This is a genomic window from Fictibacillus sp. S7, assembly GCF_004127935.1.
GTDB lineage: Bacteria > Bacillota > Bacilli > Bacillales > Fictibacillaceae > Fictibacillus_C > Fictibacillus_C enclensis.
The window spans coordinates 4601297-4712761 of record NZ_QJKL01000001.1 but is presented as its reverse complement, the minus strand read 5'-3'; the positions used below and the strand labels follow the sequence as shown (position 1 = coordinate 4712761).

The 111465-nt window shown below is 43.8% G+C and carries 114 protein-coding genes, 3 pseudogenes, 1 riboswitch and 2 other annotated features; of the genes and pseudogenes, 44 read left to right on the top strand and 73 right to left on the bottom strand.

All coding sequences use genetic code 11. The annotated features are described in order from the left end of the window. Positions 1 to 39: 39 nt before the first annotated feature. On the bottom strand, positions 40 to 876 hold the full coding sequence (locus tag DMO16_RS23910) for an EcsC family protein (RefSeq protein WP_129480260.1): 837 nt from the start codon (positions 874 to 876) through the stop codon (positions 40 to 42). A gap of 101 nt (positions 877 to 977) precedes the next feature. Here DMO16_RS23910 and DMO16_RS23905 point away from each other — a divergent pair. Continuing rightward, a pseudogene (locus DMO16_RS23905) lies at positions 978 to 1202 on the top strand (AraC family transcriptional regulator); the annotation flags it as partial. Between the two features lie 47 nt (positions 1203 to 1249). On the opposite strand, the gene DMO16_RS23900 reads toward DMO16_RS23905, so the two are convergent. The 5 genes from DMO16_RS23900 to DMO16_RS23880 all read right to left on the bottom strand — a co-directional run bounded on the left by DMO16_RS23900 (position 1250) and on the right by DMO16_RS23880 (position 5690). Beyond that, positions 1250 to 2437 carry an acetate kinase gene (locus tag DMO16_RS23900; protein WP_061972489.1) on the bottom strand — a complete coding sequence of 396 codons (1188 nt, stop codon included), beginning with the start codon at positions 2435 to 2437 and terminating at the stop codon, positions 1250 to 1252. A gap of 188 nt (positions 2438 to 2625) precedes the next feature. Further along, entirely contained in the window at positions 2626 to 3621 is a 996-nt protein-coding gene (locus DMO16_RS23895) for a class I SAM-dependent methyltransferase (protein ID WP_061972488.1), read from the bottom strand. A 122-nt stretch (positions 3622 to 3743) separates the two neighbouring features. Further along, positions 3744 to 4241 carry a thiol peroxidase gene (gene tpx / locus DMO16_RS23890; protein WP_129480259.1) on the bottom strand — a complete coding sequence of 166 codons (498 nt, stop codon included), beginning with the start codon at positions 4239 to 4241 and terminating at the stop codon, positions 3744 to 3746. A gap of 311 nt (positions 4242 to 4552) precedes the next feature. Then, positions 4553 to 5017 carry a GerW family sporulation protein gene (gene ytfJ, locus DMO16_RS23885; RefSeq protein ID WP_061972486.1) on the bottom strand — a complete coding sequence of 155 codons (465 nt, stop codon included), beginning with the start codon at positions 5015 to 5017 and terminating at the stop codon, positions 4553 to 4555. Further along, the gene (locus DMO16_RS23880) at positions 5010 to 5690 is read right to left on the bottom strand and encodes a DUF2953 domain-containing protein (protein WP_129480258.1); all 681 of its coding nucleotides are present in this window, start codon (positions 5688 to 5690) and stop codon (positions 5010 to 5012) included. The genes ytfJ and DMO16_RS23880 overlap by 8 nt, the downstream gene beginning before the upstream one ends. A gap of 132 nt (positions 5691 to 5822) precedes the next feature. Between DMO16_RS23880 and DMO16_RS23875 the strand changes: the two genes are divergently transcribed. Beyond that, positions 5823 to 6626, top strand: coding sequence for an NAD kinase (locus tag DMO16_RS23875; RefSeq protein WP_061972484.1), 804 nt, complete (start codon positions 5823 to 5825; stop codon positions 6624 to 6626). Between the two features lie 47 nt (positions 6627 to 6673). On the opposite strand, the gene DMO16_RS23870 is transcribed toward DMO16_RS23875, so the two are convergent. The 6 genes from DMO16_RS23870 to ezrA form a co-directional block, all read right to left on the bottom strand. Next, the gene (locus tag DMO16_RS23870) at positions 6674 to 8269 is read right to left on the bottom strand and encodes an amidohydrolase (protein ID WP_129480257.1); all 1596 of its coding nucleotides are present in this window, start codon (positions 8267 to 8269) and stop codon (positions 6674 to 6676) included. Positions 8270 to 8384: 115 nt separating this feature from the next. After that, the gene (gene mbcS / locus DMO16_RS23865; RefSeq protein WP_129480256.1) at positions 8385 to 9971 is read right to left on the bottom strand and encodes an acyl-CoA synthetase MbcS; all 1587 of its coding nucleotides are present in this window, start codon (positions 9969 to 9971) and stop codon (positions 8385 to 8387) included. Positions 9972 to 10107: 136 nt separating this feature from the next. Further along, positions 10108 to 10305: an alpha/beta-type small acid-soluble spore protein gene (locus tag DMO16_RS23860; RefSeq protein WP_061972481.1), complete on the bottom strand. Its 198-nt coding sequence runs from the start codon at positions 10303 to 10305 to the stop codon at positions 10108 to 10110. Between the two features lie 116 nt (positions 10306 to 10421). After that, positions 10422 to 11627 carry a tRNA uracil 4-sulfurtransferase ThiI gene (gene thiI, locus DMO16_RS23855; RefSeq protein ID WP_129480255.1) on the bottom strand — a complete coding sequence of 402 codons (1206 nt, stop codon included), beginning with the start codon at positions 11625 to 11627 and terminating at the stop codon, positions 10422 to 10424. Between the two features lie 6 nt (positions 11628 to 11633). Then, complete coding sequence (locus tag DMO16_RS23850; protein ID WP_129480254.1) at positions 11634 to 12773, bottom strand: cysteine desulfurase family protein; 1140 nt, start codon at positions 12771 to 12773, stop codon at positions 11634 to 11636. Between the two features lie 207 nt (positions 12774 to 12980). Beyond that, positions 12981 to 14672 carry a septation ring formation regulator EzrA gene (gene ezrA / locus DMO16_RS23845; RefSeq protein WP_061972478.1) on the bottom strand — a complete coding sequence of 564 codons (1692 nt, stop codon included), beginning with the start codon at positions 14670 to 14672 and terminating at the stop codon, positions 12981 to 12983. Positions 14673 to 14944: 272 nt separating this feature from the next. Between ezrA and hisJ the strand changes: the two genes are divergently transcribed. Next, complete coding sequence (hisJ, locus tag DMO16_RS23840) at positions 14945 to 15784, top strand: histidinol-phosphatase HisJ (protein ID WP_206738169.1); 840 nt, start codon at positions 14945 to 14947, stop codon at positions 15782 to 15784. On the opposite strand, the gene refZ is transcribed toward hisJ, so the two are convergent. Further along, entirely contained in the window at positions 15749 to 16435 is a 687-nt protein-coding gene (gene refZ / locus DMO16_RS23835; RefSeq protein WP_061972477.1) for a forespore capture DNA-binding protein RefZ, read from the bottom strand. The two genes, hisJ and refZ, sit on opposite strands and share 36 nt — an antisense overlap. A 153-nt stretch (positions 16436 to 16588) precedes the next feature. Between refZ and DMO16_RS23830 the strand changes: the two genes are divergently transcribed. Together DMO16_RS23830 and DMO16_RS23825 are read left to right on the top strand one after the other, a co-directional pair. Further along, complete coding sequence (locus tag DMO16_RS23830) at positions 16589 to 17074, top strand: GAF domain-containing protein (RefSeq protein ID WP_061972476.1); 486 nt, start codon at positions 16589 to 16591, stop codon at positions 17072 to 17074. A gap of 83 nt (positions 17075 to 17157) precedes the next feature. Next, positions 17158 to 18506 (top strand): IS3 family transposase gene (locus tag DMO16_RS23825; RefSeq protein ID WP_129474832.1). Its coding sequence is split into 2 segments (ribosomal slippage): positions 17158 to 17617 and positions 17617 to 18506, totalling 1350 coding nucleotides; the frame shifts between segments, so codons are not numbered across the junction. 54 nt (positions 18507 to 18560) lie between these two features. On the opposite strand, the gene megL is transcribed toward DMO16_RS23825, so the two are convergent. After that, a complete protein-coding gene (gene megL, locus DMO16_RS23820) occupies positions 18561 to 19766 on the bottom strand; it encodes a methionine gamma-lyase (protein WP_061972475.1) in 1206 nt (401 codons plus the stop codon). A 352-nt stretch (positions 19767 to 20118) separates the two neighbouring features. Between megL and rpsD the strand changes: the two genes are divergently transcribed. Next, positions 20119 to 20721 carry a 30S ribosomal protein S4 gene (rpsD, locus tag DMO16_RS23815; protein ID WP_061972474.1) on the top strand — a complete coding sequence of 201 codons (603 nt, stop codon included), beginning with the start codon at positions 20119 to 20121 and terminating at the stop codon, positions 20719 to 20721. A gap of 286 nt (positions 20722 to 21007) precedes the next feature. On the opposite strand, the gene tyrS is transcribed toward rpsD, so the two are convergent. Continuing rightward, the gene (gene tyrS, locus DMO16_RS23810; RefSeq protein ID WP_061972473.1) at positions 21008 to 22267 is read right to left on the bottom strand and encodes a tyrosine--tRNA ligase; all 1260 of its coding nucleotides are present in this window, start codon (positions 22265 to 22267) and stop codon (positions 21008 to 21010) included. Between the two features lie 58 nt (positions 22268 to 22325). Then, positions 22326 to 22539, bottom strand: a binding site (T-box leader). Positions 22540 to 22681: 142 nt separating this feature from the next. Here tyrS and DMO16_RS23805 point away from each other — a divergent pair. Beyond that, positions 22682 to 25564: a transglycosylase domain-containing protein gene (locus DMO16_RS23805; RefSeq protein ID WP_129480253.1), complete on the top strand. Its 2883-nt coding sequence runs from the start codon at positions 22682 to 22684 to the stop codon at positions 25562 to 25564. A 29-nt stretch (positions 25565 to 25593) separates the two neighbouring features. Here DMO16_RS23805 and acsA read toward each other — a convergent pair whose 3' ends face one another. Beyond that, on the bottom strand, positions 25594 to 27309 hold the full coding sequence (acsA, locus tag DMO16_RS23800) for an acetate--CoA ligase (protein ID WP_129480252.1): 1716 nt from the start codon (positions 27307 to 27309) through the stop codon (positions 25594 to 25596). Between the two features lie 170 nt (positions 27310 to 27479). On the opposite strand from acsA, the gene DMO16_RS23795 reads away from it, so the two are divergent. From DMO16_RS23795 to DMO16_RS23785, 3 genes are read left to right on the top strand one after another with little or no spacing between them, the layout of a single operon-like run. Beyond that, positions 27480 to 28112, top strand: a complete 633-nt coding sequence (locus DMO16_RS23795; RefSeq protein WP_129480251.1) for a GNAT family N-acetyltransferase — start codon at positions 27480 to 27482, stop codon at positions 28110 to 28112. A 55-nt stretch (positions 28113 to 28167) separates the two neighbouring features. Then, positions 28168 to 28815 (top strand): acetoin utilization AcuB family protein, encoded by a 648-nt coding sequence (locus DMO16_RS23790; RefSeq protein ID WP_129480250.1) that lies wholly within the window; start codon positions 28168 to 28170, stop codon positions 28813 to 28815. Further along, positions 28812 to 29972, top strand: coding sequence for an acetoin utilization protein AcuC (locus DMO16_RS23785; protein ID WP_129480249.1), 1161 nt, complete (start codon positions 28812 to 28814; stop codon positions 29970 to 29972). Before DMO16_RS23790 ends, DMO16_RS23785 begins: the two co-directional genes overlap by 4 nt. Positions 29973 to 30001: 29 nt before the next feature. Here the strand turns inward: DMO16_RS23785 and DMO16_RS23780 are convergent, their stop codons facing one another. The 7 genes from DMO16_RS23780 to DMO16_RS23750 all read right to left on the bottom strand — a co-directional run bounded on the left by DMO16_RS23780 (position 30002) and on the right by DMO16_RS23750 (position 36838). Next, positions 30002 to 30712 carry a 5'-methylthioadenosine/adenosylhomocysteine nucleosidase gene (locus tag DMO16_RS23780; protein ID WP_347232858.1) on the bottom strand — a complete coding sequence of 237 codons (711 nt, stop codon included), beginning with the start codon at positions 30710 to 30712 and terminating at the stop codon, positions 30002 to 30004. A gap of 13 nt (positions 30713 to 30725) precedes the next feature. Continuing rightward, positions 30726 to 31736, bottom strand: coding sequence for a catabolite control protein A (ccpA, locus tag DMO16_RS23775; RefSeq protein WP_061972466.1), 1011 nt, complete (start codon positions 31734 to 31736; stop codon positions 30726 to 30728). Positions 31737 to 31952: 216 nt separating this feature from the next. Next, positions 31953 to 33869, bottom strand: a complete 1917-nt coding sequence (locus DMO16_RS23770; protein ID WP_240482344.1) for an LTA synthase family protein — start codon at positions 33867 to 33869, stop codon at positions 31953 to 31955. A 292-nt stretch (positions 33870 to 34161) separates the two neighbouring features. Continuing rightward, positions 34162 to 35223 (bottom strand): bifunctional 3-deoxy-7-phosphoheptulonate synthase/chorismate mutase, encoded by a 1062-nt coding sequence (locus tag DMO16_RS23765; protein ID WP_129480247.1) that lies wholly within the window; start codon positions 35221 to 35223, stop codon positions 34162 to 34164. Between the two features lie 296 nt (positions 35224 to 35519). Further along, positions 35520 to 35846, bottom strand: a complete 327-nt coding sequence (gene ytxJ, locus DMO16_RS23760; RefSeq protein ID WP_061972464.1) for a bacillithiol system redox-active protein YtxJ — start codon at positions 35844 to 35846, stop codon at positions 35520 to 35522. Positions 35847 to 35933: 87 nt separating this feature from the next. Continuing rightward, on the bottom strand, positions 35934 to 36365 hold the full coding sequence (locus DMO16_RS23755) for a YtxH domain-containing protein (RefSeq protein ID WP_129480246.1): 432 nt from the start codon (positions 36363 to 36365) through the stop codon (positions 35934 to 35936). A gap of 14 nt (positions 36366 to 36379) precedes the next feature. Next, positions 36380 to 36838: a DUF948 domain-containing protein gene (locus DMO16_RS23750; protein WP_061972462.1), complete on the bottom strand. Its 459-nt coding sequence runs from the start codon at positions 36836 to 36838 to the stop codon at positions 36380 to 36382. A gap of 191 nt (positions 36839 to 37029) precedes the next feature. Here DMO16_RS23750 and DMO16_RS23745 point away from each other — a divergent pair, with 191 nt between their 5' ends. Further along, entirely contained in the window at positions 37030 to 38142 is a 1113-nt protein-coding gene (locus DMO16_RS23745) for an aminopeptidase (RefSeq protein ID WP_061972461.1), read from the top strand. An 86-nt stretch (positions 38143 to 38228) separates the two neighbouring features. Here DMO16_RS23745 and murC read toward each other — a convergent pair whose 3' ends face one another. The 7 genes from murC to DMO16_RS23710 all read right to left on the bottom strand — a co-directional run bounded on the left by murC (position 38229) and on the right by DMO16_RS23710 (position 47051). Next, a complete protein-coding gene (gene murC, locus DMO16_RS23740; RefSeq protein ID WP_061972460.1) occupies positions 38229 to 39557 on the bottom strand; it encodes a UDP-N-acetylmuramate--L-alanine ligase in 1329 nt (442 codons plus the stop codon). Positions 39558 to 39753: 196 nt separating this feature from the next. Beyond that, the gene (locus tag DMO16_RS23735; protein ID WP_129480245.1) at positions 39754 to 40851 is read right to left on the bottom strand and encodes a nicotinate phosphoribosyltransferase; all 1098 of its coding nucleotides are present in this window, start codon (positions 40849 to 40851) and stop codon (positions 39754 to 39756) included. Between the two features lie 372 nt (positions 40852 to 41223). Continuing rightward, positions 41224 to 44049 (bottom strand): DNA translocase FtsK, encoded by a 2826-nt coding sequence (locus DMO16_RS23730; protein WP_241840643.1) that lies wholly within the window; start codon positions 44047 to 44049, stop codon positions 41224 to 41226. A 297-nt stretch (positions 44050 to 44346) separates the two neighbouring features. Then, positions 44347 to 45150 carry a DUF1444 domain-containing protein gene (locus DMO16_RS23725; RefSeq protein WP_129480243.1) on the bottom strand — a complete coding sequence of 268 codons (804 nt, stop codon included), beginning with the start codon at positions 45148 to 45150 and terminating at the stop codon, positions 44347 to 44349. Between the two features lie 57 nt (positions 45151 to 45207). Continuing rightward, complete coding sequence (gene queF / locus DMO16_RS23720; RefSeq protein WP_061972456.1) at positions 45208 to 45624, bottom strand: preQ(1) synthase; 417 nt, start codon at positions 45622 to 45624, stop codon at positions 45208 to 45210. Positions 45625 to 45692: 68 nt separating this feature from the next. Further along, positions 45693 to 46022: a thioredoxin family protein gene (locus tag DMO16_RS23715; RefSeq protein ID WP_061972455.1), complete on the bottom strand. Its 330-nt coding sequence runs from the start codon at positions 46020 to 46022 to the stop codon at positions 45693 to 45695. Positions 46023 to 46037: 15 nt separating this feature from the next. Beyond that, entirely contained in the window at positions 46038 to 47051 is a 1014-nt protein-coding gene (locus DMO16_RS23710) for a PTS transporter subunit IIC (RefSeq protein ID WP_425590052.1), read from the bottom strand. Between the two features lie 151 nt (positions 47052 to 47202). On the opposite strand from DMO16_RS23710, the gene DMO16_RS23705 reads away from it, so the two are divergent. Continuing rightward, entirely contained in the window at positions 47203 to 49260 is a 2058-nt protein-coding gene (locus DMO16_RS23705; RefSeq protein WP_129480241.1) for a methyl-accepting chemotaxis protein, read from the top strand. A gap of 60 nt (positions 49261 to 49320) precedes the next feature. Here DMO16_RS23705 and DMO16_RS23700 read toward each other — a convergent pair whose 3' ends face one another. From DMO16_RS23700 to queD, 5 genes are all read right to left on the bottom strand, one after another. Beyond that, the gene (locus DMO16_RS23700) at positions 49321 to 49815 is read right to left on the bottom strand and encodes a DUF84 family protein (protein ID WP_129480240.1); all 495 of its coding nucleotides are present in this window, start codon (positions 49813 to 49815) and stop codon (positions 49321 to 49323) included. Positions 49816 to 49833: 18 nt separating this feature from the next. Beyond that, a complete protein-coding gene (locus tag DMO16_RS23695; protein WP_129480239.1) occupies positions 49834 to 50898 on the bottom strand; it encodes a M42 family metallopeptidase in 1065 nt (354 codons plus the stop codon). Positions 50899 to 50990: 92 nt separating this feature from the next. Next, positions 50991 to 51662 carry a 7-cyano-7-deazaguanine synthase QueC gene (gene queC / locus DMO16_RS23690; RefSeq protein ID WP_129480238.1) on the bottom strand — a complete coding sequence of 224 codons (672 nt, stop codon included), beginning with the start codon at positions 51660 to 51662 and terminating at the stop codon, positions 50991 to 50993. Between the two features lie 2 nt (positions 51663 to 51664). Continuing rightward, positions 51665 to 52396, bottom strand: coding sequence for a 7-carboxy-7-deazaguanine synthase QueE (locus tag DMO16_RS23685; protein WP_061972449.1), 732 nt, complete (start codon positions 52394 to 52396; stop codon positions 51665 to 51667). Beyond that, positions 52380 to 52862 carry a 6-carboxytetrahydropterin synthase QueD gene (queD, locus tag DMO16_RS23680; RefSeq protein ID WP_129480237.1) on the bottom strand — a complete coding sequence of 161 codons (483 nt, stop codon included), beginning with the start codon at positions 52860 to 52862 and terminating at the stop codon, positions 52380 to 52382. Before queD ends, DMO16_RS23685 begins: the two co-directional genes overlap by 17 nt. 289 nt (positions 52863 to 53151) lie before the next feature. On the opposite strand from queD, the gene DMO16_RS23675 reads away from it, so the two are divergent. Beyond that, on the top strand, positions 53152 to 53481 hold the full coding sequence (locus tag DMO16_RS23675; protein WP_164989006.1) for a PepSY domain-containing protein: 330 nt from the start codon (positions 53152 to 53154) through the stop codon (positions 53479 to 53481). Between the two features lie 45 nt (positions 53482 to 53526). On the opposite strand, the gene DMO16_RS23670 is transcribed toward DMO16_RS23675, so the two are convergent. The 3 genes from DMO16_RS23670 to trmB form a co-directional block, all read right to left on the bottom strand. Then, complete coding sequence (locus DMO16_RS23670; RefSeq protein ID WP_129480235.1) at positions 53527 to 54063, bottom strand: hypothetical protein; 537 nt, start codon at positions 54061 to 54063, stop codon at positions 53527 to 53529. Between the two features lie 106 nt (positions 54064 to 54169). Beyond that, positions 54170 to 55006, bottom strand: a complete 837-nt coding sequence (locus tag DMO16_RS23665) for a YtnP family quorum-quenching lactonase (RefSeq protein ID WP_129480234.1) — start codon at positions 55004 to 55006, stop codon at positions 54170 to 54172. A 321-nt stretch (positions 55007 to 55327) separates the two neighbouring features. Then, entirely contained in the window at positions 55328 to 55975 is a 648-nt protein-coding gene (trmB, locus tag DMO16_RS23660; protein WP_129480233.1) for a tRNA (guanosine(46)-N7)-methyltransferase TrmB, read from the bottom strand. A gap of 200 nt (positions 55976 to 56175) precedes the next feature. Here trmB and DMO16_RS23655 point away from each other — a divergent pair, with 200 nt between their 5' ends. After that, positions 56176 to 56457, top strand: coding sequence for a YtzH-like family protein (locus DMO16_RS23655; RefSeq protein WP_061972443.1), 282 nt, complete (start codon positions 56176 to 56178; stop codon positions 56455 to 56457). A 51-nt stretch (positions 56458 to 56508) separates the two neighbouring features. On the opposite strand, the gene DMO16_RS23650 is transcribed toward DMO16_RS23655, so the two are convergent. The 4 genes from DMO16_RS23650 to thpR all read right to left on the bottom strand — a co-directional run bounded on the left by DMO16_RS23650 (position 56509) and on the right by thpR (position 61319). Beyond that, on the bottom strand, positions 56509 to 57303 hold the full coding sequence (locus tag DMO16_RS23650; protein WP_061972442.1) for a phosphotransferase family protein: 795 nt from the start codon (positions 57301 to 57303) through the stop codon (positions 56509 to 56511). A gap of 167 nt (positions 57304 to 57470) precedes the next feature. After that, positions 57471 to 59588: a type I pullulanase gene (gene pulA, locus DMO16_RS23645; protein WP_277873784.1), complete on the bottom strand. Its 2118-nt coding sequence runs from the start codon at positions 59586 to 59588 to the stop codon at positions 57471 to 57473. A gap of 223 nt (positions 59589 to 59811) precedes the next feature. After that, positions 59812 to 60744 carry a diacylglycerol/lipid kinase family protein gene (locus DMO16_RS23640; RefSeq protein ID WP_129480231.1) on the bottom strand — a complete coding sequence of 311 codons (933 nt, stop codon included), beginning with the start codon at positions 60742 to 60744 and terminating at the stop codon, positions 59812 to 59814. Beyond that, on the bottom strand, positions 60741 to 61319 hold the full coding sequence (gene thpR / locus DMO16_RS23635; RefSeq protein ID WP_129480230.1) for an RNA 2',3'-cyclic phosphodiesterase: 579 nt from the start codon (positions 61317 to 61319) through the stop codon (positions 60741 to 60743). Before thpR ends, DMO16_RS23640 begins: the two co-directional genes overlap by 4 nt. A gap of 148 nt (positions 61320 to 61467) precedes the next feature. Here thpR and cysK point away from each other — a divergent pair, with 148 nt between their 5' ends. Beyond that, on the top strand, positions 61468 to 62400 hold the full coding sequence (gene cysK, locus DMO16_RS23630; RefSeq protein ID WP_129480229.1) for a cysteine synthase A: 933 nt from the start codon (positions 61468 to 61470) through the stop codon (positions 62398 to 62400). 59 nt (positions 62401 to 62459) lie between these two features. Here the strand turns inward: cysK and pepV are convergent, their stop codons facing one another. Beyond that, complete coding sequence (gene pepV, locus DMO16_RS23625; protein WP_129480228.1) at positions 62460 to 63860, bottom strand: dipeptidase PepV; 1401 nt, start codon at positions 63858 to 63860, stop codon at positions 62460 to 62462. A gap of 466 nt (positions 63861 to 64326) precedes the next feature. Between pepV and DMO16_RS23620 the strand changes: the two genes are divergently transcribed. Beyond that, entirely contained in the window at positions 64327 to 64545 is a 219-nt protein-coding gene (locus tag DMO16_RS23620; protein WP_074440559.1) for a DeoR family transcriptional regulator, read from the top strand. A 71-nt stretch (positions 64546 to 64616) separates the two neighbouring features. Here DMO16_RS23620 and DMO16_RS23615 read toward each other — a convergent pair whose 3' ends face one another. Further along, positions 64617 to 65264, bottom strand: a complete 648-nt coding sequence (locus tag DMO16_RS23615; RefSeq protein ID WP_061972436.1) for a PRC-barrel domain-containing protein — start codon at positions 65262 to 65264, stop codon at positions 64617 to 64619. A gap of 35 nt (positions 65265 to 65299) precedes the next feature. Further along, positions 65300 to 66028: a pseudouridine synthase gene (locus DMO16_RS23610; protein ID WP_338082332.1), complete on the bottom strand. Its 729-nt coding sequence runs from the start codon at positions 66026 to 66028 to the stop codon at positions 65300 to 65302. A 106-nt stretch (positions 66029 to 66134) separates the two neighbouring features. Here DMO16_RS23610 and DMO16_RS23605 point away from each other — a divergent pair, with 106 nt between their 5' ends. After that, positions 66135 to 66569, top strand: a complete 435-nt coding sequence (locus tag DMO16_RS23605) for a DUF6884 domain-containing protein (RefSeq protein WP_061972435.1) — start codon at positions 66135 to 66137, stop codon at positions 66567 to 66569. A gap of 70 nt (positions 66570 to 66639) precedes the next feature. Here the strand turns inward: DMO16_RS23605 and DMO16_RS23600 are convergent, their stop codons facing one another. Then, complete coding sequence (locus DMO16_RS23600) at positions 66640 to 68268, bottom strand: putative polysaccharide biosynthesis protein (RefSeq protein WP_061972434.1); 1629 nt, start codon at positions 68266 to 68268, stop codon at positions 66640 to 66642. 203 nt (positions 68269 to 68471) lie between these two features. Here DMO16_RS23600 and DMO16_RS23595 point away from each other — a divergent pair, with 203 nt between their 5' ends. Beyond that, positions 68472 to 69728: an NAD(P)/FAD-dependent oxidoreductase gene (locus tag DMO16_RS23595; RefSeq protein WP_061973014.1), complete on the top strand. Its 1257-nt coding sequence runs from the start codon at positions 68472 to 68474 to the stop codon at positions 69726 to 69728. Positions 69729 to 69780: 52 nt separating this feature from the next. Here DMO16_RS23595 and DMO16_RS23590 read toward each other — a convergent pair whose 3' ends face one another. The 5 genes and pseudogenes from DMO16_RS23590 to DMO16_RS23570 form a co-directional block, all read right to left on the bottom strand. After that, the gene (locus tag DMO16_RS23590) at positions 69781 to 69972 is read right to left on the bottom strand and encodes a sporulation protein Cse60 (protein ID WP_129480226.1); all 192 of its coding nucleotides are present in this window, start codon (positions 69970 to 69972) and stop codon (positions 69781 to 69783) included. Between the two features lie 128 nt (positions 69973 to 70100). Next, a complete protein-coding gene (locus tag DMO16_RS23585; protein ID WP_061972432.1) occupies positions 70101 to 70409 on the bottom strand; it encodes a rhodanese-like domain-containing protein in 309 nt (102 codons plus the stop codon). Positions 70410 to 70430: 21 nt separating this feature from the next. Then, a complete protein-coding gene (gene leuS / locus DMO16_RS23580) occupies positions 70431 to 72848 on the bottom strand; it encodes a leucine--tRNA ligase (RefSeq protein WP_129480225.1) in 2418 nt (805 codons plus the stop codon). 82 nt (positions 72849 to 72930) lie between these two features. After that, positions 72931 to 73164: a binding site (T-box leader), on the bottom strand. Between the two features lie 69 nt (positions 73165 to 73233). Next, the gene (locus DMO16_RS23575; protein ID WP_061972430.1) at positions 73234 to 73911 is read right to left on the bottom strand and encodes a site-2 protease family protein; all 678 of its coding nucleotides are present in this window, start codon (positions 73909 to 73911) and stop codon (positions 73234 to 73236) included. Between the two features lie 92 nt (positions 73912 to 74003). Continuing rightward, a pseudogene (locus tag DMO16_RS23570) lies at positions 74004 to 74234 on the bottom strand (MFS transporter); the annotation flags it as partial. Positions 74235 to 74449: 215 nt separating this feature from the next. Between DMO16_RS23570 and DMO16_RS23565 the strand changes: the two are divergent. After that, entirely contained in the window at positions 74450 to 75412 is a 963-nt protein-coding gene (locus tag DMO16_RS23565; protein ID WP_129480223.1) for a TIGR01212 family radical SAM protein, read from the top strand. Continuing rightward, a complete protein-coding gene (locus DMO16_RS23560) occupies positions 75409 to 75981 on the top strand; it encodes a tRNA (mnm(5)s(2)U34)-methyltransferase (RefSeq protein ID WP_129480222.1) in 573 nt (190 codons plus the stop codon). Before DMO16_RS23565 ends, DMO16_RS23560 begins: the two co-directional genes overlap by 4 nt. Before the next feature lie 34 nt (positions 75982 to 76015). On the opposite strand, the gene DMO16_RS23555 is transcribed toward DMO16_RS23560, so the two are convergent. Further along, positions 76016 to 77080 carry a tetraprenyl-beta-curcumene synthase family protein gene (locus DMO16_RS23555; protein ID WP_129480221.1) on the bottom strand — a complete coding sequence of 355 codons (1065 nt, stop codon included), beginning with the start codon at positions 77078 to 77080 and terminating at the stop codon, positions 76016 to 76018. Between the two features lie 32 nt (positions 77081 to 77112). Further along, positions 77113 to 77892 (bottom strand): alpha/beta hydrolase, encoded by a 780-nt coding sequence (locus DMO16_RS23550; protein WP_129480220.1) that lies wholly within the window; start codon positions 77890 to 77892, stop codon positions 77113 to 77115. A 103-nt stretch (positions 77893 to 77995) separates the two neighbouring features. Here DMO16_RS23550 and DMO16_RS23545 point away from each other — a divergent pair, with 103 nt between their 5' ends. Next, a complete protein-coding gene (locus tag DMO16_RS23545) occupies positions 77996 to 78514 on the top strand; it encodes a gamma carbonic anhydrase family protein (RefSeq protein WP_061972425.1) in 519 nt (172 codons plus the stop codon). On the opposite strand, the gene DMO16_RS23540 is transcribed toward DMO16_RS23545, so the two are convergent. Next, positions 78487 to 78888, bottom strand: a complete 402-nt coding sequence (locus DMO16_RS23540) for a VOC family protein (protein WP_061973011.1) — start codon at positions 78886 to 78888, stop codon at positions 78487 to 78489. The two genes, DMO16_RS23545 and DMO16_RS23540, sit on opposite strands and share 28 nt — an antisense overlap. A gap of 182 nt (positions 78889 to 79070) precedes the next feature. Between DMO16_RS23540 and DMO16_RS23535 the strand changes: the two genes are divergently transcribed. The 5 genes from DMO16_RS23535 (at position 79071) to DMO16_RS24515 (ending at position 80999) form a co-directional block, all read left to right on the top strand. Next, the gene (locus DMO16_RS23535) at positions 79071 to 79283 is read left to right on the top strand and encodes a spore coat associated protein CotJA (RefSeq protein WP_420889651.1); all 213 of its coding nucleotides are present in this window, start codon (positions 79071 to 79073) and stop codon (positions 79281 to 79283) included. Between the two features lie 5 nt (positions 79284 to 79288). After that, a complete protein-coding gene (locus DMO16_RS23530; RefSeq protein WP_061973006.1) occupies positions 79289 to 79552 on the top strand; it encodes a spore coat protein CotJB in 264 nt (87 codons plus the stop codon). Positions 79553 to 79576: 24 nt separating this feature from the next. Next, a complete protein-coding gene (locus DMO16_RS23525; protein ID WP_090235081.1) occupies positions 79577 to 80146 on the top strand; it encodes a manganese catalase family protein in 570 nt (189 codons plus the stop codon). 131 nt (positions 80147 to 80277) lie between these two features. After that, on the top strand, positions 80278 to 80829 hold the full coding sequence (locus tag DMO16_RS23520; protein ID WP_061972423.1) for a phosphatase PAP2 family protein: 552 nt from the start codon (positions 80278 to 80280) through the stop codon (positions 80827 to 80829). Between the two features lie 17 nt (positions 80830 to 80846). Then, on the top strand, positions 80847 to 80999 hold the full coding sequence (locus DMO16_RS24515) for a hypothetical protein (RefSeq protein WP_156412585.1): 153 nt from the start codon (positions 80847 to 80849) through the stop codon (positions 80997 to 80999). A 46-nt stretch (positions 81000 to 81045) separates the two neighbouring features. Here the strand turns inward: DMO16_RS24515 and metK are convergent, their stop codons facing one another. Beyond that, on the bottom strand, positions 81046 to 82245 hold the full coding sequence (gene metK, locus DMO16_RS23515; protein WP_061972422.1) for a methionine adenosyltransferase: 1200 nt from the start codon (positions 82243 to 82245) through the stop codon (positions 81046 to 81048). A 180-nt stretch (positions 82246 to 82425) separates the two neighbouring features. Further along, a riboswitch (SAM riboswitch) is annotated at positions 82426 to 82544 on the bottom strand. Positions 82545 to 82815: 271 nt separating this feature from the next. Between metK and pckA the strand changes: the two genes are divergently transcribed. Together pckA and DMO16_RS23505 are read left to right on the top strand one after the other, a co-directional pair. Next, positions 82816 to 84399 carry a phosphoenolpyruvate carboxykinase (ATP) gene (gene pckA / locus DMO16_RS23510; RefSeq protein ID WP_129480219.1) on the top strand — a complete coding sequence of 528 codons (1584 nt, stop codon included), beginning with the start codon at positions 82816 to 82818 and terminating at the stop codon, positions 84397 to 84399. A gap of 90 nt (positions 84400 to 84489) precedes the next feature. Further along, positions 84490 to 84744 (top strand): hypothetical protein, encoded by a 255-nt coding sequence (locus DMO16_RS23505; RefSeq protein WP_164989029.1) that lies wholly within the window; start codon positions 84490 to 84492, stop codon positions 84742 to 84744. On the opposite strand, the gene DMO16_RS23500 is transcribed toward DMO16_RS23505, so the two are convergent. Beyond that, on the bottom strand, positions 84733 to 85536 hold the full coding sequence (locus DMO16_RS23500; RefSeq protein ID WP_129480487.1) for an alpha/beta hydrolase family protein: 804 nt from the start codon (positions 85534 to 85536) through the stop codon (positions 84733 to 84735). The two genes, DMO16_RS23505 and DMO16_RS23500, sit on opposite strands and share 12 nt — an antisense overlap. A gap of 146 nt (positions 85537 to 85682) precedes the next feature. On the opposite strand from DMO16_RS23500, the pseudogene DMO16_RS23495 reads away from it, so the two are divergent. From DMO16_RS23495 to DMO16_RS23490, 3 genes and pseudogenes are all read left to right on the top strand, one after another. Then, positions 85683 to 86219 (top strand): annotated as a pseudogene (locus DMO16_RS23495) (ABC transporter substrate-binding protein); the annotation flags it as partial. 292 nt (positions 86220 to 86511) lie between these two features. Then, on the top strand, positions 86512 to 86745 hold the full coding sequence (locus DMO16_RS25090; RefSeq protein WP_347232856.1) for a cyclic-phosphate processing receiver domain-containing protein: 234 nt from the start codon (positions 86512 to 86514) through the stop codon (positions 86743 to 86745). Between the two features lie 60 nt (positions 86746 to 86805). After that, positions 86806 to 88779, top strand: coding sequence for a CDP-glycerol glycerophosphotransferase family protein (locus DMO16_RS23490; RefSeq protein WP_129480217.1), 1974 nt, complete (start codon positions 86806 to 86808; stop codon positions 88777 to 88779). 227 nt (positions 88780 to 89006) lie between these two features. On the opposite strand, the gene DMO16_RS23485 is transcribed toward DMO16_RS23490, so the two are convergent. Beyond that, positions 89007 to 90620 carry a recombinase family protein gene (locus tag DMO16_RS23485; RefSeq protein WP_129480216.1) on the bottom strand — a complete coding sequence of 538 codons (1614 nt, stop codon included), beginning with the start codon at positions 90618 to 90620 and terminating at the stop codon, positions 89007 to 89009. Between the two features lie 100 nt (positions 90621 to 90720). After that, a complete protein-coding gene (locus DMO16_RS23480; RefSeq protein ID WP_206738168.1) occupies positions 90721 to 90912 on the bottom strand; it encodes a hypothetical protein in 192 nt (63 codons plus the stop codon). Between the two features lie 128 nt (positions 90913 to 91040). On the opposite strand from DMO16_RS23480, the gene DMO16_RS23475 reads away from it, so the two are divergent. The 4 genes from DMO16_RS23475 to DMO16_RS23460 all read left to right on the top strand — a co-directional run bounded on the left by DMO16_RS23475 (position 91041) and on the right by DMO16_RS23460 (position 93467). Next, entirely contained in the window at positions 91041 to 91310 is a 270-nt protein-coding gene (locus tag DMO16_RS23475) for a YolD-like family protein (RefSeq protein ID WP_241840700.1), read from the top strand. A 133-nt stretch (positions 91311 to 91443) separates the two neighbouring features. After that, complete coding sequence (locus DMO16_RS23470; RefSeq protein WP_206738167.1) at positions 91444 to 91872, top strand: ABC transporter substrate-binding protein; 429 nt, start codon at positions 91444 to 91446, stop codon at positions 91870 to 91872. Positions 91873 to 91900: 28 nt separating this feature from the next. Further along, entirely contained in the window at positions 91901 to 92680 is a 780-nt protein-coding gene (locus tag DMO16_RS23465) for an ABC transporter ATP-binding protein (protein ID WP_061972419.1), read from the top strand. Next, the gene (locus DMO16_RS23460) at positions 92658 to 93467 is read left to right on the top strand and encodes an ABC transporter permease (RefSeq protein ID WP_061972418.1); all 810 of its coding nucleotides are present in this window, start codon (positions 92658 to 92660) and stop codon (positions 93465 to 93467) included. Before DMO16_RS23465 ends, DMO16_RS23460 begins: the two co-directional genes overlap by 23 nt. A 69-nt stretch (positions 93468 to 93536) precedes the next feature. Here DMO16_RS23460 and hmpA read toward each other — a convergent pair whose 3' ends face one another. Beyond that, positions 93537 to 94772, bottom strand: a complete 1236-nt coding sequence (hmpA, locus tag DMO16_RS23455; RefSeq protein ID WP_129480486.1) for an NO-inducible flavohemoprotein — start codon at positions 94770 to 94772, stop codon at positions 93537 to 93539. 176 nt (positions 94773 to 94948) lie between these two features. Next, the gene (ytkD, locus tag DMO16_RS23450) at positions 94949 to 95425 is read right to left on the bottom strand and encodes an RNA deprotection pyrophosphohydrolase (RefSeq protein WP_061972417.1); all 477 of its coding nucleotides are present in this window, start codon (positions 95423 to 95425) and stop codon (positions 94949 to 94951) included. Between the two features lie 585 nt (positions 95426 to 96010). Here ytkD and cudC point away from each other — a divergent pair. After that, positions 96011 to 96490: a choline uptake/conversion transcriptional regulator CudC gene (gene cudC / locus DMO16_RS23445; protein WP_241840642.1), complete on the top strand. Its 480-nt coding sequence runs from the start codon at positions 96011 to 96013 to the stop codon at positions 96488 to 96490. 409 nt (positions 96491 to 96899) lie between these two features. Here cudC and DMO16_RS23440 read toward each other — a convergent pair whose 3' ends face one another. Then, positions 96900 to 97412, bottom strand: a complete 513-nt coding sequence (locus DMO16_RS23440; RefSeq protein ID WP_129480213.1) for a hypothetical protein — start codon at positions 97410 to 97412, stop codon at positions 96900 to 96902. 201 nt (positions 97413 to 97613) lie between these two features. After that, positions 97614 to 97889 carry a holin gene (locus DMO16_RS23435; protein WP_061972414.1) on the bottom strand — a complete coding sequence of 92 codons (276 nt, stop codon included), beginning with the start codon at positions 97887 to 97889 and terminating at the stop codon, positions 97614 to 97616. A 226-nt stretch (positions 97890 to 98115) separates the two neighbouring features. On the opposite strand from DMO16_RS23435, the gene DMO16_RS23430 reads away from it, so the two are divergent. After that, positions 98116 to 98328, top strand: a complete 213-nt coding sequence (locus DMO16_RS23430) for a hypothetical protein (protein WP_061972413.1) — start codon at positions 98116 to 98118, stop codon at positions 98326 to 98328. Positions 98329 to 98364: 36 nt separating this feature from the next. On the opposite strand, the gene abbA is transcribed toward DMO16_RS23430, so the two are convergent. From abbA to DMO16_RS24510, 3 genes are all read right to left on the bottom strand, one after another. Next, on the bottom strand, positions 98365 to 98544 hold the full coding sequence (abbA, locus tag DMO16_RS23425) for an antirepressor AbbA (RefSeq protein WP_061972412.1): 180 nt from the start codon (positions 98542 to 98544) through the stop codon (positions 98365 to 98367). An 83-nt stretch (positions 98545 to 98627) separates the two neighbouring features. Then, positions 98628 to 98807, bottom strand: a complete 180-nt coding sequence (locus DMO16_RS23420) for a Fur-regulated basic protein FbpA (protein ID WP_061972411.1) — start codon at positions 98805 to 98807, stop codon at positions 98628 to 98630. Positions 98808 to 98868: 61 nt separating this feature from the next. Next, positions 98869 to 99039, bottom strand: a complete 171-nt coding sequence (locus tag DMO16_RS24510) for a hypothetical protein (protein ID WP_156412583.1) — start codon at positions 99037 to 99039, stop codon at positions 98869 to 98871. Positions 99040 to 99177: 138 nt separating this feature from the next. Between DMO16_RS24510 and DMO16_RS23415 the strand changes: the two genes are divergently transcribed. Then, positions 99178 to 99789: a DNA-3-methyladenine glycosylase gene (locus tag DMO16_RS23415; RefSeq protein WP_129480212.1), complete on the top strand. Its 612-nt coding sequence runs from the start codon at positions 99178 to 99180 to the stop codon at positions 99787 to 99789. A gap of 10 nt (positions 99790 to 99799) precedes the next feature. On the opposite strand, the gene DMO16_RS23410 is transcribed toward DMO16_RS23415, so the two are convergent. Continuing rightward, entirely contained in the window at positions 99800 to 100501 is a 702-nt protein-coding gene (locus DMO16_RS23410; RefSeq protein WP_129480211.1) for a hypothetical protein, read from the bottom strand. Between the two features lie 89 nt (positions 100502 to 100590). After that, positions 100591 to 100821, bottom strand: a complete 231-nt coding sequence (locus DMO16_RS23405) for a hypothetical protein (protein WP_206738166.1) — start codon at positions 100819 to 100821, stop codon at positions 100591 to 100593. Positions 100822 to 101120: 299 nt separating this feature from the next. Between DMO16_RS23405 and DMO16_RS23400 the strand changes: the two genes are divergently transcribed. Further along, positions 101121 to 101315, top strand: coding sequence for a hypothetical protein (locus DMO16_RS23400; RefSeq protein WP_053357472.1), 195 nt, complete (start codon positions 101121 to 101123; stop codon positions 101313 to 101315). 56 nt (positions 101316 to 101371) lie between these two features. Here DMO16_RS23400 and DMO16_RS23395 read toward each other — a convergent pair whose 3' ends face one another. The 4 genes from DMO16_RS23395 to DMO16_RS23380 form a co-directional block, all read right to left on the bottom strand. Beyond that, a complete protein-coding gene (locus DMO16_RS23395; RefSeq protein ID WP_164989005.1) occupies positions 101372 to 102151 on the bottom strand; it encodes a GDSL-type esterase/lipase family protein in 780 nt (259 codons plus the stop codon). 165 nt (positions 102152 to 102316) lie between these two features. Further along, positions 102317 to 102496 carry a hypothetical protein gene (locus DMO16_RS23390; RefSeq protein ID WP_129480208.1) on the bottom strand — a complete coding sequence of 60 codons (180 nt, stop codon included), beginning with the start codon at positions 102494 to 102496 and terminating at the stop codon, positions 102317 to 102319. 93 nt (positions 102497 to 102589) lie between these two features. After that, positions 102590 to 102877 (bottom strand): PqqD family protein, encoded by a 288-nt coding sequence (locus DMO16_RS23385; RefSeq protein ID WP_164989004.1) that lies wholly within the window; start codon positions 102875 to 102877, stop codon positions 102590 to 102592. A 77-nt stretch (positions 102878 to 102954) separates the two neighbouring features. Further along, positions 102955 to 104844: an OPT family oligopeptide transporter gene (locus tag DMO16_RS23380; protein ID WP_129480206.1), complete on the bottom strand. Its 1890-nt coding sequence runs from the start codon at positions 104842 to 104844 to the stop codon at positions 102955 to 102957. A 240-nt stretch (positions 104845 to 105084) separates the two neighbouring features. Between DMO16_RS23380 and DMO16_RS24505 the strand changes: the two genes are divergently transcribed. Then, positions 105085 to 105249: a hypothetical protein gene (locus DMO16_RS24505; RefSeq protein ID WP_156412582.1), complete on the top strand. Its 165-nt coding sequence runs from the start codon at positions 105085 to 105087 to the stop codon at positions 105247 to 105249. 74 nt (positions 105250 to 105323) lie between these two features. Here the strand turns inward: DMO16_RS24505 and DMO16_RS23375 are convergent, their stop codons facing one another. After that, a complete protein-coding gene (locus DMO16_RS23375; protein WP_061972403.1) occupies positions 105324 to 105551 on the bottom strand; it encodes a hypothetical protein in 228 nt (75 codons plus the stop codon). Between the two features lie 219 nt (positions 105552 to 105770). After that, positions 105771 to 106424, bottom strand: a complete 654-nt coding sequence (locus tag DMO16_RS23370; protein WP_061972402.1) for a 3'-5' exonuclease — start codon at positions 106422 to 106424, stop codon at positions 105771 to 105773. Positions 106425 to 106682: 258 nt separating this feature from the next. Between DMO16_RS23370 and DMO16_RS23365 the strand changes: the two genes are divergently transcribed. The 4 genes from DMO16_RS23365 to DMO16_RS23350 all read left to right on the top strand — a co-directional run. After that, positions 106683 to 108056, top strand: a complete 1374-nt coding sequence (locus DMO16_RS23365; RefSeq protein WP_061972401.1) for a sigma-54 interaction domain-containing protein — start codon at positions 106683 to 106685, stop codon at positions 108054 to 108056. Between the two features lie 107 nt (positions 108057 to 108163). Then, positions 108164 to 109474: an aspartate aminotransferase family protein gene (locus tag DMO16_RS23360; protein ID WP_061972997.1), complete on the top strand. Its 1311-nt coding sequence runs from the start codon at positions 108164 to 108166 to the stop codon at positions 109472 to 109474. 15 nt (positions 109475 to 109489) lie between these two features. Beyond that, positions 109490 to 110458, top strand: coding sequence for an agmatinase (gene speB, locus DMO16_RS23355; RefSeq protein ID WP_061972400.1), 969 nt, complete (start codon positions 109490 to 109492; stop codon positions 110456 to 110458). Between the two features lie 33 nt (positions 110459 to 110491). Beyond that, positions 110492 to 111465, top strand: a 974-nt coding sequence (locus tag DMO16_RS23350) for a sodium:solute symporter family transporter (protein ID WP_129480485.1), incomplete at its 3' end; no start/stop codon positions are given.

The following is a 111465-nucleotide window of genomic DNA, read 5'->3' as shown; positions in this document are numbered from 1 at the left end:
CGGGTGTTTTTGTATGTTGTATACATAAAATGCATAAAATTATAGTTGTTTATCCATTAAAAAGCGTTTTTGATAAAATTTATGGGCAAACTCTGTAACTTCCCTCGACTTCTGGTAGTTCATTCCCGCCCCAAACAGAACTCCAAGAAGCGGAATTCCCTGGACAACCTTCTTTTTCAGCATCGTAATGATCAGACCCTTGATGCCCTGTCTGAGAGGCATGGACAGCCATGAAATATCAGCTACCGACTCATCTCCGACATAAAAAAAGGAGTCAGTTTCTCCGTTGCTGATTTCCTCCATCAGTTCATCCCAGCTTTCATGCTGGTAGCGTTTAGGAAGAGTGGATGCATGGAACACCTTGAGCGACATCATCATTTCATACGGTTTTTGAATGTCATATCCATAATTCATTGCAATGTATTGAATGGAACGAACCTGCAGGGCAATCATTGCCGGAATGTCGATTCCCAATAGCAATAAACCACCGGTTCCCGAAAGTCCTCCCTGGGCAAGCGACAGCATCCGGCTTCTGGCAATCTGTTGTTGGGCAATATATGTAAGCTGGTCAACGGAGCATACTTTTAAATCTTCAATTTCTTCCGCTTCCGGATGAAAGATTCTCGCCTCTGATAACAGCTTTTCCCGAACATCCATTTGATGCCTGGAATTTTGGATCAGCGCATGAACATGGAATAAAGCTGAATCAATACCATTGTTCATCTTTTCAATCAGGGCGGAGTTCAATTGGTTCAGCTGCTGCTTCACCCATCGTTCGTACGTTGCTTCAAAGTCTGACGGCTCATATTCAAAATAACTGGACTCCCATTGAAGAATGGAATTGAATACTTTTTCCTCTCTTGGCGTTAGGCTCACAATTCAACCTCCTGCGATTTCGCATTTGTTATAGTTATTATACAATCTTTTTATCCTTTATAACATAAATCCCCTGCACCCTGCATCTTCGTGCACAGAAAGCCGGACTGATCAGCGCTTCAGACCATTTTTCCGAGGAAAGAATGGAAGGAAAAGGAGAACTGGATCATTACATGGGTGCAGCAACAACGGTCAAGACAGCAGGGGACTGGGCTTTGCTTGAAGTTCCGCAAGCCGAAATTTTGTGGAATGAACAAAAGGATATAACATCGCCAACCTTTAAAAGCAAAATTTGGATCCCAGTCAAAAAGAAGGAACATCCGTAAAAGAAAAAGGACAGCTCCATCTAGGGCTGTCCTTTGGTTTGTCATGTTTATTTGGAAAGTCGTACAGTATCGCGGGCAATCATAACTTCTTCGTTTGTAGGAATCACGATGACTTTTACTGGTGAATGCGGATAGCTGATGAAAGCTTCCCTGCCGCGAATTTTATTTAATGCGGGGTCCCAGTATACTCCCATGAATTCCAGCCCGCGAAGCACTCTTGCGCGAACAGTGTCACTGTTTTCACCAATACCAGCAGTAAAGATGATCGCATCGATTCCGGCCATGCGTGCCGCATAAGAACCGATGTATTTATGAATGCGTGAAGCAAAGACTTCCAGTGCCAGCTCTGCTCTCTCGTTACCTTCATTCGCTTTTTGCTCGATATCGCGAAGATCGGAAGATAAACCAGAAACACCAAGCATACCGCTTTTATTGTTCAGTACGGTCAGTACCTCTTCAGCGGTTTGACCTGTTTTTTGCATAATATACGGAATAAGCGCAGGATCAATGTTTCCTGAACGAGTTCCCATGGCCACACCTGCAAGTGGCGTAAAGCCCATGGAAGTATCAATCGATTTTCCACCTTCAATGGCAGCAATACTTGCTCCGTTTCCTAAATGGCAGGAAAGCAGGCGAAGCTGTTCAATCGGACGGCCAAGCAGTTCAGCTGCACGCTCGGATACATATTTATGGGATGTTCCGTGAAAGCCGTATTTACGGATTCCGTACTTTTCATAATATTCATATGGTAAACTGTACAAATAGGATTGTTCAGGCATGGACTGATGGAATGCTGTATCAAACACAGCAACAGACGGAACATCGGGCAGTACTTCCTTGAATGCACGAATGCCTACCACGTTGGCAGGATTGTGAAGGGGAGCAAGGAAAGAAAGCTCCTCAATTTCTTCAAGAACTTGATCCGTGATAACCGCAGAATCATGAAATTGTTCCCCACCGTGTACAACCCGGTGTCCAATTCCTTCAATTTCATCATATGAGGAAATGATGCTGTGATCTGTCAGTTTGTTGAGCAGCATGTTGACAGCTACTCCGTGATCAGGTATTTCCGTTACTTCTTTTATTTTTTCCCCATTCACTTCAATCGTGAAGATGGAGTCATTTAATCCGATTCGTTCAACCACGCCTTTTGTGAGAACCAGCTCCTCAGGCATTTCAAGCAATTGAAATTTTAAGGAAGAACTCCCGGCATTGATTGCAATAATTTTAGCCATTCTTTTAGCTCCTTAACAGCAATGAAAAAGAAGTACATGTAACCATGAACTTCTTCTCAATATAAATTCAATATATCCTTAACCATTTAACCATCGTTATTCGCTTATTTCAAGTTTGTAAAGGCTTTCCGTGCATATTCGTATTTTTCAGAAATGAATTCGTTTCCATTGCGGATAAATGCCTTTTTTTATGGACGTTTAAGTTCTTCGCTAAACCATTCATTCATTTGGTCCATCACGTTAGCAATGGCCTGCTTTTTGGAAAACGACGGCAGATCCACCAGCAATGCCTGTTTCGGTTTCACTGTATTCTCCCCGTTTTTCTGCAGAAGAAGGATGCTTTTTGCCTGTGATTCCTGTTTAAAAAGACTTAGCGGAAGCTGAATCATCCCAATGATGACAGCCTTTTCTTTAATCATTTTTTGAAGAAGAGGCGCCTGTTCACTGGAAAACAGCCCATTGGGCACAAGAAATACCCCAAATCCCGATTCTTTCAGGTAATGAAGGCTTTGCTCAATGAGCAGATGATGGGCATAAGTGTGTCCCTCATTAGCATGAACGATAAATTCTTTTGCTGCTTCATCATTTGGATAAAAACCGACAGGAAGATCGCAGACCACAAGATCCACGGGTTCCACATAAAGCGGCTTAATGCTGTCTTGATGATAAAACTCCACGTTATGCTTTTGCAGATTGGAAATGATCCATGCCAGACGCAAAAGGGTTTCATCCACCTCTACGCCAAAGCTTTTTATATTGCCTTCCAATTGATTCAAAACCGTTGTCAGCAAATTACCCGCTCCTGCCGCAGGATCCAGCAACGCAAACTCTTTGGCGGAAGGCATCAGCTTTTGGACAAGATAACTGATAAAAATACCAACCGCATCCGGCGTCATGGCATGATGCGGCTGTATGGCTTCCTTCATCCCTTTCAATACAGCCAGCTGAAAAGCTTTACGGATTTCTTCCCGATTCATGGCTTCAAGCTTAACCTTTGCGTATTCCTTTTCTAAAAATACTTTGGTGACTTGCGACACGTCTTCGGGGATTTCTTTATGAAACATATTTTCACCGGTTTCCACAAGGGCATCCAAATAGGTCAGTTCCTCTTCCTGTTTAATTCTTTCTGCCGATTGGTCGATAACCGTAAATAATTTTTCCACATTCGAAAGATTGCTGTTCATTGTCGTTCCTCCTAAATATCCTGCAACCGCACTGTTTATGCGTTTAATCCTATATACAAAAGCTGATCATGGGAGATTATACCGCTAAAAAACTCCGGAATCAGAATCCGGAGTTTCTTGTTTTACTTGGCAGCTTTTGCAGCTTCAATAGCCGCCTCATAATTTGGATGGTTGGTTACTTCATCCACGTATTCAACGTAAGTTACTTTGTCAGAGCTGTCTACAACGAAAACCGCTCTTGCAAGAAGACGAAGCTCTTCAATTGCTACACCGTAAGCTTTACCGAAAGAAAGATCGCGGTGATCGGATAGCGTTTGAACGTTCTCTACTCCAGCTGCTGCGCACCAGCGTTTTTGAGCAAAAGGAAGGTCAACAGAAACCGTGAGAATTTTCACATTGTCCAATTGGGAAGCTTCCTCATTAAAACGGCGGGTCTGCGCATCACAAACTCCTGTGTCAATAGAAGGCACCACTGAAATTAAACGAACAGAACCTTTAGAATCCGCAAGTGTCACTTCTGATAAATCATTGGCCAGCACCGTAAAATCCGGAGCCTGGTCACCTACCTGTACTTGCTTTCCACCCAGCGTAACCGGTTTTTCTTTAAATGTAACTCCCATGAAAACAGCCTCCTCTTATTTAATTATGTACATGTCCCATCATATAGCGAAGAACCAGAATGTGCAAATAAAAAGCTGAAGGGGCCGTATAGAGACGAAAAACACTGGAGGGCTTTGCCATAAACCGCTTTTTGTTTTCTGGCAAAGATCGAAGTGGCCGAGTCTCTGGTCCCTGAAGCTGGATCGATGAAAAGCTGAGGCAGGCGATTACGCCCTTCTGCGACTCGTTTACCCGCCATAGTCACTGATTTACTCGCCAAAACTGAGTATGTTAACCGCAAAGAAAAAAGCTAACTGTAAAAACAGTTAACTCAAAAAGGGTTCTGCTGTTGATTCGGATTGTTGTTCTGTTGCTGTACATTGCGTTGTCTGTTTTTATTGTTCATCATTTGCTGGATTTTCTCCACAACGCTTGGTGCAAGATCAAGCAACCGCTCGTATAAATGAGTGCTGTTGTCTAAATGGATGGTTTTGATGCCATTTGAGCCAACAATCAAGAAAGCAATCGGTGTAATGGATACCCCGCCACCGCTTCCTCCGCCAAATGGCAGCTCTTCTGAATCCAATGGATTTTGCTGGCTGCTTCCATTTTGTTGATCTCCGCCGCCAAATTCACTTCCCCCAGCCGCAAAGCCGAATCCAACCTTAGAAACGGTCAGGATGACGCTTCCATCCGGGGTTTCAACCGGATCACCTATAATGGTATTTACATCGATCATTTGTTTCAGGTTTTCCATCGCGGTTTTCATTAAGCCTTCGATAGGGTGCTCAGACATGTGATGTTCCTCCTGCTACATATTTTTTTGATTTTTTGTTTGCGTTGGAGCTGATGGATCTCCAGTGCTTCAACACTTGTAACATGACGACAATAGCATGCCCGATTTTAAAAGAAATCATACAGGACAGCCGGGTTTGCGTGAGGGTTCCCTGATAAACAGGTACAACTCCAATGGTTGGAATGCCTTTTAACCTTACGATATGAGATAACAAGCCAAGGACGTTTCCCTTTAATGCCCATACCAAACCCGACGCGACTGCAGTAGATGCCGCGTCACCAAGCCCAAACCGGCTGTTCCATTTCACATCCGTAATCGTCACCTTTTTAAAAAAAACCTTAAGAATACGATAAAAGCCTCCAACATGCCGGAGTAAATTTAGATAATTATAATAGCTGTTTAAAAAGGCATGCAGTGTAATGCTTTTTCTCTTCTTTTTTTCCTTGGTCGCGCCTTTTGATTTTTCCTTAAGGTCCAGCTTCTTTTCTGCAAGATTAACCTTGATCTCCGGTAGCTCCAGCGTATAGGAAATCACTTTCCAAAGCGTAATCTTTAACCGAAGAAAATCGTCATCTCCGTGATGGGTGAACAAAAAAGTAATGTGGAGCGTAGACAGTGGTATGGCAATAAATAAGAGCAAAAGCAAAATGAGAATACTATAAACAATCAACACAGGCTATTCTTCCTTTCACAACCATTATGGGCTTGGCGCAAAAAAATAAACCTGCTGTACGGCAAAAGGATTTATAAAACAAGAGTAGAAATGGATAAAGGACACCAGAAACATTCGACAGGAGGACATCACATGACAGACGATCGCAGAAATTTATTTGTTGCGTACAAGCAGGAAGATGAGGTATTAAGAAAGGTAGAGCCCCTCTTGGAGCTTGCTCAAAATTACGGTTTTACCCTTGTGGATGATTATAAAAAAGCCAATATTATTGCGTCAATTGGCGGTGACGGCGCCTTTTTGCAGGCAGTAAGGAAAACCGGATTCAGAGATGACTGCCTGTACGTCGGGGTCAGTACGGGAGAGCTTGGCTTTTATTGTGATTTTCATGTGGATGATCATGAAAAAATGATGACCGCCATGGACAACAACCAAGTGGAAGTCCGTAAATATCCAACACTGGCGGTCACGATGGATCATGATGATTCAACGTTCTATTGTTTGAATGAATGCTCTATCCGCTCTTCCATCATCAAAACACTAGTGATGGATGTGTTCATCGATGATTTATACTTTGAAACCTTCCGGGGGGATGGCATGATCGTCTCGACGCCTACCGGAAGTACGGCATACAACAAGTCCGTAACAGGTGCAGTTGTCGATCCCAAACTGCAGTGTTATCAGGTAAGTGAAATGGCGTCCCTAAACAACAACCTGTATCGGACACTTGGTTCTTCCTTTGTTTTGAGCAACGAACGAAAACTCACCTTTAAAATCGAACAGGACAATAACCAATATCCCATCATCGGCATCGATAACGAAGCATTGAGCATCAGACATTCGGAATCCATCCGTTTCCACTTATCCGACCTTGTAGTAAAAACGGTGAAACTAAAGGACAATTCATTCTGGCATAAAGTGAGACGAAGCTTTTTATAGAAATACAATAAACCGCCTGCAGCGTGGGACTGCAGGCGGTGTTTATTTTAGGTAGCAGCCCTGTATTCGATCGAATTGTTAATAATCGTATAAACCACTCTGGCTTGGCGGATGTCTTCTGGTTCTGATGTCAGGATATCCCGGTCGAGTACGGTAAAGTCCGCTTCAAAGCCAGGGGCAATCTTTCCTCTTTCCTCTTCCTTATTGATTGCATAGGCACTGCCTGCAGTATAGAGTTGAACTGCTTCATAAGGAGTGAGTTTTTCTTCAGGCAGGTAGCCCTCATGCGTCTCCTCCGGTTTTTTCCTTGCAACTGCCGCATAGATTCCTTCTAAGGGGTTGGCTGTTTCAATCGGGGCATCCGATCCGCCTGCGCAATGCAGCCCATTCGACAGAAGCGTTTTCCAGGCCAATGCATAAGGTACCCTCTCCATTCCTAGCCGTTCAATAAGCCATGGAAAATCAGAAGGAACAAAGCTTGGCTGGATGTCGATAATTAAAGAAGGCTGCTTCATCCTTTCAATCAGCTCGGGCCGAACGAGACCCGCATGAATGATCCGGTCCCGCTCTTTTGTGACTGGCGGATATGCACCAATTGCATCAAGTGTGTATTCCAGAGATAGATCACCGATTGTGTGCACAGCCACCGGCATTTGATATTCTCTCGCCTGTTTCACCAGTTCCTTTAAAGCTTGCGGCGAATGAATAGCCACACCGGATGTATCAGGCGCATCATTATATGGCTTGCTAAGAAGTGCAGTTCGTCCCCCAAAGGCTCCGTCACTAAAGATTTTCATCGCTCCGAACTCCAGGTATGGTGAGATGCTTTTATGCAGGCTGGTTGTTTGATAGTCCCCGGCCACACTATGATGAACAAGAAGATGCGCCTTGAATTTCAGTGATCGATCGTTAAGAACGTTCTGAAATACGGAGATCGTTTTATCAAATCCACCGTAATATCCGAGATCCTCGGTATGGCCGCCGGTCAGCCCCATTGAAAGCAAATCCTTTACCGCAGCGGTTAATGCGGTGAACAAATATTCCTTTGTTGCAGGCGGAACCACATCTTTCACAAGATCTGAAGCACTGTCAAGCAGATAACCTGTCGGCTCGCCATTTTCATCGCGTACGATAATTCCGCCCTCCGGATTTTCCGTCTCTTTCGTAATTCCCGCAAGCGCCAGCGCTTTTGAATTGGCCAATGAGGCATGACGGCATACTCTTGACAGCAGCATCGGATGATTGGGAGCCAGCTCATCCAGCTCATGGCGGTGAAAAATTTTTCGGTCGAGAAAGTTGTTTTCATTCCAGCCGTCTCCGAGCAGCCAATTTCCGGGCTTCTCTTTCTCAGCTTCTTTCTTCAGGTACGATCCCATTTCTTCTGCAGATGTAAAATGAGACAGATTCCTGCGGATCAGCTTTTCTCCGTGTCCAATGATATGAAGATGACTATCCACAAATCCGGGAAACATAACCGCTCCTTTCAGGTCTACTTTCTCTTTGATATGACATCCATATTTCTCGGACAGGTCTTGAAGGGAACCGGCATCCCGAATATCCTTTCCTTCAGCAAAGACGGCTTCCACCGTTTCCCCTTCCCTCATCATCGTATAGATTGTTCCATTGAAGTATAATGTTCCCATATTTCACCTCGTATGTACGGATTTCAGCTCTGCTTTTCCCTCATTTAACCATATTTCATACAATTAACGGAATATTTTTTCACTCAAAAGGCAGGCTTTTTGCCTGCCTTTGTCATCAACTGCCACTGTTTTCTTTTAGCCTCAGTTCTATTCTCCTGATTTTTCCGGATGTTGTTTTGGGTAAATCGGATACAAACTCAATACTGCGCGGGTATTTATAAGGAGCAGTGAGTGCTTTTACGTGTTCCTGCAAATCTTTGACAAGTGATTCAGACGCTTCTTGCTGATCATCTTTTAAAACGATATATGCCTTTACAATATGGCCCCTGATCTCATCCGGGCTTGCCACGACCGCGCATTCCTTTACTGCGGGGTGTTTAACCAGTGCATCTTCCACTTCAAACGGTCCGATGGTATAGCCGGAACTGATGATAATATCATCGCTTCGGCCTTCAAACCAGAAATAGCCATCCTCGTCTTTTTTGGCTTTGTCACCTGTTAAATAGTAGTCTCCCCTGAACGCCTTTTTTGTACGTTCAGGATCCTTGTAGTATGTCTTAAACAAAGCTGGAGAACTGTTGTGAACGGCAATATCCCCTACTTCACCAACAGCAGCAGGCTCTCCATTTTCATCTACAATTTCCACACGATTCCCTGGCGTCGGTTTTCCCATCGATCCCGGCCGCAGTTCCATGCCCTCCATCATGCCCACCAACAATGTATTCTCAGTCTGACCGTATCCATCACGGACCGTGACATTGAAGTGACGCTGGAAAATATCAATGACTTCCCGGTTTAGTGGTTCGCCTGCAGACACAGCACTGCGCAGCGAAGGAAGCTTATATTGGTCCAGATGATCAGTTTTCGCCATCAGACGGTATTCAGTCGGTGTACAGCATAAAACGGATATGTCCTGCTCTTCCAGAAGTGCCAAATACTTGTCAGGATCAAATTTTCCATTGTACACGAAACCTGTAGCTCCGCAGCCCAATACGGAAACAAAGGGGCTCCATATCCATTTTTGCCAGCCCGGTCCAGCAGTCGCCCACACTTTATCTTGTTCTTTTATGCCCAGCCAGCCTTTTGCCGCTGTCTGCAAGTGTGCAAAAGCCCATCCATGGGTATGTACCGCTCCCTTGGGAAGTCCAGTCGTTCCTGATGTATAGGATAAAAATGCCATATCATCTTTACTTGTTTTAACTGTTTCAAATGAACCGCTTTCATTTTTTGCTAATTCATCAAGACATTGCCAGCCTTCTTTACTTCCGCCAATGGACAATTTGTATTGTAGCGAAGGTAGTTCGTCAGTAATTTCATCTATGCCGGACAGAAAAGCAGCATCAATAATTACAGCCTTTGCTTCGCTATGTATAATTCGGTAACTCAAATCCTTTGGTCTGAGCATTTCGGAGGATGGAATGACCACAATACCTGCTTTTAAACAGGCCAAATAAACCACATAGGTTTCCACTTTCCGTGGCATTACTATTAATGCTTTGTCTCCCTTTGAAAGCCCTAATTTCGTCAGTGCGTTTGCAAAGCTATTGCAGCATTCAAAAAGCTCGCTGTAGGTCATTTCTTTCTTTTCCCCCAGGTCATTTTGCCAAACAATGGCTTTACGCTCAGGGTTTTGAGCAAATTTCTCCATTTCCTCCGTCACATTGTAAATCGGCGGTGCCTGCAGATCCAATAGATTATCCATTTCTACGTCCTCCTCCATGTAAACCAAGCATATTACCCTCTTTATTATACAATAAATTTAGAATATTTTAAAATTGCATAAAAAGAGTGGGTACGAGCCCACTCTTAAGCCATATATGAAGTTGGTTAGGAATGAATTATTTTTGTTGTCCGCTGAATTGCTGCTGAGACATCGCAACAAGACGCTTTGTAATTTCTCCTCCGACAGACCCGTTGGAGCGGGAAGAACCATCAGCATTTAAATTAACACCCAATTCAGATGCGATTTCAAATTTCATCTGATCGATTGCCTGTTGTACACCAGGTACAAGAAGTTGGTTTGAGTTGTTTGACATGTTGTGTTCACCTCCTGTACTTATAGGTTGTGAAAGAAACAAGCTTTCAATCGTGGTAAATATTAAGTTGAGAACCAAAAAAAATCCTGAAGATGCTAGGCACCATCAGGACAGTTTTAAAATAAGTCTTCAAATTCCGTTCGTTCTTTTTGCTCTTCAAAGGTTACGGTTTCGATGGTATCCACGGCTTCCTGGATCAGCTCATCCAAGTTCTCAAGGGCCTGTTCAAATCGATTGGCTTTTTCGCGCTTTGGTTTTGTTTTGGGTGCCGCCGGAACAAAAATGGTGCAGCAGTCTTCATATGGACGTATGGAAATATCATACGTTCCAATTTTTTGTGAAATATCAATGATTTCCAATTTATCCATTGTAACCACCGGCCGGATAATCGGAAGGTTGGTCACTTCATTGATGGTATGCATGCTGTACATTGTTTGGCTGGCCACCTGGCCCAAGTTTTCACCATTCGCAATAGCCATTGCATTTCGCTCTTCTGCGATCCGCTCGGCGATGCGCAGCATCATCCGCCTCATAATCGTCATGCTGTAGCTTGCCGGGATCTTTTCCTTAATGAGCTGCTGGATTTTTGTGAAATGAACGATATGAAGCTTCAATTTACCACCATATCTTGTCAGCTCCTGCATGAGGTCTTCCGCTTTTTGCCTTGCCCGTTCACTGGTAAAAGGCGGGCTGTGAAAGTGTACCGCTTCAAGACGTACACCACGCTTCATGGTAAGGTAGCCTGCCACCGGGCTATCAATGCCACCAGACAGCATCAATAGCGCTTTACCGCCAACACCGATTGGCAGTCCGCCTGCCCCGGGATAGGTCTCACAGCTGATAAATGTTCCATTGTCTTTGACTTCGACCTTAACATCGATGTCCGGGTGATGGACATCCACCGATACATTTTCGGTATTTTTTAAAATGTGGCCGCCCACTTCTCGATTCAATTCCATGGAACCGACCGGAAAATGTTTGTTGCTCCTGCGTGCAGAAACCTTAAAGGTTTTCGGACCTTGTCCATTTTTTAAAAACGTGGCTAGCGCTGCTTCTTTTATGCTTTCAAGTTCATTTTCTGCCCGGATGGCCAGACTGATAGCATGAATTCCAAACACTTCCTGCAGTTTTGCAATCATTTTTTCATGATCTTCTCCGTTGATTTCTACCAAAATCCGGTCGTATGACTTGAGAACGACTGCATTCGTAAACGGTGACAGCTTTTTGCGAACCGTCTCCCTCAGTTGGCTTTCAAAATGTCTTCTATTCTTCCCTTTTAGCGACAATTCACCAAAACGAATAACAATGTGATTATATTGCATGTTTATTTACCCCATTACTGTCTGCAGCTGAACCACTGCATTTTTTAGTTCCTTAAGGACAATCTCTGCTTCCTCCAGCGTATTTTCATACGACAGACTGATCCGTATGGCCGTGTTCGCCCTCTTTTGTCCCAGCCCCATGGCCATAAGTATTCTGCTCGGCCCCGCTTGCTTTGATGAACAAGCTGAACGGGTGGATACATAAATATTCTTTTGATCAAGTGTGTGGATCAGTACCTCGGGCTTCACTCCATCCACCGAAAAGTTGATAATGTGAGGAGATCCGTCAGCAGGTGTATTGATTGAAATTCCCTGGATGTCCGAAAGACCTTCCAAAATCTGCTCTTTGACACGGTTCATGGTCTCCACACCAGCATCCATTTTGTCAAAAGACATACGGAGCGCCTTGGCGATGGAAACGATGCCTGCCACATTTTCTGTGCCCGCCCGTACGTTGATTTCCTGCTCTCCGCCCGTAAGAAGCGGCGAAAGGCTTACCCCTTCGCGCTTATACAGAATGCCGGTGCCTTTCAGGCCATGGAATTTATGGCCTGACATCGTACATAAATCAATAGCAGCTTCTTTCAGGTTCAAAGGCACCTTGCCAATTCCCTGCACATGATCCACATGGAAGAATACTTTCGGGAATTTCTTTAAAATTTTACCGGCATCCACCACAGGCTGAATCGTGCCGACTTCATTGTTCACATGGATGAGCGAAACTAAAATGGTATCCTCCCTGATGCTGTTCTCCAGCTGTTCCAGTGAAATTTCACCTTTACGGTTTACCGGAAGGCAGGTGACTTCAAAACCCAGGGATTCGAGATAATGAAACGTTTCATAGGATGAAGCATGCTCCACTTCACTCGTGATCAAATGCTTGCCACGTTCCTGATGTTTTAATGCGATTCCTTTGATAGCTGTATTGTTTCCTTCCGTTCCTCCGGAAGTGAAGATAATTTCGTTTGGCTTAACACTCAGCAGCCCAGCTACTGTTTTCCGAGCTTGAAGCATCAGACGTTCTGTTTCTCCGCCTTTGGAATGAATGGAGGATGGATTGGCGAAATACGTTTGAGAAACCGTAACGAACGCATCAAGAACCTCTTTATAGGGTTTGGTTGTTGCACTGTTGTCAAAATAAATCATGATCGAGTCCTCCGCATAACTCACTTATTCTACACATCATTCTATAATACCATAATGAATGAAAAGAAAAAATTGTATTTTTCCGCGCTTTTAGCATTCCATCATCACAAGAAACTAAACCTTCTGCTCTGCTTCCCATGTATACGAAGTTCCGCTTCTTTGGTGAATATAAAAAAACCGGAACCCGTTTTACGGATTCCAGCTTTATCAGATTTTTTGTTTCACGTTAACTTCGAGTTCTTTCAGGATCCCCGGCTGAACACTTTCTATGGCATTGGCTGCCAGATTGAGTGCTTCTTCATATTGAAAGTTGCGGAACGCAATCTCTGCTTCAATGAGCCGGACCGAAACGGAAGAATAAGAACTTCTGTAGCGGTTGCCATATTGAATGACTTTTTCTGCAAGCATGGCTGTTTCAATGATTTCGGCCGTTTCTTTATATCCTTCTTCTACTGCTTCAAGCGCATTTTCAAGCACTTCGGTAATTTCAGCAATTTCGAGCGGTTTATCGTCAAGGCGTTTTGACACCTCAATAATATAGTTTTCAGCCTTTTCGATGGTCATCAGATAGTGATCGGGCAGTCCTGGCAGATTGCTTTTTTGCATCATTCTTCTTGCTTCAAGCAACCGTCTTCTTAGTTCTTTCAGCTTCTCCTTGGTTTCAAGCTCGTCCTTTCGGAGATTCACCAGCTTTTCCTGATATTCCTGATTGGATTTTTTCAGATCCTCCAGCTGAACCGCCATCTCCTCCATCATCTCACGGATGACGGAATAGGAATCCTTTTTTTCCTCAATCGAGTGTTCAATCAAAGCAAAGCGGGTTTGCAACTTGTTAAACATCTTCTCCAGTCGCTTATGCACCTCTACATCTGACTGGTCAAGCTGGTAACTTAGAGAAACCATGTCTGCTTCTGCACGAATCTTTTCCATATCCAGCTGAAGATCGGCCAGAGACTGAAGGATGACTTCCTTCTCTTTAAACACAAACTGCTTGGATATTACTTCATTTTCCAGCAGGTCATACAATTGGTCAATTTCTGTGTTTAATTGATCAATGCCTTTTTGGGTTTCATCAATTTCCAACTCATACACCTTTTCAAGTAACGCGGCGATCCGCTCGTTCATGGAGCTGATTTCTTTATCGATGCCGATATGATTCAGGATATACCCTTGCTCTTCCATATCGGAGAATCCGTCCTTGAGATCTGTCAGACTCGATGGAAGATCGGATAAAAGCAGGACAAGCAATTCTGGCACAGACTCCATTTTCTCGCGGAGATCTTTTAAGCGTTCGATACTGTTTACGAGGATTTTTCGGGCTTCGAGGTGGTTGCCCTGTGAGGTCATTTCGTCAAACTGCGCAAACATTGTATTGACTTCCGAGAACTCAGCTTCAAACAGTGAAGCTGTCTTCCCCAATGAGCGGGAGTGTGTAAGAAAATACTTTTTACCTTCACTGAATTGTTCCTTCGCTTCAATGATGTCTTCTCTGTTCAACTCTTCGCTGGTCACCAGCTCATCTATTTCTGTGGAGATGGCTTTAATTCGTGTTTCCATCCCCTGAAGCTGTGATTCAATTCGTCGAAGGATTCCTTTAGATTTGTTGAACTTGTATTTATCTGCACTTTCTTCCGCATCAAACAAGGCCTCGTCCATATTTGGCAGCTCGACAGTTACCATCTCATCCCAATCATTTCGCCAGGATTCAAACTTTTCTTCCGTTTCGCCTACCATGGTAAGCCCTTTGACCTTTGAAATTTCCTCTGTCAGAGGACGGTTCATGATCTCCATTTTCCAGGATTCCAGCCGGTCAATCTGCTTGTAAATCCGTTTGCGTGAAAAGGAGCCGAAAACAACTAAAGCAATTAAAAGAATTACTGCGGCAATTATGTATGTCATAGGAAGCACCCTTTCTTCCTTTCTGCAAAACTGCAAAATCTATGTAATAATCATGTTACAATGATTTACGTTTTATTGTAATAATGATTTATTCCTGTTTTTACTTCGAGCCGGCATTTTTCTTCCTCTAAAACCACATTTAGTGCTGACTCAATGTTCTAATGATAACATGTAAACCCGAATTTTGACCAAAAAAAAATGAAAAAAATGAATAATTTTTTTCCAGAATTATCAAAGTGGTTTTTTATTTAAAATCAATCAGGAGGTTAAGCATGACAGGAATATATGACGGCCATATTCACACCCCTTATTGTCCCCACGGTTCAGCCGATCCACTGACAGAGTATATCGAAAGGGCGATTCAATTGGGTTACCGCGGCATGACCTTTACTGAGCACGCCCCGCTTCCCGAAGGATTCACGGATCCTGTACCTGATAACGATTCAGCGATGGAAATGTCCAGGCTTCCGGCATACCTTGACGAGCTTACTTCATTAAAAAAATATTACAACAGTGCCCTAACTCTTAATATCGGTCTGGAAGTGGATTATATTGAGGGATGGGAGAACGAAACCAGAACATTCCTGGATGAATTCGGCCCCCGGCTGGACGATGCTGTCCTGTCGGTTCACTTCTTAAAGCAAGCTGACCATTATTATTGCCTCGATTACAGTGAAGAGATGTTTGGAAAAATTGCCGCCGTATTTGGCAGCACAGACCAAGTCCATTTATCGTATTACAGGACATTGGCCCAATCGATCACTTCCGATCTTGGCAAGTACAAACCAAAAAGGATCGGCCACATGACACTAGTAAATAAATTTCAGGCTCTCTATCCGACAGAAACTTCTTTCGACCGTGAAATCCAGGGTATTTTACAACTCGTGAAAACTTACGGTCTAGAACTGGACTATAATGGAGCCGGACTATCAAAGCCTTTCTGCAAGGAACCTTATCCCCCGGATTGGGTGATTGAAGCCGCCGTAGAACAAGAAATCCCTCTCGTATATGGATCAGATGCCCACAGCGTGAAGGGATTGGGGCAAGGTCTCGATTCAATCATCCATACCGGAAGCTTAACCGTTCCACTTTTCCTGAATCGTAGCGAATAATGGATTTTGCACGGCAGAAAGAAGAGAGCCTTTCCTTTGCGGTACACAGACAGACTGTTCCAGCCATTTATGGATAAAACTCATATAAGAAGTAACAAATAACGGGTCATGAGGTGCAGTATAAAACACTTCAGAAATATATAAAGGATGAAGAAAAGGCATAATAATCAGATTGCGCAGCTGCAGGGTCAGAAGCATAACCGGCTGTTTGTGAAACTCTTTTTGTTTCATTCCTTTTTCAAAAATGGAATCATAATAATATTTTTCTTTTGCCAGGTAAGTGGTCATCACTTCGCGAACGAGCGTGGAGTCCAGGGTCATTTCACGATGGACAAACCGGGACAGATGAGGCTGCCGCAGCTGATAGTTCAGGACACTCTCAATCACTTCGAGCAGCCGCTCCTTCTCGGGTTGATCGGCGGAGGTATGGTAGACGACTTCAATTTTACGGATGTATCCCTCATAAAACGAGGAGACCAATTCTTCGAGAAGTCCTTTCTTGCCTCCGAAATGGTAGGAAACAAGAGCAAGGTTCACTCCCGCTTTTTTTGCAATCTGACGGACAGAAGTTCCCTGATACCCCTGACTTGTAAACAGTTCAACCGCCGCTTCGGCAATTTTTATCTTTGTGGCCATCTGATCTTTTGACATATTACAACCACCGCCCTTCTTATACTTCTTTTTTCTTTCATAGCGGTGTTTTTCCCTTTAAGATTCGCTCGACAAATACATCTGTTCGGATGTTTTCTTCTACAATTTTTGATAAGATGGTAAAAGACGGCTAGCACATAAAGGGGGATGTTCATGTTTACAGTCGAAAAATACAGTCAGAATCGCAAAGAGGGATACGAACAGCTGCTTAAACAGGCACGTGCTCTTTTGGAAGATGAAACAAGCATCACGGCCAACCTGGCCAATGCTTCCGCGCTTTTAAACCAGTTCCTTCCCAACATTAACTGGGTTGGATTTTACGAATACGAAGAATTATCGGATCAGCTTGTACTGGGGCCATTTCAAGGTCTTCCTGCTTGTGTAAGGATTCCGATCGGTAAAGGTGTGTGCGGTACAGCAGCGAAAGAGCAAAAGACCCTTGTTGTTGAAGATGTTCACCAATTTCCGGGACACATTGCCTGCGATGCTGCGTCACAATCTGAAATTGTCGTTCCCATCGTAAAGGACGGACAGCTTTTTGGTGTGCTTGATATCGACAGCCCGGAAAAAGGAAGATTTGATCAAACCGATCAAGAGTGGCTTGAAAAGTTTGTGGATGAACTGAATAAACACATTTAAGATTAAACATAAAAAACGGCACCGGATTCTGAACTGCACCCCTTTTGTTAGACACATCTAACAATAGGAGGTGCAGTTTTTTCATGACCAAGTATTCTTTGGAAACTAAATTAGCTGCTGTTCATGCTTATCTTCAGGGGGGAGATTCCTTTAAAGAAACCGCTTATAAACACAGTGTGACTTCATCAATGTTAAAAGAATGGGTGGCCAAGTTTCGAAAACACGGAGAAATGGCTTTTCAAGAATCATATACAAATCATTCTATCGAGTTTAAAATGGACGTACTTCACTATATAAACGAAACGGGAGTATCTATCTCAGAAGCTGCCGCCCATTTCAACGTGGCTTCTCCCAGCACCGTTTGGAATTGGTATCAACTTTTTGAAACGCAAGGGATTGAGGCTCTTCGATCAAAGATAAAGGGGCGTTCATCCATGAAAAAAGATTCAAAAAGAAAGCAGCCATCAGAAGGATCCGTCGAAGCTCTACGAGCTGAAAATGAGAGATTACGTATGGAGAATGCATACTTAAAAAAGTTACAAGCCTTAATTCAAGAAGAGGAAAAATCACAGAACAAGTCAAAGCGGAAGTGATTGATGAGTTAAGGCATGAATATAAAGTCATTGACCTCGTTGAGGTCGCAGGCATTCCACGAAGCACGTATTATTACTGGATGAAACAAAAGAATCGTGCAGATAAATATCATGAAGTGAAAGCTGTTATTCAACAGATTTTTAATGAGCACCAAGGTCGATATGGCTATCGTCGGATCCGATGGGAATTACAAAATCAAGGCTATTCACTTAATCATAAAACTGTCCGTCGCTTAATGAATAAAATGAAGATCAAGTCTCTGGTGAAGGTGAAGAAATATCGCTCCTATCGTGGAAATGTTGGAAAAATCGCTCCAAATGTTATAGCACGTAAATTCCAAGCAGCGAAACCGAATGAAAAGTGGGTAACCGATGTGACGGAAATTCAATTACATGGTGAAAAGCTATATTTATCGCCAGTTCTTGACCTATATAATGGAGAAATCGTTGCCTATCAGATGGAACACCGTCCGGTTTACTCTTTGGTTTCAAAGATGCTGGATAAGGCATTCAAACAATTGAAAGAGAACGATGCCCCCATCCTTCACTCTGATCAGGGATGGCATTATCAAATGAAACGGTACCAGCATGCATTGAAAGAAAAAAATATAACACAAAGCATGTCCCGTAAGGGCAACTGTCTTGATAACGCCGCCATGGAGAGTTTCTTTGGCTTATTGAAAAGTGAATTGCTTTATCTCAAAGAATTTGAAAGTATGGAACACTTTAAAAAAGAATTGGAACAGTATATCGATTACTACAATAAAAAACGGATAAAAGCAAAATTAAAAGGCATGAGCCCGGTTCAATACCGGACTCATGCCGAAGTAGCTGCTTAAAATTTCGTGTCTAACTTTTTGGGTTCAGATCAATTCATTCCGGGCCGTTTTTTTTTAGGATACTACCTGGTCCTCTTTTTTCATGAGCGAATGCAGTGCCTGCTCGAGATCTGCCCAGATGTCCTGCCATGCTTCCAGCCCTACAGACAGGCGGAGCAGATTTTGGGGAATTCCCATGTTCTCCCGTTCGTGCTCCGGGACTCCCGAATGGGTCATGGTGGCCGGATGCTGAATCAATGTTTCTGCATCACCAAGGCTGACGGCGATTTTAATAAGCTGCAGCTCGTTCACGAGCTGCTGTGCTTCTTCTTTTCCTCCCTTAATTCTGAAACTGATCATTCCCCCTGACTTTTTCATTTGCTTACAGGCAATATCATACTGGGGAAAATCCGGATCACCGGGATAAAAAATGCCATCAACATAAGGATGCCGTTTTAACAGGACCGCAATGTGTTCAGCATTATCACAATGGCGGTCCATCCGCACCGGAAGCGTCTTTATTCCTCTCAGAAGCAGCCATGCATCAAATGGAGACATAATGCCGCCTATATCCTTTTGTGCGGCGTGGGCAATCTGTTCCATCACTTCTTGCCTGCCAACAGCCACACCCCCTATCACATCGCCGTGGCCGCATAAATATTTGGTCGCGCTGTGAACAACAAGGTCACAACCTAACTCCAGCGGCTTCTGCAGGTACGGCGAACAAAATGTATTATCGACAATGACTGGAATTCCTTTTTCTTTAGCTATAGTCACAACCATTTCCAGGTCAACCAGCTTCATCGTCGGATTGATCGGGGACTCAATATAAATCAGTGATGTATTTGACAAGATTCCCGCATCGAGCTCTTCTGCGCTTTCCATGGAGAGAAAGGAATGACTGATTCCCAGGCGCTCCTCCATGAATTGAAGGAGTCCGTACGTACAGCCATACACTCCTTCTGAACAAAGAATATGCTCTCCGGTTTTCGCAAGTCCCAGCAAAACAGCAGAAACTGCCGCCATCCCGGAAGCAAACGCCAATGCTTTCTCACCGCCTTCGAGCACCGCCATTCTTTCTTCGAATTGGCGGACCGTCGGATTTTTCAGCCGGGAGTACACGTAGCCCTCCTCCGTACCGGCGAATCTCCGCTCTCCGGTTTCTGCATCAGGAAACACAAAGGTCGAAGTTTGAAAGATGGGCGGGGACAGACTGCCGCTATGCTCCCTGTCATCATATCCAGCATGAATCGCGTTCGTCTCAAAATAATTGGATTTCATCTATGCACCCCTTCTCTATTTGTAAGCGCTTACTATAATAGCTTCTTCTTCAGAAAGGTGAATCCTCCCCTTCCTTACTAATGTATTCATCGGTTCCGGCCAATGTATCCTTTTCTTGAAGACATCCCTTGACTTGGCGCCCCAAAAAACATATACTAGACTTTGTGTAAAATAAAGCGGCACTGTGTTCGTCACTTGCTGTTATTTTGTTACATGCCTCCCTGGCATGGTATATCACGTAGCTTCTACGGCTGCTGAAGTGAAGGTATAGGCCAACAAAATAAACAGGTGGAAAGAAAACAGTCACTGTTCTTGTTTTACAAAAACAAAACACGTGAAGGAGGAGTCATTCATGGCTCGATATACAGGTTCATCATGGAAGATTTCCCGTCGTTTAGGTATTTCCCTAAGCGGAACTGGAAAAGAATTAGCAAAGCGTCCTTACGCTCCAGGACAACATGGTCCTAACCAACGTAAAAAACTTTCTGAATACGGTTTACAACTTCAAGAGAAGCAAAAGCTTCGTCATATGTATGGTGTAAACGAGCGCCAATTCCGCCGCATCTTCAACGACGCTGGCAAAATGGCAGGAATTCATGGTGAAAACTTCATGATCCTTCTTGAGTCTCGTTTGGACAGCATCGTTTACCGTCTTGGCCTTGCTCGCACTCGCCGTGCAGCTCGTCAATTGGTAAACCACGGACACGTTACTGTAAACGGTAAGCGCGTTGATATCCCATCATTCCGCGTTGCAGTTGGTTCAGTAATCGGAATCCGTGAAAAGTCTCAAAACCTAAGCGCGGTTAAAGAAGCAATCGAAGTAAACAACTTCGTTCCTGACTTCTTGACTTTTGACGAAAACAAACTTGAAGGTACATTCACTCGCTTGCCAGAGCGTTCTGAATTGCCAGCTGAAATTTCAGAACAACTTATCGTCGAGTACTACTCTCGTTAAGTTTAAGAAAGCGTTCCGTTTATGCGGGACGCTTTTTTTTACTGTAAACGGGATGTTTCCTCTAGGAGTGGTTGATTTCCGTTCCAGGCTGCTCGCTTTTACCGGTGCTAGCGCCTATGTACCGGCGTAAACACCTGCCTATTTTCGAGGAGTCTCGCACCTTGCACTCCAATCAACTTGCAATGAAGATTTTTTACAAAGATGTTCTGGAAAGCAGCAATCTTTTGAATCACGATTTGTCTTAAAAAAACCGGCTTACCATAATGGTGAGCCGGTTTTCGTCTATTTAGTATCGGATCAGGAAGTACTTCTTCTTACCACGGCGGATGACGACAAATCGATCATCGATTCGCGAGTCTGCTCCAACAACTTTTTCAAGGTCCTGGCAGCGTTCGCCATTAATGGAGATCGCTCCGTTTGTGATATCCTCGCGCGCCTGCCGTTTGGAAGGAGAAATCTTGCTTGCCACAAGCAAATTGATGAGTCCTATGTCCTCTTTAGATTCCATTTCAAAGGATGGAACATCTTTAAATCCTTGTTCAATCTCAGCTCCGGAAAGCTCGGAAAGCTGGCCGCTGAACAAAGCTTGTGAAATTTTGATGGCTTGTTCAAGGGCTGCATCCCCATGAACGAGAGCTGTCAGTTCTTCGGCAAGCGCTTTTTGAGCCGCACGTTTTTCAGGAGCGTTTTGTACCTGCTCCTCAAGTGCCTGGATCTCTTCTTCACTCTTGAACGAGAAGTATTTCAGGAATTTGACGACATCGCGGTCATCCGTGTTGATCCAGAACTGATAGAACTCGTACGGAGTGGTTTTTTCCGGATCCAGCCAGATTGCTCCGCCTTCCGTTTTACCAAACTTGGTTCCATCACTCTTTGTAACAAGCGGAATTGTCAGGCCAAATGCCTTCTCTTCTTCCCCTGCTTTTCGGATCAGTTCAAGCCCTGCAGTAATGTTCCCCCACTGGTCGCTTCCTCCCAGCTGAAGGCGGCAGTCCTTCTGGCGGTATAATTGCAGAAAATCATATGATTGCAGAATCATGTACGTAAACTCGGTAAAAGAAATTCCTGCTTCCAAACGGGATTCTACCGATTCTTTCGCGAGCATATAGTTCAGCGGGAAGTATTTACCCACATCACGAAGGAAGGTAATTACATCCATGTTCCCAATCCAGTCATAGTTATTGGCAATTTCCGCAGGATTGTTCTCAGCTTCGAAATCCAAAAACTTGGAAAGCTGGCCTTTGATGCGCTCGCTCCATTGCTCGACGACACTGGATTCATTCAGTGTGCGCTCCGCTTTTTTTCCGCTCGGATCACCAATCATCCCAGTGGCGCCTCCCACCAATGGAATAGGCTGGTGTCCTGCCTGCTGAAGGCGGCGCATTGTCATAATCACGAGAAGATGGCCGACATGCAAACTGTCCGCTGTCGGGTCAAACCCGCAGTAAAATGCTGTTTTTCCGCTGTTCAGTTTTTCTTCCAGACCTTCTCGGTCGGTCATCTGGTTGATCAGATTCCGGTATTCCAAATCTTGCAAGATTCCCATTAATGTTGCTCCTTTCATTGCATCCAATTAAAAAAGACAAATAAAAAACGCCCCCTGAATAAGGGACGTGATTATCGCGGTACCACCCTTGTTGAAGGAAAAATCCTTCCACTCATATCGGTTAACGGCTTTTCAACCGGTCTTTGCTACTGTATGTTCACAAAGAAAGCTCCAGGGTGTACTTCATAATCCGTCTGTGTACTGGTTTGCAGCGGCCACCAGCTTTCTGAAACAGGGAGACAGTTACTACTCATTCCTATCTTCGCTTCTTACTTATCCAATTAGCATATATTCTTCTTTTTACCATAGCTGAAGGGCGATGTCAATTCCTCTTTCATTGACAAAATTGTACCCTCACTCCCTTCAAACGACAACGAATATGATATAATTAGTCAAATAGGGGGGAATTTACATATGTCTCATCTAGAGGTAATTAAGGAAAAATGGAGGCGCTTCATCGCCTACCTTAATGAGAAGAAAATTATCCAGGCCGCCGATAAAACATACACTTTTACATGGAACTTATTTTTAATCATCGTCGTTTTGATCTTGCTTGGCGGCTGTCTGGCAGCTGGAGCCGGTGCAGGCTTTCTGGCTTCACTTGTAAAAAATGAGCCGGTCAGGGCGGAAGCTACCATGAAAGAAGAGATTTACAACTACTCGACGACGAGTATGATGTACTTTAATGACAAATCAAAACTGGGCAACCTTCGGGCGGATCTGAACCGCGACGAGGTATCGTTAAAAAACATCTCCCCTTTTGTAAAAGATGCTGTCATCTCAACAGAAGATGAATATTTTTACGAGCACGAAGGTGTTGTTCCAAAAGCTATCATACGTGCCGTCATTCAGGAAGTAACAGGATCATCTAACCGCTCGGGAGGAAGTACGCTGACCCAGCAGCTGATCAAGAACCAAATCCTGACCAACGAAGTCTCCTTCGACCGGAAAGCAAAAGAAATTCTGCTGGCTCTCCGTCTGGAACACTTTTTTACGAAAGGGCAAATTCTCGAAGCATACTTGAATATTGTTCCTTTTGGACGGAGTTCATCCGGCCACAACGTCGCGGGCATACAGGCTGCTGCACAAGGGGTTTTTGGTGTGGATGCGAAGGATTTAAGTCTTCCGCAAGCCGCGTTTCTCGCCGGAATGCCGCAGAATCCATTTGTGTATTCTCCGTTTACGAACAGCGGGGATGTGAAAAAGGATATCAGCGCCGGAACGAACCGTATGAAAATCGTGCTCAAGCGGATGCTCACTGCTGAAAAAATTACACCAGACCAATATGAAAAAGCCATAAAGTATGATGTAAAAAAACATTTTACTAAGAAAAAAGAAAATTCCTATGAAAAATATCCGTATTTAAGCATGGAAGTCGAACGGCGTTCAGCGTCCATTTTAGCGGCACAGGCTGCGAAACAAGATGGTAAAAACTATTCCACGCTGAAGCGGAAGGAAAAGGACGAATACCGCCAAAACGCTTATGTACAGCTTCGCCAAAAAGGCTTGAAAATTTATACCACCATCAATAAAAAGATGTATGATGAAATGGAGAAAACGGCAAAGAACAAGTATCTCTTTGGATCTCCTCACACGGTACGCGTCAAAAATGACAAAGGAAAATGGGTGTATGTCCAGCAGCCCCAGGAAGTGGGATCCATTTTAATCGAAAATAAAACGGGAGCGATTCTCAGCTTTGTTGGCGGCCGCGACTATAACCGTGAGCAGTTGAACCATGCGACACAGGCATTACGCCAAAATGGATCAACTATGAAGCCGCTGCTCGCTTACGCACCAGCCATTGAAGAAGGAAAAATGCAGCCGGGCTACATTATTCCGGATACACCTTTGACGATAGGTAAATATAATCCGCACAACTATGATAACCGGTACCATGGTCTTCTTTCGGCCAGAACTGCACTTGCAAAATCCTATAATATCCCAGCACTGAGAAGCTACTTGATGGCTGACCACGCCGATGCGTTCAACCGCCTGGAAAAAATGGGATTCTCTAGTATTGCGGAAGCAGATAAAAGCGCACCGTCAGTTGCCATCGGTGGTCTTACCCACGGGGTAACGGTTGAAGAAAACACAAATGCTTTCGCCACCTTCGCGAATCAAGGGAAGTTCGTGGATGCATACCTGATCAATAAGATCGTAGGAAAAGACGGGAAAGTCGTATATCAGCACAAAATTAAACCGGTCACTGCTTATTCTCCACAGACTTCTTATCTGATCCTTGATATGATGAGAGATGTATTGAAACCGGGCGGAACAGCAGCGAGTATTCCAGGCAGACTGAATTTTTCTGCCGACTGGGCAGGAAAGACAGGAACCACATCTTCAGCGAAGGATTCCTGGTTCGTTGCCACCAACCCTAACGTAACTCTTGGTGTTTGGCATGGCTATGACAAGCCGGATGCCCTTCCGGCAGGACAACAGCATATCAGCCAGACCTTGTGGGCGGCTTTTGCGAATGATGCCTATAAATACGCGCCTTCACTGATTGCTCCTAAAGAGCGGTTCAGCATGCCGTCTGGTATCGTAAGAAAAGAAATATGCGGCATTTCCGGAAAGCTTCCATCTGATCTTTGCCGAAAAGCCGGATTGGTCACAACCGATTTATTTAATGTGAAATATGCGCCTAATTCAAAAGACAACAGTCTGGATACCGGCCTTTATGTCATTGCGAACGGCAAAAAATACAAGGCGTCTGATTCTACACCAAAAGAGTTTACGAAAAATGGTGTAATGGTCGGTGAGGAATTATTTAATGGTGTGGATTTGAAAGAAGCTGCCGGCGTAGATGCCCGAGATCTCCTCCCTGACAAAAGCTTGCCGGAAAACGGCAAAGCGCCTGGTACGGTCAGCGGAATATCCGTTAAAGACGGTAAGCTATCCTGGTCGTCCTCAGGTGAGAGCGATGTGATCGGTTACCGCATCTATCAGGCTTCCGGCACCAGTGGATCCTTTAAGAAGATTGGTAGCGTGACGTCAGACCATACCTCCCTGTCTGCCCCTTCAGGTGTACTCTATGTCACCGCAGTGGACATTGCAGGCAAGGAATCGTCTCCGTCGGAAAAAGTCACCTACGGTACGAAAAAACAGGAATCCACCGATAAAGACAAAAAAAAGGAAGATTCTAAAAGGGAATCCAAAAAAGATACAAAAGAAGAGCCCGAGAAAGAGAAACCAAAGGAAAAGAAACCAACCGAAGAAAAACCGTCCGATAAGCCAAAGAAACCATCTGATGAACAGAATACCGATAAAAAGGAAACAGAAAACCCCTCGAATTGATCGAGGGGTTTTTCATATCTTCTTTTCTTTTAGTCTTCCATCGTGGACAGGTCGCCAGTCGGAAGGTCGAGCTCCCATGCTTTCAATACGCGTCTCATAATTTTACCGCTTCTTGTTTTAGGCAGTTTGTCACGGAATTCAATTTCTCTTGGCGCTGAATGGGCAGCAAGGCCGGATTTTACAAATGAACGGATCTCTTCAATCAGCTCATCGCTTGGCGAATATCCTTCCCTTAGTGCAATAAACGCCTTGATCACTTCACCGCGCACTGGATCGGGTTTTCCGATAACACCCGCTTCTGAAACCGCCGGATGTTCGACGAGCTTGCTTTCCACTTCAAACGGACCTACCCGTTCACCGGACGTCATAATCACATCATCGATTCTTCCCTGGAACCAGAAGTATCCTTCCTCGTCCATATAAGCCGAGTCTCCGGAAACATACCAGCCGCCAGGTGTAAAATAAGATTCATACTTTTGCGGATTATTCCAGATGGCCCTCATCATGGAAGGCCAGCCTTTCTTAATGGCCAGATTCCCCATTCGGTTTGGCGGAAGCACGTTATCCTGGTCGTCGATAATGGCCGCTTCAATGCCAGGGAATGGTTTCCCCATGGAGCCAGGTTTAATTTCCACTGCCGGATAGTTACTGATCAGTTGGGCTCCTGTTTCCGTCATCCACCAGTTATCATGAATTCTAAGACTGAAGACCTTCATTCCCCAACGTACAACTTCAGCATTGAGCGGTTCACCGACGCTCAGTACATGGCGCAGCGAGGAAAGATCAAAACGCTTCACGACCTCATCTCCTGCTCCCATCAGCATACGGAATGCCGTTGGTGCACTATACCAGACGGTTACACCATATTTTTCGATCGTGCCATACCAATCTTCCGGACTGAAGCGGCCGCCGCGAATCACATTGGATGCTCCGTTCAGCCATGGACCGAAAATACCGTAGGATGTTCCGGTCACCCAGCCTGGATCGGCGGTGCACCAGTATACATCAGAATCTTTCAAGTCGAGCACCCATTTGGCTGTCTGGTAATGCTGAATCATGGCATTATGAACATGCAATACGCCCTTTGGTTTTCCGGTAGATCCGGAGGTATAGTGAAGGATTAAACCGTCTTCGCGGTCTACCCATTCGATATCAAGATGCTTGTCAGCTTTTTCCATTCTGCTGAAAAAGTCCACATACTGCCCCTCTTCTTTCACATCCTCCCCTACAAGAACAACATGCTTGAGATGAGGCAGTTCGCTTACAGGTACACGCTCCAGGAGCTGAGGAGTGGTAATGAGCACTTTTGCCTCACTGTCTTCCAAGCGGTCCCTGACAGCCCCCTCCATGAATGCTTCAAACAACGGGCCAACGATCGCTCCAACTTTTACCGCACCCAAAAGTGCAAAGTACAGCTCGGGAGAACGAGGCATAAAAATAAACACCCTGTCCCCTTTTTCAACATCAAGCTGACGGAGCATATTCCCTGCCCGGTTGGACATTTCCTTCAAATCGCGGAATGTGTATTTTTCATCTCTTTTTTGATCAGAAAAATAAAGAGCGACTTTATTTTTTCTGTTCCCTTCCGCATGCCTGTCCACTGCTTCATAGGCCAGATTGACTCGCCCCGTTTCATACCAGGAGAATTCTTTTTCAACTTCGGTCCAGTCAAATGCATCATATGCTGTTTGATAATCTTCCAGATTAAAATTACCTTTGATACTAGGAAGCGCTTCCACCTTCATCTGTCAATCTCCTCCAATGCCAATAGATATATACATACTAAGTATATCATATAGGTTCAAAATATTTAAATTTATTAGAAATGTCAAATCTGACTGTCTTGAAATCCCTTACAAATCTTTTTTGTTATGTATAATGGAAGTAGATGAATTTTTACTTGGGTGGTGTATACATGAATCATATTAAAACTTACAATTGCCTTGCTGTTGATACACCTTCAGGCAAGGTTATTATTGAGGGTCCCATCTCGCCGGAACATCTGGCCGGTTACGAATTTCATGCCGGACTAAAAGCGTTCAGGCCCTCACCTCAGCAGCATGAAGCTCTTATCGAAATCGCCGGCCTTGATGAAGGAAGGATTATTATTGCCAGAACAAAGGATACCATCATCGGTTACGTTACATACGTTTATCCTGATCCAATGGAACGATGGTCACATGGCAATATGGAAAATCTTCTTGAGCTTGGAGCGATCGAAGTCATTTCTGATTACCGGAATTATAAAATAGGGAAAAGCCTGTTAAGGGTGTCCATGATGGATGACAGCATGGAAGATTATATTATTATTACGACGGAGTATTACTGGCATTGGGATTTAATAGGCACCGGTTTATCGGTGTGGGATTACCGAAAAGTCATGGAAAAAATGATGAACGCCGGCGGTTTGGAATATATGGCAACCGATGATCCCGAGATCAGTTCCCACCCTGCAAACTGCTTAATGGTCAGATTCGGCAGCCGGGTTTCGATGGAGACCGTCCAGCAGTTTGACCGGATTCGGTTTCAGAACCGTTTCATGTATTAACTATTCCTACCCAAAGACATAGCGTTCCAGAAAGCCGCAGAAAGGGGAAATAAAGATGATTGTTCAGGATATGATGAATAAAAAGCCCGTTACCGCACGGCCCGAAACAACCATTGTGGAGGCCCTGCTTACGCTAAAAAAACACCGGATCAGACACCTGCCCATTATTGTCGAGGATGGATCATTGGCAGGGATCATTTCCGACCGTGACCTCAGGGATGCCAGCCCTTCCATCTTTGATGCAGCCGATCATGCGGACAAGTTGGAACGGCCGATATCGGAGATCATGGTAAAGGATGTGATTACCGCCCATCCCCTTGATTTTGCAGAAGATCTTCTCAGTGTTTTTTATGAGCATCAAATCGGCTGTGTCCCTGTGCTTGAGCATGAAAAACTGGTCGGGGTCATTACAGAACGTGACATGCTGTACACATTGATCCAATTGACCGGCGCCCATCAGCCGAGCTCCCATCTGGAAGTTAAAGTTGAAAACATAGCCGGACAGCTGGCAGATGTTGCCTCGCTGATCAAGAAATTTAAAATCAATATCAATAGTGTGCTTGTCTATCCGAGCAAGCAGGACGACAGCCAAAAAATCCTTGTCCTGCGCATTGGAACGATGAATCCTTACCGAATTGCTTCAGAATTAAGGCAGAATGGTTATGACGTCATTTGGCCGCAGGAACCGGAAGTGGGACAATGAAAAAGCCTGTTTTTGTTTATTCCGATGATCTGCTGCGTTACAAATTCAATGAAGGGCATCCCTTCAACCAATTGCGCGTCAAGCTGACCTATGATCTGCTGCGCATGTCTGATGCACTGAATGAGAGCCATATCGTACAGCCCCGAATGGCAACCGATGAAGAGCTCGCACTCATCCATGATACGGCTTATATCGAAGCCGTAAAAAAAGCCGGGGATGGGACCTTAAAAGGAGCTGCAGCAGAAAATTACGGACTTGGGACTGAGGATACCCCGATTTTTTCCGGCATGCATGAAGCAAGCGCGTGGATAGTGGGTGCGACCCTGACAGCTGCTGAGATGGTGATGGAAGGCAAAGCAACGTATGGATTTAATGCAAGCGGGGGACTTCATCACGGATTTCGCGGAAAAGCTTCCGGTTTTTGTGTTTACAATGACAGCGCTGTAGCCATTGCTTATTTGAAAAAGAAGTACGGTGCGAGAGTGCTTTATATTGATACGGATGCCCATCATGGAGACGGGGTGCAATGGTCCTTTTATGAAGACCCGGACGCCTGTACCCTTTCAATACATGAGACTGGCCGGTATCTGTTTCCGGGCACCGGAAACGTCACGGAGAAGGGTCAAAGCGACGGTTACGGCTACTCCTTTAACCTCCCCGTGGATGCCTTTACAGAAGATGAATCATGGCTTGAATTGTATGAAACGGCGGTCCATGAAGTGGCCTCCTTTTTCAAGCCTGATGTCATTCTGTCTCAGAATGGTGCAGATGCCCACTATTACGATCCATTGACCCACCTGTCGGTAACGATGAAATCCTATCATGCCATCCCCAGGATCGCAAAGGAAGTGGCCGACCGGTTTTGCGGCGGAAAGTGGATCGCCACCGGGGGCGGTGGTTATGATATCTGGAGGGTCGTTCCACGCGCCTGGTCTGAAATCTGGCTGGCGATGAACGATATGGATTTGGAAGGATCACTTCCCATGGAATGGATTGAAAAGTGGCAAAAAGCAGCTCCAGTCACCCTGCCGCTTACATGGGAAGACCCGCCCGGTTTGTATAAACCGATTCCCCGAAAACCTGAAATCATGGAAAAAAACAGCCTGACCTTAAGCAAGGCATTACACCATATCCGGGACAGCAGAAAAAAGACCTGACGCAAACATGCATCAGGTCTTTCCAATTATTAAATGGCTTTCAGCATCTCTTCTACCATGTCAGAAGACCGCTTCGCGGCAAGCTTTGTAAACTCAGTAAAGTTGACAGCTGCTTCGCCATTGGCCTTGTCCGAGATCGAACGGATCACGACAAAGGGAACGTCATTTAAAAAAGCAGTCTGTGCAACAGCGGAGCCTTCCATTTCAATGCACGCACCGTCAAAAAGCTGATAATACTTTTCCACAAGTGTGCGGCTTGCAATAAACTGATCCCCGCTTAGGATCCTTCCCTTTCTGACAGAAACTCCGGATACCTTTGCCGCTGCTTTTTCCGCCAGATCCACAAGGCCTGGGTCTGCCGCAAAATCCGACTCATACCTAAACATGGGAATGGTTCCTTGCGGAAAATCCGAACTTAATGCGGAGGCATCGATATCATGCTGCATGGCACTTGTTGAAATCACAATATCTCCAATTTCAAGCTCAGGATGCAAGGCCCCTGCCACGCCGGTAAACATTATATGTGTCACGTTAAACCGGTCCACCAAAAGCTGTGTCACGACTGCCGCATTCACTTTTCCCACACCCGACTTGCAAAGGACGACTTCTTTGTTGGCGTAGCTTCCTTCATAGAAGGTGGTTTTCGCATAATTGTTTTCCCCATAAATATCAAGAGCCTGTTTCATATAAAGGATTTCTTCATCCATCGCTCCAATAATACCGATTCTCAAAACTCTCACACCTCTGTAGCGTCTATTGTTCGTTGTTCTTTGTTGTATTTCTGAATTGAATACGGTGAGGAAGCACAACGGTGTTCTCCTCGACTTTTTCTTTGTTCATGAGCTTTGTCAATAGACGCATCGCAACCGCTCCGATATCATACATAGGCTGTACCACAGTTGAAAGGGTTGGTCTTACCATCGTAGCCAGTCGTGTATTATCAAAGCCGATCACTTCAAGATCCCCAGGAACTGTGATTCCTTTATCCTGTGCGCCATGAATAACTCCCAGCGCCATTTCATCTGTTCCTACAAAAATAGCTGTAGGCACATTTCCGCTTTCAAGGAAGGTTTCCACGGCTTCAATTCCAGAATCATACGTGTAATCGCCGACAAAAATCTGTTTTTCATCCACCTTTTTCCCGGCATCCTCCATTGCTTTACGGAAGCCTGTGAACTTGTGATAGCCGTTGATGGGATCCTCCAGCGGGCCGGTTACCATCGCGACCGAGTCATGGCCTGATTTTAACAGATGCTCAACCGCATCATACACAGCCTGCTGATAATCGATATTAACTGACGGGATTTCATTGTTCATATCTACGGTTGCCGCCATTACAATTGGCACGGGAGATTTTTTAAATTCTTCCACATGCTCATCTGTAATTTTACCTCCCATAAAGACGATGCCATCCACTTGCTTTCCGAGCAATGTATTTAAAAGATGAATTTCTTTATCTTTGTTCTGGTCAGAATTACATAAGATAATATTGTATTTATACATGGTCGCGATATCTTCAATACCCCTCGCAAGCTCCGCAAAAAAGATGCTCGCGATATCGGGAATAATCACGCCGACGGTTGTTGTCTTTTTACTGGCAAGCCCCCTTGCCACCGCGTTTGGTCGGTAACCTAGACGTTCAATCGCTTCAAGCACCTTTTTCCTTGTAGATGGTTTAACATTTGGGTTTCCATTAACGACACGGGAAACAGTTGCCATTGAGACGCCTGCTTCACGGGCCACATCATAAATTGTTGTATTCAATTTAGTAATCCTCCTTTAATTCCACAATCCAGACAGGTTATGTAATGTTATTGCTATCATACAGTAAAGGACTGCTGTTAGGCAACGAAAAGCCCGTACACTGCCATATTCCACTGTATAAAAGTGAACATTTTCCAACTTTCTTTGTTTAGTTTTCTCCAATCCTTAAAAGTCCATTCAAAACAGGAAAGCCGGCTGATTTCAGCCGGCTTTCTCTTATTTGTTTGATTCTTGCTGATTAACAATTTTCCCATCTTTAAAGAAGCGAAGCAAGTCACCATACACCACTTTATCAGAGAGGTTTAGATCTTTGGCTGCCTTTTCTTTTGCAGGCTTACAGAGTTTATTCGCTACCTCCTGCCCATCAGACTGTCTGTAGCATTTCTCTTTTTCACCTGCATAAACATAGTCTTTCGTTATGGCACTGCCATCTCTCTGAACTGTAAATTCGTCACGGTCCGGAGAAAAGAGGTCAGATCCAAACTGGATGTCACCTTTCGTTTTAATGCCAAGCAGATGCAGAATCGTTGGCTTTAAATCAATTTCTCCCCCGATGGTATGCATTACTTTACCTTTTTGCCCCGGCACATGGATGAACAAAGGGGTTTCCTGAAGCTTAAGGTGTTCATATGGTGTTACTTCCTTGCCCAGGATTTTGCTCATTGCTTTATTATGGTTCTCGGAGATTCCGTAGTGGTCACCGTACAGGATAATGACAGAATTGTCATAGAGTCCTGAAGCTTTCAACTGCTGGAAGAATTGCTTCAAGGCTTCATCCTGATAGCGCGCAGTTACAAAGTAATTATCTACTGTAGGATCTCCGGTATCAGCCGGCTGGATGCTCTTCTCCTGTTCATTGTTCAAGATGAACGGGTGATGGTTGGTCAGCGTGATGAACTTGCTGTAAAACGGCTGTTTCAAATTCTCAAGCATCGGCATGGACTGCTTGAAAAATTCCTTATCCTTCAGGCCGTAGTTTACCGAGTTCTCATCGTTCACATTATAGTAAGGCTTAGAGTAAAACTTGTTATATCCTAGCGTGTTATACATCATGTCACGGTTCCAGAAACTTTTGTTGTTGGCATGGAACACAACCGGGTTATAGCCTTTTTGTTTCACGATCTCCGGTGTGGCATGAAATTTATTTTGCGCTTTCGTTGAATATACAGATCCTCCAGGCAGTCCATACAGCGAGTTATCAATCAAAAACTCCGCATCGGACGTTTTTCCCTGTCCAGTATTGTGATAAAAATTATCAAAGTAATAACTTTTCTTGGTCAGGTCATTCAAGAAAGGTGTAACTTCCTGACCGTTGATTTTCTTGTTGATCAAAAAGTTCTGGGTGGATTCCATGGATACAAGAATCACGTTTTTACCTTTGGCCGCCCCAAACATTTTTGGATCCGGTTTTTTGTATTGCGAATCCGAATAGTTCTTCACCTCAGCCAAATCATTACTGTCTGCTAATGCACGCTGTGTAGACGACTTGGTGTTCAATACCGCGTCATATACATGATAGTTATAAACACCCATCAGCTTAACCAGAATGGCCCGGTCAAATGTACGGGTCAGCAGCTCGGGACGCTGAATTTCCGCCATCCCAAGGTTCGCCAAAAAGATGCTGAGTGCTGAAATAAAAACAAGACCAATGGTTTTCTTTTTCAATTTTTCCACAGGTTTTACTTTCTTGGTTAATACAATGGTCAATAACAGTAGAAAGTCCAAAAAATATAAAATATCAAGCGGATGCATCAGGCTTTGTGCACTTCCGCCGAGATCGCCAAAGTTTTTAAATTGAAACAGGACCGGTATTGTAATGAAGTCATCAAAGAACCGGTGGTACACAATATTGGCGTATAAAATAAAGGACATTATAAAATGAATCGTAAGCAACGCTTTGTTCCTGCTCTTTGCCGGAGCAAACAAACTCAGCCCCAGGAAAAACAATGCGGAACTGAGCGGTGTAATCACCAGGATGATCTCTTGCATCACATTCTCAAGATCAAGGTTCAATCCAACCCTGAAGGCGATGTACGATTTTACCCAAAGAAGGATAACCGCCAGCAGAAAAAAGCTTAAAGATCGTTTAGTTGAATTTTGTATGTTCGTTTGTTGTTCAAGTTTATTCATCATTGATTTTCCTCCTCAAAAAAAAAGAAAATGACCCCGCTACAAATTGACCCATTTGCAGTGTTTCAGGTTCACCCTACCCATTATACGGAGTTCAATGAGGATGTAAAAAACTTCTTATCGTGATTCTTTTAGGTATTTTCTTTTGTAACTACCAGTGTACAACTCATACAGGTCATTCTTTAAATCCCTTTATTATGCTTCATTATCCTCCAAATTGCACAAAACACCTTTCCTAAATATTCTTGGCCATCCATATAAAAGAAAAGCCCCCATTTAACAGAGGGCTTTATCCTTATACCATTACTTTATTATGTTTATATAAACCGCTCTTTTCGAGCTCATTGACAAAGTGTTCAAATTCCGTAAAGTTCATTTGCTGGGAAGCATCCGATAATGCCTGCTTCGGGTTAGGATGGACCTCGGCCATCACGCCATCTGCTCCGATGGCCAAAGCGGCTTTGGCTGCCGGCACCAGCAAATCCTTTCTTCCCGTTGAATGGGTGACATCCACCATCACCGGAAGATGGGTTTCTTGCTTTAGAAGAGGCACGGCGGTGATATCAAGCGTATTTCTGGTTGCTTTTTCATACGTTCGAATACCGCGTTCACAAAGAATGATTTGATCATTACCGTGGACCATAATGTATTCTGCGGCATGAATAAACTCATCGATCGTAGCGGCAAGTCCTCTTTTTAGTAAAATCGGTTTTCTTGTCCTCCCTGCTTCTTTCAGCAGCTCGAAGTTTTGCATGTTTCTGGCACCAATCTGAATCACATCCAGATAGCCGGCAGCCATTTCAAGATCTCGCGGATCCACAATCTCACTGATCACAGCTAGCCCGTGTCGGTTGCCTGCCTGCTTTAATAACCGCAGGCCTTCTTCACCGAGCCCCTGAAAATCATATGGCGATGTTCTTGGTTTAAACGCTCCGCCCCGCAAAAAATGCAAGCCCCGGGCCTTGACTGCCCCGGCTGCCGCGTCCACTTGCTCTGCACTTTCCACAGCACACGGGCCGGCAACCAATTGTGGTTGTCCACCGCCAATTTCTTTTCCAGCAACAGTTACGACGGTATTTTCCGGTTTGTTTTTTCGTGATACGAGAAGTTCGGGTAATTTAGCAGGCTTCCCGGCAGGTCCAATCTGGTCCAGCAGCTTGAACAAGCCGATCAGAGTTTCCTTGCTTAATGCACCTTTTGAATGGAGATTCATTCGTTCAAGCACCTTATCTGCCCTTTCCGGCCGTAAATCCTTATTCTTTTGAAGCAGGATCTCTCGTTGATTCACAAGATCGATCAACTGCAAATCCAGATCATCCAACTGGTCTCTCAGCTCATCTAACGTATTCTGTCTCATCTAATCTCTCCTCTGCTCTGTAAACAATTTGGGTCATGCAATTTCATTATAATCCTATGACCTTCGTTTGAAAACCATCTGCACCCATAAAAAAACCCGAGTCGCCCCGGGGTTTAACTAAAAGATTGTTGCCAAGAGAAGATTCTTTTAAGTTTCATCATCGATCTAGTTGATTGGAGTGCAGGGTGCCCTGCGAAAGCAGGTGTTTACGCCGGTGAAAGCGAGCATACTGGAACAGGAAATCAACTACTCAAAAAGCAACATTGTAAAGCTTAAGAAAAGAGCTATAAAAGCGATTATTTGCCCAACTGCTCACTGAGCGATGAGTAGGTGATGGAATAATGAGATGCATCCCACTTCACCTCACCTTTTTCAAAAAGAAGGGCTTGAGGTGATTCGTGCTTCACCCCAAAATTTTCCGCAATTTCATTAGACAGCGGACGGGCTTCCTGAACGTTCAAATAAAAAATGGGGTTATCCTGCTCTGCGGCAAACTTTTGGTATTCCTGAAACGCAGCATGGCTGATTGGGCATGTTGTGCTGTTCTTTAATAAAAACAATTTTTCATTTTCACTTACTGCCTGTTTAAATTCCTCTGAAGTTGAAAGTTTAACAAGTGACATATGTAATTCCTCCCTGGGTGAATCATAAAATCCATGAAAAAACGAAGAAGGATGCTTCTTCGTTTATCTTCATCTGATTTTGTATAATCAATACTTATTTTTTACCAAATCATCTTCCGTTGCAAGAGGATCCGGCTGGCGTGTGGCTTCTTCTTCCACTTGAGTAGTAATTTCACCATACGCATCAGCGCTCTCATCGAGTACCTCCTGTCCTTTGTTTCTCCAATTGTTCAAATCACGGCGTATGCTGGTCGAAAGTTCTTTCACTTTGCCGGCTACTTGATTGGACTGTTCAGAAACGGTGCGGGCAATATTAGAGGATTTGTCTTTTGCCATTGAAGACCATTCTGTGCTTTTGTCCCTGATCGTACCTGCTTGATCAGAAAGATCATTTCTCAATTCTTTGCCGCTTTTGGGCGCCATGAGGAGGGCGGAGGCTGCACCTACAATTCCGCCAACTAGAGCTCCAATAATAAAATCTTTACTGTTGATGTTTTGATTATTGTTTTCGTTACTCATTCTAAACTCCTCCTTTATTGATATTGTCTTCTTTGGGATGTTTGCTGCGTAGAATCAACGCCGGCTTTCTTGATTTTCCACTTTTCCCACAAGTTGATGGCTACATTTCCCCATTGAACCGCCTGGGAAATATTTTCTGACTGCCGTTCAGCACCTGTTGTGATTTTCTCTGTGACCTTGCGTACAGATTCGTTGACATTATGAATGGAACTGCCAAGATCCTGCACTGCTGAGAACACAGTGTTCAATGAAGCAGCTTTCGTTTGTACATCTTCTGCCAATTTGTTGGTTTTGTGAAGCAATTGAGCCGTCTCTGATGTAACACCATTCAATTGAGTTTCAAGGCCGTCTACAGTCTTAGCCACGTTATCAAGCGTTACTGTAAGTGATTTTAGCGTACGTGCCAAGAAGATTACTAGGACGACAAAAGCTAGGGCAATGATGAGTACACTGATGGGTATAAGTATGTTCATGTTTCCACGACACCTCCTGAGTTAGATGCTTTTAAAATTACCCTATGCCAATAAAACTAAACATGTATGCTATATTCTATATTATTTTCAGAATTCCTGCTAAGGACAAGGGTTAGAAGATTACAAATTATTTAAATTACGTTAGAATAAATACGTTAGGCTTATTCACCATATAGAAGGGGGAAATTGCAGTGAGAGATCCACGTATCCAGCAATTGGCTAAAAACTTAATTACATATTCTGTTAATCTTCAAAAAGGAGAAAAAGTTCTGATTGAAAACTTTGGCTTTCAAAAAGAGCTTGTGAATGCACTCGTGCAGGAAGCTTATGCAGCCGGTGGTTTTCCGTTCGTATTGCTGAAAGACCATTCCGTTATGCGCCAGCAGTACATGAACGCTTCAGAAGAACAGATGAAAATCATCGCCAAGCATGAAGGTGACCTGATGGCTCAAATGGATGCCTATATCGGACTTCGTTCAGGCGACAATATTAATGAATTGTCCGATGTTCCAAGTGAACAGATGGCATTATATGAAAAAACGGTGCTTGCCATGCACCGTGAAATTCGCATCAAGAAAACAAAATGGGTTGTTCTTCGTTATCCGAATGCAGCCATGGCACAGCTTGCCAGCATGAGCACCGAAGCGTTTGAAGATTTCTATTTCCAGGTGTGTAACCTTGACTACAGCAAGATGAATGAAGCCATGAAATCTCTTGAAGATTTGATGAACCGCACGGATAAGGTCCATTTGAAGGGACCAGGAACTGATCTTACCTTCTCCATTAAAGATATTCCTGCTGTACGATGTGCAGGAGAAGCGAACATCCCGGATGGTGAAGTATACACAGCTCCTGTCAGAGATTCCATAAACGGAACCATCACCTATAACACACCATCTCCTTATCAGGGCTTTACATTTGAAAATGTGTCCCTGACATTTGAAAATGGGAAAATTGTAAACGCAACAGCCAACGATTCCGAACGAATCAACAAAATTTTTGATACCGATGAAGGGTCCCGATATATTGGTGAGTTTGCGATTGGCGTTAACCCTTATATCCAGCACCCGATGAAAGACATTCTGTTTGATGAAAAAATTGACGGAAGCTTCCACTTTACACCAGGACAGGCGTACGAAGAAGCCTACAACGGAAATGAGTCCAACATTCACTGGGATATGGTCATGATTCAGCGGCCGGATTACGGCGGCGGGGAAATCTATTTTGATGATGTTCTTATCCGTAAAGACGGTCGTTTCGTTCTTCCTGAACTTAACGTGCTTAATCCTGAAAACCTTAAATAAAACCCAAAAACGCCGGTTCGCACCCGGCGTTTTTTTCTTTTAGACTTATTGAAAAGGAGACTCATTTTGAGCCTCCTTTTTTGCTTCTATCCAATTTGTGTGCTTTTCCCTTGATGACCTTCCACGGTCTTTTCATAGGATTTTTGAAATTTTTGAATATCCCCCGCTCCCATGAACAAAAGAATTCCATCTTTATGCTGTTCGAGAATCCCTACTTCTTCTTCGCTCAACAGCATTGCATTTGGAATTTGTTTCTGCAGGTCCTCAATGGAAAGACTGCCGGCATTTTCACGTGCCGATCCAAAAATATCGCATAAATAAACATAATCAGCTTTTCTTAAGCTCTCCCCGAATTCATGAAGGAACGTTTTCGTCCTTGTGAAGGTATGGGGCTGAAAAATAGCGACCACATCGCGATTTTTATACTTGTATTTGGTCGCTTCAATGGTTGCACTGATTTCAGTTGGATGATGAGCATAGTCATCAATCAGCACCTGGTCTCCGAATGGCTTTTCAGAGTAACGCCGTTTAACTCCGCCAAACGTTTTTAAACGATCGGCAATAACGTCCACATCTACATTTTCGTAATGACAAAGGGCGATAACGGCCAGAGCATTAAGAATGTTGTGTGTTCCGTATCCTGTGATCGTAAACGTGTGGTAGAACGTATTTCTTACAAATACATCAAATGTAGTCCCGTTCTCGTCCCGTTGAATGTTCGACGCCTGAAAATCATTATGATCTCCAAGTCCGTAAAATACGACAGGTACATTTGCATGGATTTGCTGAAGATATTGATCATCACCGCATGCGATGATTCCTTTTGTAACCTGCATCGCCATTTGCTGAAATGCGCTGATAACATCGTCAATATCTTTATAATAGTCAGGGTGATCAAAATCAATATTCGTCATAATTCCATACGCAGGCTCATAAGAAAGGAAGTGACGGCGGTATTCGCATGCTTCAAATACAAAATACGTGCTGTCTGCCACTCCTCGTCCGGTCCCGTCTCCGATCAAGAACGAAGTTGGCTCGGCTCCGCCAATTACATGGGCAAGCAGTCCTGTTGTTGATGTTTTTCCGTGAGAACCTGTCACCGCAACTCCGGTATACTTCTTCACAAAGTCACCAAGAAAATGATGATAACGGTAAATCGGCAGGCCAAGTTCACGCGCTGCTACCAGCTCTTCATTGTCATCTGGAAACGCGTTTCCAGCAATGATGGTCTGGCCCTGTTTAATGTTATTCTTATCAAATGGCAGTATTGTAATCCCGCGCTCGTCTAGAGCCTGCTGGGTAAAGAAATACTTTTCAACATCCGATCCTTGAACTTCATGCTTCATGTCATGAAGTATTTGTGCCAAGGCACTCATCCCTGTACCTTTGATTCCCACAAAGTGATAATGTGTCATATAAAGACCTCCACAATCAAAAACCTTCTCAAGAATCACCTTTTTAGGCAACCCACTTTTCAAGGCCTATTTTCTGTTAGTATATGCCTGCTGCGATAGAGTGATAATCGAGCAAGCTGCACCGACTCATTTTTCCATTATAGCAAAAAATGAAGTCTAACTCCATTACTTCCGGATTACTTCCGGATAATCACCACTAATCTACTTTTTCGAGACGTGCATTTGGTCTGTAGACCCGTCCCGCTTTGGCTTGATGATCTCCGTTCATCATTACATTGTCTCCGGTAAACCCGATGTTAATTTTAAGAAGATTGCTGCCTACTCCATAAATATCAACAGGTACACCGCGTTTTTCATAATCGGTGATCCGCTCCTCGGTAAAACCGCCGCTGACGACGATTTTCACATGCCCAAACCCTTCCTGGTCGAGAGCTTTACGCAGCGCAAAAATAAGCTCAGGATTCGCACCACGGGGGTCGAAGCTGCCGAGCACCTCTGGATTACGGAAGAAGTATTGGTCAACCATCGTCCTTGAGGTATCCACTCTGACTCCTTTTAAAACATCTCCAAATTCTCTGGCCACTTTAAGGGCATCGGTGATAGTGTCATTTTTGTAGTCCACCAGTGCCATTAATTCGTCTTCAGGATACGTCTCATGATACGCCCTCGTCGCTTCAACAATGTCTCCATTAAACATCTGGAGCAAGGCGTGCGGCATCGTGCCCATCCCCTGTTTGCCCCACCATTCATTCATCGCATGGGTAGCCTGTGCGGTAGAGCCGCCGATATAAGCCGCATAACCATCCCCTGCCTGCTGGGCGAAGTGATCGTCCCGGTCGCCCATAAAGATGACCGGCTTTTGGACACCGGAAATACTCGCCGCTTTGACAACATTATAAACATTCGTTGCCACGGATGTTCTTCTGGCCAAAATGCCATCAAGCATTCCTTCCAAAAAGCCAAAATTTTGATAAGGGCCAGTAATGGTAAAGACGGTTTCAAATGGAGAAATTTTATCTCCATCTTTCAACGAGTGAATCTCCAGATCATCTGCGTTTTTGGCAAATGTCTTGATCAAGGCGATTGCTTCGTCTGTTCCGCAAAGTACGGCATCGTTTTTTTGGAAAAATTGCATGGTTACTATATTGTCAGGTTTGAATTTTTTTACGATTTCACACGTTTTCAGAAAATAAACAGCTGAAAACCAGCCATCGCCTGCCCTTTCATCAAATTTGAATGTTAGATTGGTCAAGCGTTTGATTTTACCCTGCAGCTTTAATTCTATTTCTTTCATATAAACTCCTCATCACCTGGTCAAGAAATTCATGGTTTCTTTCTGTCGTTTAAAATGGGCCCTTTGGACTCATCCTTAACTATCATATAGAAGTACTCTTCAGAAAACAAGAGAAAGTGAAACAGCGGGCACTTCAAAATCTTTTGCATAAAAAAAAGACAACCCATTGCCTGGCTCCATGGCCAGGCAATGAACTGTCTAATTCTACTTGGAGGGTTGATTTCCGTCTTCAGGTTGCTCGCTTTTACCGGCATACTCACCTGTCCCGCATTTCCTGCCGGACAAGGAAGGCTTCGGCAGCAACATATCGCACGAAGAAAATGTGAAGTTCATTTTCAAGGAGTCTCGCACGTCACACTCCAATCAACTGCTTTATACTTCTGCTTCACTGTAAAGCTTGCTTTGAAATTCTTCATTGGTCATGAGAACTGTACGGGGCTTTGAGCCCATGGCTTCGGAAACAAGGCCGAATGCCTCCATCATTTCTACAAGACGCGCAGCTCGGTTGTAACCAACCCTGAAACGTCGTTGGATGCTTGAGGAAGATGCAGCGCCCATATCGAGTACGTAATAGCAGGCTTCTTCAAACAGATCATCTTCTTGTTCAACCGTTTGATTGGACTGGATCAATTCTTCTCTGCTGAATAAGTAATTGGTTGAATGCTGCTCTTTGACAAACGCAGTAACCCGTTCGATCTCATCATCCGATACAAAATTCCCCTGAATACGGACCGCCTTGCTTGATCCATTTTCAAGAAACAGCATATCGCCTCTGCCGAGCAGGCGCTCCGCACCGCTCATGTCGATAATCGTACGGGAATCGACCGCAGAAGAAACAGCAAAGGCTGTCCTTGTCGGGATGTTTGCTTTAATCAGACCGGTAATAACGTCCACGGAAGGCCGCTGGGTTGCCACCAGCAAATGAATGCCACATGCTCTAGCTTTTTGGGCAATCCGGCAAATGGCTTCTTCCACGTCCTGCGGCGATACCATCATCAGGTCTGCAAGTTCATCGATGACCACAACGATATATGGCATTTTGTTGGCATACAGCTGTTCGCGTTTCATTTTGTCGTTAAACCGCTTAATGTCACGCACGCCATGTCTTGCAAAGGCTTCATACCTTCGCTCCATTTCCTCGACTGTCCATTTCAAAGCCGTAGTCGCTTCCTTTGGATCGGTAATGACCGGTGTAACCAAATGAGGAATGGCATTGTACGGAGCCAATTCCACCATTTTCGGATCAACAAGAAGCAGGCGTACATCTTCCGGAGATGCTTTGTACATCAATGAAATCAAAATGGAATTGATACATACACTTTTTCCGGAGCCTGTGGCTCCTGCGATCAACCCATGAGGCATTTTTTGCAGATCGGTCACAATCGGATCACCGGATAAATCCAATCCCAGCGCAACGGTAAGTGGTGAACTGCTGTTGCGGAATTCCTCGGTCTGAAGAATCTCCCGTAAGAAAACAGGCTGGCTGTATAGGTTGGGCACTTCAATGCCGATTGTGTTTTTCCCCGGGATGGGTGCTTCGATTCGTATATCCTTTGCTGATAAACTCAGCTTAATATCGTCGCTTAAATTGGTTATCTTATTCACTTTTACTCCAGGTGCCGGTTGTACTTCGAGACGGGTAACCGACGGCCCTTTTGTCATGTTGACTACTTTGGCATTAACATTAAAGTTATCGAGTGTCAGCTGGAGCAGATCTCTTTGTTCTTCCATCCAAAGACTATCATCCTCCTCCTGTACCGGGGGATTCTGAAGTAACTCGAGCGGCGGAAAAGAAAGATCAGCTTCCTCTGCCGTAATCGGAGCAACCTCGTTTACTGTTGCTTTTGTTTCAACAGGAGATGGCGTCTTTTTGTCACCCGTATGATTGGCAGTACTTTTCCGGTCTTTTTTGAGCATCAGCACATTAAAAGGAATGTAAGAGCCTCCTGGTTTTTTCTCAGGCTCCCGGCGGGTAACAACTTCTTCTTTTAATGACGGTTCTGGCAAAGCAGGTTCTGCTATTAAGTTTGCATCTTCCTGATCGGTCACGGTACGATTCTTAACCGCAGATGCTTCCTCTTCTTCAGGCTCCAAAGCTGTTGGCTCTTCAACTTCTGCAACAACTTGTACTTGTTCGATTTGTTCGTCTTCAGGTTCTTTAAGGTCCATCCTTTCAGGCGGCAACTCAAAAATCACTTCATCACCGGGGAGTTGAGCAACATGAAGCTCATTCCCGCGTGCTTCAGATGGTTCAGCAGGCAGTTCCAGCTGTGGTTCTGGCAGCAATTCTGCTTGTGCCGGCTCAATGGTTTCTTTTCTGAATTCATCAATGAGAAGCACAGGCTCCTTCTTCATTTGCATCTGAGGAATAGGTTCCTCAATGGGATCTTCCATTTTTTCTTGCACTACAGGAAGGTTTCTGCCTTCTTCTTCACTCAGAATGACGGGTTCTTTGCCTGATACGGGTTCTTTTAGCAGTTCTTCCATCAAGGCCGGATCCGGCATCTTTTTTTTCTGAATTTCGGATAGCTTCCATAATCCCGGATTGACAATCGTATCTGGTTTCCGTTCACGATAACCATAAATCGGTGATGGGACCTGGGAAGGCATGAAGCCTCCCTTTGGACGTTCCTCCGTTTTCTTCGAAGGACTTTGCCCACTTTTGTCACGGCCGCCAAATCCATAAACAGGAGATGGAATTTCCGAAGGCCGAAACTTGCTGTTAGAATCTTGTTCGCTATACCGGTTTTCACCAGCTTGTCCAGATCCAACTTGATTGGTTCCATTTCGGCTGCCAAACCCATAAATGGGTGATGGGATTTCGGATGGCTTAAAGGGTTGTGTTTTCTCTTCTTTAAGAGGTGGCTTTGCTGGCTCTTCCTTGGACAGGTTTTCTTTCTGACGCTCCCGTGTGTATCTCGCTGTCTCTTGTCCTTCTCTACCTGTTTGTTTTTTCGCATAGCTTTGTTTTCTTGCCGGGGTATGTCTTCCAATCTCTTCTTGATCATCAATCAACGGGAATCGAAATTTCCCTTCTACCGGATAACGGCTTACCATTCTGGCTGCAGAGCTGTTTTGATGGTTCTGAAACCGGCCGACTGTACGTCCTTTTACGGGTTCTGTTTTCTCATTTTTATGTAGGGCTGGATCTATTGTTTCTTCTGTCTCAGAAGGTTCATCATCAAACATTAAATTCATCAATTTTTTAAACCACGACATTGCCTTCACCTTCTTTTTCTCTGGGTCTGTCTTTATATTGTAGCGGAATTCGGGCCATACTTTAAGAAAAATTTGCCATCGAAAGTAAAAAATATAAAAACCACTAGATTGCTCTAGCGGTTATGAAAACACAAGCTCATTTCTGATATCCAAACAGCTTCATCGGCAAACTTCACAAAGGGAATGGTACGGACATGCCCTATCATAAAAATTCGGTCCATCGATGGCTTTTATGACTTTTTTCGCCACATTTTTACCAACAATTTCATGATTTTTTTATGATTCGTCCACCGGCTTGTTTTTCGCCAGAATAAAAATGGGTTCAAGCTCTCCTTTTTCATATAAAAAAGGTAATGCAGTTACAGGAACACGGCCGTTCATGAAAAATTGCATCGCCATCTGAGCCAAAATATCATAGCCCTGGTTATTGCGGATATCCGCCAGAATAAGGACATCCTGATGCGGAATGGCAACTGCGAGTGTACCGGATGCTTCCTGTACCATTCGATCCAGCAGAGAGGCATTCAATATTCTGCTCGCATCATACCCGTCATTGTGATTGATAAAGTAAAAGGTGTTGCCAGCGACCTCATCTTTTTTCATCGAGGTGTCCAGTGATCTCACATTAAAGCGGGCCACTTCCTTCAGTTGCTCCCTCGTCATATTCATTTCTTCCAGCATCTTTTCACTGATTAACCGATAAGTATTTCCCAGATCCAGCGCATAAAAGACCGCCGTTTCTGCCGTATGCTCCTCGTTAATCAGCGCGTCTCCCTCGGGTGATTCCTTTGGAAAAGAAGTGGAGCGGATGACTGGGAAGATTTGATTCTCCGCTTTATTGGCAGGAGTTTCTTCAATGGCTTTCAGTGTTTCTTCGACATGGTAAACAAGTTCATCCAAAAACGCATCCTTCTTTTTTTCCCATTCCACTGTTAATCCTGAAAGAGAAAGGGTCATTCCCTTTCCAATGTCCTTGTGTTCAATTCTAAGCTGTTCATTTTCCCGGTCATAGGATAGATCCCATTCCGGACGTTTCAGCCGGTCCTCGAGCGCCTTTTTCAGCTTCAGACTTGTACTCATGCGAAAATCCCTCCATTAATAAAAGCATAAAAAACCTCCTGGACGGAGGTTTTTTTATTAGTCTTGTTTGTATTCTACAACCACTTCTGTACCCAACCCTCCGCGAGCATTCCAGGTTGCGACAATTTTAAGGTACTTCGGTTTAAGAAGATTAACGAGATCTTCCTTAATTTTGTTGGTTGCATGTTCCTGATAAATGCCTACGTTGCGGTAAGAGGTTAAATAATATTTTAACGACTTCATTTCCACTAGGTCCTCGTTTGGAATATAGCTGATGATAATATCCGCGAAATCAGGAAGACCTGACCATGGGCAAACAGAGGTGAATTCTGTTGTAGGGATGGTAACCATTGTATCCTTGCCGACATACTCGTAAGGAATGGTTTCAAGAATGTCTACCAAAATAACACTTTCATCTTCTATATCAAAACGAATTCCTTCGTATTTCTGATGATTTACTTCTACCTTTGCCATTGCTAACGCCCTTTCTTAATATGATGCTCGACGTATTCACGTACTATTTTGAGTTTAACATACTTCTACTATTCATTGGCATGAACAGGCAAATTATTTATAAACGATGAAATTTGTTCCTTCGTTTTACGGTCTTTGTCAACATACCGTCCAATCTCTTTTCCGTCTTGAAAGGCGACAAAGCTCGGAATCCCGAAAATATCAAGTTCCTGGCACAATTCGATCAACTGATCCCTGTCCACATACACAAATGTAAACTCGTTGAATTCCTGCTCCAGCTCCGGAAGAAATGGTTTGATAAACACACAGTCAGGACACCAGTCCGCTGAAAAAACAGCGAGGGTTTTTCCTGTTCCTGTGGTCTCTTTAAACTCTTCAATCGTTTGTACAGTTTTCATCAAGATTCGCTCCTCTTATTGATTTATTTTCATATCACCAAAGGCGATATAACCTTTTTTTCTCATCCATTCTGAAAGTACCAGACTGATCACAATTGGTCCAGCAATATGCAGCAGCACGATATACAAAAAAACATCCCAGCCAAAGCCCATCGTTCGAAACGTCATGATTTGTCCGACCAAGCCGCTGGTCCCCATTCCTGCGCCTGCCGGTATGTTCACCATCTGGAAAACGAGAGTCCCAATCGGCGCCAGGATCATGCCGGCAACCGTTGGCGGGATAATGATTCTCGGATTTCGAACCACGTTAGGAAACTGAAGCTTTGAAGTTCCGATCCCCTGCGTAATCCAACCACCAAAACCGTTTTCCCTGAAGCTGATTGTGGCAAACCCGATCATCTGTGCCGCACACCCGATGGTCGCTGCACCCGCTGCTGTCCCTTCAAGGCCGAGCATGATACCAATGGCCGCACTTGAGATCGGGCCAGTCAAAGCAAGCCCAAGCAAAACTGCAACAAGAATGCTCATGACCAAAGGACGCTGGTCGGTGGCCCACATTATGAGATGGCCAAATCCTTTCATAAACTGGTCGATCCCCGGCCCCGCAAAATAGGCGACCGTAAAGCCCGCAAAAACAGTGACTGCAGGTGTAACGAGAATATCCACTTTTGTTTCCTTTGAAACAAGCTTTCCTGCTTCTATCGCTACAAGGGACGCCACAAAACTGCCAGCCACACTTCCAAGCTCAGCCCCTGCCGCACCTGCAGCTACGGTCGCAAACAACACGAGCGGAGGTGCTTCAAGCCCATAGGCGACAGCTGCCCCAATAGCCGGTCCAAGCATGCTCATGGCTATTGTCCCCATTTTAATAAAAAACGGCCATCCCGCCTGTTCTCCAATCGTTTTTAAAATAAGTCCGATCACCAACGAGGACATTAATCCAAGCGCAAAATAGCTGAACCCTGTAATGAAATATACTTTCGGGGATAATATTACTCCCTTTCTTGCCAAAAATTGAACCACACCCATTCTCCTTTATCATCGTATGTAGAATGCACATTGTAACCTATTTATTATACAGGAGGATTAACATCTGTAAAGACACTATAAAAAATTGCTTAAAATTTCAGATATAAACAAAAAGAAGATTCTTCCGATATTAAAATTGGAGGGGAGCAAAATGAATATGTCCATTCGAAACAGAGTCAGAACCATGTTATTGATCAGTTTGTGCGGATTGCTTGTCATGACCATCTTTATGGCAGCCTATATTTGGCTGAACGGAAAAATGGATGCAGAAAAAGACCAGCTGCAGCAAAACAGCATCCAAAGCAAGGAAATTTACAGCGAATTATCAGCCATCCGAAAGAAGGAGCAAGAATATTTAAGAACGCCTTCTACAGAAAAAGCCAGCGAAATTGATTCTTCTGTTCTTACATTGCAAAAGAAAGTAAAAAACTATTCGAAGAAAGCCAACAATTCTTCCTTAAAAAACGAATACAAAAGTATTCTTGATAAAATCGGTCAATACAAAACAGCGTTTACTTCTACTTCAGCGATGACCGTACAAATTATGGAACTAAAAAAATTGATGTCCGATACATCAGCGGACTTTGAAAAAAGAGTGAAAAATTTAAAGGATGAAAAGCTGTACAACCGCTTCTTGATCATGAGCACATATGAAAAAGAATTCTATTTAGAATTGAATGACCAAAATATCACCAAATTTGAGGAGGCCGCCCAATCCTTCGAAAATCAGCTTGACCAGACTTCCCTTTCCCAGAAGGAAAAAGACGACTTCAAAACCAAACTGCTGAAATATACATCATCTGCAGGTAATATTCAAAACGTGTCCAAACAAATCAAGGGAATTAACGCCGAATTTGAAACGATCGCCGACAAGGTGGATGTTTCCATCATGACAATCGAAAAATCAAACGATCAAAAACGGGCCCAGCTTGCAAACCAGCAGTCAGGATTAAAATCCTTGCTCACCTGGCTCATGATTGGGATGGCAGTTGTGATTATTGCCGGTCTCAGCTTTGCCGGAGTCTGGCTGACCCGTTCGATCGTCCGTTCCATTTCATTGCTTAAAGAAGGGGCCACAATTATCGGAAACGGAAACCTGGATTACCGTGTAAAGGTGACGACCAATGATGAAATGGGTGCTCTGGCTGAAACCTTTAACGGAATGGCTGAAAAAATGCAGCGATCGCTCAGTGAGGTACAAAAAGCTTCTGAGCAATTGGCAGCTTCATCACAGCATCTCGCCGCCATTTCCGAAGAGACAACGGCTCAGACTGAAGAAGTTTCAGAAGCTGCACATCAGGTATCTCTCGGGGCGCAGAATCAGGCAGACCATTTACACGAAAGCACCGAGCTGCTGAATGAGGTAACCGAGGCTATCGAGGCAACAGCTGCTTTCAGCGAACAAATCGCTGATGATACATTGCGTGCAGAAGAAGATGGAAAATCGGGTATGGAAACGGTCCAGCAGCTCAATCATCATTCTGAAAAGTTTATTGCTCTCGCAAACAACCTTATTGCCCAAATTCAGCAAGCGAGCGAACAATCAAAACAGATACAGCCGATTGTTCATACCATTCAGGAGATTACGAGAAGTACCGATCTGCTTGCACTCAATGCGGCCATCGAGTCTGCAAGAGCCGGAGAAGCCGGCAGGGGATTTGGCGTCGTTGCCGCCGAAGTCCGTAAGCTTGCGGAACGCTCAAAGAATGAAGCGGAACAAATTCAGAATCTGGTTAAAATGATGGCAAAGCAAATGGAAAACCTCACCCAGGAAGCCGCAAGTTTTCAAGAATATCGAAATGAACAGCTGCAATCCGTGTCCATGACCCGAGAGGCATTTGAATCAATCGTTACAAATGTAACTGCGGTTCACAGCAAAATCAGCCGTATTCAGCAATCGATTCAACATGTGGGAGCGGCCAATGTGGGACTTTCAGAAAAACTCCATAAAGTGAGCGCCATCTCACAGGAGTCCGTCGCAACAAGCGAGCAGGTCAGCGAATCAAGCACCCATCATAAACAAGCCATTAATGAGGTGAACGACGCTGCCAATGAACTTCAGGAAATCGCCCTTAACCTGCAAAACGAAGTTCAGCAGTTTCATCTCGGAGAAACTCATTCAAAGCGTACAAACGAGACGCCTGACGCTCTCCAAGACAGCTTGCTTGAAGCCTCAGCATCTATGGAAGCAGAAGGAGCTGCTTCCTAGAATCCCCAAACAAAAACCCCAATGAAAAAAGCTCCCCGAAAGGAGCATTTTTCATTTCTATCACTTTTGAAATTTATATTGTCCATAGAGGAGCTTGACGATGTGCATGAACATCTCATCCCGTGCCAGCTCGCCATTTGTCAAAACCCCGATGGCCCCTGCTTTTTTTCGAATATCTTTGTCGGATGTAAAACTGGCCATCACCTCTCCCAGTTCACTTCCCTTTCGGATAGGAGCAGCGATCTCATCGGGCAGAGGAATCTTTGCCCCGCTCGCAACGACCAGGTGGCCGTCCTGATCCGCCAGTGCTCCCCAGTTGCAAAGATAGAGCGTTCCTTCCATATCAGTAACGCCTCCTTCGAGGCCGAATCCAAGCTCCGCTCCTTTTTCTACACACGCTTTTGCACGATTAACTGCGCCAAGCCGAGTTTCCTCGTCAGATAAAGGCTGCGGGGATACACCTGAAGGAACGTCCAATGGCTGGACCGGCTCCTTTATCATTTGTTCCACTGCTTTTACTTTTGCAGGATTCGCGGAACCAATTGCATATTTCATTTAATCACCTACCAAATCTCAGTCGTTCAGGATGCTATCCAGCATGGATTGGTCTGTCGTTTTAACAAGCTGGATCAGCAGTTCTTTAGCCGCGGCATAGTCATCCACATGAACAATGGAAGCATGAGTGTGAATATAACGGGAACAGATGCCCACAACAGCAGATGGAACGCCTTTTCCTGAAAGATGAACACTGCCCGCGTCCGTGCCGCCCGGAGAAACAAAATATTGATAAGGAATGTTGTTTGTTTCGGCGGTATCCAGAATAAATTCGCGCAGATTTTTATTCGTAATCATCGTGCGGTCCAGAATCCGAAGCAACGTCCCTTTCCCAAGATGTCCAAATTCATTTTCATTTCCCGTCATGTCGTTAGCCGGGCTTGCATCCAGGGCATAAAAAATATCGGGTTCAATCAAATTGGCCGCCGTTTTTGAACCTCTCAAGCCAGCTTCTTCCTGAACCGTTGCTCCAGAATAAAGCTGGTTTGGCAGCTTCACATCTTTTAATTCCTTTAGAAGCTCAATGGCCAGTCCAACACCATACCGGTTATCCCATGCTTTTGCCATAATCTTTTTGGGATTCGCCATCGGGGTAAACGGACAAATCGGAACAATTTGCTGTCCCGGACGAATGCCGAACTTCTCTGCATCCTGTCTGCTGTCAGCTCCGATATCAATATACATATGCTTGATGTCCATTGGCCGCTTTCGTTGATCTTCACCTAAAAGATGCGGCGGAACTGAACCGATAACACCAATCACCGGACCGTGATCTGTAATAATCTGAACTCTTTGGGCAAGCAAGACCTGACTCCACCAGCCGCCAAGTGTTTCAAAATGAATCATGCCATTCCGGGTAATACGGGTCACCATAAATCCAACCTCATCCATGTGGCCGGCAACCATCACTTTTGGACCTTCTCCATGTCTGACTCCAAAAATGCTGCCCATTCCGTCCTGGATGATTTCATCACTAAACGGCTCAATTTCTTTTCGTACAAATTTACGGACGTCATGCTCAAATCCCGGTGCACCGGGAAGCTCTGTTAATGTTTTAAACAACTGCAATGTATCAGTATTCATTGGTTCTCCTTTCAAAAAACGGATATATGTAATACCCCTATTGTACCGCTGGCAATCAAAATTTACCAACCTTCAATAGGGGACAGTTCTTATTATTTGTATGGAATTGGATCTTTTGCGCCCGCTTCCTCAAATCCTTTTAAGCGGAGCTTGCAGCTGTCACATTCGCCGCATGCTTCTTCTTCTCCGTTGTAACAGGAAGTGGTTAAATGATAAGGCACCTCAAGTTCCAGTCCTTTTTGAATGGTTTCCTTTTTTGTCAAATGCATAAGCGGAGCACAGATGGCAATTTGCTCTCCGGTCGTGCCGGCTTTTGTTGCAAGATTAATCGTTTCGTTCATACTTTTGATAAATTCAGGCCGGCAATCAGGATAACCGCTGTAATCGACAGCAGACACGCCAATAAAGACGGCCTCCGCCCCTATTACTTCCGCATAGGCGCTTGCCAGAGATAAAAAGATCATGTTGCGGGCCGGAACATAGGTCGACGGTATCTCTTCCTTATCTTCTTTTTCCGTTGGAACATCGATTGAAGCGTCCGTAAGAGCACTGCCTCCAATTTGGTTCAGGAAAGCAATGTCCACAATGCGGTGTTCCTTTACTTCAAAATACTCAGCAACTTTTTTTGCCTGATTCACTTCACGGCTGTGTCTTTGGCCGTAGTTAAAGGTCAAAGGATAGAGTTCATACCCTTCATGTTTTGCAATTCCCATGCAGGTCGTACTGTCAAGCCCTCCACTTAAAACAATCACTGCTTTTTTCATGTTTATACCCCTCTTTTCTCCGGATCCCAGATGATTTTATGAAGCTGCATGCTGACTTTGACATCTGACATGCGTGCACTTAATACTTTGTTTACCAGTTTTTCAGGAGGCATGGTCTCCCAGACCGGGCTGAATAAGGCCAGACCTTGTTTGTGATGCTGCTCCAGTACTGACGAAGCAATGTCAAAATCCTCGTCAGTTCCAATCACGAATTTAATCTCATCATGCGGCTTCAAGACAACAAAGTTTTCATGAATCATGCGGTCCATTTCACCGGAAGCCGGCAGCTTGTAATCCATAACGAATCGTACTTTACTACTCAGCACCGGGTCGCTTTCACGCAAAAGCTGAAAGGGTTTCAGAGCAATCGCTCCGTTGGTTTCCACATGAATATCCTCAATTCGCTCGATGCCCGCCATTGCCTTTAAAAGAGCAGCGGACTTTTCTCTGTGAATTAACGGTTCTCCGCCGGTAAAACAGATGCGCTTAGAGGCGAACGTGTTAATGCGTTCAATAATCTCCTCAATTGTTGCTTCAAATTCAGGTTTGGCAGGAGCATAACTGTACGGTGTATCACACCAGGTGCATCGCAAATTGCAATGAAACACGCGGACAAAAATGGTTGGAAAGCCTGCAGCCATTCCCTCTCCTTCTATGGTTTCAAAAATTTCAACCATGGGAAGCTTCCATTGGGAGTACACATCAGATGAAGGAAGCTCAAAGTGATTCGTCATGATCCATCCACTCCCTTTTCATGGTTGCATAACTAGTTGGTGTTTCATAAAGTACGATTTCCTCTAGGCGGAAGCCTTTTTCTTTCCATTGATAATCATCCAGTTTTTGATCGAACTCTTCCCAGATCCATACAATCATATTTTCTGCGGTCGTGTTCATTGGCGGCAGCACATCATTTAAATAACGATGATCCAGCCTGCTTTCGATCGCCTCTTTATAAATTTTCTTTATATCCCCAAAATCCATGGAAATGCCAACCGGATCTACAAACCCACTGATGGTCAGGACCAGCCTGTACGTATGGCCGTGCAGGTTCTTGCACTTTCCTTCATAGCAATGGAGATGATGAGCCGCATCAAACGTAAATTCTTTTGTTACAGCTACCCGCTTATGATGGTATTTTAGCTTTTCGCGCTGAATATCTTCATCTATTTTTTGCACCTTTTTTGGAATTTCGAATTCCATTTATCTTCAACATCCTTCCAAGAACATGAAAAAAACCATAAAAAAGCTCCCTGTCAACAAACTATCGGGAGAGAGTGAAAGGTTTATGGTTTTCCACGCTCCCTAGTTTTTTTTAATGAGGGGCGGGAATTTCGAACCCTCGTACTAACGCTTTTTTAGCATAGCAAAAACACCCCGAAATACGCAAGCTGCTATTACGCCTGACAGCTGGGCGCCTGTTTTTTGTTCATGGGTTTATTTCTGTTATACTGTATGGGAAAAAGCTCACACAAAAAAGGAGATGCTGAACATGAAAGCAAGCAAATGGATTCTTGCCGGAGTTGCAGGATTTGCGGCAGGATATGTCGCTGCGAAACGTTTACCGCAGACATTGACTCCTGAAAAAGCATTAAACCTCGTTAAAGACCAGACCAGGGATGAATTTATGATCACCGGTTCCTGGATCAATGTCCATCCAGAAGAGGTTAAGCGTTTCGGGCTTCCCTACACCGTATATAAAGGAGGTCTGTCAAGCAGACTTCATTCCAAATTGACACAATACGATTTCACGATTGATGCAAAAACCGGGAGTATACTTGATATTTCAAAACATGGAGATAAAGTGGCTGCTACTGTCTAAAAGGTCCAAAAAGAAAACACCGCTTGAGCAAGCGGTGTTTTCTTTTTAGTTAAATTCTTTGGTGTGATTGTACAAGTTGTTTTTAATTTTGAACTTAGTAGTAAGGTACTGTCCTTTTTCCCAAATCGTAAGGAGGTATAAAGGTACAAGCAATACTAGAGCAAGTAGCAGAAGAACAACCACATAATCCATTTTGGTTCCTGTCTCGCTTTCCTGGTCTTTCTTGTACTTTTGAAGCTCCGGACCGGCCTTGGCCACTTCCTGTTCCGTCAGCATCTTATTGTCTTTTGGATTGTAGAAGACAATTTCTTTGTGCGTGAAAGAAAAGATATTGTCTCTCTTTGTTTTGTAGGATCCCATGCCGACAACAATTTCTGACGTATTCAGCTTCTTGTCCTCATTGGGCACCGTTTGAACATCACTGATTTCAATGCTGCCTTTTTTGTAATCATAGTGGGCATCTTTTAATCCTTTTTCAATAGCTGCTTTCATTTCTGCAGTTGCTCCAGCAGCGGAAGCAATCGAAGCAAAGGAAAAAACAAGAGTAAAAACGGAAAATAGTGCAAAAATCTTCTTTTTCATAAATAATCCTCCTTGCTTTCAGTCCTAATCTCTTCCATCATATCATAGATCTCCTTATTGTTTACCCACTTGAATCTGGAAATAATGTGACGAAAAATTGACAACATTAAAGATTTGCCCTTCGCTTAATGCTTTCTGAAATCGCCCCCTCCCCATTCCATTTCACCGCCCGGTACACAGCATCGTGATAAAAAAAGTACCAGGTATCCGGCTTGATCCATTTTTGCTTTTCATAAATGGAGGTCATTGGATAATCATCATAAGCCAGCACCCACAGGGGATTTTTATGGGCATGAGTTGGCATAATATCACCTAAATGATACACCGTCTGCCCGTCCGTATGTATTTCGATAATACTGTGACCATCGCTATGCCCGCCGGTATGGACCATTTTTATTCCATTAATAGGTTCAAATGTTTCGCTAAATGTGCATACCTGAGATTCAATCGGTTTCCAGTTTTCTTCCCAATACGTGTTTCGGGAGCGGATATTCGGGTTCTTCAATTCCTCCCATTCAATCGCAGAGGTATGTATGGCAGCGTTTTCAAAAACAGAAACGAATTCTTCCCCATTTTTCCGGGTTAGTCCTGAAGCATGATCGAAGTGCATATGCGTCATTAAAACCATATCGATATCCTTCACAGTCAATCCAAGCTCATTCAAGCTTGTTTCGATCGATGCCTCTTCATGTACGCCATAATTTCTTTTTTGCTTTTCGCTTAATTTGCCGCTGCCGATTCCAGCTTCAATCAGAATATTTTTTCCAAACCCCTGGACCAGGATCGGCTCGGTTCTCAACTCAATCTGATTCAATTCATTGGGCGCATACTTTTTGCTCCACAGCGGTTTGGGGACGACTCCGAACATGGCGCCTCCGTCCATATGAGTGACACCGCCATCCAGCCAGGTTAATGTGAGACCTCCTATTTTCCATTGATCCAATTCCTTCACACTCCTTTAGCAGTATTAACAATAGTCTGAATTTAGTTTACCATACTTTGTATTTCCCGTCCGACAACATTTTTAGACAAATTTTCAGTGGTTAATTTCGTTCCAGGTCGCTCGCTTTCCGCAGGAGGGCGCTGAGCCTGACCGGCGTTAACGCCTACTTCCTCCTCGAAAGCTCCTGCGGTAACGACGCAAGAGCCTCATTGGTCTCATCTGTCCCGCTTTTCCTGCTGGAGTCTCGCACCTTGCACTCCATCAACCGTCAATGAGGAATACAAAATTCAAACAACAAAAAACCCGGCAACATGGCCCGGGTTAGTTCTTTGATCGGAATTGGGCTTCTGTGCGATAGATCCTGAAGCCTTTGGAAGAGAATTTTTCTTCATATTCCGTCATAATATTTCCTTCATAATCACTATTGTGCAAATCAAGCCAAACCTGATTTAAAACCATGCCGTATTTTGAAAAGCTGTGAAGCGAGTATTCAAACAGCCCCTGGTTGTCGGTTTTAAAATGGATTTCGCCGTTTTCCCCAAGTATGGTTTCAAATATGGCGAGAAAAAATTCATGAGTCAACCGGCGTTTTTCATGCTTGTTTTTCGGCCATGGATCAGAAAAGTTCAGATACACCCTGTCCACTTCACTCGGCTCAAAAAAGTCAGTCAGCTTTTGTGCATTTTCACGGATGATTTTAACGTTTCCGATGTCTTCTACAACGATTTTTTCCAATGCAGAAACGATAATGCTATCGTAAATTTCCATTCCAATATAATTAATGTCCGGGTGGGCTTTTCCCATACCCGTGACAAATTGCCCTTTGCCTGTTCCCACTTCAATATGGATGGGATTGTTATTTCCAAAGTACTCGTGCCATCTGCCTTTTAATTCGGCAGGATTTTGGGCAACAATTGCGGGGTACTCTTGAAGCTTTTCTTTTGCCCACGGTTTAAAACGCTGACGCATTATAATCTTCCTTTCTTAACTCAGTGCCAGTTCATAACTCCGACATTTTACCATGAAGTATATAAAAAGAGATAGCCGCTCCCTGCTGGTTTTCCTTCCAAAAAAAAGAACTCTAACCGAGTTCAGCCATGGATAAATTCAGGGGTTTTCCATACCCTATATTTACTTGGATCACCCACTAAAAAAAGGATGTGAACAACATGCCTCTTGATTATACTCATCAGTTAACACTGCTTCGTGATATACTTCAGGATCACCATACAGACTGCAATGGCACCCCGCAGGAATGTGCCCAATTAGAACGCCTGGCCAATCATCTCATGCAGCACGGAAGTGTGAACAGTGACGTAAAAAACGTACTTGGACTGATCAACACCTACAGCCATGATGGCTCTACCCATGAAAATCTGCAACAGCATATAACGGATCACAAGATGCATATTGAAACCTGGCTGAATACCATTCAGGCTCCCCAGGGCTGACCATAAAAACACATGGATTCCCCGGGCAATAAATGGAAAAAATGTCGAAACTTAATTAATATAGTAGCTTTCTCTCAAAATTTGTTTTAAAAAATTATACCAGTACTCTTTTTCGGCATTTTGCTTTCGCTGTCCATGCCAGAAAACAGACTGGATGGTTTGAGCGACAATGTACCAGTGCATTCTCCGCTGAAGGTCAACTGTCAATTCAACGCCATAGACAGAAAGCCACTGCGCCCAATTGTCCCGCGGGATATACCAATACAACAATAATCCGAGATCCAGTGCAGGATCGGCAATCATCGCTCCATCCCAATCAATCAGGAAAAGCTCATTCGTTTCGCTCACCATCCAGTTGTTATGATTCACGTCACAGTGACAGACAACTTTTTTATCATGATGAATCACGTTTTTCTGCATCTTCAAATAAGAAACAGCTTCTTTGATTTTAGGCGGGCATTCCTGCTCCGATTGGATATTGGTTTCAATCTCATCAATAATCAGTTCCGGAGTAAGCGGCTTTTTTCCCAAACGCTTTAACATATCAAGCAGTTCAGAAGAACCGTGTATTCTGCCAAGGAGTCTTCCGACGGCATCGTTATTCATTTCCGAAGCCTTTAGTTCCCTGCCGTTCAGCCATTTTTGGGCGGTAATGACATCTCCGTTGCCCAATCTCTTTGTCCATAACAATTTCGGAACAATTCCCTCCGCAGAGAGTACTGCAAGAAAAGGTGATGAATTGCGCTTTAGAAAAAGGGTTTGATCTTCATATTTAGCTTGGTATGCTTCTCCTGTTGCTCCTCCGGCAGGCATGATTTGCCAGCCTTTGCCTAGTATATGTTCCAAAACGTTCACCTTCAATCTCATGCGGAAAATTATGTCCTTATATATATCGGTCGATTCCCATGTTTACCGTACACAATTTTATAAAAACCTCTACGAATACATTATTTTAACACAGCTCTATGAAAATTCGTACATATTTATGTGACATCCTGCCTTTTCACAGGTTTTTACAACGAATCCTGTACGGCCATTGTAAATCCAAGAGGCGGCAGTAACAGCTTTCCTGCTTCGGTCTCGTACAGACCATCCTCTTTTACTTCCATGTCTTCTGCGATTACCCGCCATTTTTCCGGCTCAGGAAGAGATACATTTTTTTCTTCAAGATGACCATTGAACAATAAAACAATATCCTGCCATGCGTCCATCTCTTCCACGCTTTTAAGGATAACCCCGAACACACCATCAGGCAGTTCCCCAAGCAGGGACACATGGGCCGCGATGTCTGCTGGATGATCCATTCGAAAGGCCGGATGACGCTGTCTGATCCGGATCAGCTCCTGCACGTATTGAACATCTGCAGCAAATTTCGCCCGCCGTTCCCAATCCAGACGATTGATCAGATCTCCCGACCGATAGCTGTTTCCATCGCCTTGCTTTGTACGGAAAAATTCTTGCCCCGCATGGATAAAAGGGACTCCCTGTGAAAAAAGAGCCAGTGCAGTTCCCAGCAAATGGCGCCTGCGGAGAATGGATTCGTCCTCTTGGGGATGGAGGATCTTAAGACGGTCCCATAAGGTATGGTTGTCATGACACTCAATATAATTGATGCTTTGGCCTGGAGTTTTAAACAGTCCATGATCACCGCTGTTGCCGGAAACATTCTCAAACAGTCCACCCAGCATAGCCGCATTCCCGTTGATGAACCCGCCCTGGGCTTCATTAAAAATGTTGCCTTTCACGTGATCACGGAAACGGTCATTAAAAAAAGAGATGCCAGGCATTCGGACAGCAGAATCAATACAGGCTTTTTGGTCTTCATCAAGCCAAGTGTCCATCTTCCATCCTTCCCCCAGCAGGAAAATGGACGGATCTTCAGAAGACAGCTTTGTAAACAGGAGGTTCATTGTATCAATATCGTGGATGCCCATCAAATCAAACCGAAAGCCATCCACTTGATATTCGCTTTTCCAATAAAGTACCGAATCCAGCATAAATTTTCTCATCATGTATCGTTCTGAGGCGGTATCATTTCCCACACCCGTCCCATTAACCGGGTTCCCGCCATAATCGAACCTGAAATAATAGCCGGGAACAATTTTTTCAAAATCAGAGGTTTCACGGATAAAAACATGATTATACACCACGTCCATAATCACACGCAGCCCTTTATTATGGAGGGCAGCAATGAGCGTTTTAAATTCTCTGATCCTGGTAACCGGATCAGTCGGGTCCGTGGCATAAGATCCTTCGGGTACATTGAAATGCAAGGGGTCATAACCCCAATTATACTCGGTGTCAGCCTTTAATTCATCAATGCTACCATAATCGTTCACAGGCAAAATCTGCACATGGGTTATACCCAGTGATGATAAATAGTCGAGCCCTGTGCTGAACGGTCCGGAGCCTGTAGTCCCGCTTTCCGTAAATCCCATAAACTTTCCTTTATATTGTATTCCGCTTAACGGATGAATGGAAAAATCCCTGACATGAACTTCGTAGATCAAGCTGTCGGTCTTTTTAATAGGAGGGAGCATTGCCGTTTCGTCCCACCCCGGCGGATGGGTTTTATCCATATCCATAATGACTCCCCTTGTTCCATTTACCGTAACGCCTTTTGCATACGGATCCACCGCTTCATTCACACTGTGATTTACACGCACGAGAAAGGTATATTCATGAAGATGATGATCCCCTTCAAGCTCTGCAGACCAAACGCCCTTATCCTCCCTGTTCATGGGATATTCAAAGGCTGTGCTTGAACTGGTAAACAGTTTTAAACGGACAGAGGAAGCAGTTGGAGCCCATAGCTTGAATATGGTCCGTTCCGGTGAATAAGCGGCTCCTAAATCACACTTATCGTAGGCAAATAATTCATCGAACTCTTTGGTCCTTACAACAGCACCCGTTTTCAGGGGAATCCTGCTGCCGTCCGGGCAAACCACCCAATAATCACGGTAAAGAGGTATTTTTTGATCGAGCACCATATGAAAAAGAAGACGATCCTCCAGCCGTTGCTCCGAGATTTTTTTGAGCGGGTAAACCTTTTCATTATCCGTCACGTCAAAGTGGGCTTCCCTTGATACCTCAGTAAATATCACGAGCGTAATCATCGTGAAGGTATCCAGATAAGCTTCAATTTGATCTGTATTAATGATTCTCTTTTCCGTATCCAGTATACTGCACCCCCAGTTTCAACCATGGCTTCATTAAACAATCCCAGCGTTTATGTATTGCCTGCTCATGATTGTTATTTACCTTTAAACAAGCCTGTTTGAAACCATTCTCTCTTACTTATTTTATCCAAAGATATAAAAAACAGAATTGGCTTTTTGAAACTTTATATGGGAACTACATTTTTATGGTCAGCATGGAAGGCAGCACACCGCAATCCACAGGCGTAGAGCCAATGACTTCCCCGTCGGCCTGTACAGTGAGGGGAGTATGGCTGACAATGCTGAGATTGGTGCCGGTGAGCATCGTGACCCCTTTTTTATTTGTGTGGCGACCGTAAAAAACAGTAAGAAAAAGAAACAGCAAATGCAAAGGACTCAGATTATGTACAATACAGATATCCAGTTTTCCGTCATAAGGCAAAGCCGATGGACAAATTTTCATCCCGCCCCCATAATAGGGCAGATTGCCGGCTGCAATCAGCCAGACCGAAGTAAACTCATGGGTTCTGCCATCAACCTTCACCATTACATCCACAGGACGGTAGGTAAAAAGCAGCCGAATCGTACTGATTGTATAGGCGAGACCCCCGAGTCCGAACCGCTGCAGCCAATCTTTATACCAGGAGGCGTTCGTCAGTTTGGTTACTTCCCCATCAAATCCAATTCCAGCAACACTGACAAATCTTCTTCGGAATCTTCCTATACCTGCACTCTGCAAACATCCAACATCTATTTTCCGCACGTTGGTTCTGGAGCTTAAAAGGTGTTTGATTAACCGGTCCAAACGTTCTTTTTTTCGTATACCAAGCCATCGCATAATATCATTGCCGGAACCGCAGGGCAAAAACCCAACCGGTATATCCTTTTTGTGAAGCCCGTTAATCACCTCATGAATGGTACCGTCTCCACCCACCGTAATAATGGCCTCCGCCTGCTCGCCGTGGATGCTGTGGACCGTTTCCGCAAGCTTTTGGGCGTGTCCTTTACCTTCCGTAAAAAAAGAGCGGTAAGGTACTCCTTCTGCTGCAAGGATTTCCTTTACCGCATTCCAGATTTTTCTGGCTTTCTTGCTTTTTGAATTAATAATAAAAAAGTAACCTTTTTTCATGAATCATTACGGTCCCCTTTTAGAGGAATTTTTTCTATCACCTGATATTTTGGAACTTTGTCCAAATGAGTTTCGTAAAGAACGATATCTTTCACATCAAAAGACTGTCCAGCCAGTGAAGCAAGCTCTTGCCCGTCAAACACTTCATTTATGGCAGTCTCAGTGTCCTTCCACCGTTTGGCCAGCGTAATGTGTGGAGAATAAACCCTTGATTCGAGCGTGAATCCTGCTTGTTCGCAGGAGGTATGCACCTTTTTTTGCAGATCGATCAAGGCCGGCTCCTTTTCTACACCGAGCCAGAAAATACGTGGCTGCTGTTTTTTTCCAAAAAAACCGGAAGTGGAAAGAGTCAGCGAAAAAGCAGCACTTTCCAGCAGCTCCCGATGCAACATTTCTCTCAGCGAATTCAGTTTTGTTATGTCTGCCTGTCCAAGAAAAGACAGGGTCAGATGAAGATCCTCCGGATGAACCCACTGTTTAAAAGGAACCTTATCTTTTAACAGAAGGGTAACATCATGAATGGCATTTTTTATATGTACAGGCAGAGGAACCGCGGCAAAAACATGTCTGTTCAAATGGTACCATCTCCATTATCAGGAATTAATTTAATTTTACCAAAAAGAAGGGTCAGAAACCCCAATAAGCCGGAAGATTTTCAATCAAAAGCTTCATTTGATATACTTTTATTCATAAACAGTAAAAGACAGGGATGTGTGCAAATCAATGAAAGTTGTTCAAAACATCGCGGACTTGATCGGTGATACCCCTCTTGTCCGTTTAAACCGTCTGCCCGATCCTGAAGGAGCAGCCGTTTATGTAAAACTCGAATTCTATAATCCAAGCCGGAGCCTGAAGGACAGAGCTGCGTATAATATGCTGGTTCAAGCTGAACAATCCGGCCAGTTAAAACCCGGGGATACAATCATCGAGCCGACCTCCGGCAACACAGGAATCGGCTTGGCCATGAATGCAGCTGCCAGAGGATATAAGACGATCATTGTGATGCCGGACACAATGACAGCTGAACGAATCAATCTTTTGAAAGCCTATGGAGCGAAAGTTGTTCTTACTCCTGGTGATGAAAAGATGCCGGGAGCGATCAACAAAGCGAAGGAACTGCTGGCAGCCAATCCGGATACAAGCTTCATGCCGATGCAGTTTGAAAATGAAGCCAACCCAGATGCACACCGCACCACAACCGCCGTTGAAATCATTGAGGCTATGAAAGAACTCGATAAGCCGCTAAGCGCGTTTATTGCTCCAGCAGGCACAGGCGGTACGATTACAGGTACTGGCGAACCGTTAAAAAAGGCTTTTCCTGAAATGACCGTGCATGTGGTTGAGCCTGCGGGATCGCCTGTACTATCAGGAGGCAAGCCTGGAAAACATAAACTTGTGGGAACCAGCCCTGGTTTTATCCCTTCCATTCTCAATCAGAAGGTGTACGATGAAATTATCAGGGTAGAAGATGAACCAGCCTATACAGCTGTGAGGAGGCTTGCGGCTGAGGAAGGCATTTTGGTCGGCCCTTCATCCGGAGCTGCCGTTCACGGAGCCATCGAGGTGGCTAAAAAACTTTCCAAGGATGATATTGTCGTTTGCATGACATGTGATTCAGGAGAACGCTATCTGTCCTCTGATTTGTTTCAATTTTAATATACTCAGCAAAGGTGGCTCTCATCCGCAGCAAGCGGGTAAGGACACCTTTTTTTGCTTTATTTAGCCAGTTCATAAATAGCCTCTGCATAGATAGCCGCAGCGCTGAACAAATCTTCCAAAAACATATATTCATCCTTCTGGTGGGCAACGTCTTCCCTTCCGGGGAACAGGGCACCAAACGCTACTCCTGCTTCAAGCGATCTGGCGTACGTTCCTCCCCCTATGGCAATCGGTTTTCCGGAATGCCCCGTTTGTTCTTCATATACTTTTTTCAGCGTTTGAACGACGGTATGCTGTTCATCCACAAAATGAGGGGTCGTGTGCTTGGTGACGTCAATCGTAAACCCTTCTCTTTCCGCCAGTTTTCCGAGAATCTCCATTACCGTATTACCAGAGTGTGTTACCGGATACCGGATATTGAGTCCTAAAGAACCCCCATCTTCCTTGTGATAGTTAAACACACCAGGATTAACGGTCAGCATCCCGCTCACTTCATCTTCCGCCTTGATGCCTAATTTTTCTCCCGAGCTGTCCATCAGGTGTTCTTTTATAAAATGAAGGAATGACAAACCTTGGTGATCCAAAGAAAGCTGAGACAGAAAACTCGCGAGCATGATCCCAGCATTCACGCCAAATTCAGGTGTGCTGCCATGGGCGGACTTTCCTGTCAGATAAAAACGCTGCACGTCTCCTTCTTCCTCTATTCCACCCGTTAAGTGGTTTTCATTCAAAAAGTCCTGAAAACGGTCCTCCCATTTTTCTGCCGTTATCAGATGAGCTTCGGCCCGGTCTGGAACCATATTTAAGCGTAAACCCGACTGAAAGGATTGTAAAACAGCCTCTGACTCCTCCTCCTTAGTGACCACTTCTTGTTTGATCGTTACATTCATCATGCCCTTTTCTGCATGAATGATTGGAAAATCCGCATCAGGAGCAAAGCCAGCCGCAGGCATTTCTTCATGCTTAAAATAATGGTCGACACATCTCCACTGGCTTTCTTCGTCTGTTCCAAGAATCAGCCTTACGCGCTTTGATAAAGGGAGATTTAATTCTTTAATGATTTTCATCCCATACCATGCCGCCATCGTGGGGCCTTTGTCATCGATGGCTCCTCTGGCAAAAATTTTGCCGTCCTTGATTTCTCCGCCATAAGGATCCACCGTCCACCCGTCGCCTTCAGGAACAACATCCAAATGCCCTAGAACTGCAATCAGTTCCTGCCCGGCCCCCATTTCAATATGGCCAGCATATCCATCCACATTTTTGACAGCCATCCCCGCGTCTTCGCCGAGCGATAGCATATATTCCAAAGCTGCAGCGATATCAGGACCAAATGGCGCATTCTTGGTTGCATTCCCTTCATCCAAAACACTTCTGATTTGAAGTAGTCCCTGTGTATCGTTCAGAAAAGAATCTTTTCTTTTCTCAACTTCGATTTTCCAATCTATATGGTTCATGTTATGATTCACCTTTCTTCTGGATATATATGTATGTTTTAACACCATTTCCGGATGGTACATCCTGATCATGATCAAAACCTTCTTCTATTTTAGCCGAATGAGTCGAAAAGGTGAAAATTTTATAAAATTGTTCGGAAAATAGCCGACTTGTTTGCTTTTTTCAAAAAAATGAAGTATAATATCGCGTAAATAGGAGGTGTGGTTGTTATATTCGTACAAATGAATGCCTGTTTTTGCAACTGAAACAGTGGCCATTCTATGCTGCAAAGCCGCCAATCATCCGAGATATAGAGAAACATGATACTTAAGATCATGGCCAAGCAGCGAAGAACCAGAAAGTGGAGTCTTCGCTTTTTATGTTCATTCTCGTATTTAAAGAAAACTTAAACAATTCATCATAATAAATTAAAGAACTTCCACTATAATTTATTATGAACAACAATACTGTATAGGGAGTGGTTTTTTGAGTCCTTCAACTAACCGTATGTTGAACCGTGTAAAATCCATGTATCTTTTTATCAAAAAGAAAGGGACTGTTACAACACGAGAATTGGTTGAAGAATTTGGGACTACGCAGCGTACGATCCAAAGAGACTTAAATGTTTTGGCGTATAACAACCTAGTGACAAGCCCCAGCCGCGGATTGTGGCAGGCAACTTCTAAAAAAGTAAAAGTTTCTTAAGCAAGAAAAGATTTTCTTGCTTCCATAAGTTAACCCCTGCTCGCATTGGACAGGGGTTTTTGTTTTCTGATTTAAAAAAGTGGCTGGATTTCATCCTTTGTATTCACCAGATGATCTTTGAGCTCAGGTTCTACAATCCATTTCTCCTCTGCCCAGTGAGGTTCTCCTGCAATAGGCAAATACTTGTTGCCTTCTCCCATCAGCTTTGACCAAAATCCTTCGGTCATTTCAAGAGCCACTGCTTTCTTGGCAATGGTATCAAAGATCAGATCATGAATTTTCCCGATTTTATCTCCTTCAGTGGTTTCCACGGTCCATCCCTTAAATATGGTGGATTCCAAACATTCTTCCGGTTCATCCAATTGGCGTTCGTTCCCTTGATAGACGATATCCTCATCCAATGAAACAATTTCATGCCAAGGAATATAATACGTTTCTTTGATCCTTGTTTTTGTGGTAACGGGATAGCCTGTTCCGCTTATTGGTGTACTCTGTGAGCCAATCCCGCTTGTCGCTGCCTGCATGTCCAGGACACTTCTGTCTACAGCATCAAATGACTTATCATTTCCCGGGTCCGCAGGCACGGCTTCTTCAAACGTAAGGTAGCACAGTGAAAAGTCATATTTATTTAGAAGAATGCCATTTAATTCAATATTATCTTCATTGGCTTCGGCATGCCGTACTTTTTTATCGAGTAAATCTGTTCCTTTTATTAGCATGAAACATTCCTCCTTTTGGAGGCTTTACCCCAATATCAGTCAGAAAAAACCTTTCCATCCTGCAGTTTGTTTAATTCATCCTCCGTCAGCTCTCTGTATTCCCCCAATTTCAATCCCTTATCAAGGTCAAGTCCCCCCATCCGGATTCGTTTCAGGTAGGTTACTTTTTTTCCGACCGCCTCAAACATCCTTTTCACCTGATGAAATTTGCCTTCGGTAATCGTAAGCCGGATTTCGGAATGTTCTCCTGATTGAAGAATGACAAGAGTTCCTGGCTTGGTGTGATAGCCATCCTCAAGCGTTACACCTTGTTTAAACGCATCCACATCTTCTTGCGTAACACAGCCGTCTATTTTTGCAAAATAGGTTTTAGGTACATGCTTTTTTGGGGATAAAAGCGAGTGGGACAATTGTCCGTCATTCGTAAGTATGAGCAGCCCTTCTGTATCTTTATCCAGCCGCCCCACTGGAAATGGAGAAAGAATCCTGTCTTTCTCTTCCAGAAGATCAATTACCGTCTGCAGAGCATGATCCTCCGTTGCAGAAATGACTCCCGGCGGCTTGTTCATCATCAGATAGATGGTTTCCTGATAAACCACTTCCTCACCATGAACGGTAACCTTCTGCACGTTCGGATCCACTTTTGTTTTGCTGTCTTTTACAACCGCTTCATCCACTTTAATAACACCTGATTTCAATAATTGCTTTACTTCTTTCCGGCTTCCAAAGCCCATATTGGCTAACAATTTATCAATACGCATCATGGCGCGGCCTCATTTCTGTTTAAGTATATTTTCCTATATAATTTCAAAATTTTGCTTTATAATTATGAAACGCGGGTATTTTAGTACTATAGGAGGAGATTATGTGATGAAGCGGAAAATTGGCCTGCTGGCTACTGCCAGAAAAAAACTGCACCATCCCGCAACTGCGATCGAATTATACATAAGCCCACTGTTTGTAAAATCGGTTCACTATGCCAAGGAACATTACGATGCGTTTTATTTTTACAGTGCAAAAGAAGGGTTTCTCACTCAGGATGAGCGGATTGAGCCCTATAATGTTTCCATCAAAAATTTTTCATCGAAGGAAAAGCAGGAATGGGCAAGAAAGGTCATTGATGAACTGCTCACGCATGAAAAACCGGAAGAAACCACGGTTTTCCTCCATGGTGGCTGGGTATATCGGGAACATCTCCAGCCTGCACTCACCCGTGCGGGATACCATTTTGAGGTTCCACTGCAAGGATACAGCATTGGCAACCAGTTAAAGTGGTATGATGAACAAAACGAAGCTTCAAAGTGAATCCGGCGTTTTACACGCGATTTGCCAAGCCATCATTGCAGAAAGAAGGTCCTTTCAAAGGACCTTCTTTTTATGTGGCTTTTTGATTTTTTCGTTTCAGGAACTTGAACCTCTGGCCAAGCACAAGGCCAATCAGCCCCGAACGGTAAGAGAGGATGAAATAAACAAGTCCTCCCGAAATAATGCCTGCAGTGAGCACCACTACGCCTCTTGCTTTTGTATACACGCCATCAAAAGAGTGTTCGATCGGCGCTTTTACGAGGTAAACGACAAGGGCCATTGCCAAACCAAAAGCAAGGATCAAGATGGAACGGCGAATGACCCACTTATATGAAAATTCACCGTATTTCTTAATAACATACAGGTTGATTAAAATCGAAACCGTATAGCCAATATTAGTGGCAATGATGGAGCCAATCCCCTGCCACAAAAGAACGAGGGGAATGTTCAATGACAACTTAAACAGTATTCCTACAAGCATGCTGAAAAGCGCAAATTTTTGGCGGTTAAGCCCCTGCATAATGGCTGCTGTTACAGTGAACATGGCAAACCAGATGCCAGACAAGGAATACCACTCGAGAATCTGTCCTCCCAGCTTGATGTCCCCCAGGGTAAAGAGCGTTCCATACGCCGGATAAGCTAAAACCGAAAGCCCGATGGCCGCCGGCACCGTCAGGAACAAGGTAATTTGGAAGGACTGGGTGATCTGTTTGTTCAAGCTTTCTCTGTCATCTTCAGTATAAGACTTCGTGATCACCGGGATCAGCGTCAGCGCAAAGGCGGTGGCAAGCGACACCGGAATCATGACAAGCTGGTGGGAAGTCTGGGTTACCATCGCAAACACGGCTTCTGCTTTTTTTAAGCTGTACCCCGCATTTTGCAATGTACTGACCACGGTAAACTGATCAATATTTTTATAAAGCGGAATGGCAAGTCCAACCGCTACAAATGGAACGGCATACGAGACGATTTCCTTATAGATCGCAGGCAGCGACACCGTGGACTCCACCTTTGATTCTGAATACAGTTTTTTCAGATACGGCCGTCTGCGGTTCCAGTACCAGAGCAGAACAAGCAAACCGCCGACTGCACCGACAGTTGCCGCAAACGTAGCCAGTCCGACAGCGGTCGTTAAATCACCATGCATCACTTTAATGACAATATAGCTGGCGATCAAAATGAACAAAATACGGACAATCTGTTCAATGACCTGCGAAACCGCCGTAGGTCCCATGGATTGAAATCCTTGAAAATATCCCCTGATCAAACTCATGGAAGGAACAAAGATCAAGGCGGTACTTACCATTCGGATGACAAACGTGATATCCTCGACCGAATTTCCGACACCGTCATGTTTTCCCAGGATATTTGAAGCCAGGCCGGGAGCCATTAAGTACAGAATAAGAAAAGCGATACAGCCGGTGGCCGTCATAATCCAAAGTCCCGATTTTAATAATCTTCTTCCGGTTTCATAGTCACCGAGCGTATTGTACTTCGATACGAACTTTGAAACCGCCAGCGGAACTCCCATCGTTGCGATGCTTAATAGCACCGTATAGGGATTATAGGCATACCCATACAACGCAAGCCCCTTCGTGCCGACAAGCGCATTGAAAGGGATAATGTATAGCATTCCGATAAACTTTGAAAAAAATGTTGCTGCTGTTAAAATTAACGTTCCTCGCAATAACCGAGACATGAATCCATCTCCTACTATTAAATGCTGCAACCAGGCAATTTTTATGTGTTCTCTTAAAACAACATTAGTATTGTAACACAAGCAATCAAATGAAACAGAATTTTTAATTTGATAAAATCTGTGGTATCTTTTTGTTTATATCAAATGATCGTGTTTTGAAGACCTGGCTGAAAAGCCAGGCAGAAAAGGAAGCAGGTGCAAAAATGAAATATGATGTGGTTGTCATCGGCGGAGGGCCTTCAGGACTTATGGCCTCAGTCGCAGCAGCATCAAAGGGCAGAAAAGTGCTGCTCATCGATAAAGGGGACAAGCTTGGCAGAAAGCTGGCCATTTCAGGCGGAGGACGGTGCAACGTCACCAACAGGCTGCCCATTGATGAAATCATTAAACACATTCCCGGAAACGGGCGTTTTTTATACAGTGCGTTTTCCATCTTTAATAACGAGAATATCATTTCTTTTTTTGAGGGACTGGGCATTGCGTTAAAAGAAGAAGACAATGGAAGAATGTTTCCTGTCAGCAATAAGGCCGGCGATGTGGTTGCGGCATTGTTACAGAGAATTGAATCCCTCGGTGTGAAAATCTGGACCAACTCTCCCGTCGAAACCATTAACTATACCGAAGAGGCGGTAAAAGAAATCGTTTTGAAAAACGGCACCATCATTCCCGCCAAGTCAGTGATCATTGCCGTCGGAGGAAAATCGGTACCGCATACAGGATCAACCGGAGATGGCTATGCCTGGGCAAAAAAAGCGGGCCACACCATCACCGAACTTTATCCGACTGAGGTTCCCATCACGTCTTCTGAACCTTTTATTAAATCAAAAACTTTGCAGGGCCTTTCACTGCGCCAGGCGGAGCTGTCTGTCTGGAATCCAAAGGGCAAGCTGATCAAATCCCATAAAGGGGATATGATCTTTACCCACTTTGGCATTTCAGGACCCGCTGTTCTCAGGTCCAGCCAATATGTAGTAAAAGCTCTCAAAAAATTTAATACGAAAACCATTTCGATGAGTGTTGATGCCTTTCCTGACCTAAACGAGGAAAAACTGTTTCAACAAGTAAACAACCTATTGAAAAATGATCCGAAAAAGGCCATAAAGAATGTCTTAAAAGGGTTGGTTCCCGAACGGTATCTTTTGTTTTTGCTGGAAAAAGCAGAAATACCGCTTGAGATAACGGGTGAGAATCTGAACAAGCAAAGTCTTCGCAAATTCACTTCACTCCTTAAACGTTTTCCATTGGAAGTAAACGGAACACTCTCCATTGAAAAAGCCTTTGTTACTGGCGGAGGCGTATCGATTAAGGAAATCGAGCCAAAAAGTATGGCTTCCAAAAAGAAAAAGGGATTGTATTTCTGTGGAGAAGTACTCGACCTTCACGGGTATACCGGGGGATTCAATATTACTGTTGCTTTTGTTACCGGGCACCTGGCGGGAACGAACGCCGCCGTGTTATAAAATCAGTAAGGCTGAGAGGAAAGTGAAAACAATTGCCTCTCAGCCTTTTTGTTTACTCGCTATAGATTACCAGGATGGAATAGGAGTATATGGTCGGTTCCTCTTCTGTTCTCAGACTGTCACTGATAGAAACCTGGTACTTAACATCTTTGATTTTGGATTCAGGAATATTCTCCAGAAAAGCATTAACCGCTTCTTCCAGGTCTTCTTCATGTTCTTCATCAAATAATTTGATCTTTAACATACCCCACCTCCTGTCTAAGTAATTCCCTCCCGGTTTCGTCGAATCCTTTGTAAAAATCCCACTAGTTTTGCAGTTTAAAACAATCCATAAAAAAACCCGGCTGCGCATTTTGACAGCCGGGTCTTAATTTATTCGGAATCTCTTTCATAAGCCAGCATGCCGCCGACCATGTTTTTTACTTTATATCCATGATCCTGAAGGAAGTAAGATACGTTCTCACTTCGACTCCCGGAACGGCAGATAATAATATGCTCTTCGTCCTGATTTATCTCATCCAATCGATCAGGTATCTCCATCATCTTGATGTGTTTCGCTTCAGGAATCTTTCCCGCAGCGATTTCCGCATCCTCGCGAACATCAATGAGGGAGATGGCCTCACCCTTTTTCAGCTTAGCTTTCACCTCTTCAGGAGTAATCGTTTCAATATGCTCTGTCAATTCATTTCACCTCTTTGCGGATTAATTGGCAACGATATTCACGAGCTTGCCTGGAACTGCAATGACTTTGCGGACTGTTTTCCCTTCAATGCTGCTTTGAACCGCGTCACTGTCCATTGCTGCCTGCTCCATGTCTTCCCGTGTAATGTCAGCTGGTACGCTGAGCTTAGCTTTTACTTTACCGTTGATCTGTACTACAATCTCGACCTCTTTATCCACCAATTTGGCTTCATCCCATACCGGCCAAGCTTCATAGGCAATCGTTCCGCTGTGGCCAAGCTTTTCCCAAAGCTCTTCCGTGATGTGTGGAGCAATTGGAGAAAGAAGCTTCACAAAGCCTTCCATCGCGTACTTCGGAAGAACCTTTTGCTTGTTGGCTTCGTTCACGAACACCATCAATTGAGAAATACCAGTGTTAAACCGAAGTCCCTCAAAGTCCTCCGTTATTTTTTTCACGGTCTGATGATAAACCCGCTCAAAGGTATCTGTTCCCTGCTCATCTGTGATTACAGGATTAAGCTCTCCGTTATCTGCGACAAACAGGCGCCACACACGGTCAAGGAAACGGCGGGATCCGTCAAGCCCCGTCGTGCTCCATGCGATAGAGGCATCGAGCGGTCCCATGAACATCTCGTACATACGGAGAGTATCTGCACCGTGCGAAGCTACGATTTCATCCGGGTTTACCACATTGCCTTTGGATTTGCTCATTTTTTCATTGTTCTCGCCAAGAATCATTCCCTGGTTGAACAACCGCTGAAACGGCTCTTTTGTCGAAACAATGCCAAGATCATAAAGCACCTTATGCCAAAAACGGGCATAGAGCAAGTGAAGAACCGCATGTTCTGCACCGCCGATATAAATATCAACCGGCAGCCAGTGCTGAATTTTCTTAGGATCGGCAATCATTTCGCTGTTTTTTGGATCGATGTACCGTAAATAGTACCAGCAGCTTCCTGCCCATTGCGGCATTGTATTGGTTTCGCGGCGTCCTTTTTTGCCGGTTTCGGGATCCACTACATTCAACCATTCTGATACGTTCGCGAGCGGGGATTCTCCTGTACCTGATGGCTTGATTTCTTCCACCACAGGCAGTTGCAAAGGAAGTTCTTCTTCAGGAACGTGAGTCATTGTTCCGTCTTCCCACAGAATGATCGGGATCGGCTCACCCCAATAGCGCTGACGGGAGAACAGCCAGTCACGCAAACGGTACGTGATTTTCTTTTCGCCGTTTTTATTTTCTTCGAGCCAGCTGTTGATTTTATTGATGGCTTCCTCTTTATCAAGGCCGTCCAGGAAGTCGGAATTCACATGCTTTCCGTCGCCGGCATAAGCTTCTTTGCTCACATCTCCGCCTTCTACAACCTCGATGATCGGCAATTCAAATTTCATCGCAAATTCATGATCGCGCTCGTCATGTCCCGGTACGGCCATAATGGCACCCGTGCCATAAGTCGCCAGCACATAGTCGGCGATCCAGATTGGCACTCGCTTGCCATTAACCGGATTGACCGCATAAGCACCAGTAAAGACACCTGTTTTTTCCTTGGAAAGCTCGGTGCGTTCAAGGTCAGACTTAGTAGCCACTTCATTTTTGTATTGCTCGACAGCCTGCTTTTGGGCTTCTGTAGTAATCTCATTGACATATGCATGCTCAGGAGCAAGCACAAGATAGGTCGCTCCGAACAGGGTGTCCGGACGTGTTGTAAACACGGTTACTTGCTTGTCATATCCGTCAATGTCAAAATGAACTTCAGCACCTTCCGAACGGCCGATCCAGTTGCGCTGCATTTCTTTCAGACTTTCCGGCCAATCCAGCTCTTCCAAATCTTCAAGAAGGCGATCTGCATAGGCTGTAATCTTCAGCATCCACTGTCTCATCGGTTTCCTGACAACCGGATGGCCTCCGCGTTCACTTTTTCCATCGATGACTTCTTCGTTCGCAAGGACTGTCCCCAGCGCCTCACACCAGTTCACAGGTACTTCGTCAACATACGCCAATCCTTTTTTATACAGCTGGATAAAAATCCATTGGGTCCACTTGTAATACTCCGGATCAGTCGTGTTGACTTCACGGTCCCAGTCATAGGAGAAGCCCAGTTCTTTGATCTGTCTGCGGAAGGTATTTATGTTCTTTTCGGTGAACTCAGCCGGATCATTTCCTGTATCAAGTGCATACTGCTCGGCCGGCAATCCGAATGCGTCCCACCCCATAGGGTGCAGTACATTGTAATCCTGCATACGCTTCATGCGTGAAAGGATGTCAGTGGCTGTATAGCCTTCCGGATGGCCAACGTGAAGTCCGGCACCGGACGGATAAGGAAACATATCCAGGGCATAAAATTTCTTTTTTGAGTAATCCTCTTCGGTCTTAAATGTTTTTTTGTTTTCCCAATATTTCTGCCATTTCGGCTCGATCTTTCGATGATCGTAATGCATACTGTCTTTTCCTCCCTGTTACTATCATTCACCCTTTAAAGTAATAAAGACAAAATAAAAAACCTTCCGCCCCTAAAACACATTCAGGGACGAAAGGTTGTGTATACTTATTAACCTGCCGCGGTACCACCCACATTAGCGTGCAAACGTGCCACGCTCTCTCATTGGACCCTTAACGCGGGTTGCACGACAGAAGCTACAAATGTTCACTTCCGCAACTACAAGGCGAGTTCAAAAAGGTTTGGGGTTGACTTGCACCATCCGTCAACTCTCTGCTTCCTTCTGCTTTTTTACTAGTCCTTATCATCGTAATTTACCATATTTAACTTGTATTTTATGAATACCAAAGCAAATTGTCAAGTGTAGCTTAGCCCTATTTTCCTAGTTATATACCAGATTCAAAGAAAGGACGAATCCAGTTATCCACCGTATTGGCGACAGCAGGCACGATGGTATTGAAAATCGGATAGATGGTGTAACGGTCGAGCGGTGTTAAAACGAGAACCAGGAAAATGATGACCCCAAAATGCTCATATTTCATCATTTTCGCCCGGACTCTATCCGGTGCAAGGTCCTCGAGAACGCGATAGCCGTCAAGCGGCGGAACCGGAAGCAAGTTAAATACAAACAGCAAGACATTTAAATAGACAAGCATGTTGATCAGCCGGTCGATAAAATCAATTCCCTTTTCCGACACACCATCCACGACACCCGTTGTAAAAAGTGAATAAAAAACAATGATGCCAATAACAGCGATCAATATATTGCTCAGCGGCCCGGCAATCGAAACAAGAATGCCATATAAGTGAGGGCGCTTGAAGTTCCGGCGGTCAACCGGAACAGGCCTCGCCCATCCAAAGCCGGCAATCAGCAAGAGAATGGTGCCGATGGGATCAAGATGGGCAATCGGCGAAAGGGTAAGCCGGCCCTGGTTCTTTGCTGTCGGATCACCGCATAGATAAGCGGTAAATGCGTGGGCAAATTCATGAATGGTAAATGCAATAACCAATGAAATGATGACAAACGGCAGTTCCTGAAAATTAAAAGCCATGAAATTTTCCATTCAACTCTCCTTATTTCAAACGATCTTTTTCTGCGAAAGCTCGAGGACAGCAATCTTTCTGTCGTACAATTGCGTAAGTGCCATGCTAATAAGAAAAACACTAACAGAACAAGGGCAAGAAGGGTGATCGAACTCCGGCAAGAATGGCCCGGTAACCACCAAGCCTGTCAAACAACAGGCCGCCAGCCAGATTGCCCAGCACCACGGCGCCCGAATTGATCATGAGCACAATTCCCGCAGCAGTCAGCGACTTTCCGAGATGCCATGTATGTAAATCGTATTCACCTGCCACAAAAAAGTTGATCCTGTTCATTCAGGACCATGCCGATAATCAGCAGCCAAAGGACTTTGGCATACCTTGCCCCCCATTTCAGCAAAAGAATACCCCTAAGTATTGTAGTGCTTTTTCTGCGTGCTGACAATTGTAAACCTGCCTCCTCCTCCCCTCTCACCGAATGTTGGAGAATGGACTCTCCCATGCTAAAATGGCATATAGTGCGATAGTGAGCATTTTCGTTAAGTTAAGGAGTGAATCTAATTGCCAGACCTAAGCGTTCCCGCCCATTTTGGCGACAAGCGTTTTTATACATGGAATACCCATCTACGAAACCGTTTTGATGAAAAAATTATCAAAGTCCCTCTTGATGGCGGCTTTGACTGTCCAAATCGTGACGGAAAAGCAGCATACGGCGGCTGTACCTTCTGCTCGCAGAGCGGATCCGGGGATTTTGCCGGGGACCGTCGTGATGATTTGATCACCCAGTTTCATACGGTAAAAGAACGTATGCACCGAAAATGGAAAAAAGGGAAATACCTTGGCTATTTTCAGGCTTTTTCCAATACTTATGCCCCCGTGGAAAAACTGCGGGAAATGTTTGAACCCATCCTGGAGCAAAAGGATGTCGTCGGACTGGCCATTGCCACCCGTCCCGACTGTTTGCCTGACGATGTGGTTGAATATCTTGCCGAACTCAATGAACGAACCTACCTGTGGGTCGAGCTGGGTCTTCAAACGGTCCATGAACGGACTGCCCTTCTCATCAACCGTGCCCACGACTACCCAACCTATGTAGAAGGTGTGCAAAAGCTCCGTCAACATAATATTCGGGTGTGCTCCCATATTATTAACGGACTTCCACTGGAAACGCCAGAAATGATGATGGAAACGGCAAGAGAAGTAGCCAAGCTGGATGTACAGGGCATCAAGATCCATTTGCTTCACCTGTTAAAAAAAACGCCGATGGTCAAGCAATACGATAAGGGAATGCTTCAGTTTCTCGACTTTGATACCTACGTTAATCTCGTATGTGACCAGCTTGAGATTCTCCCCCCCGAAATGATGATACACCGCCTTACGGGTGATGGGCCCCCTGAATTAATGATTGGCCCGATGTGGAGCATGAATAAATGGAAAGTCCTGAACGCGATCGAAAGCGAACTTGAACGAAGAAACAGTTACCAGGGAAAATATTATTCTGAAGAAACGGTGAGGCCGCTATGAATCTACAAGGAATATTGCCATTTGCAAGAACATTGCTCGAAGCCGCTGCGTCAGATGGAAGTGCTGTTATCGATGCCACATGCGGAAACGGGAATGATACGCTTTATCTTTCCCGATTGGTCGGTAAGAGAGGCCGTGTGTTTGGATTTGACATTCAGGAACTGGCGATTCAAAACACCACCCGCCGTCTGTTGGAAGAACAGGCATTTGACAATGTAACCCTTTTTCACGCCGGCCACCATACGATGACATCTGCCATTCCGGCGGAATACCACGGGTCGATTAAAGCTGCTATCTTTAATCTCGGCTATTTGCCCGGTGGAAATAAAGAGATTGTTACACAAAGCGATTCCACAATAGAGGCACTGGAACAGCTTTATGAGCTGCTTGCTCCCGGGGGAATCGCCGTACTGGTCATCTACCACGGCCATGAACAAGGAAAGAAAGAACGGGATGCTGTTTTAGAGTATGCCAGTCAGTTGGATCAGCAAAAAGCCCATGTCCTGCAATATGGATTTATTAATCAAAAAAACAATCCTCCTTTTATTGTGGCGATTGAAAAAAGATAAAGAGCGGAAACTGCATGTGCAGTATCCGCTCTTTTTATACAGAAGGCTTGAGTCGCTGCATCAATCTTCGGTTCATATAAAAGAAATAGGTTATTCCTCCGCCCATCTTCATGATCTTGCCGGCCGCCTTCTTTATCCCAGGGTGGCGGTCAACCTTCTGATCGGCAAGATAGATACCAAGCAGTCCTCTGTTGATGAGTTTGTGAAATTTGCTGTCCGGCAGCCGCTGAATGCTGTGGTCGGCCTGTTCAACAAAATGGCCAAACCGCTCCAGAAGCTGATTTCCGTTTTCATAATACGAGCAAAAATTGAGGTCGCCCCCCTCTTCATCTTCCTGCTGATCCACAAAATAATCGAGCAGAATATGCAAACCTTGAACCCAGGGAAAGTAGCCGTTTTTAATGACCTGAACCTGTTCAGCAGTCAAACTTTCCTGCGAAGCGTAGGAGACGAGGCAAAAAATACCTAGAGTCGAGCCTGTACAGGCCGAGAATTCGTACCAGCTCATGGCAGGCAGCGAATCCTTGTGGCTGCGGTACCAGGCCTGCAGCCTCGGTACCCGTTCCTCAATCATCACATGCTTATGTATTTGCAAATCACAATAATAATGTGCGAGATCAAGCAGTGAATCCGCGATGGAAGAATAATGCGGAATTTCCGAAAGAATGCGCTGGCACGTTTGTACCAGGCTCCAAAGGTAATCCCCATCATTTTGGTCTTCTCTCATACGATAGTAATTTTTCCTTTCAGCCCCCGGTGTCAGCGCATGAATCATTGATTCATGCAGCGCTTCAAAATCCTTGGGATCAAGTGAAGTGCTTCGGTCACAGAGATTATCCAAATAGTCGCTGATTGTCTGATAGGCTACCACAAATTCAATAACCTTTTGCCGCTGTTCACCTGCCAGAAGAGCCAGTATGGCTCCTCCCTGGCAATGGAATTCCTTTGTATCAATGCTCATCAGAGCCTGTTTTCTAAGTTCGTCATTGGGGATGGTCTCTGCCTTTTCCCGCCATTTCTCTAAAAAAAGTGCTACATCGGGCAGAACATTGCGATAGATGCGATACATTAATGCCCAAGGTTGATTCGGTACACTCATTTCAATTTTCCACCCCTTGCAATCATCCAAAATCAAAAATAAAGATTTAAATACGATTTCATAAATTTAAAAACATCATCCCGTTCCGGCTCGTTCAGCACTTCATGATACAAGCCCGGGTATTCTTTATACATTTTATCATGGAGTTCAAGCCGGTTAAACCAGCTGCGGACCGCACGTTTATCCACAATCCGGTCGTCTCCTCCCTGTATGACCAAAAGCGGCACGTTCGGAAAGCGGTCCGTCTCCTGATGAGCCTTTTTCATGGCGCTTACAAGCTCACGGTACCATCTTACCGACACCTTCTCCACCAGCAGCGGATCAGAAGCATCCCGCCGAAGAACCTGTTCATTTCTTGTTTTGTTGACAGGATCCAGATTGGCAGAAAATTTGATGGAAGGAGCCACTGTGTTCAGGACCCTGGAAAGTGTTTCAATTCCCTTCTTTGGTGGACTCGCAAGCCCCAGGCATGGTGATGAAAGAATGATGCCTTTTAAGGTAAAGTTCCTCTCCGTTGCCGCACGGATAGCGGCAAGTCCTCCCATGCTGTGGCCAAAAAGGAATACAGGAAGGGAATACAGCTCAGCTTCTGTAATCCATTCTTCTATCGTGAGAATATATTCATCAAAAGAATCAATGTGCCCGCGGCGGCGGGTGGTCGTTCCCTGTCCGGGAAGGTCTCCCATTAAGACATGAAAGCCTGCGGCGTTAAACTGCTGAATCAGCCATTCATAGCGGCCGTGATATTCCCCCGCGCCATGGACTATGATAACGGCACCTTTTACTACATCCTTAGTTTCCCACTTCCACATAACAGCATCCCCTTCTCGAAATAATTATCCTTTGATAGAATAGAATGAAAAGCTAAAAACAGTTTAAAAACCCGATTTTATTTGAAAACAGGATGTGATACGTTTGATTTACCCTTACAATGGAAAAAATCCAGTCATTGCAAAAAGCGCCTATATTGCAGATTATGTAACCATTACCGGCGATGTGACCATCGGAGAAAACAGTTCCATCTGGTTTAACACTGTCATACGCGGAGATGTTTCCCCCACGATTATCGGCAATGGCGTAAATGTTCAGGATAACTCGGTTCTTCACCAAAGCCCCAACCGCCCCCTGATCCTTGAAGATGGAGTGACGGTTGGACACAGTGTTATTTTACATAGCAGTCTCATCCGGAAAAATGCGCTGATCGGAATGGGCTCACTGGTCCTTGATGGTGCTGAAATTGGCGAAGGCGCATTTATCGGAGCCGGCAGCCTCGTTCCCCCAGGAAAAAAGATACCGCCAAATTCCCTGGCGTTTGGCCGTCCAGCCAAAGTGATTCGGGAATTAAATGCTGACGACATCGCCGATATGAACCGCATTCGCCGTGAATATCAGGAAAAAGGGCAGTATTACAAGTCGCTTTCCGAATCCGATTGACGATCGCCGTTAAACTCGATTAAGTTGCCGTCCGGATCACATACATATACCTGGTGCCATGGAGTCTTATTCTCGGGTTTATTATGATATGGCACCTTGAAGTGATCCAGTTTTTTCAATAACCCCGGAATATCGGTCACCCGTATGGCAAAATGGCCATCCCTGCTATCCAGGTCATCCGTTCCTCTTAATGCTTTTCCCTGCGGGTTTACGATCAAATGAAGCTGAGTTGCGCCAAAATTGTACCATACGCCCGGAAAACCAAACTGCGGGCGCTCTTTGTCTGCTTTGAACCCCAATATGCCTTCATAAAAATACAACGCTTTCTTCAAATCAGTTACCACTAGTGAAACGTGATGGATTCCTTCGTACATGGCTTCCCCTTCCATTCATCCCAAAATTTTTTCCGTACATATTGCATGTTCTGGATAAATCATACCACAAGATGATTTCCTATTTAAATGGATAAACCCCAGAAGCCGCGTTTACCTTAAAGTCATATTTCCTACTCTTGTTCAATAAAGTAGTAAGAGCCCTTTTTTTGGAGGTGAAATTATTGAAACCGATAAAATCCTATACCCCTTACCACAGTCCGTTTGACCCTTGTCCTCCCATCGGCAAAAAGTACTACCGCACTCCACCGCAACTGTATATGACGTTCCAGCCGCCGAACCTGCCGCAGTTTTCCCCAAGGGAAGCATTACAGAAAGGAACCCTTTGGCCGGCGTTCTACGATTATTATGAAAACCCTTATGATCGGAGGAGTTAATGCATATGGAAAATAGCCTTCCTGCCGACTATTACAGACTCCTGGAAGAATTGCAGGCTGTGGATTTTGTTCTGGTAGAATTAACGCTGTACCTTGATACCCATCCAAATGACACCGCAAGCATTAATCAGTTTAATCATTATGCACGGGAGCGAAAAAAACTGAAAAAAGCCATTGAATCCCAATATGGTCCCATGCAGCAGTACGGAAACAGCTATTCAGGTACACCATGGGACTGGAACAAAGGGCCTTGGCCGTGGCAAGTGTAAATGTAATTTTATTGGAGGGTGACCATGTGGATTTATGAAAAAAAACTTCAGTACCCGGTTAGAGTCAGCACCTGTAATCCGAGACTCGCTAAATTTTTGATTGAACAATACGGCGGAGCCGATGGAGAGCTTGCGGCGGCTCTGCGTTACTTGAATCAGCGGTACAGCATTCCCGATAAGGTCATCGGGCTGTTGACCGATATAGGCACAGAAGAATTTGCTCACCTTGAAATGATTGCCACAATGGTTGTAAAACTTACCAAAGACGCCACGCCTCAACAGATGCGTGACGCCGGACTGGATGCCCATTATGCGAACCATGACAGTGCTCTTTTTTATCATAATGCAGCAGGTGTTCCATGGACCGCCTCTTACATTCAGGCCAAAGGAGATCCGATTGCAGACCTTTATGAAGACATAGCAGCTGAAGAAAAGGCACGCGCCACCTATCAGTGGCTGATTGACATGTCGGACGATCCGGATCTCAATGACGGTCTCCGTTTCTTGAGGGAACGTGAAATTATCCATTCCATGAGGTTCCGGGAGGCTGTGGAAATTCTGAAAGAAGAACGCGACCGAAAAACCGTTTTTTGACAGTCTTTCTTAAAACCGCTGATTCATCAGTGGTTTTTTATTTTTACAAACTCTTCATACTTCCTTAAAATCGGGACAAACATCCACTTGTATGCTTAAGGAGAAATCAGCATTAAGACAGGAGGATGTTTATGGCGAGAGTGACCGGGTGGATTTATGAAAAAGAATGCAGGTTATTCAAATGGGTAAACAGCAGGCTGCAGCATCGTTTGTTGGACAAGTACTTTAACGCCATTACCCACTTTGGAGGTGCAACTGCCACGATCATTACCACTCTTCTCGTACTGCTCTTTGCACCTGATAATGCAAGAATATTTGCTGCCGCAGGTTTCCTGTCTCTCGTACTCAGCCATATCCCTGTGGCCATCTCCAAGAAATGCTATCCCCGCAAGCGCCCATACCTCATGATACCGGGTACAAAAACCTTCAGTCATCCGCTGAAAGACCATTCCTTTCCGTCCGGGCATACAACAGCGGTCTTCTCCGTCATTATCCCGTTGTCCCTGATCCACCCCGGTCTGCTCTGGATTCTTGTTCCGCTGGGCTTCTCTGTCGGAATCTCCCGGATGTACCTTGGCTTGCATTATCCCACAGATGTCCTCGCAGGCATGATGCTGGGAATCAGTTCAGGAATCTTTTCCGTTTTCTTGGTTAATTCTTATCTCGTTACCAACCATTTATAATGTTCAGGAGGGGTTACATGAAAAAAGCGCTACAGGAACACGATTTGATGATTGTAAAAGAAATAAATCCCACTTTCCAGTCAGGATTCAATCTGCCAACAATCCTCAAATTTCCTGTATTCATAAAATCCCTGGAGCATAAGCCTCCTGATCTGCCGCTCAAAAAATAAAGCCGGCCCTTCCAGTGGGAATCCCAATGGAAGACCGGCTTTTTTATTATGCGTTTGCTTGTTCTTTAAGTGCTTCTGCTTTATCTGTTTTTTCCCAAGGAAGCTCAACGTCTGTACGGCCGAAATGTCCATAAGCAGCTGTCTGCTTGTAAATCGGACGGCGAAGATCGAGCATTTTGATGATTCCTGCCGGGCGAAGGTCAAAGTTCTTGCGCACAAGATCAACCAATACCTCTTCAGAAACTTTTCCTGTTTCAAACGTGTTTACAGCAATGGATACAGGCTGAGCTACACCAATAGCGTAGGCAAGCTGAACTTCAACTTTGTCAGCAAGACCGGATGCAACAATGTTTTTCGCAACATAACGTGCTGCATATGCTGCAGAACGGTCTACTTTGGTCGCGTCTTTCCCGGAGAATGCTCCGCCACCGTGACGGGCATATCCGCCATACGTATCAACAATAATCTTACGGCCAGTCAAACCGGCGTCCCCTTGTGGTCCGCCAATTACAAAACGGCCTGTCGGGTTGATGAAGTACTTTGTATTTTCGTCAATCAATTCTGCAGGTACAACAGGCTTGATTACTTGTTCTTTAATATCCGCCTGAATTTGTTCAAGTGAAATTTCAGGGTGATGCTGAGTTGAAATGACAATCGTATCAATACGAACCGGCTTGTCATCCTCATCATATTCAACCGTTACTTGAGTTTTACCATCTGGACGAAGGTAAGGCACTTCTTCCGTTTTGCGCACTTCAGCCAGTCGGCGGGACAAGCGATGTGCCAATGAAATCGGAAGCGGCATGAGTTCAGGTGTTTCGTTGTTGGCATAGCCAAACATAAGACCCTGGTCACCAGCACCGATTGCTTCAATTTCTTCATCCGTCATCGAACCTTCACGAGCTTCAAGCGCCTGGTCAACCCCCATCGCGATATCAGCAGACTGCTCATCGATGGATGTCAGAACCGCACACGTTTCGGAGTCAAAACCATATTTCGCGCGGTCGTAACCGATTTCTTTGATGGTTTCCCGAACCACTTTCGGAATATCAACATATGTGGATGTAGTAATTTCCCCTGCAACCAGCACAAGTCCGGTTGTTACGGAAGTTTCACAAGCTACACGGGCATTTGGATCGTTAGCCAGGATTTCATCCAGGATCGCATCGGAAATTTGGTCACAAATTTTGTCCGGATGCCCTTCTGTAACTGATTCAGATGTAAAAAGACGACGACTTTTAGACAATTGAGATCCTCCTTCTCTATTTAACGCATAGAGCAATATTTTTATAAGATACGGTACTCATTCCTATATGGATACTTTGTTTTTGTAAAATATTCAGGTTCAAACCATTTTGAGACATAAAAAAAGCCTTTCCCTAAATCATCATACACGAGGGAAAAGGTCTTATATCTACGCCTTCACCTCTTATTTTCAAGGCTTGTTCACCTTGCAGGTTAGCACCTTTTCACTTCATTTTTTGGCACGAAGTGTCGGTTGCTGGGTTTCATAGGGCCTGTCCCTCCACCTACTCGGAATAAGAGTAGCCGTTCCCGAAATATAATAGCGCAGTTCGACAAACCTGTCAACTTGAAATGGCATCCCTCCCTCATCCAGATAGAAATTTTCAGCGTCACTATGTCTGATAATAATGTTTGCCAGTGCTGATCAGAGGATAATGCCTGATTTTCGAACCAAATCGTAAAATGTTAAATAAAATAGTATACATTATTTATTTTAATGTGCTATACTAATTTCAAATTTAGTCATGTTGACGGTGATTAATATATTCTTTAAAAGGACGGTTTTGCGAACATGAATACGGTTGATTCAACGACGACTTTAGATGATATTCTAAACAGCGCAGCTACTCATGAAAATCTCCCAGTACCTATGCTTGTTGAAAAAGCACTGCTCCGCAACGAAGCGATTTTATCTTCGACAGGTGCTCTCAGAGCCACAACTGGAAAATACACTGGACGCTCTCCAGAAGACAAGTTTTTCGTGGACGAAGCCAGTTCAAGCGGAAAAATAGACTGGGGCAAAATCAATAAGCCTTTTAATGAAGAAAAGTTTGATAAGCTTTACAAAAAAGTACTTCATTACTTAGGCCAGCAAGAAGAACTTTTTGTGTTTAAAGGCTTTGCTGGCGCTGATCATGCTTATCGCCTACCCATTCAGGTCGTGAACGAATTCGCCTGGCATAATCTGTTCGCCCGGCAAATGTTTATCCGCCCTACAGCTCAAGAGCTAAAGGGACTGGATGCGGAATTTACCGTGGTCTCCGCTCCCGGGTTCCAGGCTGATCCTGAGGTAGACGGCACAAATTCAGAAACTTTCATTATTATATCATTTGAGAGAAGGATTGTTTTGATCGGCGGCACAGAATATGCCGGTGAAATCAAAAAATCGATCTTTTCAGTTATGAACTATATCCTTCCCGAAAAAGGGATACTTTCCATGCACTGCTCGGCAAATGTCGGACAGGAAGGCGATGTCGCCCTTTTCTTCGGCTTATCCGGAACCGGTAAAACGACTCTTTCCGCTGATCCTCACCGCTCGCTGATCGGAGATGATGAACACGGCTGGGCCAATACAGGCGTCTTTAATATCGAAGGCGGATGCTATGCCAAAACCATCAACCTCTCTCAGGAAAAAGAGCCGCAAATCTGGGATGCTATCCGATTTGGAAGCGTTCTCGAAAACGTCGTCCTGGATGATTTGACACGTGAAGGAAACTATGATGACGGCTCATTGACCGAAAATACAAGAGCAGCTTATCCGATTCAGGCGATTCCAAACATCATACAGCCAAGTGTTGCCGGACACCCGAACACCATCATATTTCTGACAGCTGATGCATTCGGAGTATTGCCTCCGATCAGCAAACTGACGAAGGAACAGGCAATGTACCACTTCCTGTCCGGGTACACAAGTAAGCTTGCTGGCACAGAGCGTGGAATTACGTCTCCTCAGGCCACCTTCTCCACTTGCTTTGGTGCTCCATTCCTGCCGCTTGAGGCAACGGTTTATGCAGAAATGCTCGGCGAAAAAATCGATCACCATGAAGTAGAAGTTTACCTTGTGAACACCGGCTGGTCCGGAGGGGCATACGGCGCAGGTAAGCGCATGAACCTTTCCTATACAAGAGCCATGGTCCAGGCAGCGCTTCAGGGTGAGTTAAAATCTGTGGAAACAGTAACCGACCCGATCTTTGGATTAAACATCCCGATTCACTGCCCAGGTGTTCCTGATCAGGTGCTCCAGCCAAAGAAAACATGGAGCACCCCGGAAGAATATGACCTGAAAGCCAAAGAGCTTGCTGCTCAGTTCAATGATAATTTTTCAAAGTTCAATAATGTTCCTGCTGAAATTAAAGGTGCAGGCCCGCTCGTCTAATAAGAATATATCCAATTGTACCGCTTCCTTTAAGGGAGCGGTTTTTATTTTCCAAAAAAATGTTGCAAACGACACCTTTGTCGCTTATATATCGAAAACCGGTATGAGCAAGCAGCCGGAATTTTTTCATCCTTGATTCATAAAGGTATCGAAAACGGTGAATTTGATCCTGTTGTATCCATCGATGACATGAGCCGGTTCATGATTAGCTTTCTGGACGGGATTGCGATTTCTGCGATTACTCTGACTCACGGATTTATGCAAACAGGCAAGCAGATCGACCTTTTTGAAAATAGCATGAAATCCATGCTGAACGTAAAAGAGCCGGATTTGTCACAACGGTGACAGCTCCGGCTTTTCTTTATTTCGGGTTTTCATCCACTCACAAAATGCAAAGGTAATCTTCCTGTTTTCCTGGGGCGGGAAGTGGTGGGTATACTGGGGATAAAACCAGGTTTCCACCATTCCCTTCGGATCCAGGCATTCTTTTAACACTAACGAATGTGTAATGCTGACATTCTCATCCTTGCAGCCATGTATCAAAAGAAGCGGGACAGTAAGTCCTTCACAATAATGAACAGGCGATCTTGTCCTGTAGCCTTCCGGAACTTTCGATGGTGTTCCCCCGATGACACGCTTCATCATTTTTCTCAAATCTACCCGCTCTTCATAGGTCAGGGCCATGTCTGAAACCCCTCCCCAAATGACTACAGAACGTGCTTCTGGATACTTCAGTGCCGTAAAGAAGGCCATCGGCCCGCCACGGGAGAATCCAAAAATATGAAGCTGATCATGATCAACGATGGATAAAGAACGAAGAACTTCAAAGGCATGGAACGCATCCTGCCGGTCTTCTCCGCAAAAGTCTTCTCTGCCCTCTCCCCCTTCATTTCCACGATAAAAAGGAGCTATCACAACAAATCCCTGGGAAGCAAGCTGAATAATCCGCGGAACCCGTACCATTCCCACTTTTTTTATGCCGCCCCGCAAATACAAAAATCCAGGCAGCATGTCTTTCCCGCTGTTCTTGGGAATGGCCAGAAGCCCTTTTACGGTCAACCCTTCACTCTTATAAGAGATTCTGAATAACGTAATCTGTGGATGTGGAGAAGGATACCGTTGGGCATGAGTGATCAGGCTGCTGTCCAGCACATAAATTCCCCCTTTTCTTATTTAGGCCAACACACAATTTTACCATTCACATATAAAGTATTACATGAAACTTTATCCTTCATTCGAATATAAAGGAGGCTAACGATTTGAAACGTATAAAAGCCCAGCTTATGCTTTTCTTTTCACTGATCTTGACGGCATGCCTGCTGTTGTCGGCATGTTCTTCCGATACCTCGGAAAAACAAAAGCGTGATAAGGTTCGGGTGGCTGAAGTAACCCGGTCCATTTTCTATGCACCCCAATATGTTGCGATTGAAAAAGGCTTCTTTAAAGACGAGGGCATTGATGTGGACTTAAAGACCACATGGGGCGGAGATAAAACCATGACGACGCTTTTGTCCAACGGAGCAGATATTGCCCTAGTCGGCTCTGAAACGTCCATTTATGTAGGTGCCCAGGGAACGAGCGATCCTGTCATTAACTTTGCACAGCTTACCCAAACGGATGGAACCTTCCTAGTAGCCCGAAAAAAGCCGGATTATTTTTCCTGGAATCAGCTCAAAGGCAGCACCTTCCTCGGACAGCGCAAAGGCGGAATGCCACAGATGGCAGGTGAGTTCAGCTTGAAGAAGCACGGAATTGATCCTCATAAAGACATGAAGCTGATCCAGAACATCGACTATGCCAACATTCCAAACGCCTTCGCGATTAGATACTTTACAGACTACATGTAACTCCAACAAATAAAAGGAAATCAGACGATTTCCTTTTAAGATTAGATTTTCTTTATTTTTTGAAGGTTAATATAAATGGTGGTGGTAAATCGTCTATTCTCTTAGGTAAGGATTTAAAGCATCTATTCAAAGCTGGAGAGAATCACCTGATTATACCACACTAATCATCGTTCCAATTACTGATTAAAGTTCACTTTGATGGCGCAACGGTAACAGTAAAACCAGTTCGATAAAACTTCATTATGTGGAGAAATGGCGGTGAATAATGAACCTATATGTAGATAACCTTAGAGACTGTCCAGATGGATACTCAATAGCAAGAACATATGAAGAAGCATTAGCATACCTACGGAACAATAAGGTAGGTATTCTTTCCCTAGATCATGATTTAGGTGAATATGAAAATGGAAACTTGTTACCGAATGGCTATGACTTAGTTAAAACAATTTGTGAAGAAAGATTGAGAGCAGATAAGATTTACCATCCCTTCATCTATTGACAATTATCGGGTAAATAGTATGATTAAAAAAGTGCTTTTTCGACAATTGGGAGGGGTTTTATGGGGGTTAAGCCTTTAGAAAATCCGTCTGAAGTCATATTTATAGAGAATAACTTACTTACAGGTGATTTTTGTGACTTCAACGGTAAGAGAAGTTTGGTAAAAAAGAAGCATAACAAGAAGTATTATTTGTATAAAGATCATGGGGCAAGTAAAGCTAAGACATATGACCATGAGCCGATGGAAGTAATTGATGTAGTTCCGTATGGTAATGACGAAATCATCTTCTATTGTGACGCAAGAAACAATGTTTCATTTGTTAGAAGTAAGCCTCATCCTCGACTTACACACAGCCAAATCGCAGATAAAGTTGAAAAATTGCCGATGTTTTTAACATTTGCAATGATGATATTTTCCTCATTGGTGTTCTTTGGAGTTATGAGATTCAGAGATTATGATTTCAAAGACACACAGTTATCATTAGGTTACAAGAAAACTTGTAATTATAGAATACGATTCATATTTCCAAAGAGCATTAGAAGTAAATTTGCAATGAGAACGGGTAAGTTGTCACTCCTGGTTCATGCGTATTTCGTTCTTATTCCACTTAAAGAAATCTATAAGCATTACCTTGAATCAAGTGAAATCAATGTACCAATGTTCGTTAAAGTTGTTAATGAGCATGGGAACTATTATTACACCTTCAAATTTAGATCCAGCAGCAAAGCAGGAAAACATCATTTCGTATACAATACTCGGTCAATTAGAGTATGGGGAACAGATGTAGAGATGTATGTAAGAAAATCAATAAGCGGTCAGTATGTGCTTGTTGTATCATCCATTCTTAATAAATTGATCCCACTGAAAGAGAAAATTGCATACGTAGCAAGTCGGTTCAGACGAAACCAAGAAGTGTATGACATTTACTTTGAGAAGTTTGCCCAGGGAGCTTCAGAATCAGGATTTGAGTTATTCAAACATGCTGTTACACAGAATGAAAAGAGTATTTACATACTCGACAAGGATAACCCACAATACAATTCACTGAAGGAATACTACCCGAACAACCTTTTTGCTAAGAATAGTATCAAAGCATTTTATCATGTTTTCCTTGCGAACAGTTTCATTTCATCTGACCTGGTTACACATATTCAGAGAAGATTATATGATAATGATTCACTGTTGAAAAAGAAAATACTTGAGAATGATAATAAGATTTTCTTGCAGCATGGAGTTTCTTTAGCGACTGACTTGTTTGAAAGAGGATACTACAACAAGAAAGTTCCTATTTCACCTGATTACATTGTTGTTAATTCAGAGTATGAGAAGAGATTGTTTACACGTAAATCCAACTATGAAGAGCAAGATATGATTCTTACTGGATTGCCTAACCTGGACTTGTATGTTGATTCAAGGAAACAAAAGAAGGATGAAATTACATTCTTGCTTACATGGAGACCTTGGGATTTAACAGGTCAAGTAACTGAAGGTAGCTACATTGACCGTTATTTAAGTTTCATTGAGACGATTAAACGAGAGCCTTTTTATCAAGATAAGAAGGTAAATGTAGTATTACACCCGAAAGCAAAGAATATTCTTGAGACACAGTTTCAGGATATTTATGATAAGAACAAGGAAAGTTTCTATGATGGTGACATTAAGGAAGCGTTGCTTAACTCTAAAGTATTGATTTCTGATTACTCATCTGTAACGTATATGGCCTTTGCTGGTGGAACAAATGTTGTGTTCTATTGGGAAGATAAAGAAAAGGCAGAAGTAGAATATGGTGCTCCTAACATTCTTCAGGAATATAATTCATTTGGAGACATTGTGTATGATTTCAAGAATCTTGATAAAGTGATTCAGAACAACTACAAACGACCACAACAATCAAAGCACATTAAGAAGTATGATGTAATGGTCGAATGTACTCAAGGAAACAATACACTTGAAACTTATAAAGCAGTAAGTAAGATTACTGGAAGGCCTGTTGAAGAAGTGGTTATTCACGAATCAGCTCAGTCATTAGCATAATAAAAAGTATCTGTGTGGATGATTCTGCACAGATACAATCTTTAATATAAAAATAAATAATATAATTATACAATCCACTCTTCGAATACAGGAAATCGAAACTTTCCATTGGAAGAAATGTTTCTATACTTTACCTTGTTCCTGTTTCAAATGATATCTTCCATATCCTTTAAAATAATCGTACAAATTTTCCTCATTTAATTTTAAAACTTCCTCTATTGAAAGCTTCATATTTGTTTACAACTCTCTTTATAATGATTTATTATTTCTTCTAAATAAATGTTAAATTTTATCGAAACCTTATTTTTCCCTAAATAAATAGTATCAATAAGATTTGAAAGCAACACTTTCTTTCTATCGTGGTCAGCATTATCAAACAGGGACTCCCAATTTGTTAAAATTTGATCCAGACTTCCATCATCTTCTCTTATATCTTGTTTTAATTGTTTTACAGATTTTTTAAGATACTCAATCTCCGAACTTTTCTCTTGAAGCTTCTCCTCAATACCGCTAATTGCTTTTGATAATTGTTTCGGTGTAAAGTCGCTATTCCCTGACAACGCACTTACTATTTCCATATTCAGAGATTGTAACTGTTCTTGTAGTTCCGACTTTTCTTTAATTAGATTTTTTAAACTTTTCTCTTTCGTTTGTAATAACTTCCCCTTAATTCCTATATCATTATCAATGAACTCTACTAAATCAAAAAAACTTAAAACGTGCTTCACTTCGTCCAATATTATTTTATCGTACTTAACTGCTCCCCAGACATATTGTTCATGTTTCGAGTCATGGCCTGTATTTAAAGGACAAGTGTACCGATAAATTATTGTTTTATACTCTTCTCCATTTTTTCTTTTTGACTTTCTATACAGGTAATGAGCTGTAAGTTTTGAATTACAGTACATGCATTTAGCTATACCTGAAAATAACAACCTTCCTTTTGTAGGTATATTAGTCTTATCCTGTTTCTTTAAAATTCTATTTTTGGCCTCTTTTATCTGTTGTGCTCTTTCGAACAATTCAGATGAAATTATATGCAATCCTTTATTATATGACTGAGTACTTCCTTCTTCAAAATCAAAGCTTTTATATCTCCTATATCCAACGTATATTGGATTCGTTAAAATCCTGTGGATCGTACTAACACTAAATTTTTTACCTTCACGGGTCTTAAACAAATTCTCATTTAAATACCCAGCTATCCGTCTTTTCCCAAAATTTTTGTTCACATATAAATCGTATATTATATTAACAATATTACTTTCATATTTATCTGGCCTTAGTTCTTTTATTTTTCGTTCCGGGTTCTTCCAGTGAATTTGGTCTGTTGCATATAGTTCATATCCATAGGGAGGCCTGCCCCCCTGGAAATAACCTTGCTGGCTTAATTGTTTTTTGGATTCTCTTACTCGTATTGAGGTTTTTAAGCTCTCACCAGATGACTGCCAAAAACTAATGTAATTAATTAGCTTATCAACATGGCTATCCATTTTCTTTTTACCTTCTTGAACTGACCACACTTCCACACCGTTCTCATTTAGGAAATTTACAATCAGAGGTGTTTCATCTTCCCTACGTCCCAACCTATCGAACATGAATACCAATAAGACATCAAATTTTTTAGCCACTGCTGCTTCTCTAATCGTATTTAAAGCGTCTCGATCTTCAACTCTTTTTTTCCACCCTGAAACGCCACGTTCATATAATTCATTCGTAATTGTCCAATCACTTTGTTGTTCAACAAACTGACAACATGCATTTCTTTGTATAGGGATATCATCATCTGTATTTACCTGTTGTTTAGTTGAAACACGATAGAGACACCACACTCTTTTCATGATTAATTCCCCCGTTGTCTAAAAGTGTATGCCTAATAATAAATTCAAAAAGAAAAAATCACTTTTGACAAGTGATTGTTAATGGAGATATTGGTTTTAATTACTCAGGAATTATATTTGACCAGAATTGTTTTAACGCTTCCTCTGCTTTTCGTTGAGCTTCCTGCTCCTTAATAAAATTTATATCTACTTTGATTTCTTGGTCTGACTTATCTACAAGCTTTACCTCATTTTTACTACAAACAAAGTCATACCTTTTACCCCGATATTGAATTTCCATAACATCACCCATTTAATGTATATGCATAACATTTTTTCATTATTAATAAACGGCCTTTGACAATCGAATTGGTAAAATTGTTTATTTTTCCAGCGATAAAGGAACGTGTGTTCGTATACAATATTTACATAAGGATGGTGATGAAATTGATTCGTGACCGAGGAAAAATGAAATGGCAAGGAATGCTTATGCCTGAGCATGTGAAAAAAATAAAAGAATTTGATTGGAATGATTCAAAGAAAAAGAAACCAGAACTAGATGAACAACAGGTACAAGTTATGGAAGATACAATTTGTGATGTTATGGCTGCTAATCAATATTTATGCTTAACATACTTTAACAAAGATGATTTTCATTTAATGATTGGTAAAGTTCATTATATTGATCCTGTAAAAAGGAATTACGAATAGTCGATAAACATGATGAAGTACATAGAATTAAATTTGAAGAGTTGGTAGATGTTAGGGTTAATTAAAAATTAGGAACAAAGGGTGCATTTTGCTCCCAAACGCCTTCGCTTCCGGTACAGGGGACTATGTGCAGTTGTTTGAACCACAGGCAAGCCTGTTTGAACAAAAAGGCATCGGCCATGTGGTGGCCTCCTTCGGTGAAGCATCCGGAAAGCTGCCATATACATCCTATATGTCCAAACAAAGCTATATGAAAAAGAATGGGGATGTGCTCAAACGCTTTACCAAAGCGATCTATAAGGCGCAGCTTTATGTAGAAACACATACGGCAAAGGAAACGGCGGAACTGATCGCTCCGTATTTTGAAGACACACCCGTTGATCTTATTGAAAAGGTTGTGGACCGCTACAAAGGTCAGCACAGCTATGCGGTAAATCCGATCCTCGAACAAGATGCCTGGAATAACCTGCAGTCGGTCATGAAAGCAGCGGGAGAGCTTCCGAAAAAAGCCGATTACAAGAAACTGGTTAACACCACCTTTTCCCGTGATGCCACAAAATAAATCATAAAATTACGATGGAGGGATCATAGTGGCCTTCTTACAATTAAAATCGATCGGTCAAACGTACTTTTCCAAGCAAACGGCCACGACTGCATTAGAAGACATTACACTCTCTGTCTCCGAGGGAGAGTTTGTTTCCTTTCTTGGACCGAGTGGATGCGGAAAGTCCACCCTGCTTTCCATCATCTCGGGTCTAATACAGCCAACGAACGGCACAGTTTCCTTGAAAAATCAGTTAATTACACAACCCCATGCGAAAATTGGATATATGCTTCAGCAAGACTACCTGTTTCCCTGGAAGACAATCAAAGACAATATTTTGGTAGGATTAAAACTGCAAGGTTGTCTGAACGATGAGCGGACCTCATATGCCCTATCCCTGATGAGCGAAATCGGCTTATACGACACCCTGGATAAATACCCAAATGAATTGTCCGGCGGCATGAGACAGCGTGTGGCATTGGTCCGCACACTCGCAACCAACCCGCAGATCCTCCTGCTGGATGAACCGTTTTCCGCACTTGACTATCAAACCAAACTAAAACTTGAAGATTTAGTCTCTACTACTCTGCGTGAACATGGCAAAACCGCAATTCTGGTCACCCACGATATTGGAGAAGCGATTGCCATGAGCGACCGGATCATTTTATTTTCCACAAAGCCGGGAAGAATCTTCCGGACGTTTCCGGTATCAGGCCATCTGAGAAAGCGTCTGCCGTTTGAAGCGCGCCAGCATCCTGATTATTCTGTGATGTTTCAGCAAATTTGGGAGGAGTTGGAACAAATTGAACAAAACGACACCGAGTAAAACCCACTCCGACTACTTGTTGAACCTGCGCAAACAAACAATCAAAGTCAGACTCTCTCAGCTTTTGATTTTCATTCTTTTTTTCGGTCTTTGGCAGTACAGCTCAGACCAAAAATGGATCGATCCCCTTCTCTTTAGTTCACCACAGAAAATCCTTGCATTGCTTGCTGAGAAAATAGCGGATGGAAGTATTTTCGGTCATATTGGTATGACCCTTTCAGAAACAGCGATTGGGTTTTTGCTTGGAACGTTATTCGGAACCCTGCTCGCTGCCCTGATCTGGTGGTTCCCCTTTCTCTCCAGAGTTCTTGATCCGTACCTTGTCATTCTAAACGCCATGCCCAAAGTCGCCATTGGCCCTATTCTTATCGTAGCTCTCGGGCCCAATCTAACATCCATTGTGGCAATGGGGATCTTAATTTCTGTCATTATTACAACCATCGTAATCTATACGTCATTTAGAAATGTAGAACCCAACTATGTAAAAGTCATCCGGTCGTTCGGAGGTTCAAAGTATCAATGTTTTAAAGAGGTGATCCTCCCCGCCTGTTTTCCGGCGATTATCTCGGCATTGAAAGTAAATGTCGGCCTTTCCTGGGTTGGGGTCATTGTTGGAGAGTTCCTTGTTTCCAAACAAGGACTGGGCTATCTGATTATTTACGGTTTTCAGGTATTCAATTTTACCCTCGTATTGATGAGCCTTCTGATTATCGCTTTGCTGGCAACCCTTATGTATCAGCTTGTGGAAGCTCTCGAAAAAAAGCTGATCAAGAACCGGACACTGTAACCCTTACGCTTAAACTAAATTACGGACATGACCAAAACCCCTCCTCATTGATCGGAGGGGTTCAAGTATTTACGCCTCTTCCAGGTTCCCGAATGATCCAAAGAATTCATAGTGAATATCCTCTTCGGGCACTTCCCATTGGTTCAGTGCAGAGTTGACCACCTGCATGAACGGCAATGGACCGCAAAAGTAAAATTGGGCATCTTTTGAGGGCAATACCTCCTGCAGCCATTCAAGGGTAATGTAGCCTTCACGGTCAAAATACTCTTTTTCTCGGTCCTCGTTTGAGGGCTGTGTATAAATAAAATAGGATGTGATATTTGGATTTTGTTCACTTACCTTGCGGACTTCTTCCCTGAAAGCATGGACGCTTCCATTTTGCGCCGCTTCAATATAGACAACCTTTCGATCGGGCTGATTGGCATTGATGGTATGCAGCATGCTTGTAACCGGAGTCAGACCAACCCCTCCGCTGATGAGCACAACCGGCCTGTTACTGTCAACATCCAAATAAAAATCGCCGGCAGGAGCAGAAATGGGAAGTACATCCCCTTCATTGTATAACTGATGCAAATCCGTGGATACCACACCGGGCCCTATGTCTTCGCCTTTTGGTCCTTCCCGCTTTACACTGATCCGGAAATAATCCAGACCCGGCCGGTCAGACAGGCTGTACTGTCTCAGGTGGGTATATTCCTCCTGGGGGATTTCAACTTTCACTGTAATATATTGTCCCGGAAGGAATGATGGCAATGCTTGTCCATCTTCAGGCTTAAGGTAAAACGAAGTAATGACTTCGCTTTCCCTGACTTTCCGGTCAATGATAAAATTCTTAAATCCTGCCCACCCGCCTGACTGGGTCTCTGCGCTTTTATAAAATCCTTCTTCCATTTTAATAAATGCACTTGAAATAATCTGGTAAGCATCGGCCCATGCATCAAGAATCTCGTCAGTCGCTGCATCGCCCAGAATTTCCTTGATTGCCCCCAGCAAATGTTCGCCTACAATGGGGTAATGCTCTGGTTTTACCTGCAGACTTCGGTGCTTTTGGCCAATCCTCTCCAGGATAGGCATGATCTGACTGAGGTCTTCTATGTTTGCTGCAGCTCCATACACGGCCTCTGCCAGTGCTTTTGGCTGATGGCCGGTAATCTGGTGGGTCATATTAAACATATTTTTCAATTCGGGATGACTTTCGAATAACCGCTGATAGAATTTCTTGGTAATGGCCTCACCATGTTCTTTAACAACCGGAAGAGTTTGTTTGATCACTTCAAATTTTTTTGGATCCAGCTGTTTTACCATTTTGGTTACTTCTTCACGCTGTTCTTGTTTGTTTCTATCCACTGTCAAAGCCTCCTTTTTTTCACTATAGGACACGTACCCCAATTCAGCTTTAGCAACGCGTGGTATTTCTATACAAATCTTGCAGAATAAAAAAACAGCCAACATCCATGGGATGCGGCTGTGCAATGAAGGCTCTACAAAAACCTTTCTTTCGTATGCTGGAGACTTTGTATGAGCACCTGATCCTTCATCATGAAGCTGAACTTTTGTTGTCCTTCAAAGGATTCCGGCAATTCCTCAAAAAAGACAGGTCCGTTAGTTTCATAATAACGATCTTTCAACAATAATTTATCAACTGTAGCATAATATATGTTTTTAATGATGATGCCGCCTTTGCCATCCACCTTATACTGTCCCAAATAATGAAGGGATGAAACATGTCCCCCTGTTTCTTCAAAAACTTCACGGACAGCAGCCTGATCTGCATTTTCTCCCGGTTCAACTTTTCCGCCGGGAAATTCAATTCCCCGCCGCGGATGCTCTGTCAGGAGCCATTGCCCGCGAAAACGGCACAGTACCCAGACATGCTTTGGGTCAGTGGAAAAAGGATGGTCATCAAAGGAAAGCTTAACAGTATTATCATAATAATCTTTAAAAGTAATGGGTTCCATTGTTTAGTTACTCCAAATCACTAGGTTAATTCTATTGTAAATAAGGAAGCATACATTGTCCAATACCTAAAAATGCTTTCCTTCCTATTATGAAATACAGGTACCCTTTTAATAAGAGGAAGGATCACTTTTTTGTTTCTTTATCTATTATCCCATATTTATAGTAAAAAATAAAAAACTCCGGTCCAAGCGGACTGGAGTTTTTTACATTATAAGTGTACTCATCATTTCCAAACAGGTTGTTAGGATTTACACAAAGGAGTTTAGTTTATTAAATTTTAATTTAATGTTTTGAACATTATATAATTTGACGTCTCTTTTTTCATTTGTAAACCCCAAGCCTCGCTCAATTTCCGTGAAATAAAAAATGAAAATCCCCCCTATAATGTAGGTAATCTATATTTACATCTGATTTTTTTATGAGCATTTGACATAAGAATTTATTCATGTAACACAGGGTAATGTAAGGAAAATTTTTAACGAATTAATAAGGATGGTTGGAATGCAAGATCATAATGAGATGGCTCGGGAAGCTATTGAACGAGCGAAGGGAAACATTGTGTTGTCCATTCCATTGCAGAAACGATGGATCTTTATGGAGTTACTCCTTCAGCAGGGAGACTTTATGGAACCATGTATTTTGAAAACGCAATGACGCTTGATGAAATGAAGGAAGCACTGAAGATGAGCAAGCCGAGTATGAGCACGGCTGTACGGACACTTCAAGAGATTAATGTGGTTCATAAAACATGGCAAAAAGGTTCACGCAAGGATGTTTTTGTAGCGGAAAAAAACTTTTTCAAATCACTGATTCACTTTTTCTGTATTAAATGGATGCGTGAAGTGAGACTTAATCTGGAAGCCATTGAAATGTCGGAGAAGGATTTACAGACCGTGATTCAGCATACAAAGGTGGATAAAGCCATCCGTGCCGAAGCAGAGCGCCATTTTGAGCTGATCCACGAGTCAAAGAAGTATTATTATTGGCTTGAAACGCTTGTTGACAGTTTTGAGACTGGAGACATTTTTCGCTATCTTCCCATACCGGATGACGATAAAAAGTAAATCACCTGGTAATTCCACAAAACAGTAAGATCGCTTAATCCCCATGAGTGGGGAGCGGGGGATTTTGTTTCTACAACAAACATTCACTGGAAAAGCGGGTACTGCACCCCCAGTCCCTTTTAACCTCGTATGCATGTGGAAGAGATGGTTTCTTCATGAGAAGCCCTCTTCTCCCCGTTGTTTTCTGATTTTTTCCCATTCCCGAATTTTTCTTACTATTTATTACAAATGAATGAAGCCAACATCCAGAGCGGGCTTGCATTATGATGAAATGTCTTATGCCCACCGTAAATTCAAGCGTTTTCAATTCTAAATCTTCCACCGGTCTTTTTTTTAGAACCATGATATTCCTACCATTTTTCATTACATAAAAAGCCGCATGGAGTACTTGACCATGCGGCTTTTGGCATTATGAAATTGAAGCAAAAGTAATGACCCAATGGCTATTAACTTTTTCAAATCCAAGTGTTATACTATACTCCCCATATAAATCGCTTTTGTTATGTTGAACAAGATGATACGATGATTCACTTAACTTCTTCAACTCAAAGTTTTGGCCTTTTTCCACCCATGGAGGAAGATCAGCGGGAACAACGTATAGCTTTCCTTTTTTCTCTTCAAACAGTCCATTTACATAATCACTTGCCATTTGTTTAGAGGCAACATGCCTTACATCCTTGATCAGTTCTGATTTGCTTGAATAATCTTTTACTCTGTACTGGCTGTCTGTTTTGGTTTGTAGTTTATTTATGAATTCCTGGGATAATTGCAAAGCCTTCGCTTTCGTCAAGGACACTTCCTCAGCCTGAGCACTTTGTTCCGCGAACGAGGTCTCTTTCATCACCGAAGATTCTGTTAACGGACTTGGAGAAGCAAATATTGCCAACATTACTATTAAAAAACTGGTTGCATAATATCTCAAATCTGTTCACCACCCTGAATTTTTTAATAAAAATGTTACGTTAGATAAACTATTCCTTTAATGAAAGACAAGGAAACCTCTTTTTTTGTTTTCGTTCCATTCTTTACTCCTAAAATACTTCATATATCCGCGATTCCCTGCAAGAAGGATCAGATTCATAAAAAATACGACTATAGTTATAGTCGTCTAGTTATACGTGTATTATCCGGCTTTCCGGCTTCGTCCCAAACGGCCGGTTCCTCTTTTACCTACTTCATATAAACCGGTGGCCGCAAGTCCTGCAAGCCCGCCCGACCAAATGCGAAAATCTGCTGTCATATCAGTGAAGGGATAGGCAAAAAGCCCAATGAATATTCCAATGAAAAAGCTGATTAATGGAATGAACCTTTTCCGAATAGGGAAAGTACGTTTTAACAGCTGTACGAGACTCGTTACCAGAGGCGTTAAAAGTGAGGCAAACGTCACAATTTGTTCCATTCCTCATCCTCCTTTGCTTTTCCATCTTCTGTTATTCAGTTTAAAGCATATACGTTATAGTTCAACTTCCATTTGCAAATCCCTTCTATTTTAATAAAAACGAAATGACCCGTACCGTTAATAACTTGCTGCATAAACTAAATTTGTTGGAACAGATTTACTTTCCAATAGATTGTGCATACTAAAGCTAGAAAAAGAGAAACAATGCATAACAGGAGTGAAACGCATGAGAAGAGAAGATGATTTGTATTTAATTATGCTGGAATCGAATGAAATGACGTGGTGGGAATATGCGAGAAAAGTGTCACCAAACGTCCGGCCCAAACAGTACAAAACCTATTGGTCTTTTCTAAAAAATAAAGGCAAACTTCCGAAACGGCTAGTAAAAGAAGCCGAGTGGAGGATGGAAGCGCGCCGGAAAGGATTACTGGATTCATAAAAAAATAACCCCTCTTTTTAAAAGGGGTTATTTTAGTTAATAGCCTTTTTTATGTAAAACCATAAGCAAATCATTCAATTTCTTCACCCGGTCATCTTCCGCTTCTTTTAAACCCAGTTCAATTTCCATCAATTCGGACTGAACCAACTCTTTCGCATATTTTTGCGTTAACGTAAGATCCGCCAGCAGCAATTTGTCAGCAACGCTAAGACTCATAAGAAATCCCTCCCTTTGCTTTATTATAAAGGGAGAAAGTTCGCAGCAGAATGCCTAAAATTCTGGTAATTTTCTGAGCAGCGTTATAGGCTCACATGGTCCTGCGCCTGCATCGAGTTCCATTCTCGTTCCAGTTCGGATAATGTAAACTCCTGCAGCAACCGCTGTTCTTGCATCATAAATCCATGGTGAAGCAACTTCTGGATAAGAAACTGTTTTCTGCTTTCAACCGCCCTGCGCAATTGTCCTTGAGGAACATTCATTGTTTAGAGTGATCCTTTCTTTTTTATCTACAGTTCTCTCCAGTTTTCGTGAGTTTCATTCCTATACCGATTTGGCCACAGAATTGCTCCACTCTTCCAAAACGGCAGGCGGAGCACTCCAGCATAGCCAGGAAACCATGGTTTTCAGTCCCGATTTGCTTACATACCAATATTCATAGCGTCGTTTCGAAAGGTTTTCATAGATGCCCGTTTTTTTAACTTTTCCATCCATCGTTATTCGCCTCCCGTCTTTACACTAAACAATTCTACTTTGCTCGCTGACTTCCTTCCTTGGTCTATTAAAAATTTTACAGATATAATTATCCAGGAACTCGGGTATAGAAGAAAAGAATGATATTGGAGGAAAACAATGAACGAATTATTTGAATACCCAACCCTTCAACTTGCCCGAAAGCTGTTGGGTATGGAACTTGTCCATCAAACGGGGGAAGGGCTGACATCTGGAATTATCGTCGAAGCCGAAGCCTATCTGGGACCGGAAGACCGGGCTGCCCATTCGTATGGGGGCAGACGAACACCCCGTACAGAAATCATGTATGCAGAAGCCGGCCATGTGTACGTTTATTTTATTTATGGCATGCATACGTGTTTTAACATCGTATCAGGTCCCCTTCATAAGCCTGAAGCTATTTTAATCCGCGCACTTGAGCCAAAAGAAGGCATCCCTCTGATGATGACGCGCCGCAACATGGCAGTTTCGTTAATGGACAATGGTGCCTGGAACCTTAAGGAATTAAAAAAACTGGCCGACGGGCCCGGAAAATTGTGCAAAGCCATGGGTATTACACTTGAAGACTATGGGGTAAAACTCAATTCCGATCCTCTTTATTTACGAGAATATAGAGACGTCCCAGAACAAGACATTGAATCGGGACCAAGGATTGGCGTGGATTATGCCGGCGAAGCAGCACTGTATCCCTACAGATTTTGGATCAAGGATAATCTCTACGTATCAAAATAAGAGCACCCCATCAGGAGTGCTCTTTCATCATTCTCTCTTCGAATAACAGGTCCTCATCGTGTTCTTCTTCAGGGTCAAAAGGATCGGTTAACTTTTCATTCAAGCAGGCAAGGACAATGCCATCCAGCTGTGTAAAAGAACGGATGCGCTTGTTCATCCACAGATGAACAATAATAAACCAGACAACCACAAACAACACGGTTTTCACTGTGCTTTCCTGGGAAAAAGCAAGGTTATTGATCTTCAGGATGTCCATAGCGAAGCTGGTAAACAGACCAATTAAAATCCCCACAGCATAACCGATCGGTTTGCCGCCCTTCAGCGTCCTTATATTCGTCCGCAAATAGGTATGGAACAATCTCAATTCTGTTCTTCTCATTTGTAAAAAAAGGCTTCGCATAAAACGCAAATTGTGAAGCAGGCCTCTGGAGATATCCCGTTTCATCGTCGTTTGAAAAAATAGATCAAGGTCAGCAGGTGCGCCCAGGCTGTTTTTTAACTTTCGGTGCACAAAATTATGATAATAATAGTATCGAATACTAAACTCAATGAGTTTCACCAGTACCATACCTAATACGATGGCACTGACAAACTGCACCCAAAAGTTTTGGAAAACAGCTTCTGCCAGCACGCCCAATGCAAAATATCCGGCCGCAGCTTTTGCCCATAGCAGTTTACTTACCAATACGATTAATTGCCACAATTGATCCATGCCAACTTCCTCCTGACAAAAGCATTTCTATTTCTCATGATATCACCTTTTTTGGTGAAAAAGGCAATATTTTACGATTTCACGGAAAATTAACAAGAAAAAATGACGCCCAAACCATTCAGGGCCTGGGCGCCATCCTCTTTTTTTGCACGTACGACAAGCATCTTAATGAGCTTCAAAAACATTTGTCCAATGGGCGTCAAAACATACTTATCGAGTCCTCCGAACGCATCTGGAAATGCCAGGTTGAGTACTAAACCTACAAAAACCCCTAACACGAGACCGATAATAATTTTAACCGATAATTTCATCTCTCCCATATCTCTAATATGTCTGAAAGAATGGTATAAAATTACACTCTTTCAACAAATTTATCCCAAATAAAAACCCACGAAAAGTGCGAGACTTCTCGTGGGCAGACTAGTGGTTTAATTTGCACAAACGTATCACTCTCCAAAACGCTTCCGGTATCAATGTTTCAAAAATTTTGTCATGTTCCCTGAGAAACATTAAACATTATCAATGTAATTTATTCAATAGATAACCCCACCAGCTTTTTGAATTAGGACGAAATATATAAAGAATAGACAGAAATTCCTAAATAGGAGGCATATAAGAAATGAGAATTGTTTTTTTTGAAAAAGGAGATCTCAGTATTATCGTTGGTTCTTCACGATTAAAGGGTGAGTTGACGATAGAGCAAATTAAAAATGAGAGTGAAAAGAAAGCAAAAGAACTTAGCCAGTTGCTTGGCCGGGAGATCGGTTTCATGATCGACATGAACGGCAAGCTTGAAAATGATATTAAACGCTAGGTCCATAAAATAAATGTAAAAAACCGGACAGCTTCTCCTGCCCGGTTTTCTTATGGTCATCTGATCTTCAGTTCTCCAATTACCCGCTGGGCAATCAGGTAATATCCCCGGGGATTTGGGTGGATGGCATCCGAGAAATATTTCCGCTTCGAAATCCCGTTAAATAACTCATACGTGGAAATATAAGTAGAATTAGGGGTTTTTTCGCTGATTTCCTGAATGGATATATTCCATTTCTTAATCACCTGTGCCGAAACCGCATCATAAAAGTTTTCGGTATAAGGGTTATACAGCCCTAAAATATAAATATGAGCCCTTTTGTTTTGCTGGCGCAGTTTCTTGGTAATCTTCTCAAGGTTGCTGTACAGCATTTTTTGGCCGATGGCCATTTCCTGCTGATTGATGTTTCTGAAGTTCCAGCCTGCGGTTTTTCTGTAATCATTCGTCCCAATAAATAAAAAGATATAATTGGCCTGACGGACGGACCGTGATACCATCCCGTTGCTGAGCTGTTTATACAGCTGATCCGACCTTTGCCCGCTGATCCCGTAATTATTGAGAACGACAGGACGCTTAAGCTCTTGCTGCATTCCTTGTCTCACCAGACCGATGTAGCCTTTTCGTTTCGGATCTCCACGACCATATGTCAGTGAATCCCCCAAAGCCACAATCCGGATCTGTTTCGGCCGGGGCTCCTTCCCTTGAACCTGAGGAGATTTTCGATGTTCGCTCCCCCGGTCACCACTATATTCTTTTACGAAATAAAATATAAAAAACAATGCTGTCACTAATACAACAGCACCAAGTAGGTATATGACCTTTTTTCGGTTACCCAAAAAAATCCTCCTCTTTCTGTGTGACCCTAGATGTCAAAATTGCTTTGTTGTCTCTCTGAGTTCCCTTTTGCTTATCCATTAAAACAGCATACCGGGATATTATCAAGTTTTACTATTATAACGCAAATAAAAGAAGTTAGCACTTTGGATCCATAAAAAAAACCCCTATTTCAAGGAGTCTTCTTCATCGATTAAGCGGTAGTCTTCGGCAGTATAATAACGGTCTTCCCACAGGTTTTCCAAATCATAATCACCTGTATCCCTCCGCACAAATGAACCAATCAGTCCAGCTGTACCCACCAGGACCAAAGCCACGGGCAGGAGTACAATGACCAGCGCCCCCATAACCACTCTCCTTTTCCTTTTTCACATGTATATGAATCACAGAAAGCAGTTATGTGGCAGTGAAACTCAAAAAAAAGAGAAGAGAGAAATCAATCAATTCTCTCTTCTCCAGGTGATCCAATCGTTCACCTCAAGCATTTCTATAAATTTGGCCAGCCTTGGAACAACCGGTGAAGCCTTTTCTCCAAATTCAGCCTCAAGATTCGTGCTGATCTCATCGATGGTTTTTACGCCATCGATTTGTTTTGAAACAAAGGCACCAAGCTCATCGAGTTTGACTGGAAAAAAGGAGGGCTGTTTAAGAAAACGGATGGACAGCCGTTCAATCGCATTTGTTCTTGGAATCATCAAGTAAACAAATCCGTCCTTGCGATTTTCCATATGAATACCTTGTTTGAACTGAGGCACCATCGTTAAAAGGTTTTGGTCACTCCTTTTTTTTGATCCAAAAAGACCCATTATTTTAACTTGTCCGCTTTCGTCCGGGTGGAGAACCAATAAAGCAGCCAGCAGACAGACAGGAATACCAGGAATGGAATCGACCGGTTATCTGTGAGCGGTGTTTCCGGGATGCTTACGTTAAAGAAGATAAGCACAGCGATGAGCACCCCAAGCAAGGATTCCCCTGCAATGAGACCCGAAGCAAACAATACACCTCTATCGGCGCGGGCCTGCCGCTCTTCTTTTGTTTTCGCAGTGACATCAACCAGCCAGCGAACCGCGCCACCAAACATAACGGGCGCTGAAATATGAACCGGCAGATACAAACCAACGGCCACAACGAGTGAATTCAACCCAAGAAACTCAATAACAATCGCAATGGCTGCACCAATAAATATCAGGCTCCATGGCAGATCACCGCCAAATATCCCTTGAACGAGCACTTTCATAATGGCCGCTTTAGGAGCAGGAAGCTGCTGCGAACCCATACCATATGATTTATCCAGGACAATCAGAATAATACCAATGACAAGACCTGAAGCAATAACACCGATCAACATGGCAACCTGCTGTTTCCAAGGTGTACCTCCGACAAGGTGACCTGTTTTTAAATCCTGTGATATATCACCGGCCACCGCCAGCGCTGTACAAACAATGGCTGCCACTGTTAATGCAGCTTTCATGCCATCCAGGCCGGTCAGTCCGGTTATTTTATATACGAGAGTTACAATCAACAAGGTAGCGATCGTCATTCCCGAAACCGGAGAGGATGAACTCCCGACTATACCCACGATTCGGGATGCGACAGCAACAAACAGGAAGCCGAAGATGGCAATGGCAATCGCACCAATAAACCCAACGTTTGTCACCGGTGCTGCACCAATAATAATAACGAGGGCAACGACTCCTAAAATAACATAGCGGAATGGCATATCTTTATCGGTACGCTCAATTCCTTCTCCAACCGAACCATCAGACAGCCCCTTCATGGTCTTGGCAGCCGTTGAAATCAATGTTGGCATCGTTTTTAGCAGCGTAATCAATCCGGCTACTGCCACGGCGCCTGCGCCGATATACTTGATATAGCTATCCCAGATTCCCCAGGCATCCAGCTTGCCGATCGGATCTTCTGCAGGAAATATAGCCGTTGTGCTGTCTGCACCAAAAAATGCGATGGCAGGAATCAATACAATCCACGCCAGCAAACCGCCAGCAAGCATCTGTCCGGCAATTCGCGGCCCGATAATATAACCCACACCGAGCAGGGCAGGGAATATATCCATACCAACCACTGTATTCTTAAGTTTGCCCACTTGCGTTTCAATTTCTGTTTTAAAGAGCATAAAGCCGTCTCCCAAAACTTTTACAAGACCGCCGAACAAGAATCCGATGGCCACTGTCTTGGCATTGGCCCCGCCCTTTTCACCGGACTTCAGAACTTCGGCACACGCCGTTCCTTCCGGGTAAGGCAAATTTCCATGCTCTTTGACAATCAACATCTGACGCAATGGGACCATCATAAAGACGCCGAGCAGCCCGCCGGTAAGTACAATAAATATAATAACCGTCTGTGATAAATCAATATCCAGAAGGAAGAAGGCCGGAAGCGTAAATACAGCTCCAGCTCCAATCGCTTCTCCCGCTGTTGTCATCGTCTGCACGATATTGTTTTCAAGAATCGAATCCCTTCGGAAGATCCCTCTCAATACCCCCATGGATATGACCGCCGCAGGAATGGAAGCGGAAACTGTCAAACCTACTTTAAGTCCCAAATACGCGTTTGCCGCACCAAAAACAATCGCCAAAATGATACCAAAAATGATAGCAACTGCAGTTAACTCCGGCAATGATCGCGATGAGGGAATGTAGGGAACAAAGGATGAGGACTTTTCTTGTTTGTTGTCCATCATTAACACCGCCTAATCATCAGAAATTTTGAACAAAGACCATTATACCATAATTAGACAAAAACCGAGTTTCCCAAATGTTTCTTCTGTTTTCAGTCAACTATTTAAAGGTTCCCTATTCTATTGAAAACTTATCCACTTTTAAAAAAAATGAAGCGATCGTTCCGTTGTGATAGTGAAGAATGTTTATAAACAGCCTCAGAGGGAACGTTATATAGTGTACAGTAGGAGGGATAAACCATGAAAGATGAACAAAAGAATCAAAATCAAAAAGGCAATGAAAAGACCAAAGAGAACGTTGAGGACGTTTTTGAACAGGGAGCAATCGAACAACGAGAAACTTTCGATACCGAATCCCAGAAAGAAAAAGACCAGAAGCAAAAAAAGCAAAAAAATAAAGAATAACAAAAAGAAGGGGCAGCCATTGAGCTGCTCCCTCTTTTTATGAAAAAAACAAAACCTGCAGGCACGACTGCAGGTCATGATACTTCTTTTATGTATGTTGGGACGAATTTCAACAGGATTGAGATGATACTGTTATACTGCTCCGGTGACACATGTATACCATCCTTAGCGATCAGTTCTTCTTTTAGCCTCACAATGCAATCCAATTCTTCTACCGTTGCTTCTGTAGCCATATAATCAATAGTGTTAATTAATTCCAGAAGCTGGTTGTTCTTGTTCGTAATATAATACGTGGATTCCAACTAGATCACCCCCTCCACTTTATTATCAGAGATATAAGGTCATTTTCCTATAAAAACATTTCGTCAAATGCCGACATATCTTACTTTTTCTGGTTTTACGCAACTTTATCCCTATTTCTTCTGTCGGTTTCTGTCGGTTTTCTCAACGTATTTTCCTATATCAGAAGAATGTTTGGAAAGCTAAAGTTTTATAAATATAATGCCCGGAAATCCTAAAAGTTATCCAAATAAATTGGACAAAGATGCAAACGGAGAGGATGACTTGTCTTCTTCTTCATCCTTTGATTGATAGACAAGCTTTTCCGGTTCAAAAATTTTGGATTCCAGGTAGGAGCGGGGATTTTTTTCAAGATTTATATCCTTATGAATGGCCAGAAAGATTTTTGCGGTGTTCATCGCGTCATCCAGCGCTCTGTGCTGGGAACCTTCCAGTGAGATTTGCAGCTTATTCAGCGCCCGTGAAAGCCCGTACCGGAAACCTTTATCGCTTTCATGTAGAAGGCTGAACAAAAACTGAAGGTCATTGTGATTGATGATCCAGTCAATAGAGGTTTTATGGTAAGTGGAATCTGTAATCAGTGCCCATTTGTCTTCCGGACCCCATGAACACAAATAATACTCCTTTTTCCCGATCCAGTCCCTGAAGTCTTTGATGACCGAAGTAAACGGCTGCGCATTGATCAAATCCTTTTTTGTAATCCCGGTCAGATTGGTAATGCGCGTATTTAAACTATCCATCTTGGGCTGAACAAAAGATTGAAAGGTATCCAAAACCACCAATTCACTATTTATCCATCCCAAACGCACTGCCCCAATTTCAATGATTTCCGACAGCCGGTTTGTCATTTCCAGATCATAAACAATATACTCCATCTTCTTCACTCCATCTCATTCTTCTTGCCTGCTCTGCCTGTCCTTTACCTTTAATTTTAGTAAATTTTCGAATGTATTGGAATGATATCGTCATTCATTTCTACCGTTTCTTTGATTTGTATTTTTTATTGTATGTGTAAAAAGAAGATTATTGCCTATACACCAAAGAAAATCAGTGGTTGGCAGGCTGAATTCCTTCGTTTATACTATTCAGAAATAAATAATTATTCAAAAACGGATAATAGAAGGCGGTTAGTCATGAGTTTATCGTCATGGAATGAAAATGAGGCCATTCTCCATTCTCTTCAGGATGATATTTTGGTCACCAATGTGGATGGGACTATATTGAAGGTTAGTGAGGCCACCGGCAAAATTTACGGAGTTACTTCTGAAAGTCTGCTCGGCAAATCAGTCTATCAGCTTGCGGCAGAAGGATTGTTTACACCCATCGCAACACCGATGGTTTTAAAGGAAAAGAAAAAAATTACGTTTGTTCAAACGACGAATAAAGGAAAAAAGCTGCTAGTGACCGGGATCCCTGTTTTGAACGAGAACGGCGAAATCTTTCGGGTAGTGAGTTATTCGCATGACGTGACAGAGCTGTTGGAGCTTCGCAAATTCCTGCAAACAATGGAAGGAGAAATGGAGCGGGTCAAAAGTGAACTTGACCTCCTGCGAAGCCTCCAGCTTTATGACAGCGGAATTATTGCCAACAGTGCCGGGATGAAGAATGTTTTGACCACTTCGCTGCAAGTGGCGGACGTGGATGTGAATGTTCTTCTTCTCGGTGAATCGGGAGTCGGGAAATCACTGATCGCACGATTTATCCATAACAAAAGTGCAAGAAACCAAGGGCCTTTTATCGAAGTCAATTGCGGGGCGATTCCGGAATCTCTATTTGAAGCAGAGTTTTTCGGCTACGAGGCTGGAGCGTTTACCGGTGCCAGCCGCAAAGGCAAGCTCGGTCTCGCTGAATTGGCTGATGGTGGCACTCTTTTTCTTGATGAGATCGGCGAACTCCCCCTGGCCCACCAGGTCAAGGTTTTGAAATGCATTCAGGAAAAAAAGTTTTATAGAGTCGGTGGAACAAAGCCGATTTCAGTTGACTTCCGGCTGATTTCTGCAACTAATAAAGACCTGGAAAAGGCCATTGAAGAAAAGGTTTTCCGGGAGGATCTTTATTTTCGGCTGAATGTGGTGCCACTGACCATTCCACCATTGCGCCAAAGAACAGAAGACATTATTCCCTTGATCCACTACATTCTGGAGGTGCTGCAGGAGAAATACAAACGAGAAAAACGGCTGGATGAAGCAGTCATTCATCACCTGCTTCAATATGACTGGAAAGGCAACGTTCGGGAGCTCCTTAACCTTATGGAACGCCTCGTGGTCATCTCCCCCACCTCTCTCATCACAACTGAACATCTGCCAGACTATCTCAAAGAATCCTATCCTTCCCCCGTTATCCCTGCTCCTCTATCAAAGCCGTTAAAAGAAGTTATAGAGAATGTGGAAAAACAAATGATTCAGGAAGCCAGAGATCAATACAAAACGACCACCCAAATGGCCCATGCACTCGGCATCAGCCAGCCATCAGTCGTTCGAAAAATGCAAAAATATGAGATTTCATGAGGAAGTTGGCACAAAACTTGCAAGATAAAAGAACAAGACTGCAAGTTTCCTCTTAAGACCTATCACATAAGGAGGTACGTTTTGTGCCAAACGAACTTAATGAATTGATGAATGAACTGTCCGATCTGCTGGCTCCGACGATGGCAAAGGACCATCCGAACCTTCCTGTTGTCAAGGAGGAAGGCTGTTACTACTATGGACTGGACGGAAAAACGTATTTGGATTTCACATCCGGCATAGCCACAGCGAACACAGGCCACCGGCATCCCAAAGTGGTGGAGGCAATTAAAAAGGGCGCCGACGAGCTCATGCATGGTCCTTCCGGTGTCATTATGTATGAATCGATTCTGAAGCTCGCCAAAGAGCTCACGACGGTTTTGCCGCAAGGACTTGATTGCTTCTTTTTCGCCAACAGCGGAACAGAAGCGATTGAAGGAGCGATCAAACTGGCCAAGCATGTGACCCGCCGGCCCTATGTGGTTTCCTTTACCGGCTGTTTTCACGGCCGAAGCCTCGGTGCGCTGAGTGTCACTACTTCTAAAGCGAAGTACAGGAAGTTTTTGCAGCCGAATGGTCTTACCTATCAGGTTCCTTACGCGTCTGTTGAAGGTTGCCCTGAAGGTACTGATTCTGGTGAATATGCCGCAAGCAAACTTGAAAAAGATCTGAACACTCTATTTAAACATCAGGTAACCCCTGAAGAAGTGGCATGCATGATTGTTGAACCGGTGCTTGGAGAGGGCGGTTATATTGTTCCTCCAGCCGAGTGGCTGAAAAAGATGCGTGAAATTTGCAGCGAACATGGCATCCTGCTCATTTTTGACGAAGTGCAGACTGGTTTTGGACGCACGGGGGAATGGTTTGCTGCGCAGACCTTCGGTGTTACTCCTGATATCATGGCAGTCGCCAAAGGGATCGCTTCCGGTCTCCCGCTGAGCGCAACCGTTGCTTCCAAAGAGCTGATGAAGCAGTGGCCGCTCGGCAGCCATGGCACCACGTTTGGCGGCAACCCGATCGCCTGTGCGGCAGGACTTGCCACCCTTGAAGTTTTAAAGGAAGAAAAGCTCGTGGAAAACGCAAAAGCGATGGGCAGTTATGCCACGACCCGCCTGCTGGAGATGAAGGAGCGGTATGCCTCTGTAGGCAGCATCCGTTCGATCGGACTTATGATCGGTATTGAAATTGTGGATCCGGTAACGGGTGACCCTAACGGAGAAGGTGTCATCAACATTCTGAACAAGAGCCTTGAAAAAGGAGTGCTGTTTTATCTGTGCGGAAACGAAGGCGAAGTGATCCGTATGATCCCTCCGCTTACCGTAAACAAAGAACAGATAGATGAAGGGCTCTCCTTGCTTGAGGCTTCTATCGCCGAGTATGAAGCAGAGATTCAGGTACCATGTAAACTTCAAAAGGTATAGAAAGGAGCAAATAAGATGTATAAACCAAAAGATTCTTCCGCTTCACCCCGCTTTTGCGGTGTGAAGACCTTCATGAGACTGGAGCACATCCAAACCACAGAGAACGTGGATTTCGCCGTACTTGGGGTGCCTTTTGATACCGGTGCCTCCAACCGTACAGGCCAGCGGCTTGGCCCGCAGCACATCCGGAACTTCTCTTCCCTTCTCCGTCCCTATAATCACGATCAAGACATCAACATTTTTGATTACTGCAGCGGGATTGATTATGGGGACGTGGATGTCGTGCCAGGAAACATACATCGCACCTACAGTAATATGGAAGAGTTTTTACAGCCTCTTCTGTCCTCCGGAATCACCCCAGTCATTATGGGAGGAGACCATTCCATTTCACTCGGAAATCTGAGGGCGTTCGCCAAGGAATACGGACCGGTTTCTCTCGTTCATTTTGATTCCCACAGCGATACCTGGGACCATTATTTCGGTGAAAAGTATACCCATGGCACTCCGTTCCGCCGGGCTGTTGAAGAAGGACTAATCGATACAGAGCATTCCATCCAAATCGGTATGCGGGGGCCGCTTTACGGAAAAGAGGACATCCAGGATGCCCGTGACCTCGGGTTTGAGGTACTTACGATGCGTGATGTTCGCCAGCTCGGCTATGAGGCGGTCGTTCGAAAAATTCATGAGCGAGCCGGGGACAAGCCTGTGTTCGTTTCCTTTGACATTGATTTTGTGGATCCTGCCTATGCACCCGGTACCGGTACACCTGAAGCGGCAGGACCAACGAGTCATGAAGCACTGGAGCTGGTGAGACACCTGGACGGGCTCAATGTCGTTGGCTTTGACCTTGTGGAAGTACTGCCCACCTATGACAGCGGTGAAATTACCGCCATGCTGGCAAGCTCGGTCATGTTTGAAATGATTACCCTGGTCGCTTTAAAGAAAGCAAGAACGCATTCAGCCATTGAACAAACACAGCTTTAATTATTCATAAATGAATAAAGGGAGGGTTTTGATATGGGTACGTTGGACACGGTTATCATTTTTCTTTATTTTGCAGTTCTGATTGGGGTAGGTATTATTGGTTCCACGAAGGCAAAAACGACAGAGGATTTTGCCCTTGCCGGACGAAATCTTGGGCTTTTCATGTACCTTGGCTGTCTGTCTGCCGTCATTTTAGGAGGAGCTTCAACCATCGGAACAGCCAAACTTGGCTATGAGTTCGGCCTTTCCGGCATCTGGTTCGTCTCGATGATCGGGCTTGGAATCATTGTTCTGGGAACCTTTTTTATCAAAAAAATCGCCAAGTACAAGGTAACAACCATCAGTGAATTGCTCGGCAAAAAATACAAATCCGAAGCCAGACTGATCACCGCCATTGTCGCTTCGATTTATACACTCATGGTCGCCGTCACTCAAGTCATCGGAATGGGTACCATCATCAATGTGCTGCTCGGCTGGAATTTGACCACTTCCATGTTTGTGGGCGGCGGAATCGTTCTTTTCTATACCATCCTGGGCGGAATGTGGAGCGTTACGGTTACAGACATTATTCAATTCGTTGTAATGACTGTCGGAATTTTTGCGATCATGCTGCCGATGAGCATCGCCAAGGCAGATGGAATCGGAAGCCTGATCTCGAAATTGCCAGAATCTCATCTCAGCTTAACATCCATCGGTTATGCGCAAATTTTTCAATACTTTCTCCTTTACACCCTGGGAATGGTCGTTTCTCAGGATATCTGGCAGCGTGTGTTTACCGCAAAATCACCATCAATCGCCAGAAAAGGGTCACTGTATGCTGGTATTTACTCCATCGCCTATGCGCTTGCAGGCAGCATCATCGGAATGTGTGCGTTTGTGATTTTGCCAAATATCGGCGATACACAAAATACGTTTGCCACACTCGCATTGAACATCCTGCCAGCCGGAATTCTTGGCCTGGTACTGGCGAGCGTCATTTCTGCGCTTATGTCCACCGCGTCAGGAAC

Coding starts and splice junctions, on each gene's coding strand:
- DMO16_RS23900 (WP_061972489.1), bottom strand. CDS start 2,437: ATGGCTAAAATTATTGCAATCAATGCCGGGAGTTCTTCCTTAAAATTT.
- DMO16_RS23895 (WP_061972488.1), bottom strand. CDS start 3,621: ATGAACAGCAATCTTTCGAATGTGGAAAAATTATTTACGGTTATCGAC.
- tpx (WP_129480259.1), bottom strand. CDS start 4,241: ATGGGAGTTACATTTAAAGAAAAACCGGTTACGCTGGGTGGAAAGCAA.
- ytfJ (WP_061972486.1), bottom strand. CDS start 5,017: ATGTCTGAGCACCCTATCGAAGGCTTAATGAAAACCGCGATGGAAAAC.
- DMO16_RS23875 (WP_061972484.1), top strand. CDS start 5,823: ATGACAGACGATCGCAGAAATTTATTTGTTGCGTACAAGCAGGAAGAT.
- DMO16_RS23870 (WP_129480257.1), bottom strand. CDS start 8,269: ATGGGAACATTATACTTCAATGGAACAATCTATACGATGATGAGGGAA.
- mbcS (WP_129480256.1), bottom strand. CDS start 9,971: ATGGATAATCTATTGGATCTGCAGGCACCGCCGATTTACAATGTGACG.
- DMO16_RS23860 (WP_061972481.1), bottom strand. CDS start 10,305: ATGTCAAACAACTCAAACCAACTTCTTGTACCTGGTGTACAACAGGCA.
- thiI (WP_129480255.1), bottom strand. CDS start 11,627: ATGCAATATAATCACATTGTTATTCGTTTTGGTGAATTGTCGCTAAAA.
- DMO16_RS23850 (WP_129480254.1), bottom strand. CDS start 12,773: ATGATTTATTTTGACAACAGTGCAACAACCAAACCCTATAAAGAGGTT.
- ezrA (WP_061972478.1), bottom strand. CDS start 14,672: ATGACATACATAATTGCCGCAGTAATTCTTTTAATTGCTTTAGTTGTT.
- hisJ (WP_206738169.1), top strand. CDS start 14,945: ATGACAGGAATATATGACGGCCATATTCACACCCCTTATTGTCCCCAC.
- refZ (WP_061972477.1), bottom strand. CDS start 16,435: ATGTCAAAAGATCAGATGGCCACAAAGATAAAAATTGCCGAAGCGGCG.
- DMO16_RS23830 (WP_061972476.1), top strand. CDS start 16,589: ATGTTTACAGTCGAAAAATACAGTCAGAATCGCAAAGAGGGATACGAA.
- megL (WP_061972475.1), bottom strand. CDS start 19,766: ATGAAATCCAATTATTTTGAGACGAACGCGATTCATGCTGGATATGAT.
- rpsD (WP_061972474.1), top strand. CDS start 20,119: ATGGCTCGATATACAGGTTCATCATGGAAGATTTCCCGTCGTTTAGGT.
- tyrS (WP_061972473.1), bottom strand. CDS start 22,267: ATGGGAATCTTGCAAGATTTGGAATACCGGAATCTGATCAACCAGATG.
- DMO16_RS23805 (WP_129480253.1), top strand. CDS start 22,682: ATGTCTCATCTAGAGGTAATTAAGGAAAAATGGAGGCGCTTCATCGCC.
- acsA (WP_129480252.1), bottom strand. CDS start 27,309: ATGAAGGTGGAAGCGCTTCCTAGTATCAAAGGTAATTTTAATCTGGAA.
- DMO16_RS23795 (WP_129480251.1), top strand. CDS start 27,480: ATGAATCATATTAAAACTTACAATTGCCTTGCTGTTGATACACCTTCA.
- DMO16_RS23790 (WP_129480250.1), top strand. CDS start 28,168: ATGATTGTTCAGGATATGATGAATAAAAAGCCCGTTACCGCACGGCCC.
- DMO16_RS23785 (WP_129480249.1), top strand. CDS start 28,812: ATGAAAAAGCCTGTTTTTGTTTATTCCGATGATCTGCTGCGTTACAAA.
- DMO16_RS23770 (WP_240482344.1), bottom strand. CDS start 33,869: ATGATGAATAAACTTGAACAACAAACGAACATACAAAATTCAACTAAA.
- DMO16_RS23765 (WP_129480247.1), bottom strand. CDS start 35,223: ATGAGACAGAATACGTTAGATGAGCTGAGAGACCAGTTGGATGATCTG.
- ytxJ (WP_061972464.1), bottom strand. CDS start 35,846: ATGTCACTTGTTAAACTTTCAACTTCAGAGGAATTTAAACAGGCAGTA.
- DMO16_RS23755 (WP_129480246.1), bottom strand. CDS start 36,365: ATGAGTAACGAAAACAATAATCAAAACATCAACAGTAAAGATTTTATT.
- DMO16_RS23750 (WP_061972462.1), bottom strand. CDS start 36,838: ATGAACATACTTATACCCATCAGTGTACTCATCATTGCCCTAGCTTTT.
- murC (WP_061972460.1), bottom strand. CDS start 39,557: ATGACACATTATCACTTTGTGGGAATCAAAGGTACAGGGATGAGTGCC.
- DMO16_RS23735 (WP_129480245.1), bottom strand. CDS start 40,851: ATGAAAGAAATAGAATTAAAGCTGCAGGGTAAAATCAAACGCTTGACC.
- DMO16_RS23730 (WP_241840643.1), bottom strand. CDS start 44,049: ATGAATTTAATGTTTGATGATGAACCTTCTGAGACAGAAGAAACAATA.
- DMO16_RS23725 (WP_129480243.1), bottom strand. CDS start 45,150: ATGAGTACAAGTCTGAAGCTGAAAAAGGCGCTCGAGGACCGGCTGAAA.
- queF (WP_061972456.1), bottom strand. CDS start 45,624: ATGGCAAAGGTAGAAGTAAATCATCAGAAATACGAAGGAATTCGTTTT.
- DMO16_RS23715 (WP_061972455.1), bottom strand. CDS start 46,022: ATGAAAACTGTACAAACGATTGAAGAGTTTAAAGAGACCACAGGAACA.
- DMO16_RS23710 (WP_425590052.1), bottom strand. CDS start 47,051: ATGGGTGTGGTTCAATTTTTGGCAAGAAAGGGAGTAATATTATCCCCG.
- DMO16_RS23705 (WP_129480241.1), top strand. CDS start 47,203: ATGAATATGTCCATTCGAAACAGAGTCAGAACCATGTTATTGATCAGT.
- DMO16_RS23700 (WP_129480240.1), bottom strand. CDS start 49,815: ATGAAATATGCAATTGGTTCCGCGAATCCTGCAAAAGTAAAAGCAGTG.
- DMO16_RS23695 (WP_129480239.1), bottom strand. CDS start 50,898: ATGAATACTGATACATTGCAGTTGTTTAAAACATTAACAGAGCTTCCC.
- queC (WP_129480238.1), bottom strand. CDS start 51,662: ATGAAAAAAGCAGTGATTGTTTTAAGTGGAGGGCTTGACAGTACGACC.
- DMO16_RS23685 (WP_061972449.1), bottom strand. CDS start 52,396: ATGACGAATCACTTTGAGCTTCCTTCATCTGATGTGTACTCCCAATGG.
- queD (WP_129480237.1), bottom strand. CDS start 52,862: ATGGAATTCGAAATTCCAAAAAAGGTGCAAAAAATAGATGAAGATATT.
- DMO16_RS23675 (WP_164989006.1), top strand. CDS start 53,152: ATGAAAGCAAGCAAATGGATTCTTGCCGGAGTTGCAGGATTTGCGGCA.
- DMO16_RS23670 (WP_129480235.1), bottom strand. CDS start 54,063: ATGAAAAAGAAGATTTTTGCACTATTTTCCGTTTTTACTCTTGTTTTT.
- trmB (WP_129480233.1), bottom strand. CDS start 55,975: ATGCGTCAGCGTTTTAAACCGTGGGCAAAAGAAAAGCTTCAAGAGTAC.
- DMO16_RS23655 (WP_061972443.1), top strand. CDS start 56,176: ATGCCTCTTGATTATACTCATCAGTTAACACTGCTTCGTGATATACTT.
- DMO16_RS23640 (WP_129480231.1), bottom strand. CDS start 60,744: ATGAAAAAAGGTTACTTTTTTATTATTAATTCAAAAAGCAAGAAAGCC.
- cysK (WP_129480229.1), top strand. CDS start 61,468: ATGAAAGTTGTTCAAAACATCGCGGACTTGATCGGTGATACCCCTCTT.
- pepV (WP_129480228.1), bottom strand. CDS start 63,860: ATGAACCATATAGATTGGAAAATCGAAGTTGAGAAAAGAAAAGATTCT.
- DMO16_RS23615 (WP_061972436.1), bottom strand. CDS start 65,264: ATGCTAATAAAAGGAACAGATTTACTCGATAAAAAAGTACGGCATGCC.
- DMO16_RS23610 (WP_338082332.1), bottom strand. CDS start 66,028: ATGATGCGTATTGATAAATTGTTAGCCAATATGGGCTTTGGAAGCCGG.
- DMO16_RS23605 (WP_061972435.1), top strand. CDS start 66,135: ATGAAGCGGAAAATTGGCCTGCTGGCTACTGCCAGAAAAAAACTGCAC.
- DMO16_RS23600 (WP_061972434.1), bottom strand. CDS start 68,268: ATGTCTCGGTTATTGCGAGGAACGTTAATTTTAACAGCAGCAACATTT.
- DMO16_RS23595 (WP_061973014.1), top strand. CDS start 68,472: ATGAAATATGATGTGGTTGTCATCGGCGGAGGGCCTTCAGGACTTATG.
- DMO16_RS23590 (WP_129480226.1), bottom strand. CDS start 69,972: ATGTTAAAGATCAAATTATTTGATGAAGAACATGAAGAAGACCTGGAA.
- leuS (WP_129480225.1), bottom strand. CDS start 72,848: ATGCATTACGATCATCGAAAGATCGAGCCGAAATGGCAGAAATATTGG.
- DMO16_RS23575 (WP_061972430.1), bottom strand. CDS start 73,911: ATGGAAAATTTCATGGCTTTTAATTTTCAGGAACTGCCGTTTGTCATC.
- DMO16_RS23560 (WP_129480222.1), top strand. CDS start 75,409: ATGAATCTACAAGGAATATTGCCATTTGCAAGAACATTGCTCGAAGCC.
- DMO16_RS23555 (WP_129480221.1), bottom strand. CDS start 77,080: ATGAGTGTACCGAATCAACCTTGGGCATTAATGTATCGCATCTATCGC.
- DMO16_RS23550 (WP_129480220.1), bottom strand. CDS start 77,892: ATGTGGAAGTGGGAAACTAAGGATGTAGTAAAAGGTGCCGTTATCATA.
- DMO16_RS23540 (WP_061973011.1), bottom strand. CDS start 78,888: ATGTACGAAGGAATCCATCACGTTTCACTAGTGGTAACTGATTTGAAG.
- DMO16_RS23530 (WP_061973006.1), top strand. CDS start 79,289: ATGGAAAATAGCCTTCCTGCCGACTATTACAGACTCCTGGAAGAATTG.
- DMO16_RS23525 (WP_090235081.1), top strand. CDS start 79,577: ATGTGGATTTATGAAAAAAAACTTCAGTACCCGGTTAGAGTCAGCACC.
- DMO16_RS23520 (WP_061972423.1), top strand. CDS start 80,278: ATGGCGAGAGTGACCGGGTGGATTTATGAAAAAGAATGCAGGTTATTC.
- DMO16_RS24515 (WP_156412585.1), top strand. CDS start 80,847: ATGAAAAAAGCGCTACAGGAACACGATTTGATGATTGTAAAAGAAATA.
- pckA (WP_129480219.1), top strand. CDS start 82,816: ATGAATACGGTTGATTCAACGACGACTTTAGATGATATTCTAAACAGC.
- DMO16_RS25090 (WP_347232856.1), top strand. CDS start 86,512: ATGAACCTATATGTAGATAACCTTAGAGACTGTCCAGATGGATACTCA.
- DMO16_RS23490 (WP_129480217.1), top strand. CDS start 86,806: ATGGGGGTTAAGCCTTTAGAAAATCCGTCTGAAGTCATATTTATAGAG.
- DMO16_RS23485 (WP_129480216.1), bottom strand. CDS start 90,620: ATGAAAAGAGTGTGGTGTCTCTATCGTGTTTCAACTAAACAACAGGTA.
- DMO16_RS23480 (WP_206738168.1), bottom strand. CDS start 90,912: ATGGGTGATGTTATGGAAATTCAATATCGGGGTAAAAGGTATGACTTT.
- DMO16_RS23475 (WP_241840700.1), top strand. CDS start 91,041: ATGAAATTGATTCGTGACCGAGGAAAAATGAAATGGCAAGGAATGCTT.
- hmpA (WP_129480486.1), bottom strand. CDS start 94,772: ATGGTAAAACAGCTGGATCCAAAAAAATTTGAAGTGATCAAACAAACT.
- ytkD (WP_061972417.1), bottom strand. CDS start 95,425: ATGGAACCCATTACTTTTAAAGATTATTATGATAATACTGTTAAGCTT.
- cudC (WP_241840642.1), top strand. CDS start 96,011: ATGGATCTTTATGGAGTTACTCCTTCAGCAGGGAGACTTTATGGAACC.
- DMO16_RS23435 (WP_061972414.1), bottom strand. CDS start 97,889: ATGGAACAAATTGTGACGTTTGCCTCACTTTTAACGCCTCTGGTAACG.
- DMO16_RS23430 (WP_061972413.1), top strand. CDS start 98,116: ATGAGAAGAGAAGATGATTTGTATTTAATTATGCTGGAATCGAATGAA.
- abbA (WP_061972412.1), bottom strand. CDS start 98,544: ATGAGTCTTAGCGTTGCTGACAAATTGCTGCTGGCGGATCTTACGTTA.
- DMO16_RS23420 (WP_061972411.1), bottom strand. CDS start 98,807: ATGAATGTTCCTCAAGGACAATTGCGCAGGGCGGTTGAAAGCAGAAAA.
- DMO16_RS24510 (WP_156412583.1), bottom strand. CDS start 99,039: ATGGATGGAAAAGTTAAAAAAACGGGCATCTATGAAAACCTTTCGAAA.
- DMO16_RS23415 (WP_129480212.1), top strand. CDS start 99,178: ATGAACGAATTATTTGAATACCCAACCCTTCAACTTGCCCGAAAGCTG.
- DMO16_RS23410 (WP_129480211.1), bottom strand. CDS start 100,501: ATGGATCAATTGTGGCAATTAATCGTATTGGTAAGTAAACTGCTATGG.
- DMO16_RS23405 (WP_206738166.1), bottom strand. CDS start 100,821: ATGGGAGAGATGAAATTATCGGTTAAAATTATTATCGGTCTCGTGTTA.
- DMO16_RS23400 (WP_053357472.1), top strand. CDS start 101,121: ATGAGAATTGTTTTTTTTGAAAAAGGAGATCTCAGTATTATCGTTGGT.
- DMO16_RS23390 (WP_129480208.1), bottom strand. CDS start 102,496: ATGGGGGCGCTGGTCATTGTACTCCTGCCCGTGGCTTTGGTCCTGGTG.
- DMO16_RS23385 (WP_164989004.1), bottom strand. CDS start 102,877: ATGGAAAATCGCAAGGACGGATTTGTTTACTTGATGATTCCAAGAACA.
- DMO16_RS23380 (WP_129480206.1), bottom strand. CDS start 104,844: ATGGACAACAAACAAGAAAAGTCCTCATCCTTTGTTCCCTACATTCCC.
- DMO16_RS24505 (WP_156412582.1), top strand. CDS start 105,085: ATGAAAGATGAACAAAAGAATCAAAATCAAAAAGGCAATGAAAAGACC.
- DMO16_RS23370 (WP_061972402.1), bottom strand. CDS start 106,424: ATGGAGTATATTGTTTATGATCTGGAAATGACAAACCGGCTGTCGGAA.
- DMO16_RS23365 (WP_061972401.1), top strand. CDS start 106,683: ATGAGTTTATCGTCATGGAATGAAAATGAGGCCATTCTCCATTCTCTT.
- DMO16_RS23360 (WP_061972997.1), top strand. CDS start 108,164: ATGAATGAACTGTCCGATCTGCTGGCTCCGACGATGGCAAAGGACCAT.
- speB (WP_061972400.1), top strand. CDS start 109,490: ATGTATAAACCAAAAGATTCTTCCGCTTCACCCCGCTTTTGCGGTGTG.